At 45.5% G+C, this 95,804-nt stretch carries 82 protein-coding genes and 2 pseudogenes (1 of these 84 only partly in view); 33 read left to right on the forward strand and 51 right to left on the reverse strand.

Translation table 11 applies throughout. The features are described from left to right. Both QUB25_RS10820 and QUB25_RS10825 read right to left on the reverse strand, forming a co-directional pair. A protein-coding gene (locus tag QUB25_RS10820; RefSeq protein WP_333183281.1) for a ShlB/FhaC/HecB family hemolysin secretion/activation protein crosses the window boundary here: on the reverse strand, positions 1-464 show its 5' portion. Its footprint begins 1,702 nt before the window's first position; the window shows 464 of its 2,166 coding nt (coding positions 1-464); the start codon lies at positions 462-464; the stop codon falls past the left edge of the window. Between the two features lie 636 nt (positions 465-1,100). Continuing rightward, positions 1,101-2,108 carry a protochlorophyllide reductase gene (locus QUB25_RS10825; RefSeq protein WP_333038163.1) on the reverse strand — a complete coding sequence of 336 codons (1,008 nt, stop codon included), beginning with the start codon at positions 2,106-2,108 and terminating at the stop codon, positions 1,101-1,103. 95 nt (positions 2,109-2,203) lie between these two features. On the opposite strand from QUB25_RS10825, the gene QUB25_RS10830 reads away from it, so the two are divergent. After that, positions 2,204-2,476 (forward strand): hypothetical protein, encoded by a 273-nt coding sequence (locus QUB25_RS10830; RefSeq protein WP_333183283.1) that lies wholly within the window; start codon positions 2,204-2,206, stop codon positions 2,474-2,476. 23 nt (positions 2,477-2,499) lie between these two features. Here QUB25_RS10830 and QUB25_RS10835 read toward each other — a convergent pair whose 3' ends face one another. The 4 genes from QUB25_RS10835 to QUB25_RS10840 form a co-directional block, all read right to left on the reverse strand. Then, positions 2,500-3,618: an alkene reductase gene (locus QUB25_RS10835; RefSeq protein ID WP_333183284.1), complete on the reverse strand. Its 1,119-nt coding sequence runs from the start codon at positions 3,616-3,618 to the stop codon at positions 2,500-2,502. A gap of 124 nt (positions 3,619-3,742) precedes the next feature. Next, complete coding sequence (locus tag QUB25_RS29785; RefSeq protein ID WP_445251942.1) at positions 3,743-3,895, reverse strand: transposase; 153 nt, start codon at positions 3,893-3,895, stop codon at positions 3,743-3,745. A gap of 508 nt (positions 3,896-4,403) precedes the next feature. Next, on the reverse strand, positions 4,404-4,661 hold the full coding sequence (locus QUB25_RS29790; RefSeq protein WP_445251943.1) for a hypothetical protein: 258 nt from the start codon (positions 4,659-4,661) through the stop codon (positions 4,404-4,406). Positions 4,662-5,130: 469 nt separating this feature from the next. Next, positions 5,131-5,346 carry a hypothetical protein gene (locus QUB25_RS10840; protein ID WP_190731630.1) on the reverse strand — a complete coding sequence of 72 codons (216 nt, stop codon included), beginning with the start codon at positions 5,344-5,346 and terminating at the stop codon, positions 5,131-5,133. A 264-nt stretch (positions 5,347-5,610) separates the two neighbouring features. Between QUB25_RS10840 and grxC the strand changes: the two genes are divergently transcribed. Further along, positions 5,611-5,925, forward strand: a complete 315-nt coding sequence (grxC, locus tag QUB25_RS10845) for a glutaredoxin 3 (protein ID WP_333183379.1) — start codon at positions 5,611-5,613, stop codon at positions 5,923-5,925. Positions 5,926-5,969: 44 nt separating this feature from the next. On the opposite strand, the gene menD is transcribed toward grxC, so the two are convergent. Continuing rightward, positions 5,970-7,886, reverse strand: a complete 1,917-nt coding sequence (gene menD / locus QUB25_RS10850; protein ID WP_333183287.1) for a 2-succinyl-5-enolpyruvyl-6-hydroxy-3-cyclohexene-1-carboxylic-acid synthase — start codon at positions 7,884-7,886, stop codon at positions 5,970-5,972. Between the two features lie 73 nt (positions 7,887-7,959). Between menD and QUB25_RS10855 the strand changes: the two genes are divergently transcribed. Continuing rightward, positions 7,960-8,259 (forward strand): antibiotic biosynthesis monooxygenase, encoded by a 300-nt coding sequence (locus tag QUB25_RS10855; RefSeq protein WP_333183289.1) that lies wholly within the window; start codon positions 7,960-7,962, stop codon positions 8,257-8,259. Between the two features lie 52 nt (positions 8,260-8,311). On the opposite strand, the gene QUB25_RS10860 is transcribed toward QUB25_RS10855, so the two are convergent. Further along, a complete protein-coding gene (locus tag QUB25_RS10860) occupies positions 8,312-9,745 on the reverse strand; it encodes an isochorismate synthase (protein WP_333183290.1) in 1,434 nt (477 codons plus the stop codon). Positions 9,746-10,150: 405 nt separating this feature from the next. Between QUB25_RS10860 and menA the strand changes: the two genes are divergently transcribed. The 4 genes from menA (at position 10,151) to QUB25_RS10880 (ending at position 14,602) form a co-directional block, all read left to right on the forward strand. Then, positions 10,151-11,047 carry a 2-carboxy-1,4-naphthoquinone phytyltransferase gene (gene menA / locus QUB25_RS10865; protein ID WP_333183292.1) on the forward strand — a complete coding sequence of 299 codons (897 nt, stop codon included), beginning with the start codon at positions 10,151-10,153 and terminating at the stop codon, positions 11,045-11,047. 142 nt (positions 11,048-11,189) lie between these two features. After that, the gene (gene menH / locus QUB25_RS10870; protein ID WP_333183294.1) at positions 11,190-11,990 is read left to right on the forward strand and encodes a 2-succinyl-6-hydroxy-2,4-cyclohexadiene-1-carboxylate synthase; all 801 of its coding nucleotides are present in this window, start codon (positions 11,190-11,192) and stop codon (positions 11,988-11,990) included. 11 nt (positions 11,991-12,001) lie between these two features. Beyond that, complete coding sequence (locus tag QUB25_RS10875) at positions 12,002-13,114, forward strand: o-succinylbenzoate synthase (protein ID WP_333183296.1); 1,113 nt, start codon at positions 12,002-12,004, stop codon at positions 13,112-13,114. Positions 13,115-13,183: 69 nt separating this feature from the next. Next, entirely contained in the window at positions 13,184-14,602 is a 1,419-nt protein-coding gene (locus QUB25_RS10880) for a 2-succinylbenzoate--CoA ligase (RefSeq protein WP_333183298.1), read from the forward strand. A 90-nt stretch (positions 14,603-14,692) separates the two neighbouring features. Here the strand turns inward: QUB25_RS10880 and QUB25_RS10885 are convergent, their stop codons facing one another. The 5 genes from QUB25_RS10885 to QUB25_RS10905 all read right to left on the reverse strand — a co-directional run bounded on the left by QUB25_RS10885 (position 14,693) and on the right by QUB25_RS10905 (position 19,901). Further along, entirely contained in the window at positions 14,693-15,664 is a 972-nt protein-coding gene (locus tag QUB25_RS10885) for a putative 2-dehydropantoate 2-reductase (protein ID WP_333183301.1), read from the reverse strand. A 124-nt stretch (positions 15,665-15,788) separates the two neighbouring features. After that, on the reverse strand, positions 15,789-17,060 hold the full coding sequence (iscB, locus tag QUB25_RS10890; protein WP_333183302.1) for an RNA-guided endonuclease IscB: 1,272 nt from the start codon (positions 17,058-17,060) through the stop codon (positions 15,789-15,791). 273 nt (positions 17,061-17,333) lie between these two features. Then, positions 17,334-17,759: a thioesterase family protein gene (locus QUB25_RS10895; protein ID WP_333183380.1), complete on the reverse strand. Its 426-nt coding sequence runs from the start codon at positions 17,757-17,759 to the stop codon at positions 17,334-17,336. A gap of 152 nt (positions 17,760-17,911) precedes the next feature. Further along, positions 17,912-18,358 (reverse strand): tellurite resistance TerB family protein, encoded by a 447-nt coding sequence (locus QUB25_RS10900; RefSeq protein WP_190739853.1) that lies wholly within the window; start codon positions 18,356-18,358, stop codon positions 17,912-17,914. 238 nt (positions 18,359-18,596) lie between these two features. Continuing rightward, entirely contained in the window at positions 18,597-19,901 is a 1,305-nt protein-coding gene (locus tag QUB25_RS10905) for an ATP-binding protein (RefSeq protein ID WP_333183304.1), read from the reverse strand. A gap of 126 nt (positions 19,902-20,027) precedes the next feature. On the opposite strand from QUB25_RS10905, the gene QUB25_RS10910 reads away from it, so the two are divergent. Next, entirely contained in the window at positions 20,028-20,351 is a 324-nt protein-coding gene (locus QUB25_RS10910; protein WP_190735279.1) for a TMEM14 family protein, read from the forward strand. 118 nt (positions 20,352-20,469) lie between these two features. Here the strand turns inward: QUB25_RS10910 and QUB25_RS10915 are convergent, their stop codons facing one another. After that, a complete protein-coding gene (locus QUB25_RS10915; RefSeq protein ID WP_333183306.1) occupies positions 20,470-21,495 on the reverse strand; it encodes a hypothetical protein in 1,026 nt (341 codons plus the stop codon). Positions 21,496-21,572: 77 nt separating this feature from the next. Between QUB25_RS10915 and QUB25_RS10920 the strand changes: the two genes are divergently transcribed. After that, positions 21,573-22,985, forward strand: coding sequence for a hypothetical protein (locus QUB25_RS10920; protein WP_333183308.1), 1,413 nt, complete (start codon positions 21,573-21,575; stop codon positions 22,983-22,985). Between the two features lie 208 nt (positions 22,986-23,193). Here the strand turns inward: QUB25_RS10920 and QUB25_RS10925 are convergent, their stop codons facing one another. Together QUB25_RS10925 and QUB25_RS10930 are read right to left on the reverse strand one after the other, a co-directional pair. Next, on the reverse strand, positions 23,194-25,695 hold the full coding sequence (locus QUB25_RS10925; protein ID WP_333183310.1) for a protein kinase domain-containing protein: 2,502 nt from the start codon (positions 25,693-25,695) through the stop codon (positions 23,194-23,196). After that, positions 25,689-26,081, reverse strand: coding sequence for a hypothetical protein (locus QUB25_RS10930; RefSeq protein WP_333183312.1), 393 nt, complete (start codon positions 26,079-26,081; stop codon positions 25,689-25,691). The genes QUB25_RS10925 and QUB25_RS10930 overlap by 7 nt, the downstream gene beginning before the upstream one ends. A gap of 331 nt (positions 26,082-26,412) precedes the next feature. Here QUB25_RS10930 and QUB25_RS10935 point away from each other — a divergent pair, with 331 nt between their 5' ends. Further along, a complete protein-coding gene (locus tag QUB25_RS10935; RefSeq protein WP_333183313.1) occupies positions 26,413-26,787 on the forward strand; it encodes a glycosyltransferase family 2 protein in 375 nt (124 codons plus the stop codon). Between the two features lie 369 nt (positions 26,788-27,156). Here QUB25_RS10935 and QUB25_RS10940 read toward each other — a convergent pair whose 3' ends face one another. From QUB25_RS10940 to QUB25_RS10990, 11 genes are all read right to left on the reverse strand, one after another. Then, complete coding sequence (locus QUB25_RS10940) at positions 27,157-29,442, reverse strand: FdhF/YdeP family oxidoreductase (protein ID WP_333183315.1); 2,286 nt, start codon at positions 29,440-29,442, stop codon at positions 27,157-27,159. A gap of 357 nt (positions 29,443-29,799) precedes the next feature. After that, the gene (locus QUB25_RS10945) at positions 29,800-35,007 is read right to left on the reverse strand and encodes an nSTAND1 domain-containing NTPase (protein ID WP_333183317.1); all 5,208 of its coding nucleotides are present in this window, start codon (positions 35,005-35,007) and stop codon (positions 29,800-29,802) included. 570 nt (positions 35,008-35,577) lie between these two features. Further along, a complete protein-coding gene (locus tag QUB25_RS10950; protein ID WP_333183318.1) occupies positions 35,578-35,937 on the reverse strand; it encodes a hypothetical protein in 360 nt (119 codons plus the stop codon). A gap of 331 nt (positions 35,938-36,268) precedes the next feature. After that, a complete protein-coding gene (locus tag QUB25_RS10955) occupies positions 36,269-36,454 on the reverse strand; it encodes a hypothetical protein (protein ID WP_333183320.1) in 186 nt (61 codons plus the stop codon). 110 nt (positions 36,455-36,564) lie between these two features. Beyond that, complete coding sequence (locus tag QUB25_RS10960; protein WP_333038110.1) at positions 36,565-37,257, reverse strand: response regulator transcription factor; 693 nt, start codon at positions 37,255-37,257, stop codon at positions 36,565-36,567. Between the two features lie 205 nt (positions 37,258-37,462). Further along, entirely contained in the window at positions 37,463-38,290 is an 828-nt protein-coding gene (gene map / locus QUB25_RS10965; RefSeq protein WP_333061742.1) for a type I methionyl aminopeptidase, read from the reverse strand. Positions 38,291-38,432: 142 nt separating this feature from the next. Next, the gene (locus QUB25_RS10970) at positions 38,433-40,499 is read right to left on the reverse strand and encodes a response regulator (RefSeq protein WP_333183322.1); all 2,067 of its coding nucleotides are present in this window, start codon (positions 40,497-40,499) and stop codon (positions 38,433-38,435) included. 7 nt (positions 40,500-40,506) lie between these two features. Next, complete coding sequence (locus tag QUB25_RS10975; protein ID WP_333183324.1) at positions 40,507-41,232, reverse strand: chemotaxis protein CheB; 726 nt, start codon at positions 41,230-41,232, stop codon at positions 40,507-40,509. After that, the gene (locus QUB25_RS10980; protein ID WP_333038100.1) at positions 41,186-42,013 is read right to left on the reverse strand and encodes a protein-glutamate O-methyltransferase CheR; all 828 of its coding nucleotides are present in this window, start codon (positions 42,011-42,013) and stop codon (positions 41,186-41,188) included. The genes QUB25_RS10975 and QUB25_RS10980 overlap by 47 nt, the downstream gene beginning before the upstream one ends. Positions 42,014-42,193: 180 nt before the next feature. Then, positions 42,194-48,013: a HAMP domain-containing protein gene (locus QUB25_RS10985; protein WP_333183326.1), complete on the reverse strand. Its 5,820-nt coding sequence runs from the start codon at positions 48,011-48,013 to the stop codon at positions 42,194-42,196. 292 nt (positions 48,014-48,305) lie between these two features. Further along, complete coding sequence (locus QUB25_RS10990; protein WP_333183328.1) at positions 48,306-50,414, reverse strand: FAD-dependent oxidoreductase; 2,109 nt, start codon at positions 50,412-50,414, stop codon at positions 48,306-48,308. Between the two features lie 161 nt (positions 50,415-50,575). Between QUB25_RS10990 and QUB25_RS10995 the strand changes: the two genes are divergently transcribed. The 3 genes from QUB25_RS10995 to QUB25_RS11005 all read left to right on the forward strand — a co-directional run bounded on the left by QUB25_RS10995 (position 50,576) and on the right by QUB25_RS11005 (position 52,799). Then, on the forward strand, positions 50,576-51,088 hold the full coding sequence (locus QUB25_RS10995; RefSeq protein ID WP_333183330.1) for a hypothetical protein: 513 nt from the start codon (positions 50,576-50,578) through the stop codon (positions 51,086-51,088). A gap of 89 nt (positions 51,089-51,177) precedes the next feature. After that, the gene (locus QUB25_RS11000; RefSeq protein WP_006634056.1) at positions 51,178-51,942 is read left to right on the forward strand and encodes an HpcH/HpaI aldolase family protein; all 765 of its coding nucleotides are present in this window, start codon (positions 51,178-51,180) and stop codon (positions 51,940-51,942) included. Between the two features lie 188 nt (positions 51,943-52,130). Continuing rightward, on the forward strand, positions 52,131-52,799 hold the full coding sequence (locus QUB25_RS11005; protein WP_333183333.1) for a 2OG-Fe dioxygenase family protein: 669 nt from the start codon (positions 52,131-52,133) through the stop codon (positions 52,797-52,799). A gap of 123 nt (positions 52,800-52,922) precedes the next feature. Here the strand turns inward: QUB25_RS11005 and QUB25_RS11010 are convergent, their stop codons facing one another. The 10 genes from QUB25_RS11010 to patD all read right to left on the reverse strand — a co-directional run bounded on the left by QUB25_RS11010 (position 52,923) and on the right by patD (position 61,969). After that, entirely contained in the window at positions 52,923-53,411 is a 489-nt protein-coding gene (locus tag QUB25_RS11010; protein WP_333183334.1) for a hypothetical protein, read from the reverse strand. 362 nt (positions 53,412-53,773) lie between these two features. After that, positions 53,774-54,187, reverse strand: a complete 414-nt coding sequence (locus QUB25_RS11015) for a nuclear transport factor 2 family protein (protein ID WP_333183336.1) — start codon at positions 54,185-54,187, stop codon at positions 53,774-53,776. 76 nt (positions 54,188-54,263) lie between these two features. Beyond that, complete coding sequence (locus QUB25_RS11020; RefSeq protein WP_333183338.1) at positions 54,264-55,082, reverse strand: Uma2 family endonuclease; 819 nt, start codon at positions 55,080-55,082, stop codon at positions 54,264-54,266. A 74-nt stretch (positions 55,083-55,156) separates the two neighbouring features. Next, a complete protein-coding gene (locus tag QUB25_RS11025) occupies positions 55,157-56,152 on the reverse strand; it encodes an AEC family transporter (protein WP_333183340.1) in 996 nt (331 codons plus the stop codon). A 374-nt stretch (positions 56,153-56,526) separates the two neighbouring features. Further along, complete coding sequence (locus QUB25_RS11030; protein WP_333038077.1) at positions 56,527-56,733, reverse strand: glycogen debranching protein; 207 nt, start codon at positions 56,731-56,733, stop codon at positions 56,527-56,529. Positions 56,734-56,975: 242 nt separating this feature from the next. After that, positions 56,976-57,467, reverse strand: coding sequence for a GNAT family N-acetyltransferase (locus QUB25_RS11035; protein ID WP_333183342.1), 492 nt, complete (start codon positions 57,465-57,467; stop codon positions 56,976-56,978). 175 nt (positions 57,468-57,642) lie between these two features. Further along, entirely contained in the window at positions 57,643-58,716 is a 1,074-nt protein-coding gene (locus QUB25_RS11040) for an RNA polymerase sigma factor, RpoD/SigA family (RefSeq protein ID WP_333183344.1), read from the reverse strand. Between the two features lie 126 nt (positions 58,717-58,842). Next, positions 58,843-60,516, reverse strand: a complete 1,674-nt coding sequence (locus QUB25_RS11045) for an ABC transporter ATP-binding protein (protein WP_333064625.1) — start codon at positions 60,514-60,516, stop codon at positions 58,843-58,845. Positions 60,517-60,940: 424 nt separating this feature from the next. Further along, positions 60,941-61,525 (reverse strand): TFIIB-type zinc ribbon-containing protein, encoded by a 585-nt coding sequence (locus QUB25_RS11050; RefSeq protein WP_242719859.1) that lies wholly within the window; start codon positions 61,523-61,525, stop codon positions 60,941-60,943. Between the two features lie 45 nt (positions 61,526-61,570). Next, positions 61,571-61,969 (reverse strand): heterocyst frequency control protein PatD, encoded by a 399-nt coding sequence (gene patD / locus QUB25_RS11055; RefSeq protein ID WP_333038068.1) that lies wholly within the window; start codon positions 61,967-61,969, stop codon positions 61,571-61,573. Between the two features lie 463 nt (positions 61,970-62,432). Here patD and QUB25_RS11060 point away from each other — a divergent pair, with 463 nt between their 5' ends. The 8 genes from QUB25_RS11060 (at position 62,433) to QUB25_RS11090 (ending at position 68,278) form a co-directional block, all read left to right on the forward strand. Further along, a complete protein-coding gene (locus tag QUB25_RS11060) occupies positions 62,433-64,706 on the forward strand; it encodes a bifunctional (p)ppGpp synthetase/guanosine-3',5'-bis(diphosphate) 3'-pyrophosphohydrolase (protein ID WP_333064627.1) in 2,274 nt (757 codons plus the stop codon). Between the two features lie 268 nt (positions 64,707-64,974). Continuing rightward, a complete protein-coding gene (locus tag QUB25_RS11065; protein ID WP_333064628.1) occupies positions 64,975-65,097 on the forward strand; it encodes a hypothetical protein in 123 nt (40 codons plus the stop codon). Between the two features lie 111 nt (positions 65,098-65,208). Next, entirely contained in the window at positions 65,209-65,610 is a 402-nt protein-coding gene (locus QUB25_RS11070; RefSeq protein ID WP_333183346.1) for a transposase, read from the forward strand. Positions 65,611-65,698: 88 nt separating this feature from the next. Further along, positions 65,699-65,923 carry a hypothetical protein gene (locus QUB25_RS11075; protein WP_333183348.1) on the forward strand — a complete coding sequence of 75 codons (225 nt, stop codon included), beginning with the start codon at positions 65,699-65,701 and terminating at the stop codon, positions 65,921-65,923. A 557-nt stretch (positions 65,924-66,480) separates the two neighbouring features. Continuing rightward, the gene (locus QUB25_RS11080; protein WP_333183350.1) at positions 66,481-66,801 is read left to right on the forward strand and encodes a hypothetical protein; all 321 of its coding nucleotides are present in this window, start codon (positions 66,481-66,483) and stop codon (positions 66,799-66,801) included. Then, positions 66,752-67,003 (forward strand): transposase, encoded by a 252-nt coding sequence (locus tag QUB25_RS29795; protein WP_445251944.1) that lies wholly within the window; start codon positions 66,752-66,754, stop codon positions 67,001-67,003. The genes QUB25_RS11080 and QUB25_RS29795 overlap by 50 nt, the downstream gene beginning before the upstream one ends. Positions 67,004-67,217: 214 nt before the next feature. After that, complete coding sequence (locus QUB25_RS11085) at positions 67,218-67,721, forward strand: helix-turn-helix domain-containing protein (RefSeq protein WP_333183351.1); 504 nt, start codon at positions 67,218-67,220, stop codon at positions 67,719-67,721. Further along, on the forward strand, positions 67,703-68,278 hold the full coding sequence (locus tag QUB25_RS11090) for an IS630 family transposase (RefSeq protein ID WP_333183381.1): 576 nt from the start codon (positions 67,703-67,705) through the stop codon (positions 68,276-68,278). The genes QUB25_RS11085 and QUB25_RS11090 overlap by 19 nt, the downstream gene beginning before the upstream one ends. A 252-nt stretch (positions 68,279-68,530) precedes the next feature. Here the strand turns inward: QUB25_RS11090 and QUB25_RS11095 are convergent, their stop codons facing one another. Together QUB25_RS11095 and QUB25_RS11100 are read right to left on the reverse strand one after the other, a co-directional pair. After that, on the reverse strand, positions 68,531-69,121 hold the full coding sequence (locus tag QUB25_RS11095; protein ID WP_333183353.1) for a hypothetical protein: 591 nt from the start codon (positions 69,119-69,121) through the stop codon (positions 68,531-68,533). Positions 69,122-69,358: 237 nt separating this feature from the next. After that, positions 69,359-69,748, reverse strand: coding sequence for a DUF1830 domain-containing protein (locus QUB25_RS11100; RefSeq protein WP_333038060.1), 390 nt, complete (start codon positions 69,746-69,748; stop codon positions 69,359-69,361). 375 nt (positions 69,749-70,123) lie between these two features. On the opposite strand from QUB25_RS11100, the gene QUB25_RS11105 reads away from it, so the two are divergent. Further along, positions 70,124-71,704, forward strand: coding sequence for a photosystem II high light acclimation radical SAM protein (locus tag QUB25_RS11105; RefSeq protein WP_333183355.1), 1,581 nt, complete (start codon positions 70,124-70,126; stop codon positions 71,702-71,704). 458 nt (positions 71,705-72,162) lie between these two features. Further along, the gene (locus tag QUB25_RS11110) at positions 72,163-72,657 is read left to right on the forward strand and encodes a hypothetical protein (protein ID WP_333183358.1); all 495 of its coding nucleotides are present in this window, start codon (positions 72,163-72,165) and stop codon (positions 72,655-72,657) included. 133 nt (positions 72,658-72,790) lie between these two features. Here the strand turns inward: QUB25_RS11110 and QUB25_RS11115 are convergent, their stop codons facing one another. From QUB25_RS11115 to ntcA, 3 genes are all read right to left on the reverse strand, one after another. Then, positions 72,791-73,186, reverse strand: coding sequence for a pre-16S rRNA-processing nuclease YqgF (locus tag QUB25_RS11115; protein ID WP_333063168.1), 396 nt, complete (start codon positions 73,184-73,186; stop codon positions 72,791-72,793). Between the two features lie 29 nt (positions 73,187-73,215). Then, positions 73,216-74,898 carry a DUF3084 domain-containing protein gene (locus QUB25_RS11120; RefSeq protein WP_333183360.1) on the reverse strand — a complete coding sequence of 561 codons (1,683 nt, stop codon included), beginning with the start codon at positions 74,896-74,898 and terminating at the stop codon, positions 73,216-73,218. Between the two features lie 77 nt (positions 74,899-74,975). After that, a complete protein-coding gene (gene ntcA / locus QUB25_RS11125; protein ID WP_006634020.1) occupies positions 74,976-75,641 on the reverse strand; it encodes a global nitrogen regulator NtcA in 666 nt (221 codons plus the stop codon). A 330-nt stretch (positions 75,642-75,971) separates the two neighbouring features. On the opposite strand from ntcA, the gene fabI reads away from it, so the two are divergent. Together fabI and hisB are read left to right on the forward strand one after the other, a co-directional pair. After that, entirely contained in the window at positions 75,972-76,748 is a 777-nt protein-coding gene (gene fabI, locus QUB25_RS11130) for an enoyl-ACP reductase FabI (RefSeq protein WP_333038047.1), read from the forward strand. Between the two features lie 211 nt (positions 76,749-76,959). Then, a complete protein-coding gene (hisB, locus tag QUB25_RS11135) occupies positions 76,960-77,598 on the forward strand; it encodes an imidazoleglycerol-phosphate dehydratase HisB (RefSeq protein ID WP_190657741.1) in 639 nt (212 codons plus the stop codon). A gap of 289 nt (positions 77,599-77,887) precedes the next feature. Here the strand turns inward: hisB and QUB25_RS11140 are convergent, their stop codons facing one another. Continuing rightward, entirely contained in the window at positions 77,888-81,097 is a 3,210-nt protein-coding gene (locus QUB25_RS11140) for a glycoside hydrolase family 15 protein (RefSeq protein ID WP_333183362.1), read from the reverse strand. Between the two features lie 111 nt (positions 81,098-81,208). Here QUB25_RS11140 and QUB25_RS11145 point away from each other — a divergent pair, with 111 nt between their 5' ends. Further along, positions 81,209-81,346 (forward strand): hypothetical protein, encoded by a 138-nt coding sequence (locus tag QUB25_RS11145; RefSeq protein WP_333183364.1) that lies wholly within the window; start codon positions 81,209-81,211, stop codon positions 81,344-81,346. A gap of 207 nt (positions 81,347-81,553) precedes the next feature. After that, on the forward strand, positions 81,554-82,285 hold the full coding sequence (locus QUB25_RS11150; RefSeq protein WP_333183366.1) for a WecB/TagA/CpsF family glycosyltransferase: 732 nt from the start codon (positions 81,554-81,556) through the stop codon (positions 82,283-82,285). 63 nt (positions 82,286-82,348) lie between these two features. On the opposite strand, the gene QUB25_RS11155 is transcribed toward QUB25_RS11150, so the two are convergent. Next, complete coding sequence (locus QUB25_RS11155; RefSeq protein ID WP_333183368.1) at positions 82,349-84,676, reverse strand: S8 family serine peptidase; 2,328 nt, start codon at positions 84,674-84,676, stop codon at positions 82,349-82,351. A gap of 377 nt (positions 84,677-85,053) precedes the next feature. Here QUB25_RS11155 and QUB25_RS11160 point away from each other — a divergent pair, with 377 nt between their 5' ends. The 3 genes from QUB25_RS11160 to grxD all read left to right on the forward strand — a co-directional run bounded on the left by QUB25_RS11160 (position 85,054) and on the right by grxD (position 86,505). Continuing rightward, positions 85,054-85,677, forward strand: coding sequence for a hypothetical protein (locus QUB25_RS11160; RefSeq protein WP_333063180.1), 624 nt, complete (start codon positions 85,054-85,056; stop codon positions 85,675-85,677). Between the two features lie 42 nt (positions 85,678-85,719). Then, on the forward strand, positions 85,720-85,980 hold the full coding sequence (locus QUB25_RS11165; RefSeq protein ID WP_333183370.1) for a BolA family transcriptional regulator: 261 nt from the start codon (positions 85,720-85,722) through the stop codon (positions 85,978-85,980). 201 nt (positions 85,981-86,181) lie between these two features. Next, complete coding sequence (gene grxD / locus QUB25_RS11170) at positions 86,182-86,505, forward strand: Grx4 family monothiol glutaredoxin (protein ID WP_333042762.1); 324 nt, start codon at positions 86,182-86,184, stop codon at positions 86,503-86,505. A 401-nt stretch (positions 86,506-86,906) separates the two neighbouring features. Here grxD and QUB25_RS11175 read toward each other — a convergent pair whose 3' ends face one another. Continuing rightward, complete coding sequence (locus QUB25_RS11175) at positions 86,907-87,155, reverse strand: DUF6761 family protein (RefSeq protein WP_006634037.1); 249 nt, start codon at positions 87,153-87,155, stop codon at positions 86,907-86,909. A 595-nt stretch (positions 87,156-87,750) separates the two neighbouring features. Here QUB25_RS11175 and QUB25_RS11180 point away from each other — a divergent pair. After that, positions 87,751-88,485: a response regulator transcription factor gene (locus QUB25_RS11180; RefSeq protein ID WP_333063182.1), complete on the forward strand. Its 735-nt coding sequence runs from the start codon at positions 87,751-87,753 to the stop codon at positions 88,483-88,485. A 26-nt stretch (positions 88,486-88,511) separates the two neighbouring features. On the opposite strand, the gene QUB25_RS11185 is transcribed toward QUB25_RS11180, so the two are convergent. From QUB25_RS11185 to QUB25_RS11195, 3 genes are all read right to left on the reverse strand, one after another. Then, positions 88,512-88,862: a 4a-hydroxytetrahydrobiopterin dehydratase gene (locus tag QUB25_RS11185; protein WP_333183371.1), complete on the reverse strand. Its 351-nt coding sequence runs from the start codon at positions 88,860-88,862 to the stop codon at positions 88,512-88,514. Between the two features lie 246 nt (positions 88,863-89,108). Further along, a complete protein-coding gene (locus QUB25_RS11190; protein ID WP_333183372.1) occupies positions 89,109-89,330 on the reverse strand; it encodes a hypothetical protein in 222 nt (73 codons plus the stop codon). Positions 89,331-89,333: 3 nt separating this feature from the next. Continuing rightward, positions 89,334-89,603: a hypothetical protein gene (locus QUB25_RS11195; RefSeq protein ID WP_333183373.1), complete on the reverse strand. Its 270-nt coding sequence runs from the start codon at positions 89,601-89,603 to the stop codon at positions 89,334-89,336. Between the two features lie 59 nt (positions 89,604-89,662). Here QUB25_RS11195 and QUB25_RS11200 point away from each other — a divergent pair, with 59 nt between their 5' ends. Then, positions 89,663-92,341, forward strand: coding sequence for a tetratricopeptide repeat protein (locus QUB25_RS11200; protein ID WP_333183374.1), 2,679 nt, complete (start codon positions 89,663-89,665; stop codon positions 92,339-92,341). 146 nt (positions 92,342-92,487) lie between these two features. On the opposite strand, the gene QUB25_RS11205 is transcribed toward QUB25_RS11200, so the two are convergent. After that, on the reverse strand, positions 92,488-93,855 hold the full coding sequence (locus QUB25_RS11205) for an aldehyde dehydrogenase (RefSeq protein WP_333183375.1): 1,368 nt from the start codon (positions 93,853-93,855) through the stop codon (positions 92,488-92,490). Between the two features lie 163 nt (positions 93,856-94,018). Here QUB25_RS11205 and QUB25_RS11210 point away from each other — a divergent pair, with 163 nt between their 5' ends. Next, the gene (locus QUB25_RS11210) at positions 94,019-94,939 is read left to right on the forward strand and encodes a glycine betaine ABC transporter substrate-binding protein (protein ID WP_333183376.1); all 921 of its coding nucleotides are present in this window, start codon (positions 94,019-94,021) and stop codon (positions 94,937-94,939) included. A 142-nt stretch (positions 94,940-95,081) separates the two neighbouring features. On the opposite strand, the pseudogene QUB25_RS11215 reads toward QUB25_RS11210, so the two are convergent. Both QUB25_RS11215 and QUB25_RS11220 read right to left on the reverse strand, forming a co-directional pair. Then, a pseudogene (locus QUB25_RS11215) lies at positions 95,082-95,429 on the reverse strand (IS1 family transposase); the annotation flags it as partial. A 15-nt stretch (positions 95,430-95,444) separates the two neighbouring features. After that, positions 95,445-95,804 (reverse strand): annotated as a pseudogene (locus QUB25_RS11220) (IS701 family transposase); the annotation flags it as partial.

Consider the following 95,804-nt stretch of genomic DNA (forward strand, 5'->3'; position numbering starts at 1 on the left):
TTAAAAAGCTGGGTTTCTTGAGTTTTTGTGCTGAATGTGCGATCGGTCTGAGATGTTGCACCATTGTCAATAAGCCTTTTACGGGCGGGCAGGATGCCCACCCCACAAGAAAAGTCACTCGTTGTGGAACAGGCATCTTGCCTGTTCTTGAGAATGCTGTAAGATGTCACATCGACTGAATTTGCCGCAGACGGCGGTAAGTCGGGAGTTTCCGTCGCCACTGAGTGTTCTGACTCTGTGGGTAACTGGGTTTCCTCGTCTTTTACCGGCAAGTCTTGGCGTTTGTCAAAAGTGGTTTCGTTAGGGGCTAAAGCTCGATCGCCTCCGCTGCTAACTGCTGCCAAATCCTCAACATTTGATGTCAAAATTTCAACGGTGCTAGCGGATGTTTTCGCTGGTTTGGCCAACAAAACTAACCCAAAAATGCCAGCGAATAAAAATAGTTTTTGCGAGCGACAAGCCATAGGATATAATTATTATCTCGCTTAAGTGGGGGAAAATATTTTCAGGAACTGAGCACCCTCAAGTAAAAATCAATCTTAACAGCAAAAAAGGAAACAGCCGTCGCAGCCAACAGTTTCGGCGACGCTACAAACCAAAAGGTCGATCGACGGCTGTTCATTTCCCAAGACTTACGCACCAACCGGGTTCTTATCCGAAAAAATATCGTGTAAGTCGATCGTAAACGGTAAAAAAAACCAATTTTTTTTTGTTGCAAAACCTACGCTTTCATGCTAACGCAGCGACCAGAACATTCCTGCACGCCAGGGTAAACCAGAAACCGGGTTGTGTCCGAAAAGACGCGCTACAACTGAGATATGGCACCCTTCTCAATAATCTTTTTATGAACAGGCAAGATGCCTGTTCCACAAGAGATGAATTTTCTTGTGAAACAGGCATCTTGCCTGTTCTTAATAATAGTGCAAGATATGAGTTACAGCCGGCAGAGGCACTAAAAAACCCGGTTTCTTTGATTTTGGTGCATCATACCAAATCCGACTTTAATACCCCCTTTATTATTGAGTCCGCGTCTACCCACCTCCTGTGCGTAGACGCCGTTTCAACCGCCAAGTCTTATAAAGGGGGTTTGTAACTCTGAATTATGCAGAGCGACCCGCACTAGCCGCAGCACCCATTTGAGCCCCGTCAGTCAATCCCACCAACTTAGCGCTCAACTCCCACATCCGCTCGCCTTTTTCATCATCGCGGGCCTGGGGAGAAACCTTTTGCACAAAAGACTTACCATCTTTTTTCTGGCGATTTCCCCAACTCCAATAAGCCCCAGATTGCTTGTATTCGGGATCGGCAACCACCATCGCCAGCCTTTCCCCCGCCAACTCCTGCGACACATAACCGCCGGTGATATTCTTCTGAAACAGCGGGAACAGCTTCTGAAACAAAGGATAGTGGTTGCGGAACAGCGGCGTATCCGCAACGCATCCCGGATACAGCGAAGTGAAAGTAATCCCCGTGGATTCGTGAAAGCGGCGGTGCAATTCCCGCATCGTCAGCACGTTGCAAACTTTGCTATCTTTGTAAGCCTTGACCGGTTCAAACTTCTTGCCGTCAACCATCGAAATCGGGTCTTTGAAACCCGCTTCAAAACCCTCAAACTTGCCCAAATCCGGGCGGGGCGGAATCTTCCCGCCCAACTCGTCTGGATTGTGAGTCACGGTTCCCAAAATCACGATTCTCGCATCGGAATAATAGGAAGGCTTCATATTTTCCATCATCAGGTTGCACAGCAGAAAATGACCCAGGTGATTGGTAGTCATCGTCAACTCGTAACCCTCCGGGCTCCGCAGCGGTTCCTTAATCAAAGGCATATAAATGGCGGCGTTGCACACCAAAGCGTCCAGAGGCCTGCCGCTGGCCTTAAATGCCCGAGCAAACCGACGCACGCTCTCCAAATCGCCCAAGTCAATCTCCATGATGGAGAAACTGCCTTCAGGTATGCCCAACTCTCGGGCGGCGTCTCCGGCTTTCCGCACGTCCCGACAGGCCATGACTACGTGCCATCCTTTGTCTGCGAGAGCTTTCGCGCCGTACAAACCGACGCCGGAGGAAGCGCCGGTAATGATAACCGTTGATTTGTGATTTTGTGCCATCTTGTTAAAAGCGCTTCCGCTATTGATTTTTTTCAGGCACTCAAACGCTGAGCTAGCAGCTTGGATGTTTGGAAGTACCCTATGGTTATTAGGATATGGGGAAACGTTCTCGATCTCAACTGGGAGCCTCTCACTTTTGCAGCCAAGCCCAAAATTGGAGGCCGGAGACAGAAGGCAGGAGGCAGGAGGCAGAAGCCAGGAGGCAGGAGGCAGAAGAAGTGTTTTTACAAATAGGAGATGCTCGCTCTCAACGGGCGATGAAAATTAAATATAGCTCCAACTCCGACTCCTATTTTGAGAAATTAACCGTAAATCTTTTAGGGGCGAGTTCACCATTATCTATGATGCACATACTCGGTATTTATTGATAAACCCGCCCCAACCAACTCAATTAAGAAATAGCTGCTGGTTCCTGATAGGTAGGGAAATCGATATAACCTTCAGGTCCAAAAGAATACCAGACGCCGACTTCAGCAGGCGGATTGAGCGGCCAACCATTAGTAAAACGCTCTACCAAATCGGGATTGCTGATAAAATCCCGACCAAAAGCTATTAAATCAGCAACTTTGCTGCTCAGGGCCGTTTCAGCCTGTTCTTGAGTATATCCGCAGTTGCCGACGAGCGGCCCTGCAAACACATCGCGAAACTCTGCTATCATCATCGGCGTTCCCAATTCATGAAAGCCAAAAGCCAAACCGTCCACCAAGTGAAGGTAAGCTAAATCATAGGCATTTAATTGCCCCGCGAAATACAGAAAATCTTCGCGATAACTGGGAGAACCCATATCATTGTAAACACCGTTGGGAGAAAGTCTAACTCCCACTCTGTTTGCCGGAAATACTGTGATAATCGCCTCGACAATTTCCTTAAGAAAACGGTAGCGATTTTCAACTGTGCCGCCATAGGAATCAGTGCGGTGATTGGTTTTGGTTTGCAGGAACGTGTCAATGAGATAGCCGTTGGCCGCGTGAATTTCTACACCGTCAAAACCTGCCATTTTGGCTCGTTCTGCCGCCTTGCGATAATCTTCTACAACCAGGGAGATTTCATCGGTTTCTAGAGCGCGGGGAATTTCGTAGGGTTGTTTGCCTAGAGGGGTATGAATGCCTTCTCCGTTTATTTTGATGGCAGAGGCTGCCACTGGCAATTGATTGTTTTCATGAAAACTGCTGTGGGAAGCTCGTCCGGTGTGCCAAAGCTGCATGAAAATCGGCGTTTCGCGGGCATGAACCGCAGTCACAATTTGTTTCCAAGCTTCGCCTTGCTCGTCTGAATAAATACCGGGCGTATTGAGCCAACCATTACCTTGAGTAGAAACCACTGTAGCTTCTGTAATGATTAAACCAGCGGAGGCTCGCTGAGTGTAATACTCTGCCATCAAGGCATTGGGCATCCGCGTTTCACCGGCTCTGGCTCTCGTTAGGGGTGCCATGACTACCCGGTTTTTTAAGGGTAAATCTCCGATTTTGAAGGGACTTAGTAGGAGTGGAGAAGTTGTTTGATTGGTCATAATTTTGAGGTTTTCTCAACTGAATAATCGGGGAAATCACATATAGCAACCGCCCGTGTTAGGATGCAAGGCGCAAGACATCCAAGGGTGGCCAAAATGTAAGCAATCAAACTCATCAAGCTGTTTACGAACTTGACTTTTTAGCCAAAACTCTTCTTTGTTCAATTTTGTTAAACTCTGGAGAGTATGGCGGTAAATATAATAGTCTACACCGTGCTGTTTGAATCAATTGCTGAATCCGACCACTTTTATCAAATGTGAGATTATCTATGACCACTACCTGTGCTGTGACAAGTGTTGCAAGTAAACTTGTTTCCGGCGAAGAAAAAGTCAGGAGTCAGGAGTCAGGAGAAGAATACCCTCTTTCCTCCTGTCTCCTCCTCTGGTGAATACTTCCGAAAGTTTCAATCCCTGATAGGGTTTTAGGTTGATTGCGGCTGGAATTTGTATCGGGTTCAATTGGAAATAACGATCGCGGTTTCAATCCCTGATAGGGTTTTAGGTTGTTTCCGGCTCGTACCGATATCGTTCAACTCCCTTAGCTGAAGTTTCAATCCCTGATAGGGTTTTAGGTTGTTTCCGGCATGGATGAATATGGCAGGTTCTATACCAAAAGAGTGTTTCAATCCCTGATAGGGTTTTAGGTTGTTTCCGGCTGCCCGCACTCGGATTGATGCGATTAAAGCCAAGTTGTTTCAATCCCTGATAGGGTTTTAGGTTGTTTCCGGCCTGTGGGTGATTCAGCGCTCTCACTTTCTGGCGGTGTTTCAATCCCTGATAGGGTTTTAGGTTGTATTCGGCAAAGATAGCGGCGTAGATATGGGGCGGAAGGCGCGTTTCAATCCCTGATAGGGTTTTAGGTTGTTTCGGGCTTTTCTCGCTCGCAACGGCGGCAACTTAACAGGTTTCAATCCCTGATAGGGTTTTAAGTTGTTTCCGGCGTAATACGACGTGGCTAGAAGAATAAAAAATCTAGGTTTCAATCCCTGATAGGGTTTTAGGTTGTTTCCGACATTAGCAGAGGACGCTGAAATCGAACTCATAAAGTTTCAATCCCTGATAGGGTTTTAGGTTGTTTCCGGCCTAATGCCATTTTTCGCGCCTATGTTCAAGTAGGTTTCAATCCCGGATAGGGTTTTAGGTTGTTTCCGGCACGGCGGAAGTTTTTAGTTAGGGTGCTGACTGCTGGGTTTCAATCTCCGATAGGGTTTTAGGTTGTTTCCGGCCCAAAATTGAAGCTTTAGACGTGGTTAAAACACAAGTTTCAATGTGCGCGATCGCTTCCAACAAAAACTGATCGACCTCTGCCGCCAGTACAACCTGGAAATCCGCGATTAAATCAAAAAAAAGCAGCCGGTAAAGGCTGCTTTGACAAATAAACCGTTGTTGAGTTAGAGGAGAAAACTTTTAAATCGAATTCCAATTACTGCTGTTTCCACTCCTGCCTGAGTTTCCACTATTTTCATCTACCGCTGACTCACCTTGCCTTCAGAACAAAACTTCAAATCCCGATTAGAATGCTGCTGAAAGTTCGTTGACTACTTTCACCCGGCCTCTGAGCACCGCCCGCAGCAAGCGGTTGACACAGCCTCTGTCTTCGTCATTCAGAGAGTCGTCGAAGGTGGCGGCCATCAAACCGTAGCGATCCGCCAGAGTCAAAACGCCTGTATCGGTTACAGAAGCGAGGATTTCAGAGATAGCGCCGGGGAGGAGTTGTACGGGGTGCATGGCAGTGCGGTTGAATTCGATATATTTATCATCTTCTGGTTTCCTCTAAATATCGGTGATATTAATAAGGCCGCGAATGTGATTCTCTAGGGTGAAAGCAAGTGATCCGAGTAGAGTAAAGTTGTGACTTGGGTCACAGGGTCACAGGTTGCTGCAGGCAATTTCATCCCGCGCCGATTTTTGGGTAGGACGTGGGGCTGACGGCATTTCGCTAAAATGATCGTTAATCCCCCAACCAGTTTAATTTTTACCCCAGTACCGAAAATGCTTGATTTTCTCAATCCTCTCTTGGGCCGCAAGCCCGATCGCATCAAAGCCAATGTGGAAATCTATACTTGGCAAACCTGTCCCTACTGCATCCGCGCCAAAACTTTGCTGTGGTGGAAAGGCGTAAATTTCACCGAATACAAAATTGATGGCGACGAAGCGGCTAGAAAAGCAATGGCCGAGCGCGCTAACGGACGCCGCAGCGTACCCCAAATTTTCATTAATAACCAACACGTAGGCGGCTGCGATGACATTCACAAACTCGATGCAGATGGAGAGTTAGATGCGCTGCTAGCTCAACCAGCAGTTTAAATTAGTGTAGGTTGGGTTTCCTTCCACCTGCTCAACCTACAAATTTACAAATCTTTGGCAAATTTACTTAGATTATCTTGCCGCCATTTAGCATCCGCGCGCCTGTCTGTTTGCAATTCTAAGACGCGAATCCCGCTGTTTGGCAAAAAACTTAATTTTTGTTTGAACTGTTCCCAATCGTCTATTATCTCGTGTTCCACGCCGTAAGTTGCACACAACTGAGCAAAGTTGATCTGCTGCGGCGTCGCAAAAAACTCTTCAAAGGGCGGGTCAAATTTGGCAACGGGCAACATTTCAAAAATTCCGCCACCGTTGTTATTAATTAATATGATTGTCAGATGACCGACAAATTTATTTTTAATTAAAAAACCGTTCGTATCGTGCAAAAGTGTTAAATCGCCTGTTAGCATGATGCTGCTTTGATTGCGGTGAGCAACTCCCAAAGCTGTTGATAATGTGCCGTCTATGCCGTTAGCGCCGCGATTGACAAAAGGTTTTATTTCTAAGTGGTTTGGCTTCCAGAAAAACTCTACATCTCTAACGGGCATACTGTTGGCAATAAATATCGGTGTTGCTGGGGGCAAAATTTGGGAAAGCAGCCAGGAAACTTTGGGTTCGATTATGTTGTTAATTGCTGAGATTTTTTGGTCTATTGTTTGTCTGACTTGGATTTCGGTGTTGCGCCAAAGTTGCAGGTATTCGTTTGAGGGAGAGGTTTGAACCCCCCCTAACCCCCCCTTGTTAAGGGGGGGGACAAGAGTTGATTCCCCATTGGTCAGGGGGGGGATTTGATGGGAGATATTAGTGGGAGCAGGGGATCGATCCCCCCCTAACCCCCCCTTAATAAGGGGGGGGACAAGAGTTAATATAGTTGCCAGATTAGTTGCGAGATTTTCTACGGAGGTTCGCAGGTGAATTGTTTTGCCGTGTAGCGGATCGAAGTTGTGGTGGCTGGGGTCGATTATGTAGCGTTTTGGTTGGGTTTTGTCTAGCCACTTTCGCAGTTCTTTGCTTGTGGGTAAGTCTCCGATTTGAATGGCGATTTCTGGGGTTAATTTATCTGCTAGTTCGCGGTTTCGCAGCATTAAATCGTAGGTGGAAATTAGATAAGCATTGAGTTGGGCGTAGTTTCTGACTGGGGATAATCCTTCTGCTAAAACTGGCCAGTTTAAGGATTTGGAAATTAGGGCGATCGCACTACAGTATTTTTCGGCAAATTCAGGCTGTGCAACGCCTGCAATAATAATCCCTTTGCTGCACTTTTGCCACTGTTGCATGGTACTTTCTTCTCCCCCCCTTAACAAGGGGGGGCTGGGAGGGGTAGAGCTTTCTCCCGCGAAAATTGGTTCTAATCCTGCAAAGAAATCTTCGGGATTAAATTCTGTTTCTAAAGCTTCTACGGCTATGTCTGGAACGGGTATAAGTGGGTCGCGAAACGGGATGTTGATGTGAACGGGGCCTGGTGTTGGAAATTGCGATCGCTCCCAAGCATACACGATCGTCTGCCGCAGATAGTCTAGCATTCCTCTGGACGCAGAAGGTATCGCTAATTCGGCTTGCCAGTTGGGATAATTGCCGTAGATTTTCACTTGGTCGATCGCTTGTCCGGCGTGACAGTCCCGCAGTTCGGGAGGTCGATCGGCGGTGAGTATTAGCAGCGGAATTCGACTTTCTCTCGCTTCTATTATTGCAGGATAAAAGTTGGCTGCGGCGGTTCCCGATGTGCAAATTAGTGCGGTTGGCAAATAGGATTTTTTGGCAATTCCTAATGCAAAAAAGCTGCCTGAACGTTCGTCGAGTATGGGAATAGTTTCTATTTTTTTGTTTTGAGCAAAGGCTATTGTTAGCGGTGCCGATCGCGAACCGGGACAAATAACGGCTGTAGTTAATCCCAACCGCTGCAAAGTTTCTGCTAATACGGAAGCCCAGACGGTATTTGTGTTGCGAAAATCTATTGGCATTGCTAAACCTGAGTAGCTCAACTCTGTATTGTGCTAGGATATTATACCCAAATAATTGTCAGGATACATTTTTATGATTCTTGAGGCGGTTGTGCTTAATGTCAAATCTGGCTGTGAGGGGGATTTTGAGATAGCTTTTAGAGAAGCCTCCACTCTGATAGCGTCTATAGATGGATATTTATCTCACGAACTTCATCGCTGCACAGAAGTTCAAGGAAAATATCTATTATTGGTGAGATGGGACAATTTAGAAGCTCATACAATTAGATTTAGGAATTCCGCTGAATATCAAGAGTGGAAAAGAATGCTTCACCATTTTTACGATCCTTTTCCCATAGTAGAACATTTTGAGGAGGTGAAGATTAAACATTAACACAGACTCAATCAATTAGCCAGACAACTCTACATTCTGCAAATTAGTTGAATTAGACTAAAGCATTTAAAAGTGCCTGCAATTTGAGCTGAATTTCTGCCAGTTCTTTCTCTGGTTCCGAGCCCGCCACAATACCAGCACCAGCATAAAGTATAGCCCGATCGCCGTCGATTAAAGCCGATCGAATGCCGACGGCAAATTCGCCGTTGCCGGTGCGATCGATCCAGCCGAGGGGTGCTGCGTACAAAGAGCGATCGCAGCTTTCGCAGCCGCGAATTTGCTGTAGGGCAATATCTCTCGGTACGCCCGCCACCGCTGGCGTTGGATGCAGTTGGGATAAAATCTTTAATAAATGAATATCACGGGGAATTCTAGCCCTTATGGGTGTCCACAAATGCTGAATGTTTGACAGTTGCAGCAGCCTGGGAACCGGGGAAAAGTCGGGATTGATACCGAGACTCGACAGGCGATCGACTATAAAATCAATTACAACTCGATGTTCTCGAATATCCTTTTCGCTGTTGAGTAAACCTTTGCCTAAATTCGCATCTTCCGCTTCATTTTTCCCCCTCGGTGCCGAACCAGCTAAGGCATCTGTTACTAACTCATTTTTGTGGATGCTGATTAAGCGTTCTGGACTGGCACCGATAAAATTTTGACCCTTGCCGTTACTGGTAGAAAATACGTAGCAACCGGGATAAGTAAGGCGCAAGTTATTTAAGGAGTCTATTAAACTAAAAGGGGTTTTGGAAATGACATTTATTGCTTGGGATAAAACAATTTTACTGAAATATTGAGAGTGGATCAATTCTAAAGCTGACTTGACGGAGGTTTTAAATTGAGTGGCATCATTCACAGGAATTTGTTTTAAAAATATGGAACTGTTTCTAATAGCAGTAATTTTTTTGTAAGGAGAACACGAAATTTTATAAAAACTTTGCCAAATATTATCCGTAATACTCTTAATATTTAGGTCGCGGTTTATGATGGCATTTGCAACAATTATGCAGCTATCTTTCAGGCGAGTAATCTGCCATTTTGGTAAAAATACGGTGCCAGGGGGGAAGTAAGAATTGGTGGCGACATTCTCATCGAAAAAAGCAAAGCTACAAAAAAAGTGCGGCCCGCTGAAGGGCAAGCGTTCTGTACCGATGGTAATTGTTCGGGCAAGACAAGATTGAATAAAATTTTGAGCAAGGGCAAATCGATCGCTTCCGGCTACTGTTAGATGGATAGTCGAATCTAGGGCGGCGATCGCAAAACTATTGCCTGAAATCGGGTCTCTTTTTTCAAAGTAAAAGTGCCGCTGGCAAGGTTCGGAAATTTCTTGAAGTACAACTAGCGGATCGACGGGGGCAATCTCCTGAGAAATACTAACTATCTTGGTTTGATCTTTTTCCGTTAAAGACTGCTGGCAATCTAACAGAAACTGATGCAGTTGATTGCGGTCTTGTAAAAGATTAGCGCGGTGCGGTATTACTGTCATGAAAGCGAGAATAGCAGATTTGTCAGAAAGAGTGCGGTTTTGTCCCGCTAGAACCCCTATTTCGATCTAAGCACGGGAGGGCGATCGCAAAACATGACCTTTCGAGTTTCCCGGAAAGTTTGGGCTCGCTTGGGGCAAAAAACAGACGATCCTCTTGGAGGGCTTCGCCAACGCGCGATCAATCGAAACATTTAGACATAAAACTTTAAGATTGAGCGACTCAATCTCGACTCTCATGGGATCGACCGCGCAGAGGTTTGCAGACGGGCATTACCGGGCGTGCGATCGTCCGCAAAGCCTCTCAACGGATGCCCCCCGCGCACTCAACCAGATACAGAGTAGAGTTTCTTCACCAATAAAATTGTAAAATTACTACGCTGCTATCAATTGAATCAAGTTTGTGTAATGACAACAAAGTTAATTGAACGTTCAAATAGTAAATTGTGGCTGGCGGCAATCAAGCCGCCCATGTACAGCGTTGCGGTGATTCCTATTTCAGTAGGAACTGCAATTGCTTTTGCGGAAACTCAAACGATTAATTCGTCAATTTTTTCGACATTTTTAATGTCAGCCATTTTGATTATAGCATGGTTGAATCTCAGCAATGATGTATTTGACTCAGAAACAGGCATCGATAAAAACAAAGCGCATTCTCTAGTTAACTTAACCGGAAATAAAGCTTTAATTTTCGGGCTAGCCAATCTGTTTTTAGCAGTTGGAGTGTCAGGAATCTGCGCCATAAGCTGGTGGCAAAAAGACCCAACAGTAATTTTGCTGGTAGTTTTGTGCTGTGCTCTCGGCTACACTTATCAAGGGCCTCCGTTTCGTCTTGGCTATCAGGGTTTGGGGGAAATTATTTGCTTTTTCACCTTCGGGCCGCTAGCCTTTGCCGCTGCTTATTACAGTCAAACTCAAACTTGGTCTGCAACTAATTTAGCGGGTTCGGCAATCGTGGGAATTACAACGAGTATCATTTTATTTTGTTCCCATTTTCACCAAGTTGAGGACGATTTGGCGGCGGGTAAAAAATCCCCAATTGTTCGACTCGGTACGAAAAAAGGTGCCCAGTTGTTGCAGTGGTTGTGCGGCAGCATTTATGTTTTGACTGTGGTATTTGTGGCTTTGGGAATGTTCCCAATTTGGACGCTGTTGATTTTTGGGAGTTTGCCATTTGCGATCGACCTTTGCCGCCATGTCACAGACTATCACAACCAACCGACAAAGGTCAGCAACTCTAAGTTTATCGCCGTTACGCTGCATTTTGCGAGCGGATTGCTGCTGGCGTTGGGCTTTGCTTTGTAGAGCCGGCAATCGAGAATTCCGGTAAAATTGAGGTATGGTTTGCTAAGTTGAGGGAGTTCGTGGAGTTGGCAGAGTTGGGCGACTTCTCAAAATCTTCTTTAATTCAGCAATTCGTACCTCACATTGAATCGTAGAATTGTCTATGAACAAATTTAATAATTATAACTTTCACTATTCCTTAACTGGCAACAAGAATCAGCCGACACTTTTATTTTTGCATGGATTCACGGGCAGCATTCAAGACTTTAGCAGCGTCATTCCCTTACTGTCTAACAGTTATTACTGCTTAGCAGTTGACCTTCCCGGCCACGGAAAAACCCGAGTAACCGGCGACGAAAGTTGCTACAATATGTCAACTACTGCCCAAGCATTAATCGAGTTATTAGAGGATTTACAAATAGATAAATGTTTGTTGTTGGGCTATTCAATGGGCGGGCGGTTGGCACTTTACATGGCATTACATTTTCCAGAAAGATTCGAGAAAGTAGTGTTAGAGTCAGCTTCGCCAGGATTGAAAACCGAAAAAGAGCGATCGCACCGCCTGGAAGCCGATTTACAGCTAGCACAAAAGCTGGAAAATAGCAACATTAAAGATTTTTTATTGAACTGGTACGATCGCCCTTTATTCAAATCTTTAAAAAACTCTCCCAACTTCGACAAACTCATAGAAACCCGCTTAGCAAACAATCCCTTAGAGTTAGCCAAATCACTCCGCAATATGGGAACCGGCAACCAGCCCTCTCTCTGGGGAAAACTGGCACAAAATCAAATCCCTCTCCTCTTGCTAGCGGGAGAATATGATGATAAATTTACAACTATAAATACCGAAATTGCCAAATTGTGTCCGGCCGGCTTTCGGGAAATTGTACCAAAAGTTGGTCACAATATCCATTTTGAAAATATTGATAATTTTGTTGCACTTGTGAGACAATTTTATGGTTAACTAAAAAACCAATGCTTTATCAATTCGAGTTTCGCACTTATCAGCGAAAATTTAAGCGTCCGCTGCAAACAAGTCACGGCATCTGGGATGTTCGATCGGGAATTATCCTGCGACTTGTGGACGAAAATAATCAAATTGGTTGGGGAGAGATTGCCCCTTTGAGTTGGTTTGGTTCCGAAAGTTTTGAGCAAGCTTTAGATTTTTGTAAATCGCTGGCAACTAATATTTCAGAAGAGGCGATTTTCTCTATTTCTGCTGAATTGCCTGCTTGTCAATTTGGCTTTGAGTCAGCACTATCAAACTCTAGATCCCCCCTAACCCCCCTTAATAAGGGGGGGACAAGAAATATTCTCAAAGTCCCCCTTATTAAGGGGGATTTAGCGGGATCTAGACTTCACCTAAAATCGACATTGATGGCGGGTTCAGTCTTAAGCAGTCACCAATGGAGAGAGGTTGGGAATGAGGAAGAAAAAAATCGGTTCAGCGGTTTATTGCCAGCAGGTGAAACAGCTTTGCAGGCTTTGCAAGTGCTTTGGTTAGAGGGGTATCGGACGTTTAAATGGAAAATTGGTGTTGCTGCAATTGAACAAGAATTAAAGATTTTTCAGCAGCTAATCCAAGCAATGCACAATTTGTGCGATCGACAATCGGCATTTTTGCGGTTAGATGCCAACGGGGGACTGAGTTACTCGCAGGCTAAAACATGGCTGGAAGCTTGCGACAAGGTAAAAGCAACTGACGTTTCTGCAGACATTGAATTTTTGGAACAGCCGCTGCCCGTAACACAGTTTCAGGAAATGGTAGAATTAAATGCTATTTATGCAACTCCGATCGCCCTTGATGAATCTGCAGCCAACCTCGATCGCATTCAAGAGTGCTACAGCCAAGGCTGGCGGGGCATTTTCGTCATTAAACCTGGGATTGCTGGTTCCCCATCCCAACTGCGAAAATTTTGTCAAACTCACAATATAGACACCGTTTTCTCATCAGTATTTGAAACCCAAATCGGCAGACAAGCAGCATTACATTTAGCAACACAATTGTCTTTAAATAATAGAGCATTAGGCTTCGGCACTGATTGCTGGTTCGACGACAATGATTCGATTTTAGATTTTAGATTTTAGATTACTCCCACAACTCAATCAAGGGGGTTAGGCAATTGTTTTTAATCGAGAAACTTGGTGAAAGCATCTATGGCAACAAATCTCACAGTAAATATTCGGGAGCTCGCGGCTGGCTTGCCCGATAATTGGCTCATCGGTTGTGACAGTCGCGAATTTGCCCGAATTGTCGATCGGGTATTTCTTGAAATCACCCAAAATCCCGCACAAAAAACACCCCCAAAAATTTGCCTCGCCGAACCAGAACCAGTGCAATTTCTTGCCAGTTTCACCGCCGCCCGCGCCGCCAAATGCCCCATTTTTCTCTGCAATCCCACCTGGGTAAAACCAGAATGGGAACAAGTCTTTGATTTAGTCCAACCAGATATATTTTTAGGACAATACCTGCTTCCCAAAAATCCCCATATCCCAGTCCGCGAAGGCGGACTTCGTTTGTATAGCCGCGAATTCCATTCGCCCGGTAAAAACGGTTTTGATACGATCATGATTCCCACCGGCGGTTCTTCAGGAAAAATCCGTTTTGCCATCCACACTTGGGAAACACTAACCGCATCAGTACAAGGTTTTCAACAATATTTTCATGTTGACAAAATCAACTCGTTCTGCGTTTTGCCATTATACCACGTCAGCGGTTTAATGCAATTCATGCGCTCGTTTACTACCGGAGGAAAACTCGCTATTCAACCCTTTAAAGAATTAGAAAGTGGTAAAAAAAGTGACATCGAACCCGAAGAATTTTTCATTTCTTTAGTTCCAACTCAACTGCAACGGCTGCTGCAAAACCCAGATACAGCTAATTGGCTGGGACGGTTTCGGGCCGTACTTTTGGGGGGTGCTCCGGCGTGGCCAGAACTTTTAGAAACAGCTAGAAACTATCAAATCAAATTAGCGCCCAGTTATGGCATGACCGAAACTGCCTCGCAAATTGCTACACTAAAACCCCAAGATTTTCTCGCTGGCAATAACAGTTCCGGTAAAATTTTACCGCACGCTAAAATAACTATTCGCAGTGCCAATGGTGATATTTTGCGCGATAATCAAATCGGAAATATTGTGGTAAATGCTAAATCTTTGGCGTTGGGTTATTATCCTAAAAATTTTTGCGATAGCCAATACTTCCAATTAGACGATTTGGGATTTTTTGATAAAAATAACTACTTAAATATCGTCGGACGCAGCAGCGACAAAATTATCACAGGCGGAGAAAATGTATTTCCGGCGGAAGTTGAAGCCGTTGTGCGATCGACTAATTTAGTTGCGGATATTGCTGTAATTGGCTTGCCCGACAAAGATTGGGGTCAAGTCGTTACGGCTATCTACGTTCCCGCTAATTCCGAAGTTACTGTCAAAAATCTGCAAGGGGCAATAGAAGATAAGTTGAGCAAGTTTAAGCGGCCGAAATATTGGGTTATCGTCGAACAATTGCCGCGCAATTCTCAAGGCAAAGTCAATCGAGAAAAATTGCAAGAAATTGCGCTCAACTATCAATAATTATTAGGCGCAATCAATGCAGAAGGCAGAATTTCTCATGCTTATTTCCGACTCCTGACAACAGTCAACAGTCAACAGTCAACTGACTAATTACGACAAACCTAATAGCCTTCTCGTCCTCTCTGCTTCTTGTCTTTGAAAATCCATAAACTTCAACATTCGGTAAACTACCTCTATTTGGGGCAATTTAATACCTGCTTGCTGCGCCACCCGTATCGGATTACCAAAAATCGCCTCAACTTCCAGGGGCCGCGATTCATCATAATCGATTTTCATGCTCGTGCGGTAAGGCTTCATTTTCTGAGTGTATTCAAGCATTTGTGGGATAAAGTCATCGGGAATAATGCGATCGCAACTTTTGGCTCCCGCTACCACTTCCCCCATCATTTCCTTGACTAAAATCAGAGTATCGGGATTAGCCATCAGTTCGTCAGTTCTCGCATCCAACACTACAGACAGCCCATTATAAGGAATATTCCAAACCAGCTTTTTCCACCTTGACAATAGCAAATCTTCGCTCATTTTAATAGGAATATGAGCACGTTTAAAATCCTTAGCAATTTGGTGCAATCTATCAGTAATACCAATTGCTTTGTAGTCCTGGGCATATTCTCCCAGGGTGATAGTGCCGTAATCTAGGTGGCAGATGTGGCCGGGCCCAACTTTATAAGAGCAGAGAAAACACAGCCCGCCAACTACTCGTTCTGCACCAACAATTTTAGCTACTTCCGGTTCGACATTCAATCCGTTTTGCAATACTAAAACCGCCCCGTTATCCTTTAATAAAGTAGGCAAAATTTGGGGCAACAAGTGATTTTGAGTTGTTTTCAGCGCTACAATTACTACGTCGCACTTAGGCATTTTATGCGTGTTGTGGTAGGCGCGGACGTGGGGGAGGGTGAAGTCGCCTTCGGGAGACTCGACAATCAAACCGTGTTTTCTGACCTGATCGTAATCGCTGCGTAGCAAAAAATTGACTTCTAAACCTGCTTGTTGCAGTCTAGCACCGTAGAATCCGCCTAAAGCTCCCGTGCCCACAATGGCATAATTGCGATTTGACATAATATCAAAAAGTCAGAAATAATATCAACAAAACAGAAATTTGACTGTCATCTGTCTTCCCCCTTGGAGCCCCCCACCCTCACCTGTACTCAGGTCAGTGGTGGGAGGAAAAGGGGGGCAAGGTTTATGCTGCATAAGAATAACCATCCTTTCTGTGAATAATTGAACAATATTTGTGGCTAACCCCCGACACCAATTCGGATGCGGAAATATTAAACGAACCACTCGTTCTAACGGCAACACGCCCAACGTATTTACCAACTTTCTTACCAGAAGTAACGATTGCTTGGACAATATCTCCCGTTTGAAAACCTTTAACAAACTTAAGTCTGGGAACATAGCGACATGGAAACCCAAACTTATCAGTACGACATATTTGACGTGTCCCATGTCCAGTAGCTTTAATTAACAACGGTTTGCTTGTTAAAATTTCCAACGATTCAACTTTCCCTACACAAGCTGCATCTAGCCAGTGAGTTTTAGCTAGATTTAATCGAGTGCGATTGAACTTTGTTAAGCCGCCACTGCCAGTAGAAACAGGCAAACCAGTCATACTAAGCCGATTGAATAATGCCCAACGAGTTGAATTGACTGCTGTCGCGTCTTTCAAAGGATGCTTTGCTTTAGATAAAACCCGTTTCAATGCCTCGGGCTTTTTAGATAGGAATTGCTCAATATTTTGAGTTCCTTTCTTGATATTGCACTTTTCACAAGCAAGGCAAAGATTAGAAATGCGATTAGAACCACCCTTAGCTTTGGGATGAATATGTTCGACTTGTAATGGTGTATTTGTAACACCACAGTAAGCACACTTTCTCTCCCACTTGTTGAGCAAGTATTCCCGAACCTCGTAGCCACACAAAAGGCCTTGCTGGTACTCGATTCCAGAAATTTCTGGGTTTTCTAATTGTTGTAAGTCGAACCGTACAAGTTCTTGAACAATAGAGGCAATGGGGGCAAGTTTCATCAATCTAGTCACCCATGTTAGAGTTGTTTCAACGCGGTGTTGCAAACTTGGCGCTAGCCAACCTTTAGGGCGAGTCCTATTTAGAAATCTAGCTGGACGATAGCGAGTATGGCGATTCCTCCGGACTCTACGCAATGAACGACGAGATTCAAGGCTGGCTTTAATAGCTTGACCTCGGTGAGTTAGTTCGGCACCAAAGATTACTTTTTCCCCTTGCACTAATGCGAACCCAGTGGTTTGAGAGCCAGGGTCTATTTTGAGAGTGATTGGTTTGTGGATTGCTGTTACCTCTACTTTGAGAATTAGTGTGAATGGATACCTTTTTAAAACAGCGGCTTTGCGAGTAGTTAGCAATTTACGAGCCATTCCTGGGTGGATTGGATTGAGCGGTCGTTTTTGGGTATCAAGTACAAAAACAAAATTAGACATTTAAGTCCTCCCTTTCGGGGTAATGTTCGCTTCGTCAATGTTTAAGGTCGGTAACTATCTTAAAAGCACTGGCTTAACCCTTACACCTGTTTAACTTTTAAGTTCTAGAGCAGAGAACTAGCAACGCATTCTCTGGTAGGTACTTTAACGCTTACCTTAAACGTAGTGATTTAACACGCTTGACTGGTCAACTCGGCTTTTTCAAGCCCCCACTATATCGGTACTCCGATTAGTGGTGGGTAGTTGACACCCTGCTATTATTTAAAGATAGAACTAATCTGAAATCTCAATCTCAAATTTCCTCATCCACTGCATCAAGTCTTCAGATAGCTGTTTTCGCTCTCGGCTAACTGCATTGATGCAGAGGTGCTTAGTAAGAGCTTTCGCCGCGCTTCTTCCTGCAACTTCCCCAGAAAATACTTGATAGGTAATTTCAAATTCATCGCCAGCAACTTGTTTGGGCGTTAATTGAATCGTCAGCCGATCGCCCGCAAACATTGGGCGATAAAAATCTACACTAGCATGAATTATGGGAAAGGCAACCTCGGGATTGCTGAAAAATGCTTTGAGATTGATTCCCGATGCTGCTAGAGATGCCTCGTAAGCTTCGTGGCACATCGCCAAAACGTTAGCAAAGTAAACGACTCCAGCAGCATCGGTATCTTGAAAGCGAACAGTGCGGGTGTAAGTGAAAGGCATTTGAGGTAGTAACGGCGATCGCAAATTCGATCGCAATTTTACCAACCATCATATCGGTAAACCCGCACTTTTGGAGAAGTTGTCAGCTAAGTAAGTAGGCGGTAATTTTTTATATTGTAAAATTCGCCCTCCTCACTCCTTCCCCTTCTTTCTTAACCTTTGTTCTTAATCAACATCACGTCTATAATCTTGAGGGCAATATCTTCGGAAAGCCCCAATGCACTGTAAAGATCGTTCAAAAGTTGTTCTTCTTCTTCTGAAACCTCGCCATCTGCTAAAGCGATATCAGTTGTGACAGCAAAAACAGTTTCTTTAAGTTCGTCGGGAAGCGTTGCCAAAGCAGCATTAAACAGTACCTCAACTCCTTGCCGTTGCAGAATCATCAGCAGGCGATCGAGCATTTTTCTCATCACGTCATCCGGATAGCTGCGGAACAGTTGCATCCGAGATAGTGTCATGCTAATCGCTTTACTTTCGCTGTCATTGATGTAACCGTCGGCTGCTACGGCAATTAGCGCGATCGCCGCAAATGCTTCGGCCGGTCCTAACGTTACGTCCGTTTCTTGGCGAGTCTGCGATACTTTATCAAATAAACCCATGATACTTTCCTCATTATTTAGTGGTCGATTTATGGAGTCAGGATGGGTTCTGGCTCTGGAGGTTTCTTTGGGGATTTTGATAATTATATCAAATTTTGTTACTTATTTATTATCAATAAAATTATGAAAAACTTAAGAATTTTTCTGGCGCCCTTTGGCTCTGCAATGGCGGGTTTATTCAGCTCATGAATTGCCTTCCCATATTTCAGGTAAAACCCGCCATCCCAGCGCAGACGAGCTACTTGTGAACAATGGCTAAATCTGCTTTCAGGAAATCAACAAACTGCCGCGCAGTCCTGCCCGATCGCCCATTGCGACGAGTTGCCCATTCTTTAGCGCGGTGCTCCAAATCATCGGGAGCGAGTTTAATTCCAGCAAGTTTTGCCAGATGTCGGACAATTGTTAAATAAGTGTTTTGATCGGCCGGTTCAAAAGTTAAAGTCAAGCCAAATCGATCGCTAAATGAAAGTTTTTCCTGCACAGTATCCCAAGCGTGAACTTCATCTCCATCGCGGGGGCGAGGCCTATCGTCAAAAAACTCTCGAACTAAATGCCTGCGGTTAGATGTTGCGTAAACTACCACATTTTGAGAGCGAGCAGTGACATTTCCTTCCAAAACAACTTTCAGAGCTTTAAAAGCATCGTCATCTTCCTCAAAAGAAAGGTCGTCTACAAAAATAATAAACTTTTGAGGAACTCCCCGCAACTGCTCGACAATTAGCGGCAAATCTTGCAAATCCGATTTAGATACTTCAATCAAGCGCAGATTGCGAGAGCCAAATTCATTTAACAGCGACTTCACCAAAGAAGACTTGCCCGAACCGCGGCTCCCGTACAGCAAGACGTGCAAAGCCGGATAACCTGCCAACAAAAACTCCGTATTTTTCACCAGAGCATCCCGCTGCCAATCGCAGCAAACCAACTCTTTTAAAGTTATGCCATCGGGATGCGAAATACTCGCAAACTGCCCTCCCCGCCACCTAAAAGCGCGATATTCGGCAAACAAACCCGTGCCAAACTGTCGGTAATAAACTGCCAAAGATTCCGCCGCGCTCGACCATTTTTCTAGTTTCCCGTGCAGCGGCAAATCTCCCTGTTCTGCTACAGTTTCTGAATACCAAATCGGAGGCACTGCGTCAAGTTGACCCGCTACCCGCACCCACTTGCTCAACTGTTCGCTGCTGCATTCGTAAATATTTTGCAGCACTTGTAAATCATGTCGGGCAGCCTCCACCAAAGCGGGGGGCAAACTTGCAAAATCTGTTTGCTGTGCTCGGCGAGAAAAGGGGTTTTCGTCTTTGAGAATTTCGGAAATCAGAGAATCTTTCCAGCTTAAATTTTTAGCAGCCTGAACTTTGAACCAGTTCCCGTAAGCTACCTGACATTCCAAACCGCTGACTTCGCTGTGGTGAAGGGCTTGCAGCAAATCGAGAAAAGCTTGACTTGCGGGGCTTTTGAGAACTGATTGATACAGCAGCAGGGATGCCGCTTGGCGCTGGAGGTAACGGATTTGGGCGATCGCAGCAGAAGTTAGGGCTGACATAATGGCAATAGTATAACAGTTACATATCCTGACTGGCTTTAATAAATTTTCTAACAATTCGTGACACTAATTGCAGGCCGCGCTGTATAAATTTAGATGCAAAGAGTGAAATCGGGAGGATTAAAAATGAATTTAGGTACAGCAGCCGCGATCGGCTACGGCATTTTAACACTGGTTGGCGGCATCATGGGTTATATCAAGGCCAAAAGCCAAGCCTCGCTCATTTCGGGCTTGATTAGCGGTTCGCTGCTAATTTTTGCCGGCACCGCCCAGCTTATGGGACAAAGTTGGGGTTTAACATTAGCAGCAGCCATCTCCGCTGTTTTAGTAATAGTCTTTATTGTGCGCCTGGTTAAAACTCAAAAATTCATGCCAGCAGGAATGCTAATTTTAGCTAGCTTAGCGTCTTTGGGCGCGATCGTTTACGAAATTAGCGGTCAATATCAATAATCTGTTGACTGTTGACTGTTGACTGTTTTTAGTGGTCAGTGGTTATTTGTTAATTGTTAGTTGTTCGTTCTAATAACCAATAAACAATAACCAATAACTACTAACCAATAACCAGTGACTAATGACTAATGACTGCATCAATATACTGCTGAACTTCCCTGAGTTGCTGCCGCTGGCATTCGATCCAATCTTTTTCCGCCGCTCGCTGTTCCGGCGTCTCTTTCTGATACCGCGCCTGCTTCTCTAAAAAATTATTGTAGAATTTAATCGCTTTTTCAACTGTTTTAATTGCCAGTTTCATGCGGTCATCAAAGACTTCTATAATCGCATTATCTAGGATTAAGCCAATCACTTTACAAGACTCTTCAAAATCGACCAAAGTGACTCCCAGATTGCTTTTATGAACAAGAGTTTCTACAGGTTCTTTCAGCGTTTCTTTAAAAATTTTCATATAAGAATCAGGCAAATATTTCAGTGGCTCAGTAAACTTCGATACAATCTCTCCGCCTATTGATTGTAGCCGCTCTCTAAATTTAGATTGACTGTTTAGGTCAAAACATTCAATACAAATTTCAATTTTTTCTATATCAATAGATTGTAACTCTTTGAAAATTAAACTCAGTTCATTCTCCATAATTAAACTCACTCGCTCTGCCTGGGAATCCACTTCATTACGCAACTCTTTGTGCAAATTATCTTTTTCAAAAAAACCAATATTATCTCTTTGAAAGACTTGAGGGTTTTTATCCCACAAAAACCACTGATTTTTTAATTTGGTCGCCTTGTCGCTCCAAGATTGGCGAACTTTAACAACAGCATCATATTTGCCCTGTTTTCCTAAACTGCGAATTCTCACATCGCATCCGCTTAGTTCGCCAATTTGCTCCCAGACATCAACAGGAGATGCTCCAGCAATTCTCGGCTTGCTATTCCAGACATCCTCAGCCTGAGATACATCTTTGAAACATACCTGAAGTAGCTCCTTGAGTCTGATGGCAGATTGCTTAATTTCGTCAATACAAGGTTCCACATCTAAACTGAGTTGGGTAGCTGACTGTTTAATCTCCACGGATTGATATTCGTCTGCCAACAATCGATCGCTAAACTGGGTAATAGCCTGGAATGCCTTGAGATACTCATTCATTTCCTTTGATGCCTCGTTTCCATAAACAGCATACAATACAAAACATCTGCCTTTTTGAATGGAAACTGAGTCACAACATGGATTATATATTCACCCCTGCAACTCAGGCGCGACTCAATAGTGGCAACCTAGTACAGCCTGCTGCAAAAACAGGAAAATTGCTCCCGGCAGCTAGAGATCCGGTGACAGGGGAGTTTGTGGAGCTTGCAAAAATTTTTTATGAATCAAGAAGTGAAACTCTATCCGATCGCGGAGTTATAGGATTGCTCGCACAGTTAGCCGGAGGTGGCCCCATACAGCCGCTGGTAGCTCCAGTGTACGTGACACTGGCGCCGTTGCAGGTGGCTCAAACTCATCAGGGGTTTCAAAAAACATACAGAATGCTTAACTGTCTGAAAATTAATTTGGCAGTGATGCAAGCGACTGCTGCTGTCATTGGTATTGGCACTGTATCGAGCACAGTTTTGTCAGCAGTAAACCTCAACCAAGTATTAAAAATCCGAGAAGAGGCAAAGCACCAGAAGCTAAAAATTAAAGACGGATTTATCGATCTCAGACACATCCTCAAAGATAGGGGAGTAGAGGTAATCCAGCAGATTTTTAAGGTAGCTCACGATTCTAGTTTTGAAATGCACCGCCAGAAACTGGTTAACGGTTACGAGATTTTTTCTAAAGCTATCAAACGCTGTCAGTCAGCCCTGACAGTGCCAGATATTAAACTTCGGAATTCCGAAATTAATAGCGGGCGGGATATGCTGTTTGAGGCTTTAAAAATTTATGATAATCCTAGTTTGTTGGAGGGGCTGTCTTCTGCTGGACAGCTCAGGCAAATGGAATGTGTTTGGGCGATCGAGCAGGCTATCGGGGTCACGTTTCAGTTGCAGCGGGCCTACAAGATGGTGAGCGATCGCCTGCTGGAACTCCATTCAAAAATTCGTCAAAATCTTCTAACTGTTGTTAAAGGATGTCAATCCGAACCAGAACTAGATTTTTTATTTCCTGAAGTTACTAGGATTCTCGGTCATGATTTAAGTGTAATAGAATTTTGGCAAAATGAGGTTGATTGGATGCAAACTTTGTCTCCAAAAGAGCAGCACCAGTTAGCTAGTTTAGATAAACTCACCGGCGAGAGTTTAAAAAGCACCGTGTACACTACATTCGCGGTATTAGCTGCGGAACCTTCACTTTATGAAAGTTTAAAGCAAAAGTCTCACTTTCTATCCTTGCGCGACCAGCTAACCTTCGCTGTGTCGCCGGAAATCCGCCGGAGATACGAATTGTATGTCAGCCAGCAGGCGATCGCTACGGGCTATCAAGCTTTAGCTGCCTCGAATTGGCAAGAAATATCCGATTTAACTGTGGCTAACCTCTACCACTTTTTTCAAATCCGAGAGGAATCAACTGAAAATTATCCAACTGACAACCAATTAGAAACGCCTTATTGGCACTTTCCCCAAACCTTAAAAAACGAGCTTAATCTTAGCAATTAAATGACCAGTGACTCATGGATAATGTTGACTGTTGACTGACTTCTTCAGTCCTAGACACAACTTTTCAATTGTTACACTATCTGTAGTAGTAAGGTACGCACTGCGCGCCCTACAAGTATAGTCTGTGCGTCAAGGACTATTTTTCTTTCTTCCTTCTTCCTTCTTCCTTCTTCCTTCTTCCTTCTTTCTTCTTCCTTCTTCCTTCTGATTACCTCAGCCACAACTTAATAGTATTGTCTTTAGAACCGCTAGCAATAGTTTTGCCGTCGGGACTAAAAGTCACCACATAAACTTCATCGGAATGTCCCGTCAAAGTATTCAGCAATTCTCCGGTAGCAAAATCCCAAACTTTAATAGTTTTATCCTTGCTCCCGCTGGCAATAAACTTCCCGTCCGGGCTGATAGCAACCGAGACAATATCGTCAGAGTGTCCCTGAATAGAGCGAATTAAATCTCCTGTTTCGATATTCCATATTTTAATAGTTTCATCGTAGGAACCGCTAACAATTGTCTTCCCGTCCGGGCTAACAGCAATCGACCTCACCGGGTCGCCGTGTCCCTCTATAGTTTTGAGCAACGCCCCTGTTGCGACATCCACAACTGTAATTTTTTTATCCTTAGAAGCGCTAACCAAACTTTTTCCATCTGGAGTGAAAGCAACAGAATAAACAAAATCTGCATGGTCTGGAAAACTCTGAATCAAACGACCAGTTGCTGCATCCGAAATCTTTGTGGTTTTGTCTCCGCTACCGCTAGCAACAAGCTGTCCGTCCGGGCTGAGAGCGACAGACCACACAGAAGCAGTGTGGTCGAGACTGCGAATCACTTGCCCTGTTTTCAAATCCCACAGCATGACTCGCCAAAAACCGGTTCCAGTCGCCAGTTTCGTACCGTTTGAGTCAAAAGCAACCGACCAAATAGTGGAGGAATCTCCTGGAAAAGAGCGGATCGACTTGCCTGTAGCTAAATCCCAAATTTGGATGGTTTTGTCTTTAGAACCGCTGGCTAACATTAAGCCGTCTGGACTGAAAGCAACAGACCCAACTGCATCTGAATGCTGAGCGAAATTTTTGACTTTGGCGTTCTTCCACCGCAGACCTGCTTGGCACTGTTCCTGTAACTCCTGAGCGGACGCATAGCTGCTGGAAGTGTTGGCAATTGTTGGTATTTGGCTGATGCAGTCTTCATAATTGCTGGCTTTATAAAGAGCGGCAATTTGATTGAGTTCTTGGGATTCTTTCTGGGCTCGCTGCTGCCATTCTTGCCACTTGAGATATCCGTAAATTCCGCCGATCGCAGCTAAGATAGCCGCAATTGTTGCCCCGGCGAGATAAGGATTGAATTTGCGAGTTTCTTTGGGGACAAGTGCTGCTGGGCTGGCGATCGAGAAATCGGTTTTTCCGTTCAGATTTACCTGCGAGGATACCGCCGGACTTGCCTGCAATTCGAGTTGAGGGGCGCTGCTGGCTGGTGGTCCACTGGGGTTGCGGTGTCCCTCCAAAACTGTGGAGATCGCCTTGTACAATTTAGCAAATAAAGATTTAGGAATGACTAATTCTTCGATTTTCGCGGCATCTTCGTCGGTAAGCCCTAAAACTTGCTGCAAGCGTTTTAATTCGTCGCGAGTTTCCTGAGAAAAGGGATATTCTTGCTGCATTGCTTCTTGCAGTGATTGTTCGTAGCGTTCGCCTTTTTGCCTGTATTTCCGGTAAGGGTTCAATACCTCATCTTCGATCGCCTCTGCTTCTTCTGGCAGCAATTCCAAACTGACGCGCAGTTCATCTAATATTCTCCTACCTACGACTGTAATATCACCCCGGCTGCTGCTGCGCCGATCGACTTCTTCGCGATATATTGTCAGCTTGGGAATCCGCGCCCGCGAGCGATCGCCAATTTTTCTCAAATCGGCTAAAGCTTCCGCCGCCGACTGGTACCTCTCCCGAAAATCGTAGCGCACCATATTGTCTAAAACATCGGCCAGCGCTTGGGAACACGTGGCTAAATGCCGCCAAACAATTTCGCCTTTATTAGAATTTTTCAAATCCCGCAGTTTCGGCAAATCGTAAGCCGGCAAACCCGTCATTGCTTGGATACCAATCATTCCCAAAGCGTAGATATCGCTGTTGAGTTGCGGGTTGTATTGAAATTGTTCGATCGGCATATATTCCAGCGTGCCAATCCGCACAGTTACCGGCGCTTGTCTTTGAGCAATGTGAATTTCTTTCACCGAGCCAAAGTCGATTAAAACTAACTTGTTATCTGAATAGCGACGGATTAAATTCGCCGGTTTAATATCTCGGTGAATTACTCCCTGGCCGTGTACAAACACTAAAATTTCTAACAGTTCCTTCAGCAAAGAAATCATTTTTTCTTCAGTTAAAGGCTTGCCCGGTACAATCTCGGTTGATAGCGAGTGACCTGCAACAAAGGATTCAACTAAGAAAAATTCTTCATTTTCTTCAAAATAAGCGAATAGCTGAGGGATTTGGTCGTGTTGACCGAGCTTTTCTAGAACTTCTGCTTCTTTTTGAAAAAGACGGCGCGTAGTATTAATTAATTTCGGTTCGGTAGTACCGGGACGCAGGTGCTTGACAAAGCACTGCGGTTCTCCGGGACGGCGAATATCTTTGGCCAGATAGGTTTGTCCAAATTCTCCTGTTTCTATGACTTCAATGATTTGATAGCGTCCATCTAAAAGTTGGCTCACCATGATAATAACGCAGCCTTTTTTTGGTTGATTTTCGCAAGAAACAGTTGCAATGTTGAGTCAGTTGTATAGCCTTTTTCAGGTAAATTCGGTCTTCCTGGGCATTGGCAAAACAGGGCATTGGGCATTGGCAAAACAGGGCATTGGGTATTCGTAATAGTTTTTTCTTTCTTTCTTCTTTCTTTCCTTATTCCGACTTCCATCGGACTTCTTCCCTCTGACTTCTTTCCTTCTGACTTCTGACTTCTGACTTCTAAGTGAGATATTGCACCCTTCTCAAATACTTGTTTAGGAACAGGCAAGATGACTGTTCCACAAGAAAAATCATTCTTTGTGGAACGGGCATCTTGCCCGTTCTTGACAATGGTGCAACATCTCATTTCTGACATACTTTATTTTTTTAACATCTGCAAAGCTTGATATCCCAAAAAGAAAAAACCCAAAGCGCCGAGTACCGCTATCGTGTTCGCAAACACATCGACTGTAAAAAATTCGCCCATTGCAATATCCTCTGAAAACTGATATCTATCCTCGGCTTTTCGGTCGCTGTATGGGTGAGGGGTCTTGCCCCTCGCTGCGGGCGAGCCGAAAGATGCTCACAAATTATAGCAAAAGAGGCGGTCAAAATAACTTTTCGGGCGATCGACTAGCTTTTTGTTTTAATATTTTTTAATATTTAGGGAGACAAATCGTGTACCGAAATTTTGAGGTCAGTTCGCTTTGATATTGTTAACCCTGCTAATTTTTTCTCTCATTGTAAGTAGAGCTTACACTAAGAATTTGCGCCGATCAGTCGAAAATGCGCCTCGAACCGACAGAAGTTTGCCTAAGCTGTCACCGGAGTCCGCCGCGCAGTTCCCTAAAGTTTCGGTAATCGTACCAGCATACAACGAGGCAGAGAATATTCGGGATTGCGCGATCGCCATTTTGGAGAGTACACCGCTGTCTGTGGAAAACTTAGAGGTTTTAATTGTAGACGATCGCTCGACAGACGACACGTTAGCGATCGGGCAAACCCTGCAACAGCCTCTCAACGACATCCGGCTTAAAATATTAGCAGGTCAGCGGCGACTAACCAACCAATTACCTTATTAACTATCTGTTTATCCGTAATGGTAATTTGGCAGCATTACACTTTGCGCCGTTTGGGTGCCGAGATTTCGGAATGTCCTACAAAATACTGGTGGTAGGGAGGTTTCGGAGGTGCGTTAGTGGCGGCGATTGCGATCGGTTCTGCGATTAAAACTGAAACCGATTGGGGATGGACTTGGCGCGGTAGAACTTGGCAAATTAAGAGTTAATTAAGACTTGCATATGGGCAGGCAAGATGCCCACCCCACAAAAAATTAACTCGTTGTGGAACAGGCATCTTGCCTGTTCTTAAAAATCATCCAAAATGTGAGTTATAGAAGAAAGAAGGAAGAAGAAATAAGGCAGAGCTAATCATAACATCCGTTACTTCCCTTACATCCGTTGCCGAGCTTCCGCGTATACAAAAGCAGGTACGCGCTTGTAAGCAGGCGTACCAGAGCGCTTTTCAATCTCCGGGTGAAAAATTACATTAACTTCAGGATAAAACATCAAAGCAGCACCCTCACGAACCGCCCCATAAATCACCTCGACATTTTCCATTTTTCCGACATTTCCCTGCACCGTAACCCGCTGATGTTCTTGAAAACCCGTGCTTTCTGCATCCGCACGATTCATCAAAATGCAGTTGCGGTGCGGCATTCCCCGGTACTTGTCATCAATTTTGTAAACCACAGTATTGTGCTGAGAATAGCTGCGTCCCGTCATCAATGCCACAACAATACCCTGTGTTGATTCCGATCCTCCAAACTCTTTCGCTTCCGGTAATCTCAGCTTAGGTAAAGGCGCGACAAACATCTTCGCTTTCCCAGAATCAGTAGGGAATTTAGGTTCCGTAAAAATGCGACCGCCGATGGTAAATTCCTCTTTTGTTTCATCGATTGTTGCCATTTTTTCAAACCCAGGAATGGTTTTAGCAATCAATTGCCGAACGTAGCGGGTGTCCTGAAGTTGGCGCCAATCTACCGGATAAGTACCGTGAATTCTGCTCGCTAATTCTGTTAAAAAAATTACTTCAGGAATCAAATCCGAAGTAGTGAGATGAGTTTCACCCTCATCATTTAAACGCACAAAGTTATTCCCCGATTCCACCGTTGTTTTGTGGGGATTTTCAAAGCGATTCAGTACAGGAATCACAATTGTATTGTGCTTTGCCAATCCGTGAAAATGCCCTAAATTCGGTTTGGTTGCAAGGTAAATAACGGTTTCAACATTGCTTAAAGCGCGTTTTGCCTGCGTTGAATCTGGATTCGCCCCATACAAATTACCGCCCAGACAAATCAGCGTATCGACTTTGCCTGCATCTGCTGCTTCAATGAGCGATCGAGTTTCGTAACCCTTAACGCGGCTGAGGGGACGCCCTAACAACTTTTCGAGAGCGGCCTGGATTTCTTTTTTCAGCTTCACAGTGACGCCCATAGAGCCGAATCCTTGGACGTTTGAGTGTCCTCTGACGGGCATTAATCCCGCCCCTTCTTTGCCGACATTTCCCGTCATCAAGGCAGTGTTGGCAATGCTAAAAACATTATCTACGCCGTTATCGTGTTGGGTAATTCCCATCGCCCAACCGAAGACAACCCGCTGGGACGTGCCAATGATTTTGGCTGCTGCCTCAATTTCTGCTTGGGAAACTCCGCAGGTTTTAGTAATAGTTTCCCAATCGGTTTCGCGGGCGTGCTGGACTACAGCTTCCCACCCTTCTGTATAAGCTTGCAAGTATTTTTCGTCCAGCAATCCTTGTTCGATTATAGACTTTTGAATGCCGACAAATAGCGCCGTATCGCTGCCGGGAATTGGTTGCAAGTATAAGGAGGAAATATCGGAACCGGGGATGAGCGACTTGACGGGAAATGCGGGAGAACCAAACTTGACTAACCCGATTTCCATCACCGGATTGATTACAATGATTTTACCGCCTTTGTCGCGAATTTTAATTAATTCGTTCATGAAGCGGGGATGGTTGTAGGCCGAATTCGCACCCGCGAGTACGACGCAATCTGCTTGCTTTAAGTTTTCTAGACTCACTATGGAGGTGCGAGTGGCAAACATTTCGCTTAAGCCAGTTGTCGAGGGAGCGTGGCAGAGATCGGAACAATCTGCTAAGTTATTGGAACCCATCGCTCTCATCATCAATTGCAGCAGAAAAGCCGCTTCGTTGGAAGAGCGGCCGGAACTGTAAGATGCTACTCGTTCCGGGGTTTTGCGAAAAGCAGCTTCGGCAATTTGATAAACTTCTTCCCAAGAAATGCGATCGTAATGAGATGAACCCGCCCGCAAAATCATCGGAAAACTCAGCCTTCCCAGCCTATCGGCTTCCATTGAAGTTAATTGCTGGAGTTCAGCAATACTCTTCTTTTCAAAAAATTGAGTTGAGATAGCCGGCTTGATTTCAGCGGAGATTGCTTCAACGCTTTTCATGCAGCGCTGAAGTTTTTCGCCCTCTTCATTTGTAAAACCTCCTTTCTGCCCGCCAGTACCCCAAGAACAGGACAAACAAGCACTTTTGTGCAGCAAAGTTTTCCAAAGTTTCGGCCCTTCCGGGGACAATGTATGTTTTGCCCAATATTCTATTACGGGCAAACCGCCACCTATCTCTGGTGTTTCCTCGTTTGTCTCGTTGAATGGCGGGATTGGTTGGGCATTTTGGGAGTTGACATCCATGTGGTTTACCTTTTGTTTGAATTGCGGATTAGTTGAAGAAATGCAGCCGGAGCACAAGGCATTCGGCAGAATGAAATAAAAATTTTGAAGGCAAGAATTTTGTTGTTTTTCAAAGCGATTTTTTTGAGCGCACTGTACAATACAATTCTGCCGCAGACCGAGTAAATTCTATTGACTCGGCGGGGGAACCGCCAGAGGAGTTAAATTTATTACTTGAATTTTACCGCAAATTTACAACAGAAAAAACTACTCAACAGATAGATGTTTTAATTTCTATTCAAGAATAGGTTAGCAGTAAGGACTTTAATCCTCATGCACAGGCAGAGAGAAAACTGAAGTCCTCACTACCAACCAGGTTTACTTCCTCTTATTTAACGCCTGCTTGCCAAACCCAAGACAAAGCAGTCGATCGCCCTCAGCAACATTCGGGTCATTCTGCAAATAATCTCCCAACCACTCGCAACTGCGAGCAATGATATTATTCAGTTCCAAATTCTCCACAGGCAACAGAATTACATTCCTATCCCTACTAGCAAAACCCAGAGTTTTGCTATCAGAACTAAAAGTAACGCTCAACACGCGATCGCTCGATTCCAAAGTTTTAGATAGCAGCGCCTTTTTGCCGTCAAAATCCCACAGCTTAACAGTATTTCCCCCACTCGCCGCCGCAATCAACTTGCCGTCGGGACTAAAACTCACGCTTTCTACAGTATCGCTGTGGTCGAGTTTTTCAGTTAAATTCGCCACCTTTCCATCAAACTCCCACAAGTAAACTTTTTTGTCACCGCAAGCAGCAGCAAGAGTCTTGCCGTCGGGACTGAAACTAACATTTTTAACGCTGTCTTGGTGGTCGAGAGTTTTCAGAACTTTCGCCGACGAACCGTTAAATTGCCACAGGTAAACTCTCTTTTCTCCGGTAATTTCAAAAGCCTTTTTCTTCCCGCTTGCCTTGTCCTCAGCAGCGGTAGCAGTAGCAATAGTTTTGCCGTCGGGACTGAAGCTAACGCTAATTACTGGATTGCTGTGATCGAGTTTGGCAAACAAAGTTGCTTTAGAACCGTTCCAGCGCCAGAGGTACAATTTGCGATCGGCATTGGCGGCGGCAATTATCTTTCCATCGGGACTAAAACTCACGCTTCGGACAATGCCACTGTGGCTGAGAGTATCTAACAGTTTGCCGTCTAAACTCCAGACTTTCACTGTTTTGTCATCGCTCGCCGAAGCAACAGTTTTATCATTAGGCGAAACGCTCACCCAGGTAACAGAATCCTTATGACCTTCTAAGATTTTGAATAAACTGCCGTCAGCCCGCCAAAGTCTCACGGTTTTGTCCCGGCTAGCAGAAGCAATTGTTTTGCTGTCAGCGCTAAAACTGACCTTGTAAACCCAGTCTCCGTGTCCTGATAAAATCTTATTCAGCGGAGTGCTATCCGGTTTCCAAATTTTCACTATTTTGTCCTTACTTGCGGAAGCAATACTGCCGTCACCGCTGAAACTTACGGCTCTTACGTCGTCTTGATGTCCTCGAAAAGTGTTAAGCAAAGTGCCGCTGCGACTCCAAACTTTCACCGTATCGTCGGCGCTGCCGGTGACAATTTGTTTGCCGTCGCGACTGAAACTCGCGCTGACAACTTCATCGTTGTGTCCTTTGAGAGTTCTGATTTCCTCACCGTTTCGGTTCCAAATTTTGGCTGTGGTGTCGGCACTTGCTGAGACGAGTTCTCGACTGTTTGGACTGAACTTAATGCTGTACACAATGTCAGAATGTTTGGTTAATGTTTTGGGATTAATTGTAAATTTCTGGGTTTTAGTTTCTCGGTTCCAAAGTTTGACAGTTTTGTCAACACTTGCTGAGGCTATTGTTTGGCCGTCGGGACTGAAACTGACGCCGAGTACCCAGTCTTTGTGTCCCGTTAAGGTTTGCAGCAATTTTTTGTTCGCAAGGTTCCAGATTTTGACGGTGTTGTCGTGACTGGCGGAAGCTAGGGTTTTGCCGTCGGGACTGAAACTGACGCTGGTGACGATATCGCGGTGACCCGATAAAATGCCGTGAAGCGGAGCTATCCCGTAGGGAATCGCACTTTTGTCGTTATTTACTTGCCAAATTCTAATTGTGCGATCGGCACAACCAGTAGCGATCGTTTTCCCATCGGGACTAAAACTAACACTCGTCACGCTATCGGGATGATTGAAAGTTTTTAATAACTTACCTTCTTTGCTCCACAATTTAACAGTTTTGTCAGCACTTGCCGAAGCAACTGAATTGCCGTCTGGACTGACACTCACATCCAAAACAAACTTGCTGTGCTGCTCGAAACGGTTGCGTTCTTGCACCCCGGAAACTGCTTGTCTGAGTCTTTCTGCAATTTGAGTTTTAGTGTTCACAGGCAGCGCTGTACTTTTCAGAGAATCACGACCAATTTTGATACTATTTCCCAACACTCCTAATTGGTTTTTTTCATTAGAAAGCACCAAAGCTTCCGACGCCGAATTTAGGGCATCAGTCCGACTTTTTTCTGCTTCCTGCCGTGCGCTTTCTGCTAATTTTGCTTGCTCGAATGCCATCCCCGAAACACCTGCGAGTACAAGCACTCCTAGAACCGCCGCCCGCAACTGCCATCTCCGAGTGTGGTAAAGTTGAGCTTCCGCTCGGTACTGTTTGTCTCTAGCTTCCGACAGCAAAGCATCTTGCTCTCTGTCTTTGCGAATTTGTTCAATTTCATCTCGGTTAATTTGGTTTTGCTTTCGCAGTTCCTCAAATTCTGCCTTTTTATCTAATTCTTGCTGCTGGCGAATGAAGCTAACTAAATAATCGTGAACGAGCTGATAAAGCTCTGCTGGCAGTTCTGTCCAGCGAAAAACTAAACCAGAGTTTACTAACAGTTCTAATACTAAATCTAATTTATCAGCTTCAGCAAATGTTGCTAAATTAGAGGCTAATTCGGCGCGAGTTTTTAGGGGACGTATCTCATCTTCATCTGTCAGCAAATACAAAACTCGGCGCGCGGCCACTTCATTTTCCGGGCCGCAATCTTTGATTACTTCTTCGAGAAACCTTTCGACTAAATTTTGTTGCGGATTGTTGCCAAGTTCCTGATATTGAGTTAAAGTTCTAATGTTCTCTTGTTGCAGTTGAGCGCCGACAAGTTGTAGTTCGATCGGGCGGACTTCTCCCAATTCTCCAGCTAAATTTTTGACTAATTCTTCGATCAGCTCCGGTTCTAAGTAAAACTGCGCTCGCTCAGTTAAAGTGCGAATTACCGATCGCGCATCGATCAGCGAAAAATTTCCCAAATAAAACAGAATGTTTTTGCTGAGAATGTCCTCCAAAATATCATTGTTAACGAATCCTGTCTGGTTTTTGGGTCGGGAAAATTCCAGCAAATAGTGCAGGTAATCTTCCCGCAAACACAGGACGACTTTTAAATATTTTATTTTCAAGCATTCCCGCAAAAAATCAAAAAATATTTGTCTTTCCGCTGGCTCTTTCCACACGAAAAAAAATTCTTCAAATTGGTCAAATATCAGAACAGTCACTAAATGTTCGGAATTTCTTTGCAGCTCCTTTATAATGTTTTCGTATTCGATCGCCTGTTGTTGTATGATTAATTCAACTGGCTGTGAGTGCTCTTTTTGATCCTCATTATTCCCAGTCGCTCCACCCTGAAATCGCGAAATAAGATTTCCCTTGACTTCGGCTGCTTCTACGGTCAAATCTACCGGATCAGTTTCTGGTACTGCTTCGGCAATTTCCGGATCGAATATTTCAGCTTTCCCAGCAGATAACTGTCTGGTCAATTCCCGTGGCCAGTTGTTGTAAACTTGCAGCACTACGGGCAAAACAGTCCGCATTTCTATTTTTTTTTGTTTGAGAGCTGGTACTAATCCTCCCGTGACAATGGAACTTTTACCAACTCCAGACTGACCGTAAATTACTGTCAGTTTGTCGGGGGTATTGTTCATTCTATATATCAAGCGGTTGAGGTCTTGCTCTCTGCCGGAAGCAGTAATTTCGTCAGCAATAGTAGCAGCGTCGGCAATAGTTTCGGCGACGGAATTAACCGCTTCTCTGTGCGGCTGCAACTTTCCGGCTCCAATAAAAGCTCGGAACCGATACGTGTGTTCCACCGCTCGATAATCTTGCTTAATTTGAAATGCTTTGAGATATTCTCCCCGCTGAAAATAGAGCGATCGCAGCATTTCTAAAACCCGCAAATACAGTTGCGGGTTGTAGCAAGGTTCGGTTTCCAAGCGAGCAAGCTCTAAATGCGCGATCGCCTCCTGTATCTCGCCCAACTGACTCTGGGCCTCTGCTAAAATTAACCGATACAAGCCTAGATGCTGCGACTTTACAGGGGTACCCTGTCCCGTCGCTTCTAAATTTGAGTTGAGAACGTCTAGAGCCACTAAAGCCCATTCTTTCGCCCCTTGCCAGTTCTTTTGCTCTAAGGCTACTCTAGCCAAAAAGCCGTAATCTTGAGCCAAATTAACTGCTGAATTTTCCATATTTTCATGTAACCTCCGAGCTTTGATAGCTAAATTCCAGAGTCCATCCCAATCTTCTAAATGCTGCAATACTTCGCCAAGCTGATTGATGAATATACCAACGGCATCCGGCCGTCCCGCCCGTTCTAAAACATCAATACATTCCTGAAAATAATTCTTAGCTTCCGTCCAGTAAGGACGGTTGCCGCTGCGGTGTTGTTCTGCTTGGAAGCGGTAGCAAAGACCGATGTGGAATAGCAGAATTCCCTCTAACACCGGTGCTGGGTGAACGGTAAATAACAAATCGCTAAATTGTGTTTTAGACCCAATAAACGCTACTTGATGCTTCCAAAAACTGAGACTTTTTTGATACAATCCAATAGCCGCAGGGATGCGGTGACAAGCATATTCGTGCCTACCGCGAATAAATTGCAAACTCGCTTCAATAGCTGGTTCTAACCTGATGTTGCAATTTTGCAAGTCTTGGCTAGCCGACTCTAGTTCACTCAAAGAATTGGCTCCGAGAATGGCAGAATTAGTTAAACGCCAATTGCCACTTTCTAAAATGTTGGAAAAAATGCGATCGGCACTTTTGCCCAGGAAATCCACCAAGTCGTCGGGGCCAATCACAAATTCAACACTTGTCGTCCAAGTTTCGATATCTGTTACTAACCGAATCAGTTTTTTTAAGATTTTGTCTGTCACCCACAGCACCACCGGGAAGGGAAAATTATTCCGAAATTCTTCCCTTACGTAGTTGGTAGAAGTTAGCAGTCGATCGATCGCACTTACCGATTCCAATCCAAACACCATTAAAGCTGACGGGTGGCTGCAGGAAACTTTGGTTTCTATCGTCGTGTAAAGAGTTTTAACAGATGGCGGGAGGACAATTTCTCGAATCTCGATACCCGACTCCTCCCGCAATTGCCGTGCCGTTTGCTCTCTCATCGCACTGTAATTGCACCGTACCAAAATCAGCGAAAATTGCCCCTGAGACATTCTCAGAGTCCGGGTGAGAGTTTGCAGCGAACTTTTGTTTTGCTGTGCTGCGGTTTCTTGCTGGCAATGCGAATTAATCATAATTAATATTTGAAAAAGTTTCTCAGAATAGGTGCTGTCAACTGCCGAAAAAAGGAAGTTCGGCAACGGATTATTTAACGGATGTAACGGATGTAACGGATGGAAGTTCGGCAACGGATTATTTAACGGATGTAACGGATGGAAGTTCGGCAACGGATTATTTAACAGATGTAACGGATGTAACGGATGGAAGGAATCGACGGCATGGGAAAGTGCAATTAAGAACGTCCTAACCGTTTTGACGGTTGCTTTAAGTTTACTTTTACCAGTTTTTAGGTTTGCTAATCACAGCGAACAATCACATGATTAATTTTATTTCTGCCCTTGTGGGCGATTTCCCATCACTGGAAACTATCAATTAGTTAAGTTTATTTCAGCCTGCATACTTATTATTTTAGCCGATCGCATTAAAGCATACCCAAAAAAATACATACTCTGTTATTCGCATATTCCTAGCAAAATCAACCGGATTTTACTGAAATCTTGATAATTGCTCCAATTCTAGCCAGCAAAAGAGTCTTTGTTTGCGGGACTCCCAGCTATCGCCAAAATCGCACAAATCCGATTCAGTTATTCGCATATCCCAGAAATCCGGCATTCCCGGGTTGACTGGCCCCTGGCCGCACTGAGATAAACTATCGGCGGCGGCTCATCAATTACAGGTTGAAGATTTTTTGTCATAAATTTACTAATCTCCATATCTAAAGTAGCTGCAAAATCAGGTTCATCCCAATCCTCGCTTTCTTCAATGGTAATTGTTGTTGGTGGCCCAATATCAAAATCTAGCTGATCGCCAAAATCCGAAACTTTCTTAATTGGATCTATTTTCGGACTGGTATCAGTGGCCAAAGCTTGAGTTGTATTAGCTATTAATACGATCGGCAGTGCTACTATGGCACTTATTGTTTGTCGCGCCGTGATTTTCCTCATGGTATCCTCCTGATATAAACTAAACTTTAGTGCTGCTATACATTCAAGTTCTGCAGCTACTTTCCTGCGCTGTCAGCCGATTTTAGATTTTAGATTTTAGATTTACTCCACATATGAATCTGAGAGCTTTAACTATGGTCTAAAATTGTGGGCTACTTCCCACTCCTGTAGTTCGCAAGTATCCCTTTTTGAGCAGATTCATTAATTAATAGTGGCTTGTTTTTCCACAGGATATAACCTTATCTGTGATTGTTTGTGGCAAGTTTGCTTAACGGAGCATATCCGGTCAAGTGTGTGCCTTTCTATTTACTACGTGAAAACTCTTAAACAGTCAGGTTTTCCCGTTAAGTAATTCCCCAACCTTTGCGAGTGTTAATCTCAGACTCAAAGCAAAGTGGGTGAAAAGTTCGATCGCACACCAGTTTTCGCACACCAGTTTTCGCACACCAGTTTTCGCACTCCCGCGCTGCCACCAGCAAGCTGATGTGACATACCACAGCCACCGGATATCTGTCAATACTTATATCTTAACATTTCTAAGTTGTTGCATAATTCTCGTTACCAGGAAGAGCCTGGTAACGCAGCTCGGCGAGACAGAGCCTCCAGCCAAGTCGAGAGAGAGGACTCCTATTTCGTCAAGCCGTGTTCGAGAGCGAAGCGAACCAACTCAGTACGGCTGTTAGTACCCGTCTTGCTAAACAAACGGCTGACGTACTTTTCCACATTACGCACGCTAGTTTCCAAGCGGCGGGCAATTTCCTTATTCATCAAACCTTGAGCAACCAAATCCAAAACACTTTGTTCTCGCGGAGTCAAATCAATTTTAATCGGCGAAGGACTTTGGGCGATCGAACTCCGCCCACTCAGCAAAGACTCAATTCTTGCCATTTGGCTTGTCAAAGCAGCAATATCGGGACTTTCAGCATTTTCGCTCGTCTCCTTAGCAGCCGCGCGACGGGCCAGCAAATTGGTTACTATTGCTACTAACTCGTCGGGATCGAAGGGCTTAGAAAGATAAGCATCGCAGCCTGCTTGATAGCCTTGAATGCGATCGCTCGTCATCCCCTTAGCCGTCAAAAATACCACCGGCAAAGCCTTATAGCGAGGATCTTCCCGCACTTGCTTGAGAAATTGATAACCGTCCACCTGGGGCATCATAATGTCTGAAATCACCAAATCGGGATTGTACTGCTGCAAGAGTTCCCAGCCATCCCGAGCATTACTGGCAACTTCAACCGCAAAATCGCTATCTTCCAAATAAGCTTGTACTGCTTCCCGCAAGCCCGGTTCATCATCTACCAATAATAATCGTGCTGACATAGTTGTTACCCTTACGCTTTACCACTATTTTTTAATTTAGCCGCATTTAAGTCTTATTGTCACTCCATCCCTCGAAGGAACTAAAAAAATTATTGTTCAACTCAAGAGCTTTGAGTTAGGTTTTGATTTAACGATGAAAAAGTTCTTAAATCTTTAATTCAAAACTCAAAACTCAAAACTCAAAATTATTATTGAACCCTTCCACTTAAACTTTGGAACGATCGGTCAAAATTTCATAACCAGTTTCTGTCACCAACACAGTATGCTCAAACTGAGCCGACATAGCATTGTCAACGGTTACAGCAGTCCACTTGTCAGAAAGCGTTCGAGTGTACTTAGAACCGGCATTCAGAATTGGTTCGATCGCCAATGTCATGCCCGCTCGCAATTTCACGTTCGGCATTTCCCGCGTGCGGAAATTGAAAACCGACGGTTCCTCGTGCAAATTTCGCCCGACACCGTGGCCGGTAAACTCCTCAACGATGTTAAAACCGTTGCTTTTGACATGATCTTCGATCGCACCAGCCAAATCGAGCAAATAGGCTCCAGCCTTCACTTGTTCGATACCTTTGTACAGAGCTTCTTCTGCGACTCGGATTAATTTTGCCGATTCGGGAGTCACTTCCACAACTGCGATCGTGATGCAAGAATCGCCGTGAAAACCTTGGTAATATGCCCCCGTATCTACCTTGAGAACATCTCCTGCCCGAATTACCTTTTTGGCGCTGGGGATGCCGTGAACAACTTCGTTATTAATGCTAGAGCAAATCGATCCTGGGAAACCGTGATAGCCTTTAAAACTCGGAGTTGCCCCCATAGCACGGATGCGTTTTTCGGCATAAGCATCCAAATCAGCAGTAGTCATTCCCGGTTTCACCATTTGGGAAATTTCTTTGAGTACCGTTGCAACGATTTTCCCTGCCTGCCGCATAATTTCGATTTCGCGTTCAGACTTAATTTCAATGCCTCGACGCTGTTTTTTGACTTGGGGTGCTTGAGTTGGGCTAGAAAGCAGACTGCTAAAAATATTCATGAATTGATTGGCGGGTAATTTTGTACTTTGACGGCAGGTTGAAGCAAAAAAACGGCAAATATCCACTTTTTTGTGGAAAAACGAGTGTCTTGTTCCGAACTGTCGATCGCTTGTCCTTGTAGCTAGCTTAATATTTTTCTCACTAATCGGCACGGGATTGGCGGGTCAACAAAGCGGTTTCAACCGCCGAGCCCGTTGGAGCGGGATTTCCGAGCATTCCTGTGAGGTTAGCAATTGTGGCAATTAACTTATTTATGTCAACTGGTTTAGATAAGTGCATCTGGAAACCAGCTTCCAGCGCTTGCTGGCGCTCTTCCTCTCTGGCGTAGGCCGTCAGAGCGATCGCAGGCATCTTTCCACCCCTGAGCAATTCCATTTCTCTCACGCGCGCGATCAACTCATAGCCGTCTGCTTCCGGCATTCCAATGTCGCTCAGCAGCAGATCCGGCCAATAACTCTCCAGTGCAGCTAGAGCCCCGGCCACCGATGCCGCCGAGCGCACGATAGCTCCTTCGTCCTCGAGTAAAGCAATCAAAAACTCCCGCGTGTCATCGTCATCATCCACCACCAGCAATTGCAAATTAGCCAGAGTGGGGAGAACCTCTGTCGCGTCATTGAGCGACGACCAATCATCGTCAGCAGCGAGGGCGTTCCTCTGAGCAAGAGGTAAAGCCACCGTAAATTTCGCACCCTCGCCCGGATTATTCTCTGCATACACCTTACCGCCGTGCAGTTCCACCAAGTGACGGACGATCGCCAATCCCAGTCCCAAACCCCCGTAAGACCTAGTTGTGCTGCTATCAGCTTGGCGGAAGCGATCGAAAACATAAGGCAAAAAATCAGCAGCGATACCAATGCCGCTATCAATTATCTCAATTTGAGCCTCATTTCCAACTGACTCTAACCGCACCTGTACTTTACCCTCTTGCGGACTAAACTTAATCGCATTTGACAGCAAATTCCACACAATTTGCTGCAAGCGATCGAAATCGCCGATAACTTCACCTACATTTGGACTGCACGTTAATTCTAGGACTATTGATTTTTCCTCAGCCAGGGGCTGCAAAGAATCTATTGCCAGGTTTATCGCAGATTCCAACCGAATCGGATGCTTATTTAAATTTAGTTTCCCCCGCAGAATCCGCGAAACATCTAAAATATCTTCGATGAGTTGAGATTGAGATTTAGCATTGCGCTCAATTGTTTCTAGGGCTTTCTCAATAGTGTCTTGGTCAAATTTTTTGGTACGAAGCAGCCTAGACCAGCCGAGAATTGCATTTAAAGGAGTGCGGAGTTCGTGAGAGAGAATAGCTAGAAATTCATCCTTCATCTGGTTAGCTCTCTCAGCTTCTTGCCGCGCCACTTGTTCCCGGAGTAGTCTGCCGCGTTCTTCCTCTGCTTGCTTGCGGTCTGTGACATCTCTAACCGTGCCCACGTGACCGATCAGTTTTCCCAAATCTGAAAACATTGGTGACGACTGCACGTGAACCCAACGCACAGTTTCGCTACCAGCTAATCGAAACTCGTTAGAATATTCCTGACTTTCTTTAATCCAAGCTAACCAATCTGTGACTACGCGCTCGCGATCTTCTGGATGAACTTCCCGCTGCCAAACCTCTGCCAAACTTTCCTCCAAAGTTAGCCCGCAAATCGCTTGACAACGCGGGTTGATGTAAGTACAGCGGCCTTCAACGTCAGCTAAGTAAATTCCCAGTGGCGAACAAGCACACAAAGTGCGAAACCGCTCTTCACTTTTACTTAGTTCACTATTAACTGCAGCTAACTGTGTTGCTTGCTGCTTCACCTCGACTGTTTTTTGGAACAATTCCACAAATACCTGCACCTTCGAGGTCAATATTTCCGGTTCCAAGGGTTTGAACAGGTAATCCACCGCACCCAGAGAATAACCTTTAAACACGTGGGTGTCATTACTGCTGAATGCTGTGATAAAAATAATCGGAGTCGCTCGCGATCGATCTCTAGAGCGAATCAATGTTGCTGTCTCAAATCCATCCATTCCCGGCATCTGCACATCAAGCAAAATTACTGCAAAATCTTCATTAAGCAGACATCTCAGAGCCTCCGCGCCCGAATTAGCTTGTACTAGATGATAAGAGGGGCTGTTGAGAATAGCTTCGAGAGCTACCAAATTTTCTGGGCGATCGTCAACTAAAAGGACATTTACTCGATGGGGGGACTGCAGATTCATAATTTTTTTAATCTTTAATTCTTAGCAAATTGACTAAACAGGGAGCGATTTTAGAGAGGGGTAAAATCCAGTCTACTTCAACATTTGCGATCGCCGACGCTGGCATGGCCGGGCATAGAGCTGAAGCCGGTTCCTCCACAAATGTCAATCCTCCCTCAGCTTTAATTTTTGCCAGCCCTTTACTGCCATCCGAATTAGCTCCCGTTAAAATTATGCCGATAACTTTCTCCCCAAAGGCATCCGCAGCAGACTCAAACAGCACATCGATTGAGGGCCGCGCGTAGCTGACAGGACCCTCAGTTGATAGTGCAAATTTAGGAGTTCCGCGATAGGGGATTGGGAATTTTGAATTGTGGATTGACTCCACTGCCACGCTCCCCCCTTCTGTAAAGTCGTTTTCATACAGGCTAAACTCCTCGTCAGAGGGCGATTCTATTAGCAAATGATAGTCAGCAGGAGCAAAGTAAACCCGTCCAGGTACGATCTCCTCTTTGTCTTGGGCCTCTGTGATTTGCAGAGAGCATTGCTGTTGTAAAACATCAGTAAGCCTATTCTGAGAACTCTTATGGCGGTGTTGGACAATAACTACAGGCAAAGGAAAGCTTTGTGGCAAATCTGCCAGCAGCACAGTCAGAGCCTGTAGCCCTCCCAAAGACGTGCCAACAACCACTATTTCAAAATTTTTTTTATTTAATTCTCCGGTAGAGTTTATCACTACTTTCAATGGGTTCATAGTATTTTTCATAAGGTGTAAAAGTTAGAGACTCCTGATGTCCTAGTCCTAAAACCCCAAACATTCCCAGGCTCTCATAAAAAAGCTTGTGTACCCGCTCTTGGAGGTGTGGATTGAAATAAATCATCACATTACGGCATAAAATAACATTAAATTCATTAAAAGAGTTATCCGTTGCTAAGTTGTGGTGAGCAAACACAATATTATCTTTAAGGGAAGAGCGAAAAATCGCATTTTCATAGGCAGCAGTGTAATACTCAGAAAACGCTTTCTTGCCCCCCGCTTGGTGGTAGAGTTGCGTATATTCTTGCATTTGTTTCAGCGGAAATATCCCTGTTTTGGCTGTTTTTAAAACTAATTCATTCATGTCCGTAGCGTAAATCCGACAACGGTCGTACAGTCCTTCTTCTTGCAGCAAGATTGCCATAGAATAGACTTCTTCTCCCGTTGAACATCCAGCGTGCCAAATCCGAATAAAAGGATAAGTACGCAGCAGCGGCACCACTTTATTTCTGAAACTAATGTAAAAGCTGGGATCGCGAAACATCGCCGTTACATTGACAGAAATGTCCAGCAGTAAACGGTCTAGATAAGCAGGATTGTGCAGTACCTTTTCCTGAAGTGCCGAGACAGTGGTGAGCCGTTCCGAGCGAATAGTGTTCCAAATACGGCGCTTGAGAGAGGCAAGAGCATAATTGCGAAAATCAAATCCGTAATAGCGAAACATTCCCTCTAGTAGGAGTTGAATTTCGATTGTTTCAAGTTCATGGCTTTCGGACATTTTTAATTACTAATTGGTTATTGGGCATTGTTGACTGTTGACTGTTGACTGTTGACTGTTGACTGTTGACTGATGACTGATGACTGATGACTGTTGACTGTTGACTGTTGACTGCTGACTGTTGACAACTAATAACTAAAAACTGCCAACAGTCAACTGCCAACTGACAACTTACTTCCATTATCGATAAAGCCAGACACGCAGCAGCGAGAGCAACTGTTCCGTATCAACAGGTTTGGTAATGTAGTCAGACGCACCAGCTTCGATACATTTTTCCCGATCGCCCTTCATAGCTTTCGCAGTCAGAGCAATCATTGGCAAGGAAGCAAATTGAGGCATATTACGAATTGCTTGCATGGTTTCGTAACCGTCCATCTCTGGCATCATCACGTCCATCAACACAATATTTATCTCAGGCGTATTTTGCAATTTAGCAATACCCTCTCTGCCATTCTCAGCATACACAACTTCCATTTTATGGCGCTCCAGCATACTTGTGAGGGCGAAAATATTCCGCATATCGTCGTCAACAATCAAGACTGTTTTGCCAGCCAGCGTCGAATCTGTCTGATACAATTGCTCTAGCATTTGGCGCTTGGGTTCGGGCAAATTTGCTTGCACTCGGTGCAAAAACAAAGCTGTTTCATCTAACAAACGTTCCGGCGATCGCACATCTTTAACAATGATTGTTTCGGCCATGCGCTTGAGTTGACTTTCTTCGGATCTTGTCAACTCTTTGCCCGTATAAATAATAAGCGGCAGACTTTTCAAAGTAGCCTCTTGCTTGATCTGCTCGATCAGTTCAAAACCAGTCATATCTGGTAGTCCCAAATCGAGTACAACGCAGTCAAAATGCCCCGATTTCAAAATTTCTAGCGCCTCTGCACCACTCCCCACAGCCGTTGTAGAAACATCGTGATTACCGATTAAATCCACAATGCTCAGACGCTGTGTTTCGTCGTCTTCCACGACTAGCAAATTCTTCACTGGCCGCTCCACAAACCCCTTAATATCAGTCAAAGCTTTGCTCAATGCTTCGCGACTGACAGGCTTTTGTAAGTAGGCGATCGCCCCTAACTGCAAACTGCGCTGCCGCCCTTCTTCAACTGATACGATGTGAACCGGAATGTGGCGCGTACTTGGGTCGTGCTTCAAGCGATCGAGCACTGTCCAGCCATCCATCACAGGCAAATTTAGATCCAGCATAATCGCAGTTGGCTTGAACTCTCGCGCCATCGCCAAACCGATATCGCTCCGCAAAGCCACCAAACCTTTAAAACCCTGTTCCTGCGCCATATCCAACAGAATTCGAGCGAAGTTTACATCATCTTCAATAATCAAAAGCACGCGATCGCCACTCTCAATATTTTCTCGATCATCAGAGATTAAAGGTGAGGGGTAAGGCGCGATCGGCAAGTGGAAATTCGGCAAAGGAAGTGCGGGAGGATTAGCAGGGGATAATTGAGGCGTTTGCTTGCCCATTCCCGATCCCGTATCATTATTGATTATTCGCGATTCTTGGTAAGTTTGTGGCAGATAAAGCGTGAACCTACTACCCTCACCAGGGCGACTTGTCAATTTAATTTCTCCACCTAACAAATTAGCGATTTCTCTACTAATTGACAAACCCAAACCCGTGCCCCCGTATTTGCGGCTAGTGCTACCATCTGCTTGTTGGAAAGCCTCAAAAATAACCCTGTGTTTTTCAGCAGAAATCCCAATCCCGGTATCGCTAACTGAGAAAGCCAAAACAGTAGGGGAACTCCTTAAACTTTGTATCTCTAAACTCCACCCTTCCCGCGCTACTTCGGCATGCAATTTCACCTCACCTCGCTCTGTAAACTTAAACGCATTAGAGAGGAGATTCTTCAAAACTTGTTGCAGCCGTTTAGCATCAGTATAGAGACCTTTTGGCAACCCAGCCTCAAGCTCTATTTTAAAACTCAACTTCTTATCCTGGGCGATTTGGCGGAAAGTGCGATCCAAATGATCTCGCAAGTCCGTAAACAACACTTGCTCTATTTCCACTGACATCGTGCCAGATTCAATCTTAGCGAGATCCAAGATGTCATTAATCAGCCCCAGCAAATCATTTCCCGCCGAGTAAATTGTGCGCGTGTATTCAACTTGCTTCTGAGTCAAATTGCCTTCAGTATTGTCAGAAAGCAATCGAGCCAGAATCAACAGCGAATTTAGCGGAGTTCGCAACTCGTGAGACATATTTGCCAGAAACTCCGACTTATACTTAGAAGTTAGAGCCAACTGTTCTGCTCTTTCTTCCAACAACCCCCTCGCCTGTTCGATATCTCGGTTTTTCCGCTCCACTTCCTTATTTTGCAGCGCTAGCAATTCCGCTTGTTCTTCTAGTTCTTCATTCGTTTGTTGCAACTCTTCCTGCTGACTCTTTAACAGTTCCTCAGATGCGCGGAGTGACTGCGCTTGTTGTTCCAGACGCTTGTTAGTTTCCGTTAGTTCTTTTTGCTGAGTTTGTAACTCTTCGGCCAAAGACTGTGACTGTTTCAGCAACTCTTCCGTCCGCATACTCGCCGCAATTGTATTTAAGACAATGGCGATACTTTCTGTAAGTTGGTCGAGGAAAGTCAAGTGTATTTCGCTGAATCGGCGGAACGAAGCTAACTCGATTACTGCCGTCACTTGTCCCTCAAATAGTACGGGTAAAACCACCACATTCAGCGGCGTAGATTCTCCCAGTCCCGAGCCAATTTTAACGTAGTTTTCCGGCACTTCTGTCAACAGTATGCGTTCCTTTTCCAGAGCGCACTGTCCTACCAAACCTTCGCCTAAATGGAATCGATTTCCTAACTGTTTGCGTTCGCGGTAGGCGTAGGTACTTAACAGTTTGAGAAACGGATCGTGTTCGACCGATTCCATCATGAAGAAGACGCCATGCTGAGCAGAAACCAACGGCGTCAATTCTGAGAGAATTAGTTTAGAAACTGTTTCTAAATCCCGCTGACCTTGTAGCATTCGAGTAAACTTAGCAAGGTTTGTTTTCAGCCAATCTTGCTCAGTATTTTTCTGCGTAGTCTCCCGGAGATTGGCGATCATCTGGTTAATGTTGTCCTTAACGATCGCAACTTCTCCTTCCGTGGCGACGGAAATTGACCTCGTTAAATCGCCTCTGGTAACAGCAATTGCCACTTCGGCGATCGCCCGCAACTGAGTAGTCAAATTCGCCGCCAATTCATTCACATTATCCGTCAAATCTCGCCACGTCCCCGCCGCGCCCGGAACCTTCGCCTGGCCGCCCAATTTCCCTTCAATTCCCACCTCCCGCGCCACGGTAGTAACTTGATCGGCAAACGTCGCCAGCGTATCAATCATCTCGTTAATCGTATCTGCCAGAGTCGCAATTTCTCCCTTAGCTTCCAGCATTAATTTGCGCTTCAAATCGCCATTTGCCACCGCCGTCACAACCTTAGCAATACCCCGCACTTGCGCTGTCAAATTCCCCGCCATCGAGTTTACATTGTCGGTTAAATCTTTCCAAGTTCCCGCAACTCCTTTCACCTCAGCTTGACCGCCCAATTTACCCTCAGTTCCCACCTCCCGCGCCACCCGCGTTACCTCAGATGCGAAGGAATTAAGCTGATCCACCATCACGTTAATAGTGTCTTTCAACTCCAGAATTTCGCCTTTGACATCGACGGTGATTTTCTTAGACAAATCGCCATTTGCCACCGCTTTCGTCACTTCCGCAATATTCCGCACCTGCGCCGTCAAATTCCCCGCCATCAAGTTTACGTTGTCGGTTAAATCTTTCCAAGTTCCCCCTACACCCCGCACGTAAGCTTGCACGCCTAATTTACCTTCCGTTCCCACTTCTCTCGCCACCCGCGTTACTTCAGATGCGAAGGAACTCAACTGATCCACCATGATGTTAATCGTGTTTTTCAGTTCGAGAATTTCACCTTTTACATCTACAGTAATTTTCTTCGACAAGTCGCCATTTGCCACCGCCGTTGTCACTTCGGCAATGTTACGCACTTGTGCTGTTAAATTCCCCGCCATTGAGTTAACTGAATCCGTTAAATCTTTCCAGGTTCCAGCAACTCCTTTAACTTCAGCTTGCACGCCTAACTTCCCTTCCGTTCCCACTTCCCTCGCAACCCTGGTTACTTCTGAAGCAAAGGAATTTAACTGATCCACCATCGTGTTGACGGTGTTTTTTAACTCCAGAATTTCACCTTTTACATCTACAGTAATTTTCTTCGACAAGTCGCCATTTGCCACAGCAGTAGTAACAGCCGCAATATTCCGTACTTGCTCTGTCAAACTACCCGCCATAAAATTAACTGAATCCGTTAAATCCTTCCAAGTTCCTGCTACGCCTCGGACATCCGCTTGACCGCCGAGTTTACCTTCGGAACCCACTTCCCTAGCAACCCTGGTTACTTCAGATGCAAAGGAATTAAGCTGATCCACCATCACGTTAATGGTGTTTTTCAGTTCTAAAATTTCGCCTTTAACCTGTACCGTAATTTTTTTAGATAAGTCACCGTTAGCAACAGCCGTCGTCACCTCAGCAATGTTGCGGACTTGTGCTGTTAAATTTCCGGCCATCGAGTTAACTGAATCCGTTAAATCTTTCCAGGTTCCTGCTACTTCCTGCACTTCAGCTTGCACGCCTAATTTCCCTTCGGTTCCCACTTCCCTAGCAACCCTGGTTACTTCAGATGCGAAGGAATTTAACTGGTCAACCATCGTGTTGACGGTGTTTTTGAGTTCGAGAATTTCCCCTTTAACATCTACTGTAATTTTCTTAGATAAATCGCCCTTTGCCACAGCGGTTGTCACTTCCGCGATGTTCCGCACTTGTGCTGTCAAACTGCCTGCCATGAAGTTAACGCTATCCGTTAAATCCTTCCAAGTTCCGGCAACTCCTTTCACCTCAGCTTGACCGCCGAGTTTGCCTTCGGAACCTACTTCTCTCGCCACCCGCGTTACCTCAGATGCGAAGGAATTTAACTGATCCACCATGATGTTAATCGTGTTTTTTAACTCCAGAATTTCACCTTTAACATCTACTGTAATTTTTTTAGATAAGTCACCATTTGCCACAGCCGTCGTCACGTCGGCAATGTTCCGTACTTGTGCCGTAAGATTGCCGGCCATGGAGTTAACTGAATCCGTTAAATCTTTCCAGGTTCCTGCAACTCCCCGCACTTCAGCTTGCACCCCTAATTTGCCTTCGGTTCCCACTTCTCTCGCCACCCGCGTTACTTCAGATGCGAAGGAACTCAACTGATCCACCATGATGTTAATCGTGTTTTTCAGTTCGAGAATTTCACCTTTTACATCTACGGTAATTTTCTTCGACAAGTCGCCATTTGCCACCGCCGTTGTCACTTCAGCAATGTTACGCACTTGTGCTGTTAAATTCCCCGCCATCGAGTTAACTGAATCCGTTAAATCTTTCCAAGTTCCAGCAACTCCTTTAACTTCAGCTTGCACGCCTAACTTCCCTTCGGTTCCCACTTCCCTAGCCACCCGCGTTACTTCCGACGCAAAGGAGCTCAATTGGTCTACCATTGTGTTAACAATTTGCGCTGTTTGGAGGAATTCTCCTTTGAGGGGTCTGTCTTCTATTTCTAAGGCGATAGTTTGCGATAAATCTCCTTTTGCTACGGCCCGAATTACTCTGGCGGTTTCAGAGGTTGGTTGCACTAAATCTGTAATTAGGGTATTGACAGAGTTTACGCTAGCTGCCCATGACCCCTCGGCGCTGCCGATGGTGGCCCGCTGGGCGATTTTGCCTTCTTTACCGACAACTGTGCCGATCCGCTCGAGTTCGGCCGCCATTCTCTCATTGAGATCGATAATGTCGTTCAGTTCGTCAGCAATTTTCCCCGCTAGACCGGTCTGGTCTATGGGCATCCGAACTGAAAAGTCCCCTTTTTTGACGGCCACTAAGGTTCTAAGTAACTGTTTGGCATAAGCATTATTGGAATTGGGGGCTGTTATCTGTGCAGTTGACATGGCCGTTACCTTTGACGAGTTTGGAGGGGAAGGGGGGAATATTTTTGAGATTATTGATATTATCCGACTAAAGCAGTGTCTGATTGCTTCTATCGAAAGATGGATGACAAATTGCTGTTTATCAGCTATTTTGTTATTGGTTATTTTATAGTGGTTCGCAGGCTCTTCTTAGTAACCAGTTAATTGTCGGGTGTCACGAACAAGCCCGAAAGCCTGTTCCACCCTGTTCTACAAAGAGTGAATTTTATTGTAGGGCGGGCAGGATGCCCGCCCTACAGATTACCAACTGCGATTATTTCCAATTTTGCCACGAACTATTGAAAATAGAAGTACCCGGAAATGCGATGGGATTGGCATTTTGTTGCAACCGCAACTGTAACACTTCCAAGTTTGGCTTGCGGGAGGGCAATTCGTCCACTAATTCATAAGGTAGAATCCCCTTTTCTAGGGAAAAAGCAGCCGTAACTCCCGCCGCCGCACCGGCAGACCATTCAAAAGAATGCACTCGATAAGCAGCCGCCGCTGTGTGGCTAACAGCAATACTTTTACCCGCTACTAACATATTGTCAATTTTCTGGGGAATCATTGCCCGCAGCGGAATTTGGAACGGATAAGCTTGCCCTTGAGCTTTGCGAGTGCCTTCGCGTTCGGTATTTCCCGGTGCTTCCGGCGGACTGTTGGTCATGCAGGGGTGAAAGTCGATCGCATAATGACCGATACCCACAGAATCAGGATAAATCGTAGCGCGCGATCGCGATTTTGTATCCTCAACAGATTGACTTCCTACAGCCAAAGCCGGCGCATTCAAACCACCCACAGCCAACCACAAACTCCGATACTCTTCCTCCGACAAATTCTGGCGATAAAAATCAGCCGTAAAGTCAGTGCGAGACATATCAACTTCCCACACCATAAAACCTTGAGGCTGATTGAAACTCGGCCGCCCAATAATGCGCCGGCCCTCCCGCATATAAGGATATTTAGAAAGTCCGTGCACCGTCCCCATCGGCGAATCCAACCCGCTCAAAAAACGATTGTTTGGATTAGGCTTTTTCACTCCATCTCCTAGCTGTGAGTCAGTAGTTCCTGTTACCAGCCAGTAGAAAAATCCTTTGGCATTTTCCTCTCCCTTTCGCAAAGTTTCGGTTCGCAAACCGCCCATCCATCCCCCCGGTTGCAGTTGACCTGCTTCTTCCAACTGCTCGCGAGAATAAATTAAATTATCCTGGGCAGAACCGGGACGATAGTCATTGCCCCAAGTCCAGTTTTGCATCGATATATCCCCCGGATAAATCGGGAATTGCTTCGGGTCTGAAGGTCGCTTTTCATCCGGTCTCATGCTCCTGATTTGGCGGTAGGTGAAAACTAAGGGAAAGCTCGCCAATCTCTGCAATTCGTAGCTGTAGTAAGGAGCGTATTGTTGATAAAAAGACGGCACTTGATGCTGCTGCGGTTCCTTCGTTGCCTGCATCGCAAAGGTGTAGGTAAAACCTTGAGTGCAGTAAGCGTCGCCGGTGGCGCTGGGAGAGGAAGGTTCGAGGGGGGAACGCGGGTCAATTCCGAGGCGGTAGGGAACATCGGCAAGTCCGATCAATTCGCCTGTTTCAGTGGCATCTACAACGTACCAATCAGCACCCCCTTGTAAAGGCGGGGAACTTGGGGAATCTCCGCCCCTTTTTTTGTTAGGGGGGTTCTGAGAGGCTTTAGAAATAAACCGAATAATAGTTTTGTTAAATCGCGGAGAATTTTCGTAGCGATAGGCATCTTCGATAGTTTGAGAAAGAGTTTCGGTGTTGAGTGGTGGCGTGTTGGCGGCGGGTTTGTGTTGAATGGCGATCGCACTTTTAATTTGTTGACCCCCAACCGCATTTCCCCCCACAGCAGGAGTAATTGCTAGTTCTTTAACAACCGTATTGGGAAACCATTTCAACGTGCCTTTGCCTTTTCTAGCGGCATCCTGCAAGATGTTAAATAGAATTTTGTGACCGTCGTAGGGCATGAAACACGAATAGCTAACCCAACAGCCTCCAGGATTTAGCCGCCCGTAATGTTCCTTGATCCGCCCCCGCAATTCGAGGTAGCCGCGGGGGTAAAATAAGAGCGATCGCTGAGTCTCTCTTTCATCGAGTGCGGAAGTTCCCTGGGAGGAAATTTGACCGCCTACCCAGTCAGTAATTTCAGTAAGGCAAACTGTGCGCCCCGCCAGCAAACCTTCGTAAGCGGTAGCAGCGCCTGCGAGCCCCCCGCCTGCTACTAGAATGTCGCAAGTTTCTGCATTGTCTGGATTGCGCGGAGGTGCGGCAAATACTGGCGAAATGCTCCCTATCGCGGAAACTATGCCGAGGGTGAGGCTAAGGATCGATCGACCTTTGAGCAAAAATAGATACTGTCGAAGTTTCATCAGAGATTGTGGAATTAATTTTGACATAGCGCGAAAAACACTCATGCCATCTAAATGTTTATTTTGCAGTATACTGGTATTTCGCGGTGTTGTCAGGGAAAACTTTTTTAGAGAAGAGGCATTAATACCAGCAACAACTATTGAACAGCCGGCTCTACCTTATGCTCAAAATTGTCAAAATTTTTAGGTCATTGATTCCTTTTGAGAGTTTAACAATTACCACCAGTTTAACTTTTTCGGAGGTTTTACGCAGGTTGGACGAAGTTGTTACTCCTCCCAAAGTTGTTAGAATAATTATACCCTTTGGGCCGCCACCTGCTAAACCCTATGAAGGAACGATTTCTGGCAAAACCTTCACAATCAATCGCATCATGATCGGTCGAAATTTATTGTTCCCAATTATACAAGCAGAAATACAGACTCAACAGTTCGGTTGTTCCATCAAAATTAGGATGACTTTACATAAAATAGTTATAGGAATTTTGATTCTTTGGCTGTGGACAACTGGCAGTATTGGAATGTTTGCTTTATTTGCTTGGTTGGTCGAACCCTCCGTGGGAGCAATATTTTTACCAATTTTAGGAATGTTTATTTTTGGCTGGCTTTTATGCTTGATTCCTTTTAAAATAGAAGCAAAAGCAGCTACAAAATTTTTGTCTATTCTGTTAACCTAAAGTAATTTGTAACGGCAATATTTTAGCTGTATTATTAAAAACAATTTAGGTTCATCGGCCGTCAGCGGCGGTAAAAAAACTCCAAATTTATGCGTCAAAATCAACTCAAACAAAAAATTAAACAAGGGGAAACAGTCCTCGGTTTATTTATGAACTGCGCTTATCCCGCATTCATGGAAATATGCGGTCACGCTGGATTCGATTTCGCCGTTATCGATATGGAACACGGCCCCCTGAACCCGCTTGCTGCTGAAGATTTGTGTCGCGCCGCCGACTGCACTGGAATTGCACCGATTATTCGCGTCCGCAAAAATGACGGGCCGCAAATTCAACGAGCTCTCGATATCGGCAGTGCAGGCGTTCAAGTACCTCAAATTGAAAGCAAAATTGATGCCGAAACCGCTGTCAAAAGCGCTAAATACAGTCCTCTGGGCACGCGAGGCCTTTCCTTCGCTACGCGGGCGGGACTTTACACCGCCGCAGGTACAAATATCACCGATCGACTCAACGAAGAATCCTTAGTTGTGATTCATGTCGAAGGCAAAGGTGGCATCGACAACCTGGCAGAAATTGTTACTGTGCCAGAGGTGGACGTGATTTTTCTAGGGCCTTACGATCTGTCACAGTCGATCGGCATTCCCGGCCAAGTCCGCGATCCCCGAGTCATCGACATGATGCAGGAGGCAGTGCAAACCATCCGCAAAGCAGGCAAAGCCGCGGGTACTTTTGCTGACAACCCCGAAATCGCCCAGCAGTGGATTGATGCTGGCGTTCAGTACGTCACACTTGGGGTCGATGTTGCCGTTTTCCTGCGGGCCTGTCAGTCGCTGGTGAAAGCGGTCAATCGATTTTAGATTTTAGATTTTGGATTTTGGATTAAAAGAAGAACAAGCCCCCGGATTCATCTTGCAAGCTTTACGATATCTTTGCAATTTTGGTAGTGTCTTTTACGACACTACCAAAAAACCTGCGCTAGAGTAGAAGCATACACCTCCTCAAGGCAAAATTAGGGAGGGGAGCAAGGCTTCAGGGAGTAAAATCTATGAAAACCGTATTAGAATCCATTCATTTGGATTATGCCTTCATGTTTACTTTCAAAAAAGTAAACTCGATTAAGCTAGAAGGTTTCAAGGAATTTTTTGACGATATGCCTGTCGATCCGTATGTGAAAGGTAAGTATCGTTCTAGAAGATTATCGCGGTTTACAGTCAACGGAGATGAGTTAGTTAAGTTACCTCACGGCTATTTGTTTCAAAGCAAAACATACAATCCGCTAGTGGGTGATATCAGGCGGGAATTTGCCGAATTGGACGATCGGCTAATCGCCCTCGATAATTTCAAACAGATGATTTTTGCTTTTTTCGATTCCTGCAAAATTCACCCGGAAGCTGAAATCGGCATCCATCAAATCAGGACGACTTGTTCGCCGCACAATTTCGGCAACCCCGCACCGGAAGGCATTCACCAAGACGGTACTGATTTTATCGGGATTTTCTCGGTTGACAGAACTAATATTGTAGGCGGGGAAACGCATTTGTACTTGGCTAAAAAAGAGAAGCCTGTTTTTAATAAAGTTCTGCAGCCAGGGGAATTGCTGTTAGTTAACGACCACGAGTTTTTCCACTTTACTACGCCGATTAAACCGGAATCTGAAGGGGTGGGAACCAGGGATGTCTTTGTGCTGACTTCTCCGAGTTTGCTTTGCGATTGAGGATACAGTCTTGGACGCATAACCTAATGAAGTAGGGTGCGTACTCCGCACCTTACTTCGATTACCGATTACTGGATCTCACAGAGCACCTTTTGGTTTCGCCCCCACCCATCTCGATCGAGGTTAATGCTTGGGAAAATCGATTCCTGAAATGGATATTCCTTCCATCTTCTGCATATATCGTCCTTGAGCAGCTACACATTCTGCCATTTTTTCAGCTTGTATGGGTTGACTCCTTGGATCGGGCGAGATACCTCTATACTCCCATGTACCGCGAATGTCGCCAGAGAATGCTTTTCCATTGTTTTTTAATACTAGCTCTGTGCCAGTTGCATCAATATAGTATTTGCCATTTTCCAAAGACACGCTGCTAATTGTGATAGATTCGACTCCTTTGTAGGGATTTGCAGGGCCATCGACGATCTTGATGCAGATTCTATTGTTTTGATGTGCAATCTCTCTACGGGAGTTATTGAACATTGTTCCTTGAGCGTAGTAAGCTCCTGTGGGGAGAATTGTAGAGCCCTGTTGATTACTTTGAGCAGAGGACAATGATGAGATTGACAGAAGGATAGAACTAACAATTAGTGTTTCGATCGCCAAAAATTTCATTTGCAACAAAACTCCATTAAAATTGTTTTTTCAGATTCTACACCATCGCAGATGCTCTATAAACTTCTCTAGAGTTCTTGCAAAAGTCAAATTCACCCCCCGCAAGTCCCCCCTTATTAAGGGGGGAAACAAGAATAATCTTGCCTCCTCCCCTGATTCAAGGGGAGGTTTGGGGTGAGGTGCTTTGTATTTTTGCAAGAGTTATAATCATGACTCAACTCCTTACTACAAACCTTTCGTTAGTAGTGAGGACTTTATTCGTCTTTCTGGCTTTTAGTCAATCATGACTAAAGTTCTTACTATAAACCTGCATATTTTCCTAAAAAACCAGGTTTATGCGTCTAGCAACTCACAGATAAATTTTATCGAAACTTCCGTTCAGACTCTTGAATTGGAACATCATTAATGCTAGCTTCACGTCTTCGCATTAACCCATTTTCTGCAAATTCCCACTGTTCATTACCATAGGCGCGATACCAGTAGCCAGAATCATCATGCCACTCATACTCGAAACGAACAGAAATCCGATTCTCTGTAAAACTCCACAGTTCTTTCTTTAAACGGTAATCTAATTCCTTTGCCCATTTTCGTCTTAAAAAAGCCTTGATTTCTTCCCGTCCGCTGAAGAATTCGGCACGGTTTCGCCACTGAGAATCTTCCGTATAAGCTAAGGCTACTCGTTCTGGATCGCGGGTATTCCAGGCATCTTCAGCAGCTTGAACTTTGGCTTTAGCTGTTTCCAACGTAAAGGGCGGTAGAGGAGGTTTAGTTTCCATCAGCTTTGTTTTTTGTGATTAAAAAAGATAAATTACGGGATGCTCGCGCTACAGAGAGAGTTTTGGGAATTTGATATCAATCCTCAGCATCGGGATCGATTCCCATTGCTCGCAGTCGATCGGCTAACTGGGTAACTTTTCGCTCTGCTTGTTCGGCTCTTTCCCGTTCTTGTTCAGCTCTTTCCCGTTCTTGCTCGGTTCTAGCCCGCTCAATTTCAACTTGTTCGGAGCCAGTTAACAGCAAATTCCCCTGCGAATCCCACCACCGTAGCCAAAGAAGTTCTTGATTTTGATAGCTTCCCTGCCACATTCCCAATTCTACATCTAGTACAGGAATGGGATAGTGACCGCGTTCGTTTGGCTCCATCCTTCGATACACAAAATCTATTAGGTGATAGACCTCTAAATTGCCCGTTCTCATTTCATAAATGCCGTAGTAAGGAATGCGGATAATTCTCTCGTACACCCAAAACTTACCCGGTTTAGTGCTGGTACCGTCAGCGGCCACAGTCAAGGGAGTACGATCGCGCTCTTCCTCTCCATTACCGCTAGCAAATTCTAAAGCAATGAACGGAGCCATGTGTTCTCGCCAAAGTACATAAGAACGGCGAAAACCATCGAGTGTTGCGGGTACATTCGGCACGTAAAACCAATCCGGTGCTTCTGCACCTCGCTCTGGCGGGTCAGTTTCTCGCCAGTAAATGCCGCAATCTTGCCCGATCGCATATTGTCCATCTGGATGCAGTCGCTCTACAACCGGCCCGATCGAATCTGTCAGAATGATGCTCTGGGGATGCTCCTGAAAATTTTTCACAAATGTACCGTCTTCGTCTGGCAGTTGGGTATGATCGGGGAATGCAGGAGGCAGACCTGTAGCAGTTATTATCTCATTCATAGTCTTTTCCGTGCAGTTATGGTTGATTGTACTGCGAAATTTTAAAGCAATCCGATTTGAAACTCTAGCTAATATTAACTAAACCCAGCTAACCACAGCGGAAGCATCAACAGCAACCCGACAGAAGTGATGGCGATGCTGCTAGCTAACAAATCGCGATCGAGCTCGTAGACTTCTGCTAAAATTAGCACCGAAAGAGCTGTGGGCGTTCCCGACATCAACACCAACACGAACCTCGGATCGCCACTCAATCCGAAATAACTAGCACCCAATCCGATCAACACCGGCACAATTACCACTTTTAACAGCGACGGGATTAAAGCCAGTTCAAAACTTTCCCATTTCTTAATAGACCTCAACCGGATGCCAACCAGCAGTAAAGCACTGGCAATTACCACCCAAACCGCAGTCTCCAATCCCGATTCCACTGTCTCGGGCAGGGGGATGTTTCTAGTATAAAAACCAATTAAAAATGCCCACAGAGCGGGAACTGTCAGCACGTCCCGGATCTGAGTCCACCAGTGATTTTTTTGCTCGGAGTTCCCAAAATAGCTAGCAATAAATACACCGAAACAATAAGTTCCAATAACATTGTTAGTGACGCTGTACAAGACAGCCCAGTTGGTGTTATCGGTGCTGATGATAGACGGGGTGATTGCTAATCCAACAAAGCCAGTATTCCCTAACATCCCAGCTAGGATAAAACTCCCTTCGCTCGATCGCTTCAGGGAATTAAAATTTAATAAAAATAAATTTACCAGAGAATTTTTGCCCTGAAAATAGGGCTTTTGGATGTGGGCCGCACTCAGCCTACGCAATAATACCCAAGTCAGCCAAGCAAAACTCGTACTCAGAAATAACACGAATATGGCGATCGCCGGCGTGAATCCCACAGCACCCGAAAAATCGCTCTGACGGGCTAAAACTAGAATTTGCAGCGGTATCCCAATCCAGAAAAGAAAGTGGCTCAGCAGCTTGGGAAAATCAACTGGGATGTACCGAAACAGCAGCAGTCCTAAGCCCGTCCAGATAACTAGAGGGGTATAAGCGTGAAATAAGGTTTCAATCATAAAAATTTAACTAGACAATTGGAAATGCCTCTATCTATTAATAGTAATCCTAAAATCCGTTTAAGAAATGCGAATTGTCGTTAGCGGAGCCCTCGAAGAGGATCGCACTTGCACGCTTTTTCGTCCTAGCGTGTTCGCAGCACTCCAGGCCCAAAAATTTCCGCCCAAATTCCCGCACCTTCCCGGGCACAATCCTCAGACTCACCGCCCCAAATGCTTGCAGCTTTTTGCCTTCAGATTCACAAAACCTTTTTTAATTTGACCAATGTGCGATCGAGTTATCTTGCTTTTTCCGAACAGACGTGGAACGTTTTCCTGCCGTTTCGCTCTAACGGAAATACGGCGATACTAAAGCTGCTAATGACTGGCACTCATTAATTCAATTTCAAAGCATTAACAGGCACCTCATCCCAAGAACTAACAGTCCGCAAGGTAGCAACCCAGCCCTGCTGTTTTTGCTCTGCCGTCAAATTCTTCTCAAAAGATTCGTGGCAATCCTTCGCTTGAGTCTCATCGCAACAAGCAATGCAAGAATAAAGAATGCCCGACGGATCGATTTGCTCGTTTACCCAAATAATCACGATCTACTCTCTCAATCAAAATCTACTGTTATTTAAATTTTCCTATATTTTTGCCAATTATCTACTCGGATTTACGCAACCCAAGATTTGAGGCGCTACAGATTTGTTGTAAGGTGCTTGTGGCGCACCCTACTGATTCGTTGTAAGGTGCGCGGTACACACCTTGATTTCTTAGTCTCAAGCGAGAGAGACGAAAATTTTTGTAGGATCAATTGCAATCGCCCAGTCTTATCAAGGGGTTTTTACACTTGTTTGGATGCCAAAGTTGCCAAAGACTCGCCCGCAACCCGGCAAATCCGCCAGTCGGGCATCACATCAGCACCAATACCCTTGTAAAATCCGATCGCCAATTCATTCCAATCCAAAACGCTCCATTCCAAACGCCCGCAGCCCCTTTCAACCGTCAACTGCGCTAAATAAACTATCAAAGATTTGCCAATTCCCCGCCCTCGAAACTCAGGGAGCACAAACAAATCTTCCAAATAAATTCCCGGCTGAGTCAAAAAAGTAGAATAATTGTAAAAAAACAGCGCCCAGCCCACAACTCGATTTTCGCACTCGGCTAAAATCGCTTCAGCAAAAGGTCGATCGCCAAACAAATGATGCTCCAAATCAACGGCATTGCCAGTAACGGCATGAGATAATTTTTCGTACTCAGCTAAAGCTTTAATCAAATCAAACAGCACCGGCACGTCGGCGCGGGTAGCTGGACGCAAAATTACCTCAGAAGACATAAATAAGTAAGTAGTCAGCGACAATCAACAATTAAAAATACCACATTAAGACATTTTTAATTTGTAATTTTTTATTAATTTTTTCCACCTTGAACCAGCATATTTTCGATAGCCTCGGAGTGCCACCCCACAATAATTTTAAGATTTTTCAAAATGCCAACTCAATTTTTTTTGCTTATTTCAACCAGCCCTTCAATCGTTCCGTCACTTGAGGGCGGCGCAGCTTTCGCATTGCCTTATTTTGAATTTGACGGACTCGTTCGCGGGACAAATTGAACAAACTGCTGACCTCTTCTAAAGTGTAAGGTTCGCCGGTCAGCAAACCGTAACGCATAGCAACAATCTCTTTTTCCCGCTCAGTCAAAATACTGTCCAACACCTCCAAAATATCTTGGCGCATCATCATCTCATTCATCTGAGCTTCGGGAGATTGCGTCGCGTTATCTTCGAGAACATCCAAAAGTTCCGAACTTTCTTCGGAACCGATGCGGTGGTTGAGAGACAAAGATTGCCGACGTACTTGCTGGAGGTAACGAAGCTGTTCGCAAGTAACTTGCATTTCTCTAGCAAGTTCAGTTTCACTTGGATTGCGTTGAAGAGAACGCTTCAAATCTCGATAAACTTTTTTGAGTTTATTTAACTGTTCGACAATGTGAACAGGCAAGCGAATCGTCCGCCCTTGATTGGCAATTGTCCGGGTAATTCCTTGGCGAATCCACCAATAGGCATAAGTAGAAAACTTGTAACCCTTCTCCGGATCGAACTTTTCGGCTGCCCGATTCAAACCCAAAGCTCCTTCCTGAATTAAATCGAGAAAAGGCACGCCCCGATTAAGATAGCGTTTGGCAATCGAAACCACCAAGCGCAAATTCGAGCTGATCATTTTCCGTTTCGCCGACTGGCACTGGTGGCGAAGCTGTTGCAGTTGAGTTTCGCTTATCCCCAAAGCCGTTGCGAGTTCAGCTTTTGTCGGCACTCTGTCCAATTCCTGCTGCAAACGCTGTTCTAGTTCATCCAGGGCTACCAATTCTTGAACGCGGCGCGCCAACTCTACTTCTTCGGCTGCTGTTAGTAGAGGATACCGAGCCATTTCCTTGAACAAAGCTCCCACTGGATCGTCGGCAGACCAGTTGTTGTATGCTGACGACCGAGCTACCGTCGGACGATCGATCTCAGTGTCTTCATCTTGTGCGATCGCGAATGAGGCTTCGGGTGCCACCGCAAAACTGCCTAGGTCAGATTCTGCCATATCGTGCTTGGTGTCGGTGGAATGATTTGAAAAGTATCCCTTAACTTTAACCAATTTAACCGGAAATTTCCGAAATCCATTTAGAAGCTCGTGACAGAAATTAGATGGCCCCAATTTTATACCTTTCTATTGAGTTCGAGCCAGTAAAGGAGCTGCCTGCAATAATTGCTGAGTATAAGGGTGCTGCGGATTAGTAAAAATATCCCTAGTCTTACCGATTTCAACAATTTTTCCAGCATTCATTACCGCAATGCGATCGCAAAAAAATCTCGCCACCCACAAATCGTGCGTAATAAACAGATAAGTCAAATTAAATTCTTGCTTCAACTCCAACATCAGCTCTAAAACTTGAGTCTGCACGCTGGCATCCAGCATACTCACAGGTTCGTCGCAAATTATCAGTTGCGGCCGAGTAATCAAAGCGCGGGCGATCGAAACTCGCTGCTGTTGTCCTCCTGACAATTCCCCCGGATAGCGGCGAAAGAAATCCTCCCCTGGAGTTAAACCCACCCGCTCTAACATTTGGATTACTTGTTTTTTAGCTTCGCTGCCATTAGCTAATTTGTGAATAAACAAAGGGTCAGCAATACTTTGCCCGACAGTCATCATCGGATTCAGGCAAGCGTGGGGGTCTTGAAAGATCATTTGCATTTCGCGGCGGTGCTTCCTCACAGCATCGCGGTTCAGGGCAGTTATATCTATTCCTTGAAATACAACTTTGCCGCCCGTCGCGGTAATTAGCTGCAAAATCGTGCGTGACAAGGTACTTTTGCCGCAGCCGGACTCCCCCACCAGCCCTAGAATTTCTCCCCGTTGTAGCTCTAAACTAACGCCGTCTACTGCTTTAATTACCTGGCGATTCCTGGAAAACAACTGATCCAATAAATTGCTTTCTAAACTGTAGTGTTGCTGCAAATTCGTTACGGTCAAAAGAGGCGAATTTGTTAAGTTTGCAGTAACGGCTTCAGTCCTGATTTCCTCGAATGCTAACCCTTTTTCAGAATCGGCTTGAATGTGCAAAGCTGCTTTGAGGAGCGATCGAGTATATTCGTGCTGGGGCTTTTCAAAAACGTTTTGCACCGGCCCTGTTTCTACGACTTTACCGCCGTACATCACCGCAATGCGATCGCAATACTCAGCCACCATCGCCAAATCGTGAGAAATCAACAAAATAGCCGTTCCCCGTTCCTCGCAAAGTCTGGTTAATTCCTGCAAAATCTGGGCGGCTACAGTTACGTCCAAACTTGTAGTCGGTTCGTCTGCCACAATTAATTTGGGATCGAGCAAAAGAGCCAAAGCAATTGCTACTCTTTGCCGCATTCCGCCGCTAAATTCGTGGGGAAATTGCGACCAGCGAGACGCGGGAATTTTCACAGCTTCCAGAGTTTCTATTGCCCGTTTCTTAGCTTGCTTGCGATCCAAATTCGGTCTGTGAGCTTGCAAAGTCTCGATGCAATGTTCTCCTACAGTCATCAAAGGATCGAGACGAGTCATCGGATCTTGAAAAATCAATGCTACAGCTTCGCCCCGAAACCGTCTCAGCCGCGAAGCATTCATATCAAACACCGACTCTCCAGCAAAACTAACTCGCCCCTCAATCAGCGTTGAATCCGGCAGCAACCGCATCGCCGCCCTTCCCAAAGTTGACTTACCGCACCCAGACTCCCCAACTAATCCGAGCTTTTCCCCCGGTTTCAGCGTCAGGGAAACCCCGTCAACGGCCCAACCAGATTGGCCTCGCCGCTGAGGATAAGCTACTCGCAGATTGTCAACGGAAAATAGAGAAGAGTCATTAGTCATTAGTCATTTGTCCTTAGTCTGTTGTCTGTTGTCTGTTGACGGTTAACTGTTGTCTTTTGTCTGTTGTCTTTTGTCTGTTGTCTTTTGTTATTTATCAATATAGTGGCGGTTAGTTGTTAGTTATTAGTAGGGTTCAGGACTTATTAGTTATTGGCCAGAGACCGATATGCTATTTGTAAATACCAATATAAATTGCTACAAACAAAGATTTTATCACTACATCATTAACCGACCAACCGCTTACTAACAACAGTCAACAGTCAACCGTTAACAGTCAACCGTCAACTATGCTGTTTGTAAATACCAATAGAAATTGCTACAAACAAAGATTTTATCACTACATCATTAACCGACCAACCGTTTACTAACACCAGTCAACAGTCAACCGTTAACAGTCAACAGTCAACTGTCAACAGCCAACTGACTAAATTTCCTTTCGCTTCAACTCAGCTCTCCGCAGTATGTAAGTAGCCGCACAATCTGCGTGAGGATGGTCTGCTAAAACTTCCGCCAGTTCCAACACATATCCGGCGATATCCGGCCCCAGCTTCTCAGTCAGCACTTGACGTTCCCGAGAGGCGAGTTCTTGCACGCGCGCCTTAGCTTGCCAATTCGGAGAAAACATCTTGTCAATCTCGGTGTGGAATCCCAGACTTTCGAGAATGTCCCACTCGCCGTTATCGCACCAAATGCCCCCGCACAACATACAGCGCTCTATGTAAAAGGGGACTCTGCTGAAGGGAACTTTCGCCCGTGACAGATAGTGACCGTCTTCGGGACACAGCGCTGCTTTGCTGTCGTAGACAGACGGTGTGAATTCTATGCCGAGAGTCCCAGTCGCATCAGGCTTCTCGGATTTGTTGTACCACTGGCTCTGTTCTTTTTGCCAAGCTTCGTATTCTCTGCCTGGAATCCAGATACCGTAACAGTTGGGACACCACTGCACTGACATACTGCCGGCTAAGGTGCCGCCTTCTAAGTTGGGATGTTTACATTTTGGACATTCCACCGCTTTATTTCTCCTTGCCTTCTTAATTCCCTGTTAATTCAATTATTAATTCTGTATCTGGGCGGGCCCTGAAGAACCAGAATTTTTTTGTAGCAGCGCGCCACAGTAGCCAATTAGCGTGTTGAGCCGCGCGATCGCCGCAGTTTGCCTCGCCTTTGCTGTCGCTGGCTGGCGCGACGCTTGCAAAAACGTGACATCTGTCCCCAACAACCGCAGTTGCTTGTGAATTTCCGTCAAATAGGACTGCTCTGGGGGTGTTTCTGAGGCGTCTAACTCATCGCTTTCGGCTCTCATAATTTGGTTTCCGAAAAATTGTTGCACTTTTCTGTATTCGATCGCCAGCGCGGCCCCATCCAGATTATCCTGTGCAGCAGTTCTTTGTAGTTGTTCTAGTGCTTGCTGTAATTCTTGGTAGCACTGGCGGCGGTCTTCGGACAATATCATGATTTTGTAAACAAATTTGTATTTATAATCAAAGTAGATACTTACTTAAGTTTGCTCATATGGAGGGAAGCCGTGCGTTTTTGGAGCAATTCCCTGTTTTGTGAGAACTTTTTTTGATTTGTTTCCCTGGCTCTACCCTTCTGGCTGCTGCTTTTAGTTTAGCGTTGCCGGTAAATGCCGATCCCCCCGCAACCTCAACTGCTACCGCCAAAATATGCTTATTTTACCCGATTTTCCCCGAGCGACAGACTGCGGCGGCGGCAGCGGTGTCACTATATTTTCCTACCTACGAGGGGGGGCGACTCGGGATTACATAGGTATAGTTTGAGAAAAATCGACTATTTTTTTGAATTGCAAATTGTGGCATTCAATTAGTTTAGTATAGCTAAACACATAATTTCGGCAATTCAACCGGAAACCGGCTTTTAACCATTTGTATTTCTAAGTTTTAAAGGTGTACCCCATGAACGCGAACACTCTGACTCCCTCTCCTTCGATCGATCCTGCTGTAGTTCCCGACTGGCTGCAAGAATGCCTGAATACTCGATCGCAGCCTGATGGGGACCCTAACCCGAATTGCTCGACTGACGACAGCTTAATTTGTCGGGCCTTTGAATTTGCCCGCGACTTGCACGAAGGACAGTACCGCAAATCTGGAGAACCTTACATTTGCCATCCGGTAGCTGTCGCTGGAATACTGCGGTATATGGGCGGCAACAACGTCATGATTGCCGCCGGCTTCCTCCACGACATTGTTGAAGATACAGATATTACTCTCGAAGAAATAGAACAGCGGTTCGGCGCCGAAGTGCGACAGTTGGTTGAAGGTGTCACCAAGCTTTCTAAGTTTAATTTTTCCAGCAAAACAGAGCGCCTTGCGGAAAATTTCCGCCGAATGTTCCTAGCAATGGCTAAAGATATTCGCGTCATTGTCGTCAAACTGGCAGATCGGCTGCACAACATGAGGACTTTGGAGCATTTGTCCGAAGAAAAGCAGCGCAGTATTGCCCTAGAAACCCGAGATATTTTTGCTCCCCTAGCGAACCGTTTGGGTATTGGCCGCTTTAAGTGGGAATTGGAAGATTTAGCGTTTAAATACCTGGAACCCGAAGCTTACCGCGAAATTCAAGAATTGGTGGCAGAGAAGCGGGCCGATCGAGAAACTCAACTCGCAGAAGTCACAGATAGTTTGCGAGAAAGGCTTGACAATTTAGGCATTAAATGCTATGAAGTTAGCGGTCGTCCCAAACATTTGTACGGGATTTACGGGAAGATGCAGCGCCGCCAAAAAGGGTTTAAGCAAGTGTACGATATTGCGGCGGTGCGGATCATAGTAGAAACCAATGATGACTGTTATCGGGCTTTGGCGATCGTCCACGATTCTTTCCGCCCGATTCCCGGCCGCTTTAAAGATTATATCGGTTTACCAAAAGCCAACCGCTACCAATCTTTGCACACCGGAGTAATCGGAACCAGCGGCCGCCCCATCGAAGTGCAAATCCGCACCGTAGCAATGCACCACATTGCAGAATACGGCATTGCCGCGCACTGGAAATACAAAGAAACTGGCGGTTCTAACACAACAGTCACCGGCGACGACGAGAAATTTACTTGGCTGCGACAACTCCTAGAATGGCAAAGCGACCTCAAAGACGATCGCGAATATTTACAAAGCATAAAGGACAACTTATTCGACGAAGATATTTACGTGTTTACTCCTAACGGAGACGTAATTGCTCTCAATAGCGGATCAACTCCCGTAGATTTTGCTTACCGTATTCACACAGAAATTGGCAATCACTGCACAGGTGCCAGAGTCAACGGGCGAATGGTAACACTAGACAAGGTTTTAAAGAACGGCGATATTGTAGAAATCTTGACCCAAAAAAATGGTCATCCGAGTTCCGACTGGCTGAATTTTGTCAAGACAAACGGAGCCAAAAACCGAATTCGGCAATGGTTGAAGCGATCGCACCGAGATGAAAATCTCGCTCGCGGCCGGGAATTGCTGGAAAAAGAATTAGGTAAAAATGGCTTGGAATCTTTGCTAAAATCTGAGCCCATGCAATCGGTGGCTCAGCGCTGCAACTACCACAGCGTCGAAGATTTAATCGCCGGTTTGGGCTACGGCGAAGTCACCCTAAATCTCGTAGTAAATCGACTGCGAGATTTAGTAAAAGTGCAGCAAAAAATTGAAGCTGCTCCCGCAGGAACCCACGAAGTGCCCCAGCTAATACCTGCATCGACGGCACCGAAACCAGTACCTAGTTCGTCTCCGAGCAAATCGCCGATCGCAGGTGTAGAGGGATTGCTCTACCATTTATCCGGCTGTTGCTGTCCGATTCCTGGGGAATCAATTATTGGAGTTGTGACTCGCACTCGCGGAATTTCGATTCACCGGCAAGGCTGTTCAAATGTTGAGAGCGTACCAGGCGATCGCTTGGTTCCTGTGAGTTGGAATTCCAGCAACCGCAATGAATCTCGACCCAACACTTATCCGGTTAACATTCAAATTGAAGCCCTCGATAGAGTGGGAGTTCTCAACGATGTGTTATCGCATTTGAAGGACAACCAAGTAAACGTCCGCAGCGCTCAAGTCAAAACATATCCCGGATTGCCCGCATTAATTGACTTGTGCATGGATATCCAGGATAAACAACAGTTCGAGCGGACTTGTATGCAAATTAAAAAGATGAGCGATATTTTGAATTTGCGCAGGCTGAGTGAAGTGAATTAGCCATTTAATTGAGCGGCTGCTGCGGGAAGTTGGTAAGTAGTAATTGACAATAAACTTTTTTATTTAAACTCTTAACAATTCCCCAAGTAGCCGCAGTCTGTTGTTAGCCAGCAGTAAAAATAATTTACGCGAAATAAGTTAAAGCATGGATGACAGTCAGTTAAAAACTCTCCTCAAAAAAATTGCATCTGATCGAGTAGAGCGCAAGGCCTCAACATCCGATAAAGGTAAACTTCGTCAGGTTATAGAACCCATTTGAGATCTTTTGATGATCCCAGCAGCAGGTGATCGACTCACAGTAGGCGATCGGCTCACAGCGGGCGATGGACTCACAGCCGGCGATCTACTCGTAGCGGGCGTGAGGCTCATAGCAGTCGATTGCCTGCTGTGAGCTGTTTGTTGAGATTTTGGGGTTAAAGCTTAGCCTGGAAAGGTTTTCAAGTTGGTTGTCCCCGCTGAGGCTCGTTGATGTAAAATTACCATCAAAACACTCTATCGGGCGATGCCGTACTCTACTAATCTCACAGATGCTGAATGGGAAGTTTTGTCACCCTTACTCTCTCAAATTTTGCCGCTAAAAAAGAAAACTCGACCCCCTAACTGGACTCAAAGAGAAATTTTAAATGGCATCTTCTATCAACTCAAGAATGGTTGCAATTGGGCAGACCTATCAAAAGATTTACCTCCCTACTCAACCGTATATTGGCATTACAAACCGTGGCGCTCTCAAGGTGTGCTTGAAGAGTTGATGAGGGTCTTACATTCAAAGCGTCCGATTGCAAGTAAAAAAAAACCGAAGTGGACTACATTGATGATAATCGATTCACAGGCAGTTAAAAATACCTGTAATGCCAGTATTGCATCGCTCATGTTATTGTTTTTACAAATCAACCAATGGTATTAAAAGACATCTAGCGGTTGATACGCTTGGGTTTCCATTTTTTACTCACTGCACGAAAGCTAGCTTATCAGATGATGCAGGTTTAATTGAAATGTTAAGCAAAAACATCAATTATTTCAAGTCTAAACCCGTTAATGTTCCCAAAATCACTATCTTGCTAGACCACGGATATCACCCCGACCATTTGACTGCTGAGTTAAATAAAATTTACCCACAAATTCTCACCAAAATTAAGTTTGAACTCTCGGAAAAACCCTCAAAAAAACACAAAGGAGAAAGAGGACAATCGGGATTTGTGCCAGTTAAAGCGAGGTGAGTCATCGAGCGCTCCAATTCTTGGATGGAAAGGTGTAAAATTCTCATCAAAAACTTCGAGAGAACCTTAGATAATGCAACTGCCAAGATGAATCTTTGTTGTATTAGGTTGATGATTAAGAGGCTAGCTTCCTAGATATCAAATGGGTTCTATAGCATTTCTTAGAAAGATGAGGTATAATATAACTGACTTAAACGGAGTGAAAAATAGAGAACTTCAAAATGTTATACAGCTCTAATTAAATGGGTCGCTCTTCGAGCAGTAGTCCCTCGACCCGCAGCAGTCACTAGAATGACAACTATTTCAAATTTTAGCAAGGATCACGCATTAGTAAAAATGAAAACTTATTCGATTGATTTTAGAGAAAAAATAATGGATGTGTACCATAATGAACCGCTGTCACAAAGAGCAATAGCTAACCGTTTTTGTGTAGCCCTAAGTTTTGTCCAAAAATTGGTTAAACAGTATCGTGACACCCTTGCATATTGCTCCTCGCACTGAGCGATGTGGAGTCAAATTAAAACTGAATGCAGAACAACTGCTAATCGAGAGCGGAATTGATTGAAGCAAACAATGATGCAACTCTAGAAGAACTCCGTTATTTACTGTACCAAAAAATTGGTTTTACCATCAGCGTAGCAACGATGGGAAGAATGGCAAAACTCTTAAACATGACGCAAGAAAAAAAAACTCTTTTCCCGTCAGACAAAGGTACTGACAGGGTTCAGAACCTGCGATACGAGTTCTGGCAAAAAATTAGAGAAGTTTGTTTCAAAGACTTAATATTCATTGATGAATGTGGAGTAAACTTGGCAATGGTTAGGTTATATGCAAGGGAGGCTAAAAGGTTCAAGAGCCAAGGGATCAAAACCGAATAAACGCGGAAGAAATGTCTCAAGAATTGGATCTATATCGGTCAACGAAATCTTAACATCAGTTAATTTAATAGGTACAACTTATGGAATTACATTTGAGGCTTTTATTATCCGAAAATTAGTGCCAAAGTTATGGAAAGCGGTTTGTGTAGTAATGGATAATTGTACTATTCATACCGGAGAAGAAGTAGAAAAAGCCATCTAAAAAAAGCGGCAAAATTAATATACTTGTCGCCCTATTCGCCGGACTTCTCCCCAATAAAAAAAATGATGGTCACAACTTAAAAATATTCTCCGTTCTATCAAGACGACTAATTATCAAGAGTTAGGAAAAGCACTCTTGGTTTGCGTTTAATGAAGTTATACCAATTTTACATGAAGTTGCATAGAATAAAGATACTGTTGAGAGGTGATGAGTTATGGCACGTCAACTGATGGTGGCGATCGCAGAAAGTGCAGAGAGTTTGGAGCAACAACTAAAAAACAGTCGTACCGCCAGTCAGAAAGAACGGTTGCAAATGTTGTGGTGGCTAAAAACTGGACAAATCACTCAGCATCAAATCCTGGCCAAACGTCTGGGACGTGATGGTTCAACGGTAACTCGGTGGTTGCAAAAGTATCGTCAGGGAGGATTGTCCGAATTGTTGGCAGTCAAGAGTGCACCCGGAAAATTGCCCCACTTGAGTCCAGAGGCTCTTGCCGGATTACAAAAAAGACTGGAACAGCCACCAGGCTTCAAAAGTTACGGAGAAATCGTGGAGTGGCTCAATGAGACTTATCAACTGAACCTGACATACCCCACAGTCTATCATTGGGTACACTATCGACTTAAAGCTAAATTAAAAGTGCCACGCCCCAAAAGCGGGAAGCAAGAACCCAATGCCGATCAGCGTTTAAAAAAAACATCGCCCCAGCCCTGTTGACCTATCAACGCTTGTTTGGAAAGGGACAACGGCTGCGTTACTTGTGTCAAGACGAGACCCGCTTGGGACTTAAAACAGAAACAGGGAAAGTGATTATGGCGTTTGGAGTGAAACCTTACGCACCGGTACTCTGGAAACGTGACAATTTTTGGCTCTACGGGGTGGTCGAACCTTTGAGCGGCTGGCATTTTTGTCAAGAATACGATCGCCTCAATACTCAAAGATTTCAGGAGTTTATTGATGCCCTCTCACATCAACTGGGAGATGACATCGCACTTATTCAACTTGACCAGGCGGGGGCTCATGTGACCAGTGCTCTGCACTGGCCTGATAACTTGATTCCCGTTTGTCAACCAGCCCATAGCCCTGAACTCAATCCCATTGAACGAGTGTGGCAATTTATCAAACAACAATTCAAGGGAGAAGTGTTTCTGACTCTTAAGGAATTGCGCGAACGACTGGATCAGGTTCTGCAACAAATCACACCTGAAGAAATGAGTTCACTATCTTCTTACACTTTCATTCTGGAAGCTTTATTCTATGCAGCTTCATATTAAATTGGTATTACATCAGAAAATATTTGGAATTGGTTTCCTCACTGCTGTTATTGTACCTCATCTTTATCATAAAGGCTCTACATGGAATAAGCTGTATTTTTATGGGAACTCTTTTGGGGTGGCCTTCTAGCCCGCCCCAAAGGTAAAAACTAAATGCAGTACAGCTTAGTGAGGACTTCAGTCCGAGCAAGTTTTATGAGGACTGAAGTCCTCACTACCAAATTTATAACGGTTATTATACCGGAGATAATATTACAGATTACCTTTGATTCCGATCGCCGTGACAATAGTCCACGCATCCACCAACAGCAGCAGCAGCGTACATAAAAGTAAAATAAGATACATCCAAGGCTGCGACAAAGGGCGGACATCTCTAGTATCAATACCTGTTTTTGCTTCCACCAAACCGACTAATTTACCAAATCCAGCCACCCGCATTGGCAGCAAATAACCCTCTCCCGAATGACTCAAAAAATAATAAACTAAACCTCCTTGACCGGTCGATCGAGGTTTGAGAGCTTTTACCTCAGTCCAAGGTAGCGACCAACCCTTGCGAAACCAACGCGGAAACCAGTTGGGATATGTGACTTCAATCCCTTCCTCGCTCAAAATTACCCTTTCACTGAGCACGCCGTAGAGGCCCACAGCCCCGACAACAATTGCTGCCCAGAGTGCTGCAGGGGGAACGGGTGCTTGGGTTACTTCCGATAAAAACGGCAATGGAATTGTCAGGGCTGTGTACAAGCTCAACAGCGTGATTCTAATCAGGGGAGAAAGCCGGAATATCGCCGGCTCAAATACTGGGGCAGAAGATGGGGGAAATGCGATATGTTTTGCTGACATGGCTGAAATTCGAGAAGCTGTTTAATGATATTTTTGCACAGTTGTCGAACCCGCCAACCAAACTCAGGGAAATAGGAAAAACCGGACAATCTTTGCTGTCGGGAGTTTTGAGCTAAAATTCATTTCACAAACTTTGATTTTTAAGTGTTGAGTTTTTACCACTTTGCTGAAGTTGGAATTTTGAGCGCGGAGTTATCAATTAACTGACAATTTATAACTCAAAACTCACAACTCCGATTAATCAACGGCGGTTAGCGCCGGTACAGTCAAAGGTTCTGAGATTTCTCGGGATTTGGGGCGGCGGGCCATCGCTGTTCGATCGCCCTGAACTGCCTCTGGGGATCTGCTAGGATTGACGTTTGAATAGGGGCCTTCGTTAATCTGCAAGCGATCGCAAGGAATTTTATCCGACAAAATTGCACTGGCCATCATCCCGGTGTGAATTTCCAATGCTGCCGCCGGCATTGCTTCAAACACTAAGCGCTGTCCGGGAAACACCACTCGTTCAAAGTACCAGTTAGGAATGTTGGCGATGCGAGCAATCTGAATCTGACTGGTGGCGTTGACGTAGCAGCACAGAATCTTGCTGTCGGTGTCTGAGGGTACGGGGTCAAGAATTTGAGCCATAACTGCTGAGGGAGCCTTGCCTAAAAGTTTTAGTTATCTTCTCAGGCTAACACTACGCGATCCCAGCCTACTGTAAAGCCGACTACCAACTCTCTAACACATTAGAGACCGATCGTACATAAATTTAAATTTAACCGGATAAATATCGCCTTTTTGACTCCCCGCTGGGATTTGAAGTCAAAATACGCTGTATTGACTTAAAAATTAGCTTTTTTCTGCTGCTGTCGCCGATCGACATCAACAAGCTCGGCCTTAATCCCCATAGAAAAATTTAAGAATATTTAATGTCAAATTGCGAAAATTAGACAGATTGTAAAGTTATATTAAAAGAATATTAACATAGCGGAAAAAGTTCCACTTTAGGATATGGCAATCATGGAAAACCGAGAAAACCGAGTCCTGTACGTTCGCCTCCCTTGCAATCCTATTTTCCCGATCGGAGTTGTCTATCTTTCGGATCACGTACACAAGCTGTTTCCCGATGTGGAACAGCGCATTTTTGATTTAGGTGCCGTACCCCCCCTGGATTTCGCTAAAGCTTTAGATGCCAGCATAGACGAGTTTAAGCCGACTCTGCTGGTTTTCTCTTGGCGGGACATTCAAATTTACGCGCCCGTGGGCGGCAGGGGCGGCAACCCGCTGCAAAATGCCTTCGAGTTCTACTACGCCAAAAATCCGCTGATCAAGTTCCGGGGAGCCCTCGGAGGACTGCGTTTAGCCGCTTCTTACTACACCGAACTCTGGCGCAATTTGGGACTGATTAAGCGCGGATTGAAGCGGGCCCGGAAATACCGCCCCGAAGCTCGTGCAGTGGTCGGCGGCGGTGCTGTGAGCGTGTTTTACGAGCAGTTGGGCCGCAGTTTGCCGGCGGGAACTGTGGTTTCGGTGGGGGAAGGCGAAGCTTTGCTGGAGAAGTTGATTAAGGGCGAAGATTTGGCCGAGGAAAGATGTTATGTGGTGGGAGAAACCGTGCCGCGCGCGAAGCTAATTCACGAAAAGCCAGCCAACATCGAGAAAACTGCCTGCGATTATAACTACATCGAAACGATTTGGCCGGAATTTTCCTATTATCTACAAGATATGGACTTCTACGTCGGAGTCCAAACCAAACGCGGCTGTCCTCATAATTGCTGTTACTGCATTTATACGGTGATTGAAGGGAAGCAAGTGCGGATCAATCCGGCGGATGAGGTGGTGGCGGAGATGCGGCAATTGTACGATCGAGGTATCCGCAATTTCTGGTTTACCGACGCTCAATTTATCCCAGCACGCAAATTCATCGACGATGCAGTTGAATTATTGCAAAAAATCCTCGCCGCCGGCATGGACGACATACACTGGGCCGCTTACATCCGTGCGGACAATCTCACACCAGAATTGTGCGATTTGATGGTAAAAACGGGGATGAATTACTTTGAAATCGGCATCACCAGCGGTTCTCAGGAACTGGTTCGGAAAATGCGGATGGGCTACAACTTGCGAGTAGTTTTAGAGAATTGCCGCGATTTAAAAGCAGCAGGTTACAACGATGTGGTTTCAGTTAATTACTCGTTTAACGTCATTGACGAAACCTTTGAAACTATCCGGCAAACTATTGCTTATCACCGAGAATTAGAGCGAATTTTCGGAGCCGATAAAGTGGAACCCGCGATTTTCTTTATCGGCCTGCAGCCGCACACAATTTTGGAAGAATACGCCTTTAAACAGGAGATTCTGCAACCTGGTTACGATCCCATGAGTTTGATGCCTTGGACAGCGCGCAAATTGCTTTGGAATCCCGAGCCTTTGGGTTCGTTTTTCGGACAGATTTGTTTAGAAGCTTGGCAGCGGAATTCCAATGATTTCGGTCGCGAAGTGATGGCTATTTTGGAGGAAAAACTCGGCTGTGCGGATTTGGAAGAGGCATTAACCGCGCCTGTGGAAATCAAAGACAAACAGTTGGCAGCAGTTAATTAATTACCAGGTTCGCAGTCAGGACGACGGTTATTTAAAAAATGGGAAACGGGAGCAAAAATGTATCTTCTGTTTCCCTTTTTATTATTCACTAAATAGCTAACCGCAAATAAACATTACCTGTAACTGAGTCAGTTCGCGATCGCAGGGGAGGCGAGAAACCCGGTTTTTAGGAAAATCAAAGGTTTAGTAACGAGAAATATATGAAGAAACCCGGTTTCTCAGATCGGCGCGAACAAGTCATAAAATCTTAAAAATGTCATATATGCAAGAGATTGCTTTGAGTCGATCGCATTGACATACTTATGTATTTTCACTGGTGTAGGGTACAAAGGTCGCACCTTACTTAAACTGACAGTGTACCGTATTCCTGCACCTTTCACCTCTGATATTAAATATTATTAATATCCAGCAAAGATCGCTTAAGATGTAATTATATAGTTAAAACCAGGAGTGACAAGATGTTTTATAAAGATAGAGTTAAGGGCATTAAAGGAGTAGGTCTAGTTATGGCAGGCATTAGTGCGATTCCCTACCCTTCGGGAACCCCTACGGGGAACGGGATAGCTTCGCTTCACGGCTTTTTGACCGCCTCAGCAGAAGCAACTGCACTAAATCAACCGATTGGCAAAGTTCGGGCGATCGCACCCAACACTTTGGGCAATAATCAACCGCTGCAAATTGCTCAAGTTGAGGGATGTCCGAAGGCCCAAATGGTGCAATTTTTCGCAACGCCCAACTTTTCTATATACATTTGCAAAACCCAGGAAGGCGAGATTTTTTACCGCGGCCTCAGCAAAATAAATGGCAGCCAAATCAATGTCATGCAAGTAACGACAGGTGACGACGGAACTTATGAAGCGACTAACGGCAATATTATCTATTCGATTAACCCGCAACGCCTGCAAGTCCGCCAGAATGGCAAGGTAATCTTGACGGAAGCTGTCATCAAGTAACACTAACTGTTATTTAATGATAAATTAACTAAATTTAGGGTGTATTTTATTTAAGTTAAAAATTCAAGAGCCTCAAAAACATATTGATTCCTCAATAATCCAATAGAATCAATGGTAACGGTTATAAGATTGACTAACTTTTATTCAAATATCTCTCAATCAAGACGATCGCCACAATATCGTCCACCGGTCTCGGCGGCGTCCGCATTCCCTTCGGAATCAAGCGGTCGAGTCCCGTCGGGGGGTAAATTTGCCAGTAGCGTTCCCTCGCTTCTAAACTGCTGTACCTCTCGTCCACCTGAACAATTTTGAGCGCAGGTAACAAACTCTGCGTCAGTTTTTGTTTCCAACTCTTAGAAGTCGTTTGATCTCCGAGTACCAATAACTCAATCGAAAACTGTTCGCACAGAGATTGAATAGTAGATATCGCTGCTTCCGACAGCACAACTTGATGGTAGCAGACGTTCTTATCTCTACCCATTACAGCTATGCCGCATTTGTCTTTACCTGGATCGAAACCTAAAATCATAGCCAGTTACCAATTATTAATTACCAAATTTATTTTTTAATTTTCAAGTCTCCTGGGCCTTGTGTTTGTTGTCCGGTGCGGAAAACAACGGCTCCGTTTTCAAGAGCAACTAAATCTATTTTAAGCGGGCCGGCGATGTAAGTGATATCTGTGGCGATCGCCTGAACGTCCAGCGGTTTCTCGTACTGCTGCAATCGATCGATAAAACCAGCTAAAGTTTCAACCCGATTGTCGGCCACTTGAACTCTACCGCCGACAACACCGATCAGGCGAGCGCGAAATTGACAAGCTTCTATCAATTGCAGCAACTGCTGCCGCACCTGTTCGTCGGTCAAAGTCACCGGATCGACAGCAACCCCTGCAATCACATCTCCAGCACGGAAAACCACTCGATTGATTTCTGCTTCTGCAAATACCTTAATGACCTTTTCTTCCCGCAGGTAATTAGCGCCGGCGACAATCCGCACCACGTAATCTTGACCGTCTTTAATCTGACTAATTAGTTGATCGATTTCGGCTTTAGTAATTTGAATAACCTGGGCTCTAACCTTCTTATTTTCCGGCTGCATGAGTCCGACGGTGGTTTTATTTGCTTCTTGCAAAAGCCGATCGATCGCGCGACTCGCCATACCGGGTTCAATAATACGAACTACGCCTGCTGCTAAAATTTGACCGCGCCTGATGGCAACTGTACCCTCGCGGATTGCCTGAAAATCGCGTTCCAAAACTTGCACTTGCTGCTGCAATAAAGTTTGTTGCTGTTCGAGTTGAGTTTGTTGCTGTGCCAAGGTTTCTAGGAGTGCTTCCCTCTCGGCAATTACTTTGTCGCGCTCGACAATAGTTTGATCGCGCTCGGCGAGATTTTGCACCCGCTGGGCAATTTCCTTGTCCCGCTGGGCAATTAGTTCGTTGCGATCGACAATTTCCTTGTCCCGCTGGGCAATTTCTGCGTCTCGCTTGGCAATTTCTCGATCGCGCTGGGCAATTTGAGTTTTTACCTGGTCGATTAACTCTTGGCGCTCTTCTTGCAGTTGGGCGATTTCCGAGCCTAAAGTCGTTTTTTGAGCAGAAACTGTTTTCAATTGGTTCTCGGTGCGATCGAGCTGAGCTTTTGTACTTGATCGGGCCGTTTCAACCAGTTTCAATTGTTCTTCGGTGCGGGATTTAGCTGCTTCCACGCTGCTGAGCTGTTCTTCTGTCTTAGATTTAGCCGCTTCTACCTGACTTAACTGCTGTTCAGTTTTAGACTTGGCTGCTTGCACGCTGTTGAGCTGGGCCCGCAGCGAGTTTAATTTTGTTTGCGTCCGAGCTTGCTCAGCATTAGCTGCTTGGAGGGATTGATTTATTTGCTCTAAATTGGCTCTAGCTTGCGCTTGAGCAGCTCTGGCTTGAGCTAATTCACTTTCAACTCGATTTTTTTCTTGAGTGGCCTGGTTGATTTCTCTGCGGGCGTTGTTGAGCCTTTTTTGAATCTCGTCTATTCTAAAAACTCCCGTTCGCAGCGGCTTGCTAGTAGCAAACAAAATGCCCAGAGTCAGTGCTGACAGGATGCTGCCAGCCATCACTGTCACAACAACAGCAGTATCGCGGGGGCGAAGTTTGAACAAGCTCAACCTTGCCTTGCCGACTTTCGTCCCAAGGCGATCGCTGACAGTGGCGATCACACCCCCTAACACTAAAATTACAAATACCAGGATGTATCCAGCAGTCATTCCGATTTTAGATTTTGGATTTTGGATTTTGGATTGAATCTAAAATCCAAAATCCAAAATCGCATACTTTCTCGGCATCAAGTGAATTGCTGGCTTAAAGCCACCGGGTTGTGGACTGTGATCTTTTTCTTGTGGATCGAGATCATGGTTTCTTGTCTGAGATCCCCGAGCAAACGAGTCACAGTTACCCGCGTCGAGCCGATCGCTTCGGCGATCGCCTGGTGGGACAGCTTCAAATCTATCGTAATCCCCTCTGTACCGGGCACGCCAAAATCCCGGCACAGAATCAGCAAAAAGCTGACGAGTCTCGAACCCATATCTCGGTGCGCCAGCGTTTCAATCATCATCTCGGTTTGCAAAATCCGAGACGACAGTCCCCGCAGCATCACCATCGAGAGTTCCGGGTCTTCCTTGAGCGCTTTCTCGACTTGTTCGATCGGCAGCGAGATCAACTCTACAGGCGTAAAGGCCACCGCGTGGTAAAACCTGTCCGATCGGTGTCCCGTAATCAGAGACAGCACCCCAAATACGCTATTTTCGCGCAGGAGGGCGACTGTAATTTCTTCCCCTGCTTCGTACACCCTGGAGAGCTTCACAGCACCTCTAATGAGAACGTAGACGCGCTCAGCCGGGTCTCCAGGGAAAAAAATTGTCTTGCCCCGTTCAAAGGTTTCCACAATGGGTGGAAACGCCCCGCCGCTGATTTGGCGGAACACGGCTGCTAGCGGTCTATCATGCGTCACGACTAGATCCTTTGTACTAATCAATACTTTATAACTTGCCGATTAACCTTTATTGAGTAAATATACAGCCCAACCTCCAATATCCAAGGATTCGGTTACTTCCATCTAATGTTAAGGTAAACACGCACTGTATGATTAAATCTAGCCCTTCTCTTAACTTTTTCAATTCCGCCCCCATGTAGCTCCACAGCAAAATTAATATCAATTGTGTCTCAATTGTGTCTCAATTGTGTCTGAATCAGTTAAAGCTGAATCAGTTGTGTCTAAACTGCCGGGGTTGTCGCAGAGAGCCAATGAGAACGGTGCTAGTTGCTTCTAGAAGAAATACAGATGATAGATTTGACCGGAAAAAATGCTCTTGTTACGGGCATTGCCAACAATCGCTCGATCGCCTGGGGCATCGCTCAGCAGCTCCACAAAGCTGGGGCCAACCTCGGCATAACTTATTTGAAGGACGAGAAAGGCAAGCACGAGCGCAAAGTCGCTGAACTGGTGGAACCGCTCAATCCCAGTCTGTATTTGCCCTGCAATGTCCAAGACGAGAGCGAAATTGAGTCTACTTTTCAAACCATCGCCGACAAGTGGGGCAAGTTAGATATCTTGATCCACTGTCTGGCTTTTGCCGGCAAGGACGAACTTTCGGGAGATTTCACCAACACATCGCGCCAAGGTTTCTCCAATGCTTTGGATATTAGCGCTTACTCGCTGGTGCGGCTTTGTGCTGCTGCTAAACCGCTGATGGCCGAGGGCGGCAGTATTGTGACCCTGACTTATTTGGGCGGCGTCCGGGTAGTTCCTAACTATAATGTGATGGGAATTGCTAAGGCGGCTTTGGAAATGAATGTTCGCTATCTGGCTGCTGAACTGGGCCCGTTAAATATTCGGGTAAATGCGATTTCTTCGGGCCCGATTCGGACTCTGGCTTCGTCAGCAGTTGGCGGTATTCTGGACATGATCCATCACGTTGAGGAAGTGGCGCCGCTGCGGCGGACGGTGACTCAGCAGGAAGTGGGAAATGCTGCGGCTTTTCTGTGCAGCAATCTCGCTAGCGGGATTACGGGTCAAGTTTTGTATGTCGATGCCGGTTACGAAATCATGGGAATGTAACGGTAGTCGAGAGTTGTGAGTTATGTAGGGGCGGGTTTAGACAATAAACTTTAACTTTAACAAGTAAGTTTTATGCAAAAGCCGCCCCTTTCGATAGTTTTGAGTTTTGCTTGCATAATTCTCTTAACTAAACACTTGAGAATTAGCGCTTATCAAGCTGTAATCTTCAATTACTAATTATCAATAACTAATGAATGACCAATTGCGAATTATGGAGATAATCGATCGCCCTTCTGTACCTCCTGCAACTTCAGTTCAACCAGCTAGGGCCGCCTTGGTGAAACGCACGACACTGGAAACGGATGTCACGGCCAGTCTCAATCTCGACGGTGTGGGAACTTGCAAGGCGTCTACGGGGATTCCGTTTTTAGACCATATGTTGCACCAGATTGCTTCTCACGGATTGATCGATTTGGACGTGCAGGCGATCGGTGATTTGGAGATTGACGACCACCACACGAACGAAGATGTGGGAATTACTTTAGGCCAAGCGCTAGCAAAAGCTGTCGGGGATCGATCGGGCATTTCTCGCTTCGGACATTTCATCGCACCTTTGGATGAAGCTTTAATTGAGGTAGTGCTAGATTTTTCGGGACGCCCTCACTTAAGTTACAGCTTGGAAATTCCCAACCAGCGGATCGGCACTTACGATACCGAATTAGTGAAAGAGTTTTTTTCGGCGGTGGTGAACCACACTCAAATGACACTGCACATTCGACAATTGCAGGGCGGAAATTCTCATCACATTGTAGAAGCGGCGTTTAAAGCATTTGCGCGAGCTCTGCGGATGGCGGTAGAAATCGATCCGCGCCGCGCCAGCCGGATTCCGAGTTCTAAAGGGGTTTTGTAGTTTGGGGTTTGTAGTAGCGTTTGGGCGCTACTACGAACCTGTCATACCATGTCCAGTTAAATAGTTATAATACTTTGCTGATGAGTTGGCAAAGAAAAAACAGAAGTCTTTACTACACAAAGGTTTATCGACACTTTTACTAACCAGCCACACTCAATCTATCATGACTTAGGCAACTGGCACAGTTAGTAAGGTGCGTCAGACCAGAAAACCTTGATAATTGTTAGAAAAATTCCTCGGAGGCACTCTACAATTCGATTTGAGTGTGACACGCTTGCTTTATTCCTGTCTATCCAAACTTCGTCAAGAACCGGAAAGCATCGAGTACGTGACTCGCGCAAACGTAAGGCGAAGTATTGTAAAAAGCTTGCCAAGCAGCCGCTTTGTCTTCGTCGTACTTATCGGCTCTTTCCTGGTGTTTTCCTAGCCAATTCAGCCGCACCGCGTGACCGACTAATACATCTAAAACGATGTATTCTTCTACTTGCAAATCTGGGTTCCGCTGGGCGATCGCCGCCAACTCCATCAGCGCCTCAATATTGACTTGTCGGTATTCCGGCGCCACAATCTTATTCAACAAATGCTCGATTTGTAGCGCGAAATTCTTTTCTCCAGGCGTCATTTCCGATAATATAATATGGCTATCTAACCGATTGCGCCGCTCTAATTTGTCGCCAATTATCAAGCCTTTGCAGTGCCGCAGCAGTCCCCAAACACTCGGATAAAAATCCTTCGGTACGCGATTGACAGTACCTTCCATTTGCCGCTTCCGGCGCCATCCTCCCCCAGGCATTTGCGGTTCTTCGGAAACAGGCGCTACTACCCATTCAATATCTTTTTCCGCCTGTTTGACGCGCAGGGATTCTTGCTGTTTGAGGATTTGATTCATTTCCTCGTATTCTGTCAACACTTGGCGCAGGCGATTTTTGATTTCAAAGGGACTTAGCTGCATTAAATGTTCGTAAGCTTCATTTTGGGTCACTCCCAATTCGCGGGCTAATTCGCTTGTTAACAGCAGAATAAAGTAACTAACTCTCAGTGTCAGCAGACCTTTAAATAATTGCGGTTCTGCTTTAATTAGGACGCTGAGGTAAATTAGAATTTCTTGGGTGAGAACTCGATCGCGAATATCTTCTCCGCAGAATTGGCGAATTTTGTCCATCACTTCCGTGTAAGAACCTGGTCGCGAAATTATCGAATCTTCGCTGTAGGCTTTCCCCACAGCAATTTGTTTTTGCCGCACCAAAATATCTGTCACCGCATCGGACAAGCTGATATCAACTTTGTCCAGCAAACCTGCGGCATGGCGGATGACTGCCCATTGGATTTTTGATTGCGAACTTTCTCCAGCTTTTGTATAAACTTCGTTGAGCAAATCTACAACTGTAACTGTTTCTTCTGCACCTCCAAATCCTGTATTAAAATTTAATCCTTTGAGTCTAACTAAGGTGTGCAGCAACTCAATTTGTTCGTACAAATTTTCCGAATCTCGCAGGCTATTTAGCAAAAAATTAGTATTAGTTTCGCACTCTAATTTAAATTCTTGCGTGTGACCTAAAGGCCAAGTTTTTTCAGGATTGTAAGTTAGATAGCTGCGCGTTTCTACTGCACCAGTCACCGGAGATTCGGTAAATTCAAAATCGTGCATGAGATCAATTTTTTCGGTGCCAGCAGTCAGCATTAACTGCTTAAGATTTCCGAGTTTAACTGGCGTTTTATTACAGTGTCCATCCCGGAATTCTTTCATTAATTCTAACAACGCTTCCCGCCCGGTTTCCAGCATCGTGTGAGTCAGCATCAGCGTTACCGTAGGGCGTCCCAACTGATACCAGTGGCGGTGAATGTGAGCTATTTCGCTCTTGATTTGAGCTACTAAAAAATGGTAATCTAAAGTTAAGTAAAACTCTTGCCTGTTCAAAAATGAGGGGAGAAATACGATCGCCTCTTCGCGAATTTTAAACACCCGAGAAGTTGTTAAACTCCGCAGACGGCGCACGGGGCGGCCGGTTAAGCCTAATTGGTCGTTGCGTCCAATTTGCGTGTAAATAGCTGATAATTCTTTAGTCTGGCGGACTTGAATGGGTTCTACCTGTTTTGGGGTTTGGGCAGCAATGCCGTTAGTGGCTAATTGTGCTTGCAAATCTTCGTCTTCAGCTAACAGTGCAATTTGCACTAAAGGTTCTCTGTGTTGACCCACTGAGAGGTGCCTTCCCAGCGGGTCGATGTCCCCAACTGCGATTAATCCTTCGTTCAGCAATTGACCGAGAAAATACAAACTTTGCGCCCAAACGAGGGGAATATTTTCATTGGGTAAGCGCTGCTGGCTGCGGGGATTTAGCTTTTCTGCTTCTATATTTTCGGCGGGGACGTAGTACAATTCGGGTAGCAGCGGCAAACCAGAGCGATCGACTGCCAAAGATTCCAAACGCTGCTGGTACTCTTGCACTTGAGCTTGATTTCCCTGAAATATGCCGTCCAAGAGCAAATAAGTGAAAAATAGCGGCCACTCGCATTCAATGTGCTCGAACTGCCTTAATTCTGTGGGTTCGTAGTGCAGGCGATCGGCATCTTCCAACACTGTTTGGTGTCCGTCCCGCAGAAACCGCTTGCAGCCGTATTTTCCTTGCAATTTGTCAATAATCTTATTTCGAGTCCGTTCTATTAATTCTCGATCTTCCACAGCAAAAGCCGGAAAACTAATCACGCTCAATAAAGCGGCATCTACTTCTTTTGAACTAGATTCGCGAGGCAAAAGCGATTCCAAAGTTATGCGACTTCTGGCAATTTCGTCGGGCAAAACGTGAATAACTGACGCTTGAGAACCTTGAATACCGAACAAATCCAACCCATTTATTGCTTCCAGCGCTGCTTTGGCCATGCCAACCGAACTGGCGTTCAATTCGGCATTGCCGCGATTGATTTTATGGCCTCTTTCCCAAATTCCGTAATCCGGCGTGCGGTAGGCTCTACCGATGTAGTAAACTAAATTTTGCACGAAATTGACTTCATCTATTGTAAAAATTACGTGCAGCCCGGAAGCCGTCATTTGAGCAAGAATTAATAAGAATATAGATGTAGCGTCTAACTGTAAATGTCCCCACTTGTCATCACCGACCACAATACCTCCAGTTTGAGTATTGTATTTAGCGTGCAGCGCATCTAGCGGCCACTGAGTATTTTTAAAACGTTCTACTTTACTCGATTGCTGCATCATCGCAAACAGCAAGCCCCGCATCAGTTTGACTGTGCTGTGTTCGAGTTCAAATGTTCTGCCCTGATCGCCATCAATTTTGCGGTAAGCTAAACCCAAACCCCAAACCGCGAGAATGCTGTACACGTTGTCGCGCACCCAGGCATCGGTGTAGTCGCCGTGAGCGTTAACGGCGGTACTCGCCGGCAGCAAACCAGTAATTGGATTTTGGCGCTTGAGGATGATGTTTTTGATTTGCTGGTAGTAATAATCTAACCTGGTTTGCCGCTGGGTTTTTGCGATCGCCATTTCGTTTTCCTTCTTTTTCCTGATGCGAATAGATTTGCGGTGAATAGACTTTTAAATATATCAGATATTAGATCGTTTCTCAAGTTATCCAAACACAAAAAGGTAATTGCCATGTCTACCCAAAACCACAATAACAACAGCGTTCCTTTCGTGAAAGTTGTCTACTCTACAGTGAAAATAAATGGTAAAATAGAGCTAGTACCTATGGAATGGTACGCAGACGGCTCTGTCAAAAAAATCGAACACTAATGCTCGATCGCACTTGGCTGGCCAACTCTAATGAACTTGCGCGACCCGTCGCTTACAAAAAAACCGGTTTCTGGGCCACCGAACGATGACTTAACAGACTCTTGGTGGCACAAACCGGGTTTTTTGCGGCCAAGACTGGTCTAGCGTCGATCGCCAATCTCAGCTAATTTAAATAACTAGGTGTGTAGGAATCTCAAAGAAAAAAATATGGATGGATCGCGCCCGCAATTTTCAGTGCTGGGACTACCAGTTCACATATTAGATGATTATGCAGGTTGGCTGATGCAGCGCCTGCATCAAGGGTTAGGAAGTCACGTCGTGACGCTGAATGCTGAAATGGCCATGCAAGCCGAGCAAAATCAGGCTTTAGCAGATGTAATCCGCAAAGCGGAACTGGTGATTCCCGACGGTTCGGGAGTGGTGCTGTACTTGCGGCTGCGTGGCAAACCGGCACAGCGCTATCCGGGGATTGAATTAGCAGAATCGCTGCTGCAACAAGCGGGAAAATTGCCTGATTCGGAACCACTATTTTTCTTTGGAGGTTCCCCCGGAGTGGCGGCTGCTGCGGCAGAAAATTGGCAACAAAAGGTTAACGGATTGTCGATTGCTTCTCAACACGGTTATCTTTCCGCAGATGAAGAGAAAGACTTCCGTGAAAGCCTCAAACAAATGCAGCCCAAACTGATTTTTGTCGGCTTGGGAGTGCCGCGCCAAGAATTTTGGATTGCCGAACACCGACACCTTTGTCCTCAGTCAATTTGGGTGGGAGTTGGTGGCAGTTTTGATATTTGGGCGGGAACAAAAGACCGCGCGCCGGCTTGGTTTTGCGACAATCATTTAGAATGGTTGTACCGGCTTTATCAAGAACCTTGGCGGTGGCGGAGGATGTTAGCTTTGCCACAGTTTGCATTGAAAGCTTTGGGGCATTTTCGAGCTTAAAAGCTGCCACAATAAAATAGATTCCTCGTGAGGACTCAAGTTCTCACGAGGAACCTATTGCCCTTAGACAATGTAAGGAGAATCGATCGCCTTTGCCCGATTAATCGCCACCAAAGTCTGGTAAATCAAAGCCGAAATCTCAGCGCGGGTAATATCCCGCTGTGGCGAAAGCCAATCGCGGGAAGGATAATTAACCACAATCTTCAAAGCAGTTGCTGTCGCGATCGCACTCAAAGCATAATTAGGAATTTGAGAACGATCGTTGTAAACTTTCAAAGAATCAGGATTGCCGCCCTTGAGTTCCAAACCGTTAACCAAAGACACGATCGCGTCAGCCTTAGTCAAATTCTGATTCGGGCCGAACTTCAACCCCGGAAACCCCGCCAAAAACCCCCCCCGATTTGCCCGTTCGATCGCACTTCTCGCCCAAAAAGTAGCAGAAACATCAATAAAATTTGTAGCCGGCACCCTCGGAATCGGACTAAACGCACTCACCAACAGCGCCGCATATTGAGCACGATTTAAACTCTCATCCGGCCTAAAAGAACCGTCAGGAAAACCGCTAATTATATTCGCCGCAGCCAAAGCTTCAATAAACTTCTGTGCCCAATGTCCAGAAATATCGCTGAACACCGCACCGCCGATATTCGGATTGCCGCCACCCTTTCTCACCGCCGCTTGCACAGCTTTAAAAGCATTCACTTTCCCGTAACCAAACCAATCGCTGCGACCGCTGTTAGGATCGTAATTTCCCAGGCGATTGCCCAACTGGGGATCGGGATCGAGATCGACAATTTTCTCAGCAGTTTGTTCGAGAATTCCCCGCACTTCCCGCGCCGTCAAACGGGGGTTAGCCGAAAGTATCAACCCTGCAACCCCAGCGACTACTGGAGTGGCGCTGGAAGTACCGCCAAAAGTATCAGTATAGTCCCCCCAGTCGTAGCCCCGATCGCCTACTCGATCAGCAGTAAACACCCCCAAACCCGGCAAATACTGCGTCACCTCCGGCGGCGTGCCGATATATCCGGTTTCTGGCAACCAAGTTCCCGGCGGTGCGTTGTTGCTGGGGGCGCAAACCGAGATGCTGGTGCCCCAATTGCTGTAGGCTGCTTTTTTGTTGAGGGAAGTGGAAGCGCTGACGGCAATTACGTCGGGGTGAACAGCAAATCCGTTTAGCCATCTAGTTTGACCCTCCACGACGTTGTTGGGCCAGCCTTTCTCGTTAACAGTACCGTTGACGGGGCGGTTGGCATTGCCCGCTGCGAACAGAATAACGCAGCCTCTGCCGCCCCGCCCTTGGGTTGCTGCTTTGGTGATAACGGCACTCTGCCGCAGGGAAAGGGGATAGTAAACTGCAGCAGGCCCCCAACTGCAAGAAATGACGGCGGCACCTTTTTCGATCGCCCAATTAAATATTTTTTCGACAGAATTGTCATCGAGAAAACCACTGGTACGGATGGGCATCAGGGCGCATCCGGGGGCGACGCCGACAATGCCTTTGCCGTTCTCTTCTGCAACGGCGACGCCGGCACAACTTGTGCCGTGGTTGTCTGAGTCTGCGACTGGCATCGGGGAAGTGTCGCCGTCTTTGAAATCGATGGGTGAGACAATTTTGCCTTGGCCTTGAAAATCTGGGTGGGTGATGTCAACTGAATCGTCGGCAATGGCAATTACGATCGATCGAACTCCGCGAGTCATGTCCCAAGCTGGTTCTGCATAAATTTGAGCACCGCCGACAAGTTGGTTGCCGCCTTTGTTGTTGAGATACCACTGTTTGGGATAAAGCGGATCGCGGGGCGTGTAATGCTGCTGCGTCTCTACTAAAATGTTTGGTTCCGCTACGAGAACTTCTGGATATCTTGTCAGGCGGTTGGCAATTTTGACCGGGTTTTCTGTTGCTTGTTTTGTGACTTCGCAGACGAAGGTGTTGGGAATTCCTTCCACTGGCCGGACTATGTTTAAAGCTGCTGCATTGGCGATCGCCTTTCGCGATTGTTCGTCTACTTGTTCGCCAAATTGAATCGTAATTTGGTCGGTTAAATAAAAGAATGTACTCGGATTGTTCGCGGGGCAATAGACGTGGCTGGCAAAAGCTACGGCATCGCTGGCGCGGGCTGCTTGCATTGCTGCTTCTAGGCTAGAGGGCGCAACGAGATATTCATCGAGATTGCTTTGGCCGACGCGGCGGTTGAGTTTTGCCCCAGTTGTTGCAGCCCAATCGTTTGAGGCTGATGCTGTTGATGAGGGGCGGACTGTAAAGCGATCGTCCGCTTTTGACAGCAGCAATTCGTCGCCGCCGCGCTGCAAAATCACTGCCAGACTTTCATCGGGGACTCCGATACCTTGATAATTTTGGAGAGTGTCGGAGGTCGGTTTGCTGGGTTGTACCATTAGAAATATTCCTGTTTAATTTTGATGTAGATTTATCAAACATATTTATAAGCTGTCAGGGATGTTTTCACCCTGAGGGGTTTGAAACTGTAACTAACAGCGGTAGGGCCCGTCCTCAGCACCTTACTAACTCCATTAGTCTCAAGCGAGAGAGACCAAAGTTTGTGTAGGATCGGTTTCAACCGGCGATTTTTATTCGACGGCTGAGTGTTTTTTAGATAAACCACCTCACAGAAAACTTGTTTTGAGCTTTTCTCCCGATCGCACCCTTTGACATTTCAACAAATTTGGTGTACACTTAGCCGGTTGCGATCGCCAATGGTAAGATCGGCTCAAGCTAAATATTTTTTTAAGGCGCACAGGCGCAAAGTAATTTCATGGTATACTCTGGAACTGTTTGCTGGCTTCGCTCCACTGCCCGGATTACGATCGGGGCGATCGCAGCTTTTACCCTGTTGCAACCGCTCCAAGTCCAAGCACAACAACCTTCTGGGCCAGAGAACCAACCCCAAGTCGAACCCGCCGACGACCCCACAGACCCCAACAATCTTCGCCCTCTGACGCAAGACAGCAGTCTGCTGAGCGTCCCAGGAGGCCAGCGTTTGATGACAGAAGCCAGCAGTGCTATTTCCAATCAGAATTACGCACTGGCTACTCAAAAACTCCAAGAATCCCGCCAAATTTTCAATCAACTGTCCAACTTCTACCAACAACTGGGTAGCAGTTTTGCCGGAATTGACATCCGCTTGGCCGAAAGCCACCGCACCAAAGCTGTAGAAACAGCCCAAATGCGCGACGAAGCTACCTACCGACTGGCGTTGGTACACCGGGCGCAAAATAAGCCCGAACTGGCGGTGCCCCTGCTGATTCAGATTATTCGATCGCAGCAGCCAACTCGCGACTTGGGCAAGAAAGCTTACCAGCAGTTACTGGAATTGGGTTTTGTGGATTCGCCCTTTCCCCGGCCTGCCAGCAGTCAACCGAGCTCATCGAAAAAATAGTTCCACTAAAATCTAAATTACAGCCGTTTATCAGAGAAACCAATGGTTACACCGTCTCAAGTAGCAGAAATGATTAAGGCAGGGTTGCCTGACGCTAAAATACAAGTTGACGATTTGACCGGTGGCGGTGACCACTACCAGGCGAGAGTCGTCTCTGCAGCCTTTGAAGGAAAAAGCCGAGTACAGCAGCACCAAATGGTCTACGGCGCTCTCAAACAGGCAATGGCTAGTGAAGCCATCCACGCTTTGGGCTTGGAAACCTTAACTCCCACAGAATGGGAAGCGAAAAGTCAAGTTGCTTAATAGTTGATCGGCAATTGGGAATCACAAGTTTGTGCTTCTGTCAATAGTTGCTTGAAATACAACTGCTGCACTTACGCACAAAAACCAAAGAAACCGGCTTTCTTAACCGGAATCTATGGCTGTAACGAAAGATTGTCCTAAAAAACCCGGTTTCTGCGTCAGTCAACGTTTAAAAATTTTCAAACAATATTAGGAGCTACCATGACTACAGCAGCACATGAAAGAATTGACGAATTGGTTAAGCAAAACAAAATCATGGTATTTATGAAGGGCAATAAGTTAATGCCCCAGTGTGGTTTTTCTAATACTGTGGTGCAAATTCTCAATACTTTGGGAGTACCTTACGAAACTGTTGATGTTTTGGCCGACCAGGAAATTCGTCAAGGCGTTAAAGAGTATTCCAACTGGCCGACAATTCCCCAAGTTTATATCAACGGCGAGTTTATTGGTGGCTCGGATATTATGATCGAGATGTATCAAAAGGGCGAATTGCAAGAAGTTGTAGAAGTGGCTTTGGCTTCTTAAATTAGACCGAAAAAACATATCCCCGACTTCTTTAAGAAGCCGGGGAAATAACAGCAATCGCGTTTTACGTTGAATTAGGTTAATTTACTTAATTATTCGTTAGAGCAAGACTAAATCATTTGTGAATTTCTTACTTCCTCCCCGCGGGTTCGGGGAAGGTTGGGATGGGGTAAAAAATTTACGACTCATTTAGGATTGCTATACCAGGCAGAGCCTGGGAACGCACTGCGGTCGGCTATGCCTCGAATTTTTAGGCTCCGAAAGCGAGGCAGAGCATCTGGACATTGGTTCCCAGGCAGAGCCAGGGAACCCGTTACAATTGCCAATTCCCCATTGCCAATTCCCCATTGCCAATTCCCAATTCCCAATTCATCAAGGGTTTATCCAACCGAATTTGCTATTTAATAGTAGTCGGCTTCAGTTTGGGTCTGTGGCATTGCAAAATTGGAGGGGTCGTGAATGTAACGCGCTGCTTCTTCCTCTAGTCTGTGAATCAGATAGGGTTCCAAACCGTTGGAATGCCGCAGGGCTGCTAAATACCCGTCTAAGTAAAGCCGCAGGTCATCGAAGCGATAACCTCTATTCCACATTTCGACGAGGGCGTCGGTGAGTTTCTGGTAGTGCCGGATTGTTTGGGTGTCTTGTAGCATGGTGTGAGGTTGAAATCCTTTGTGGTTTGTATAATGACGGCGGGATTTAGGAATGGCCTCGATTGATGCTGAGTGGCTCAGCTTGAGGCTATTTCTAAATAAAAGTTTTTACCCTGCTCAACAGGCTACCCTCCATAAAAAATTTCACTCGTTGCAATGCAGTTGCTCGACTTTTTGCGCGCACCTTGATAATTCGCTGTGCGTTTAATGGAGTCGGGATGTGGCTGAATTTGACGGTCAAAGTGGCTGAGTGTTCCGGCTACCGAGCGAACGGTTGGAGGAATTCTAGTTTCACTTGCGCGATTTGTCAACCTCCTGGGAGTGGGGGCTGGGTCGGGGGGATCGCTTTTAGCAGGCGGTTGGGGCATGGGATCGATCGGCTTTACACTGTCTTATTTTCATTGTAAGCTTACCGCCAGAATGATTTCACCTTTCTGCAGGCTGACCCTCCCAAATTAACCCAATATTTAAAATTCCTACCCTGGGTGTGTCCGCTGCTTTAAACGTAGCTCATGCTTGAGTAGCGATGGTTACAAAAGCTTGACAAAAGCTCTGTTAACCTTGTAGCAATTAGTGATATGGGAAGCTCGCCTCTGTGGAATCTGCAAGTATTTCAATTGTTGAAGGGAATCCGCACCTGCGATCGCTCTTGGGCTGGCATCTACAGCAAGTCGGTCACTGGGTGCACCAGTCAGCGGATATCAGTCACGCTAGGGAAATATTTTTCAGCCGCCAGCCAACCCTAGTCATTCTGGATGCCCAATTGCCGGATGGGGACGGTTTGGAATTTTGCCACTGGCTGCAACAGCAGCAGCAGTCACTGATTTTGATGCTGTCGGCGCGGAATTCGGAATCGGATATTGTTGAAGGTTTGAAGGCGGGCGCAGACGATTACCTGACTAAACCCTTTGGGATGCAAGAGTTTATGGCCAGGGTGGAAGCTCTGATGCGCCGTAACCGCACAATGATACCGCCGGCGACGCTGGAGTGCGGGCTGCTGAAAATTGATTTGGTGCAGCGCCGAGTCAGGTTGTACGAGGAACATATTGAGCTGACTCCCCAGGAATTTAGCCTGCTTTACGTGCTAGCTCAAGCTGGAGGAGTGCCACTGTCGCGCTCGGATTTGCTGCGGAGGGCCTGGCCCGATGCTATTGATAACCCCCGGACGATCGACACTCACGTACTCTCTCTGCGTAAAAAAATCGAAATCGACCCGCGACAGCCGAGCCTGATTCAAACTGTACGGAATGTCGGCTACCGACTGAATCTGGAGTTGTTAAATGGGAATCAACGGCTTTCTCCGCTGGTACCCGGAGCTGTGAGTTCTTAAACTACGATCGGGCTATAAGTCGGATTTTATTTTGGGAATTGATTGGCGATCGCATCGGTTTTCGCAGCCATAATAAAATCATTGCGGTGCAGTCCAGAAATCGCGTGAGTCCACCAAGTAACGGTAACTTTTCCCCACTCGGTTAACACTGCGGGGTGATGTCCTTCGGTTTCTGCTGCTTCGCCGACGCTATTTGTAAAGGCGATCGCGCTTTTGAAATCGGGGAATTCGTAGGTGCGTTCTATTTGGGGAATGCCCTTTTTTTCGATTAAATTCCAGTCGGGAATTTGAGGTTTTAGCTGGACAATTTCGTAAGCTGTGAGGCGGGGAGAGTTTGGGCGGCAGGCGGCACAGCGTTCTTTTGCTAAAGGTTCCATAAATTGCTTGTTAGCGATCGGATGCTAAAAGATATTATAGACATTTTCTAATCGCAGCAAGTAGCTGGGCGCAACGTAACTAGCAAAAGAGGCAGAGGCGATCACTGTTTCGCTCAGAAGTTATAACACCCGTTTCATATTATTATAATATGCTAATCTGATTTTGAGTATTGATGTTACTACACTAAAAGTTTGTTTTTAAAGTTCAATTCACGATGGGCTATCGTCCTTTTTTACCTATACTGATTAAAAGAGCGATCGCACTTTCGAGTTAACATCCTGAAGAAATTTTCTTGTGGGGTGTCCCGGCCGCCGATAAGCAACAGGCTTTCCGGGCTGTTCCACAAATAATGAATTTTCTTGTCGGTTAGCAACAGGCTTTCGGGCCTGTTCCACAAATAATAAATTTTCTTGTGGAGTGTCCCGCCCGAACAGGCTTTCCGGGCTGTTCCACATTAGATGCACCACAGTTTACTCACTTTCTTCTTCAACTTTTTCTACATCAATCGCCGCTTTCTTGAAAGGACAATCATTACAACAATAGAGTTTCGATACTTCCTCGCTCTTTAAAGTTTGTTCGAGAGGGCAACGCGACACTTCCTGTTGATTTTTGTCAAAGCAGAGGTGAAAACCTACTAACCCAAAAGTCAACACTATCCCCGCCGAAGAATTGATGGCACCGACTACAGTACCGAGAATCGCCTCTCCAATCATCCATTGCTGCTGTTTTGATAATCCCATAAACCATTTCCAACTCAACTAATTTGAGTGTGGAATTTCGGGATACCCGAAGGCAAAGAATGGCTGGAACTGTGCTAGAATCGGCATTAGGGATATTCGGGACTGTCATTCGGTATCGGGATTCCCGAAACTTTCCCGAAACTTTTTTTAGCAATTTACTTTCCGAAGCTATGCCCAAGCAGGGAAAAGGCGAAAAGTCTCGGCAGCGAGTGATTGATTTGGTTGAGGCGCTGCTAGATTATGCGTTGAATGATACAAGTCGCATTTCTAATCTTCGCGTCAGTTGGAAAGATAACACCACTGATTTACAAGTCACGGCGAAGCTGGAAGCCCTGCGCCACTTGCTGAAAGATAAAGGCAGCTTTAAACCAACTGAGAAAACATCTGACTTGCAAGTTAGAAAGTACATCGGCGAGGTACTGACTGATTATCTCGGAAAAAAGCTGAAAATTCTAAAAGATAACCGCCCGGAGACGGCAAGGCGGGGTTGTAGCGATTGGAATTTTACTCTGAAGCTGTGGAGTAGAGACAAAAAAGAGAATTTGCAAAAGTTGGCAGAAGTGTGGGACGTTAACGGCGAACCCGGTATCAGCAGTCAGATTAACAGGGGACAAAATACTGACGGCAAAAGCGAGAATGATGATGTGCCTGCAGATGCCCCTCCCGACAAAGCAATCAGGGTGGCTTTCTCTCAACTACCTGACTCTATTCCTGTGTGGAAAGGGCGGGATGAATTGGTGGAAAATTTAACGGCAAAATTAGTACAGATGCTGCCGGATGGAACTTCGCCGCCGAAAGTATTGGCGATAATCGGGCAAGGCGGTATGGGCAAAACGAGTTTGGCTGTCAAACTTGCAGAAGCATTGGGAGTGAATTGGCAGAAGTCTGTTTTTCAAAAGGGGGAAAGTTTGCCCGGTGGCGATTATGAGTGCGCGATGTATTTCGAGGCAAAGGAGGGAACGAGTTTTGATGACGTGGCTAAATTTCTGTTAAGTGAAGGTTTGGGGATTCAGGCTGCGGAAGTGTTGAATACTCCCGATGAAAAGATTGCAAAAATTATGGCTGGCTTGCAACAAACTCGCTGTCTTTTGGTACTCGACAACCTGGAATCTATTTTGCATCCTGCTGTTGATGCGGGAAATCCAGACATTTTGGCTGCGGCGCAGGTACATCGAGCAATTTCACCGGATTGGGGTAAGTTGCTGAATGCTTTGGTTTATCAGCAGCACCAATCGCAAACGATTTTAACCAGCCGGGAAGTGCCTGCGGATTTGGCACATACCCGCTATCCGGGGTTAGCACCGGATTCGGAATTGGTGCATATAGAAATGTTGCAAGGTGTGGATTTAGCGGCGGGTGTCGAGATTTTGCGGCAGCGAAAGTTGACTGATACATTAGCTGATTTGCAGTGGATATCTCAGCGGGTTGAAGGTCATGTTTTTTTATTAACTCAATTGGCCGCTCTCGGCAAGGGAAAACCGGGGTATCTGCGGAAGCATCCCGAATTGGTAACGAAGAATGCACAACCGATGTTGCGAGAACAACTAACAAGGCAAAGTGAAGCGGCAAGAGATTTACTGCGTCGGATGTGTGTTTTGCGAGTGCCGATAGATGTCAGGGGTTTAACTTTTTTGCGACTGTATACGGAGGAGATTGAAAAAGATATCCGCTTTCAATTAGCAGCAGAATTAGCAGCACCTGCGGAATTTACAGACGCAGAAATTAACGAGACAAAATCAATTTTACAGCGATTAGTCGGTGCGAGTTTGGTGGAGAGTCGTTATGACGAGGAGAAATGTGAGGATTTTTATGATTTGCACCGGGTGATTGAGGAGTTTTTGCAAGGGGAATATAGAAATGAACTGCCAAAGCTGCTGCAAAGTGTTTATAAGTTTTACTGTACTGGTAAAACTGTGGATAATTCTCAAAGTTTAGCCGATTTACAAGCTGTTCTAGAAGCTCAACATTTTGCCTTTAGGTTGGGCAACTATCGCGAAGCTTACTACTTAATCCCAGATAAATACTTAACAAGGTGGGGATACTGGAATTTATCAAAAGAATTGTACGAGCAAATATTACCTTATGTTGAAGGCCCTCGACGTTCCTATTGCTTGAGTGTATTATGTGCAATTCATGGGTATTTGGGGAATTTGGATTTAGCAAAAAAATTTTTTCAAGATGCACTAGCGATCGCAGAAGAAGAAGATAATAAGAGCGGCATAGTATATTCTTGGGCATTCTTGGGATATATAGAGGAATGTCGCGGCAATTGGGATGGAGCAGAGAAACTCTACGGGCAACATTTGGAAATGATGACAGAATTGGGCGATCTATCGGGCATGGCAACTTCTTGGGGATTGTTGGGAGGTATCGAGCGAAATCGCGGCAATTGGGATGAAGCTGAGAAACTCTTCCGGCAATCTTTGGCATTGAGCACAGAATTGGGCGATCGCCCAGGGATGGCAACTTCGATCGGTAGTCTCGGAGAAAATGAGCTCGCTAGAGGCAATATAGATACAGCAGAACAACTGTTAACAGAAGCTTTAGGAAAAATGCAAAAACTGGGGACGACTTGGCATATTGCCGAATTTAACTACTATTTCGCACGACTTGAGCGAAAGCGCGGCAACACAGAAGTTGCTCAACAACATTACGATACAGCACATCAAATTTTTCAACAATTGGGAGCAGCCAAGGATTTGGAGAGAATCGATAGAGAATGGCACAGCACCGATTAGAACAGGGATATGGGATTGAAGGAGGCGATCTTTGCTAACAACAAACACGTCAAACATTCAGTCCGGCCGGGGTTGAAACCGCTGCCGGACTTCGGGAGAATGAAACAGCCCTGGGGGGTGAGGGGGAATTTGGTGCTTAGACAATATCAACCGATCAGCTTTTTAATCAAATCCAACTTACCTAGATAGGGAGCGTATCGCCATTTTAAGTCAAGTAAAAATGACTTTTGCAGCACGCTTTTTTGATGCGAAAAGGTGTCAAAAGTTGCTTTGCCGTGATAGGTGCCGATGCCGCTGTCGCCAACTCCGCCAAAAGGTAAATAGCTTAGTCCGCCTTGCATAACCGTGTCGTTTATGCAAACTCCGCCGGAAGAAGTTTCCCGCAAAACTCGCTCTTGTTTCTCTTTATCCTTCGAGAACAAATACAAAGCTAGGGGTTTGGGACGGGCGTTGATTTGGGCGATCGCCTCCCCGAAATCATCATACTCCAAAACTGGCAAAATCGGCCCGAAAATCTCATCCTGCATCACTGGCGAATCCCAGGAAACCTTGTCGAGAACCGTCGGTGCAATATATTTATCTTCGGGGTTTGTTTGACCGCCGGCGACAATTTCTCCGTCTTTCATTAACTCTGCCAAACGTCCTAAATGATGCTGATTGATAATTCGGGAATAGTCGGGACTTTTCTGAGGCTCGTCGCCGTAAAATTCGTGAATGGCTGTTTTAATTGCCTGGATTAAATCTGGTTTAACTTTTTTATGAACTAACAGGTAATCAGGAGCGATACAAGTTTGACCAGCATTGATAAATTTGCCCCACGCAATGCGTTTAGCAGTGTATTCAAGTTGAATATCTGAGTCTACAATGCAAGGACTTTTGCCGCCTAATTCTAATGTGACAGGTGTCAGGTGTTTGGCGGCGGCTTGCATCACTATTTTACCGACTTTTGTGCCTCCGGTAAAGAAGATGTGGTCGAATTTTTCCGCTAATAATTGTTGACTGGTTTCGACTCCTCCTTCGACGGCGGCTACATAAGCGGGATCGAAGGTTTTGGTAATCAAGTCGGCGACAACTGCCGACGTGTGCGAGGCGACTTCTGAAGGTTTGAGGATGGCGCAGTTGCCTGCGGCGATCGCCCCGATCAAGGGTGATATCATTAGCTGAAATGGGTAATTCCAAGGCCCGATGATTAAAACTACGCCCAAAGGTTCTGGGTAAATGCGGGCCGATGCTGGAAATTGCTCGATCGAAGTACGCACTTTTTTCGGCTTTACCCACGATTTAACGTTTTTGATGGCATAATTAATGTCTGCGATCGTAGCCAGTTCAAAATAAGCCTCGTACTCCGGCTTGTTCAAATCAGCGTTGACAGCATCCACAATCCGTGATTGATTGGAAGCGATCGCACTTTTGAGATTCTTGAGTTGTTCGATCCGAAAATCCACATCCTTAGTTTTCCCAGTCGCAAAAAATTGCCGCTGCTGCTGGATAATATCGCTGACTCTGATTACCATATTTATTCCTCCATGTCTATCAATAAATGTTACAACAGGAAAACGGAACTTGGGTAAAGTGCGATCGGTGTTAAAGCGCAGACTTCTTCAAGAAGTCTACGCTCTGGGCTTTATGCTATAACTTATAAGGTATTAATTGTAGATTTTTAATTTGAGTTAAGTCATGAAAATCTCTAAGAACGATTTTTTTTTCTATTCCTGCTGGCTGCTTTGCTTGCTTGCAGTAGCAGGATGTACCTCTAAGCCCCAAAAGCAAGTTGTCATCTGCTCGAAAGACTTTACCGAACAAGTCATCCTTGCAGAAATTTTAGCACGCCATATAGAAGCTAAAACAGATATCAAAGTAGAACGAGAACTGAATCTTGGAGGTTCGCTTTGCCATCAATCCCTCACAGCAGGTAAAATCGATTTGTACGTCGAATACACGGGTACTGCTTACGCCAACCTGCTCAAACAAAAACCGATTTCTGACCCCAAAAAAGTCCTCGATTACCTCAAACAAGAATATCCCAAACAGTTTAAAGCTGAGTGGACAGAACCGCTGGGATTTAATAACAGTTTTGCGATTATTGTGCGGGGAGACGATGCGAAAAAACTCAATTTACAAACTCTCTCGCAACTTGGGAAAGCTGCACCTAAACTCCGGGCTGGTTTCGGCCCAGAATTTAACGAGAGAGAAGATGGATTTCCCGGATTGGCTAAAACTTACGGGATTAAGTTTCGAGAAGAACCGAAGGAGTTGCTGTTAGGATTGCTTTATCAAGCGCTGCAACAAAAAGAAGTAGATGTGATTGCTGGTAATACGACGGACGGTTTGATTCAAAGTTTAGGTTTAGTAGTTCTCAAGGATGACAAGAACTATTTCCCGCCCTACGAAGCAGTTCCGGTTGTGCGATCGCAAATTTTGGATAAATACCCAGAATTGCGTCAAGTGCTCGCAGAATTGGGCGGCAAAATCTCCGAGGAAGATATGCGGAAACTAAACTACCAAGTTGATAAACAACAGCAGGAAGCCGGACAAGTGGCGCGGGAGTTTTTGCAGCAAAAATTGGGCTTTTCAAATCCCGAACCTAGCGCAAAGTAATCGGCACTTTCTCTCCTACAAGTTCACTTTATATGCGTAGCAGCTTACTTAGAACAGGAGTTTAAACTAAGACAGAATAAAGAGATGCATTACTGTAGATTGAATGCACTAAAAAATGAAAAATAAACAACTTGAGCTAGTCCTAAACAAGTAATGATAAATTGTAGTGACGGATAAAATACCCAATCGCACCGATGTGATTATTGAATGACTTAGAAAAAGATAAGGTCTTTCGTACCAAACGAGACATTCGTTGTCGGAGAGTGTTATTGAAGCGCTCGATATAAGTGGTTTTACCCGTTTCTTTCCCGACCGCCTGATGCCGCTTACTTGGTAACACCTTCGAGTAAGCCGCCCAGAAATCCGTGTAGACGACGGCACATTGTCGATAGACCCGCGGTAATGATTTCCATAATTCACTCGCGGCTGCCGAGTCTCTTGCCCCAATGTAAACCCCGACAATTTCACGGGTCTTGGCGTCTAAAGCTAACCCTCTTTTGTCACTCTACGCAGAGGAAAAATAGCAATAAGGGATATTGAGGTTTGGAAAAATTGAACGAGTTAAATTATTGACAAGCATTTGAAGTTTAAAAAAGCCCTCGGATAACTTAGGAACAGTAAAAACTTATAGCCAAGGTTTAATAAAGTTAAATAGTACAAATGGTTGAAGTATTAAACGGAGGTTGTTAAGAATATTCTTCCACCCATTTCCTGGATCCCCCCCAGGATGTGATGAAAAATTAGATTCAGATTGTGGTGGTAATTTTAACAGTTGTTCAGAGTGGACACTAACCATCAAATAAGCGCTAAAAATAATTTCCCACCACTTTTCTATTTGTGAATAATTAGTTAAGCGAAAATCTGC

The organism is Microcoleus sp. B3-D7, assembly GCF_036705305.1.
GTDB lineage: Bacteria > Cyanobacteriota > Cyanobacteriia > Cyanobacteriales > Microcoleaceae > Microcoleus.

Bases quoted from the DNA above. Each gene is read 5' to 3' on its own strand.
- QUB25_RS10960 (WP_333038110.1), bottom strand. From the start codon at position 37,257: ATGTCAGCACGATTATTATTGGTAGATGATGAACCGGGCTTGCGGGAA.
- QUB25_RS10950 (WP_333183318.1), bottom strand. From the start codon at position 35,937: ATGAGGAAAATCACGGCGCGACAAACAATAAGTGCCATAGTAGCACTG.
- QUB25_RS10900 (WP_190739853.1), bottom strand. From the start codon at position 18,358: ATGGGTTTATTTGATAAAGTATCGCAGACTCGCCAAGAAACGGACGTA.
- QUB25_RS11115 (WP_333063168.1), bottom strand. From the start codon at position 73,186: ATGATTTTAGGTTTCGATCCAGGTAAAGACAAATGCGGCATAGCTGTA.
- QUB25_RS11175 (WP_006634037.1), bottom strand. From the start codon at position 87,155: ATGCTACAAGACACCCAAACAATCCGGCACTACCAGAAACTCACCGAC.
- QUB25_RS10990 (WP_333183328.1), bottom strand. From the start codon at position 50,414: ATGAAACTTCGACAGTATCTATTTTTGCTCAAAGGTCGATCGATCCTT.
- QUB25_RS10945 (WP_333183317.1), bottom strand. From the start codon at position 35,007: ATGATTAATTCGCATTGCCAGCAAGAAACCGCAGCACAGCAAAACAAA.
- QUB25_RS10940 (WP_333183315.1), bottom strand. From the start codon at position 29,442: ATGGATGTCAACTCCCAAAATGCCCAACCAATCCCGCCATTCAACGAG.
- QUB25_RS11095 (WP_333183353.1), bottom strand. From the start codon at position 69,121: ATGTCAGCAAAACATATCGCATTTCCCCCATCTTCTGCCCCAGTATTT.
- QUB25_RS10985 (WP_333183326.1), bottom strand. From the start codon at position 48,013: ATGTCAACTGCACAGATAACAGCCCCCAATTCCAATAATGCTTATGCC.
- QUB25_RS10920 (WP_333183308.1), top strand. From the start codon at position 21,573: ATGGATTATATATTCACCCCTGCAACTCAGGCGCGACTCAATAGTGGC.
- grxC (WP_333183379.1), top strand. From the start codon at position 5,611: ATGCTTGATTTTCTCAATCCTCTCTTGGGCCGCAAGCCCGATCGCATC.
- QUB25_RS10880 (WP_333183298.1), top strand. From the start codon at position 13,184: ATGGCAACAAATCTCACAGTAAATATTCGGGAGCTCGCGGCTGGCTTG.
- QUB25_RS11185 (WP_333183371.1), bottom strand. From the start codon at position 88,862: ATGGAACCTTTAGCAAAAGAACGCTGTGCCGCCTGCCGCCCAAACTCT.
- QUB25_RS11070 (WP_333183346.1), top strand. From the start codon at position 65,209: ATGCCGTACTCTACTAATCTCACAGATGCTGAATGGGAAGTTTTGTCA.
- QUB25_RS11025 (WP_333183340.1), bottom strand. From the start codon at position 56,152: ATGATTGAAACCTTATTTCACGCTTATACCCCTCTAGTTATCTGGACG.
- patD (WP_333038068.1), bottom strand. From the start codon at position 61,969: ATGATATTGTCCGAAGACCGCCGCCAGTGCTACCAAGAATTACAGCAA.
- map (WP_333061742.1), bottom strand. From the start codon at position 38,290: ATGAATATTTTTAGCAGTCTGCTTTCTAGCCCAACTCAAGCACCCCAA.
- QUB25_RS10875 (WP_333183296.1), top strand. From the start codon at position 12,002: ATGCTTTATCAATTCGAGTTTCGCACTTATCAGCGAAAATTTAAGCGT.
- QUB25_RS29790 (WP_445251943.1), bottom strand. From the start codon at position 4,661: ATGAGTTCGATTTCAGCGTCCTCTGCTAATGTCGGAAACAACCTAAAA.
- QUB25_RS10980 (WP_333038100.1), bottom strand. From the start codon at position 42,013: ATGTCCGAAAGCCATGAACTTGAAACAATCGAAATTCAACTCCTACTA.
- QUB25_RS11205 (WP_333183375.1), bottom strand. From the start codon at position 93,855: ATGGTAATCAGAGTCAGCGATATTATCCAGCAGCAGCGGCAATTTTTT.
- grxD (WP_333042762.1), top strand. From the start codon at position 86,182: ATGACTACAGCAGCACATGAAAGAATTGACGAATTGGTTAAGCAAAAC.
- QUB25_RS11065 (WP_333064628.1), top strand. From the start codon at position 64,975: ATGATCCCAGCAGCAGGTGATCGACTCACAGTAGGCGATCGGCTCACA.
- QUB25_RS11045 (WP_333064625.1), bottom strand. From the start codon at position 60,516: ATGACTAATGACTCTTCTCTATTTTCCGTTGACAATCTGCGAGTAGCT.
- QUB25_RS10860 (WP_333183290.1), bottom strand. From the start codon at position 9,745: ATGACAGTAATACCGCACCGCGCTAATCTTTTACAAGACCGCAATCAA.
- QUB25_RS29795 (WP_445251944.1), top strand. From the start codon at position 66,752: ATGCAAGGGAGGCTAAAAGGTTCAAGAGCCAAGGGATCAAAACCGAAT.
- QUB25_RS10835 (WP_333183284.1), bottom strand. From the start codon at position 3,618: ATGACCAATCAAACAACTTCTCCACTCCTACTAAGTCCCTTCAAAATC.
- QUB25_RS11035 (WP_333183342.1), bottom strand. From the start codon at position 57,467: ATGTCTTCTGAGGTAATTTTGCGTCCAGCTACCCGCGCCGACGTGCCG.
- menD (WP_333183287.1), bottom strand. From the start codon at position 7,886: ATGCCAATAGATTTTCGCAACACAAATACCGTCTGGGCTTCCGTATTA.
- QUB25_RS11015 (WP_333183336.1), bottom strand. From the start codon at position 54,187: ATGGAAACTAAACCTCCTCTACCGCCCTTTACGTTGGAAACAGCTAAA.
- QUB25_RS11105 (WP_333183355.1), top strand. From the start codon at position 70,124: ATGGAAAACCGAGAAAACCGAGTCCTGTACGTTCGCCTCCCTTGCAAT.
- QUB25_RS10840 (WP_190731630.1), bottom strand. From the start codon at position 5,346: ATGCACCCCGTACAACTCCTCCCCGGCGCTATCTCTGAAATCCTCGCT.
- QUB25_RS11150 (WP_333183366.1), top strand. From the start codon at position 81,554: ATGGATGGATCGCGCCCGCAATTTTCAGTGCTGGGACTACCAGTTCAC.
- QUB25_RS10825 (WP_333038163.1), bottom strand. From the start codon at position 2,108: ATGGCACAAAATCACAAATCAACGGTTATCATTACCGGCGCTTCCTCC.
- QUB25_RS10895 (WP_333183380.1), bottom strand. From the start codon at position 17,759: ATGCCTTTCACTTACACCCGCACTGTTCGCTTTCAAGATACCGATGCT.
- QUB25_RS10925 (WP_333183310.1), bottom strand. From the start codon at position 25,695: ATGGTGAGCCAACTTTTAGATGGACGCTATCAAATCATTGAAGTCATA.
- hisB (WP_190657741.1), top strand. From the start codon at position 76,960: ATGGAGATAATCGATCGCCCTTCTGTACCTCCTGCAACTTCAGTTCAA.
- QUB25_RS11000 (WP_006634056.1), top strand. From the start codon at position 51,178: ATGCGTCAAAATCAACTCAAACAAAAAATTAAACAAGGGGAAACAGTC.
- QUB25_RS10930 (WP_333183312.1), bottom strand. From the start codon at position 26,081: ATGTCAGAAATGAGATGTTGCACCATTGTCAAGAACGGGCAAGATGCC.
- QUB25_RS11195 (WP_333183373.1), bottom strand. From the start codon at position 89,603: ATGGGATTATCAAAACAGCAGCAATGGATGATTGGAGAGGCGATTCTC.
- QUB25_RS10905 (WP_333183304.1), bottom strand. From the start codon at position 19,901: ATGTCAGCCCTAACTTCTGCTGCGATCGCCCAAATCCGTTACCTCCAG.
- QUB25_RS11140 (WP_333183362.1), bottom strand. From the start codon at position 81,097: ATGGCGATCGCAAAAACCCAGCGGCAAACCAGGTTAGATTATTACTAC.
- QUB25_RS11110 (WP_333183358.1), top strand. From the start codon at position 72,163: ATGTTTTATAAAGATAGAGTTAAGGGCATTAAAGGAGTAGGTCTAGTT.
- QUB25_RS10995 (WP_333183330.1), top strand. From the start codon at position 50,576: ATGCTCAAAATTGTCAAAATTTTTAGGTCATTGATTCCTTTTGAGAGT.
- QUB25_RS11020 (WP_333183338.1), bottom strand. From the start codon at position 55,082: ATGAATGAGATAATAACTGCTACAGGTCTGCCTCCTGCATTCCCCGAT.
- QUB25_RS11010 (WP_333183334.1), bottom strand. From the start codon at position 53,411: ATGAAATTTTTGGCGATCGAAACACTAATTGTTAGTTCTATCCTTCTG.
- QUB25_RS10915 (WP_333183306.1), bottom strand. From the start codon at position 21,495: ATGAATGAGTATCTCAAGGCATTCCAGGCTATTACCCAGTTTAGCGAT.
- menA (WP_333183292.1), top strand. From the start codon at position 10,151: ATGACAACAAAGTTAATTGAACGTTCAAATAGTAAATTGTGGCTGGCG.
- QUB25_RS10885 (WP_333183301.1), bottom strand. From the start codon at position 15,664: ATGTCAAATCGCAATTATGCCATTGTGGGCACGGGAGCTTTAGGCGGA.
- QUB25_RS10855 (WP_333183289.1), top strand. From the start codon at position 7,960: ATGATTCTTGAGGCGGTTGTGCTTAATGTCAAATCTGGCTGTGAGGGG.
- QUB25_RS10910 (WP_190735279.1), top strand. From the start codon at position 20,028: ATGAATTTAGGTACAGCAGCCGCGATCGGCTACGGCATTTTAACACTG.
- QUB25_RS10970 (WP_333183322.1), bottom strand. From the start codon at position 40,499: ATGAATCTGCAGTCCCCCCATCGAGTAAATGTCCTTTTAGTTGACGAT.
- QUB25_RS10830 (WP_333183283.1), top strand. From the start codon at position 2,204: ATGGGGAAACGTTCTCGATCTCAACTGGGAGCCTCTCACTTTTGCAGC.
- QUB25_RS11075 (WP_333183348.1), top strand. From the start codon at position 65,699: ATGTTAAGCAAAAACATCAATTATTTCAAGTCTAAACCCGTTAATGTT.
- QUB25_RS11040 (WP_333183344.1), bottom strand. From the start codon at position 58,716: ATGGCAGAATCTGACCTAGGCAGTTTTGCGGTGGCACCCGAAGCCTCA.
- QUB25_RS11060 (WP_333064627.1), top strand. From the start codon at position 62,433: ATGAACGCGAACACTCTGACTCCCTCTCCTTCGATCGATCCTGCTGTA.
- QUB25_RS11155 (WP_333183368.1), bottom strand. From the start codon at position 84,676: ATGGTACAACCCAGCAAACCGACCTCCGACACTCTCCAAAATTATCAA.
- QUB25_RS11210 (WP_333183376.1), top strand. From the start codon at position 94,019: ATGAAAATCTCTAAGAACGATTTTTTTTTCTATTCCTGCTGGCTGCTT.
- fabI (WP_333038047.1), top strand. From the start codon at position 75,972: ATGATAGATTTGACCGGAAAAAATGCTCTTGTTACGGGCATTGCCAAC.
- QUB25_RS11160 (WP_333063180.1), top strand. From the start codon at position 85,054: ATGGTATACTCTGGAACTGTTTGCTGGCTTCGCTCCACTGCCCGGATT.
- iscB (WP_333183302.1), bottom strand. From the start codon at position 17,060: ATGTCTAATTTTGTTTTTGTACTTGATACCCAAAAACGACCGCTCAAT.
- QUB25_RS11165 (WP_333183370.1), top strand. From the start codon at position 85,720: ATGGTTACACCGTCTCAAGTAGCAGAAATGATTAAGGCAGGGTTGCCT.
- QUB25_RS11120 (WP_333183360.1), bottom strand. From the start codon at position 74,898: ATGACTGCTGGATACATCCTGGTATTTGTAATTTTAGTGTTAGGGGGT.
- QUB25_RS11085 (WP_333183351.1), top strand. From the start codon at position 67,218: ATGGCACGTCAACTGATGGTGGCGATCGCAGAAAGTGCAGAGAGTTTG.
- QUB25_RS11200 (WP_333183374.1), top strand. From the start codon at position 89,663: ATGGCTGGAACTGTGCTAGAATCGGCATTAGGGATATTCGGGACTGTC.
- QUB25_RS11100 (WP_333038060.1), bottom strand. From the start codon at position 69,748: ATGGCTCAAATTCTTGACCCCGTACCCTCAGACACCGACAGCAAGATT.
- QUB25_RS11145 (WP_333183364.1), top strand. From the start codon at position 81,209: ATGTCTACCCAAAACCACAATAACAACAGCGTTCCTTTCGTGAAAGTT.
- QUB25_RS10975 (WP_333183324.1), bottom strand. From the start codon at position 41,232: ATGAACCCATTGAAAGTAGTGATAAACTCTACCGGAGAATTAAATAAA.
- QUB25_RS11005 (WP_333183333.1), top strand. From the start codon at position 52,131: ATGAAAACCGTATTAGAATCCATTCATTTGGATTATGCCTTCATGTTT.
- menH (WP_333183294.1), top strand. From the start codon at position 11,190: ATGAACAAATTTAATAATTATAACTTTCACTATTCCTTAACTGGCAAC.